Annotated in this window: 103 protein-coding genes and 4 pseudogenes (1 of these 107 cut by a window edge); 44 read left to right on the plus strand and 63 right to left on the minus strand. The window is 70.4% G+C overall.

Features of this window, described 5'->3' with window-relative positions; genetic code table 11:
* Positions 1-2,003, plus strand: a 2,003-nt coding sequence (locus tag AB0F29_RS05880) for an ATP-dependent RecD-like DNA helicase (protein WP_361867808.1), incomplete at its 5' end; no start/stop codon positions are given.
* A 214-nt stretch (positions 2,004-2,217) separates the two neighbouring features.
* On the plus strand, positions 2,218-3,516 hold the full coding sequence (locus tag AB0F29_RS05885) for a citrate synthase (protein ID WP_018959306.1): 1,299 nt from the start codon (positions 2,218-2,220) through the stop codon (positions 3,514-3,516).
* 519 nt (positions 3,517-4,035) lie between these two features.
* On the opposite strand, the pseudogene AB0F29_RS05890 reads toward AB0F29_RS05885, so the two are convergent.
* A pseudogene (locus AB0F29_RS05890) lies at positions 4,036-4,311 on the minus strand (heavy metal translocating P-type ATPase); the annotation flags it as partial.
* A gap of 3 nt (positions 4,312-4,314) precedes the next feature.
* Between AB0F29_RS05890 and AB0F29_RS05895 the strand changes: the two are divergent.
* Entirely contained in the window at positions 4,315-4,479 is a 165-nt protein-coding gene (locus AB0F29_RS05895) for a hypothetical protein (protein WP_361868739.1), read from the plus strand.
* A 53-nt stretch (positions 4,480-4,532) separates the two neighbouring features.
* Here the strand turns inward: AB0F29_RS05895 and AB0F29_RS05900 are convergent, their stop codons facing one another.
* A complete protein-coding gene (locus AB0F29_RS05900; RefSeq protein WP_018959304.1) occupies positions 4,533-4,850 on the minus strand; it encodes a heavy-metal-associated domain-containing protein in 318 nt (105 codons plus the stop codon).
* 179 nt (positions 4,851-5,029) lie between these two features.
* Positions 5,030-5,728, minus strand: a complete 699-nt coding sequence (locus AB0F29_RS05905) for a TetR family transcriptional regulator (protein ID WP_026290772.1) — start codon at positions 5,726-5,728, stop codon at positions 5,030-5,032.
* Between the two features lie 159 nt (positions 5,729-5,887).
* Between AB0F29_RS05905 and AB0F29_RS05910 the strand changes: the two genes are divergently transcribed.
* Together AB0F29_RS05910 and AB0F29_RS05915 are read left to right on the plus strand one after the other, a co-directional pair.
* Complete coding sequence (locus AB0F29_RS05910; RefSeq protein ID WP_361867811.1) at positions 5,888-8,221, plus strand: MMPL family transporter; 2,334 nt, start codon at positions 5,888-5,890, stop codon at positions 8,219-8,221.
* A 56-nt stretch (positions 8,222-8,277) separates the two neighbouring features.
* Positions 8,278-9,030, plus strand: a complete 753-nt coding sequence (locus tag AB0F29_RS05915) for a class I SAM-dependent methyltransferase (RefSeq protein ID WP_361867813.1) — start codon at positions 8,278-8,280, stop codon at positions 9,028-9,030.
* Positions 9,031-9,127: 97 nt separating this feature from the next.
* On the opposite strand, the gene AB0F29_RS05920 is transcribed toward AB0F29_RS05915, so the two are convergent.
* Entirely contained in the window at positions 9,128-9,319 is a 192-nt protein-coding gene (locus AB0F29_RS05920) for a MerR family transcriptional regulator (RefSeq protein ID WP_018487248.1), read from the minus strand.
* Positions 9,320-9,566: 247 nt separating this feature from the next.
* Between AB0F29_RS05920 and AB0F29_RS05925 the strand changes: the two genes are divergently transcribed.
* Positions 9,567-10,091: a DinB family protein gene (locus AB0F29_RS05925; protein ID WP_361867816.1), complete on the plus strand. Its 525-nt coding sequence runs from the start codon at positions 9,567-9,569 to the stop codon at positions 10,089-10,091.
* Positions 10,092-10,207: 116 nt separating this feature from the next.
* Here the strand turns inward: AB0F29_RS05925 and AB0F29_RS05930 are convergent, their stop codons facing one another.
* Positions 10,208-11,134 carry a sugar phosphate isomerase/epimerase gene (locus AB0F29_RS05930; protein ID WP_361867818.1) on the minus strand — a complete coding sequence of 309 codons (927 nt, stop codon included), beginning with the start codon at positions 11,132-11,134 and terminating at the stop codon, positions 10,208-10,210.
* A gap of 132 nt (positions 11,135-11,266) precedes the next feature.
* Between AB0F29_RS05930 and iolC the strand changes: the two genes are divergently transcribed.
* From iolC to AB0F29_RS05970, 8 genes are all read left to right on the plus strand, one after another.
* Positions 11,267-12,454, plus strand: a complete 1,188-nt coding sequence (gene iolC, locus AB0F29_RS05935) for a 5-dehydro-2-deoxygluconokinase (protein WP_361867820.1) — start codon at positions 11,267-11,269, stop codon at positions 12,452-12,454.
* Complete coding sequence (locus AB0F29_RS05940) at positions 12,451-13,362, plus strand: deoxyribose-phosphate aldolase (RefSeq protein ID WP_361867823.1); 912 nt, start codon at positions 12,451-12,453, stop codon at positions 13,360-13,362. The genes iolC and AB0F29_RS05940 overlap by 4 nt, the downstream gene beginning before the upstream one ends.
* Positions 13,359-14,270: a 5-deoxy-glucuronate isomerase gene (gene iolB, locus AB0F29_RS05945; protein ID WP_361867825.1), complete on the plus strand. Its 912-nt coding sequence runs from the start codon at positions 13,359-13,361 to the stop codon at positions 14,268-14,270. Before AB0F29_RS05940 ends, iolB begins: the two co-directional genes overlap by 4 nt.
* Positions 14,267-16,315, plus strand: a complete 2,049-nt coding sequence (gene iolD, locus AB0F29_RS05950; RefSeq protein ID WP_361867828.1) for a 3D-(3,5/4)-trihydroxycyclohexane-1,2-dione acylhydrolase (decyclizing) — start codon at positions 14,267-14,269, stop codon at positions 16,313-16,315. The genes iolB and iolD overlap by 4 nt, the downstream gene beginning before the upstream one ends.
* Positions 16,316-16,393: 78 nt before the next feature.
* Positions 16,394-17,896 (plus strand): CoA-acylating methylmalonate-semialdehyde dehydrogenase, encoded by a 1,503-nt coding sequence (locus AB0F29_RS05955; protein WP_018959293.1) that lies wholly within the window; start codon positions 16,394-16,396, stop codon positions 17,894-17,896.
* A gap of 169 nt (positions 17,897-18,065) precedes the next feature.
* Positions 18,066-18,686: a DUF4291 domain-containing protein gene (locus tag AB0F29_RS05960; protein ID WP_361867830.1), complete on the plus strand. Its 621-nt coding sequence runs from the start codon at positions 18,066-18,068 to the stop codon at positions 18,684-18,686.
* Positions 18,687-18,807: 121 nt separating this feature from the next.
* Positions 18,808-20,400: a histidine kinase gene (locus AB0F29_RS05965; RefSeq protein WP_361868681.1), complete on the plus strand. Its 1,593-nt coding sequence runs from the start codon at positions 18,808-18,810 to the stop codon at positions 20,398-20,400.
* 19 nt (positions 20,401-20,419) lie between these two features.
* A complete protein-coding gene (locus AB0F29_RS05970) occupies positions 20,420-21,262 on the plus strand; it encodes a response regulator transcription factor (RefSeq protein WP_361867833.1) in 843 nt (280 codons plus the stop codon).
* A gap of 51 nt (positions 21,263-21,313) precedes the next feature.
* On the opposite strand, the pseudogene AB0F29_RS05975 reads toward AB0F29_RS05970, so the two are convergent.
* Together AB0F29_RS05975 and AB0F29_RS05980 are read right to left on the minus strand one after the other, a co-directional pair.
* A pseudogene (locus tag AB0F29_RS05975) lies at positions 21,314-21,949 on the minus strand (phosphatase PAP2 family protein); the annotation flags it as partial.
* A gap of 124 nt (positions 21,950-22,073) precedes the next feature.
* On the minus strand, positions 22,074-22,502 hold the full coding sequence (locus AB0F29_RS05980; RefSeq protein ID WP_361867834.1) for a GNAT family N-acetyltransferase: 429 nt from the start codon (positions 22,500-22,502) through the stop codon (positions 22,074-22,076).
* 143 nt (positions 22,503-22,645) lie between these two features.
* Between AB0F29_RS05980 and AB0F29_RS05985 the strand changes: the two genes are divergently transcribed.
* The 4 genes from AB0F29_RS05985 (at position 22,646) to AB0F29_RS06000 (ending at position 28,819) form a co-directional block, all read left to right on the plus strand.
* Positions 22,646-25,300, plus strand: coding sequence for an alpha/beta fold hydrolase (locus AB0F29_RS05985; RefSeq protein WP_361867837.1), 2,655 nt, complete (start codon positions 22,646-22,648; stop codon positions 25,298-25,300).
* Positions 25,297-26,214 carry an ABC transporter permease gene (locus AB0F29_RS05990; RefSeq protein WP_361867839.1) on the plus strand — a complete coding sequence of 306 codons (918 nt, stop codon included), beginning with the start codon at positions 25,297-25,299 and terminating at the stop codon, positions 26,212-26,214. The genes AB0F29_RS05985 and AB0F29_RS05990 overlap by 4 nt, the downstream gene beginning before the upstream one ends.
* Positions 26,215-26,467: 253 nt before the next feature.
* Positions 26,468-28,084: a von Willebrand factor type A domain-containing protein gene (locus AB0F29_RS05995; protein WP_361867842.1), complete on the plus strand. Its 1,617-nt coding sequence runs from the start codon at positions 26,468-26,470 to the stop codon at positions 28,082-28,084.
* A gap of 267 nt (positions 28,085-28,351) precedes the next feature.
* Complete coding sequence (locus AB0F29_RS06000) at positions 28,352-28,819, plus strand: anthrone oxygenase family protein (protein WP_361867844.1); 468 nt, start codon at positions 28,352-28,354, stop codon at positions 28,817-28,819.
* A gap of 26 nt (positions 28,820-28,845) precedes the next feature.
* Here AB0F29_RS06000 and AB0F29_RS06005 read toward each other — a convergent pair whose 3' ends face one another.
* Together AB0F29_RS06005 and AB0F29_RS06010 are read right to left on the minus strand one after the other, a co-directional pair.
* The gene (locus tag AB0F29_RS06005; protein WP_361867847.1) at positions 28,846-29,421 is read right to left on the minus strand and encodes a GNAT family N-acetyltransferase; all 576 of its coding nucleotides are present in this window, start codon (positions 29,419-29,421) and stop codon (positions 28,846-28,848) included.
* 188 nt (positions 29,422-29,609) lie between these two features.
* Positions 29,610-30,485, minus strand: coding sequence for a peptidoglycan-binding protein (locus AB0F29_RS06010; RefSeq protein ID WP_361867849.1), 876 nt, complete (start codon positions 30,483-30,485; stop codon positions 29,610-29,612).
* 389 nt (positions 30,486-30,874) lie between these two features.
* Between AB0F29_RS06010 and AB0F29_RS06015 the strand changes: the two genes are divergently transcribed.
* Positions 30,875-32,050 carry a histidine kinase gene (locus tag AB0F29_RS06015; protein WP_361867851.1) on the plus strand — a complete coding sequence of 392 codons (1,176 nt, stop codon included), beginning with the start codon at positions 30,875-30,877 and terminating at the stop codon, positions 32,048-32,050.
* A 73-nt stretch (positions 32,051-32,123) separates the two neighbouring features.
* Positions 32,124-32,789: a response regulator transcription factor gene (locus AB0F29_RS06020; RefSeq protein ID WP_361868683.1), complete on the plus strand. Its 666-nt coding sequence runs from the start codon at positions 32,124-32,126 to the stop codon at positions 32,787-32,789.
* Positions 32,790-32,811: 22 nt separating this feature from the next.
* Here AB0F29_RS06020 and AB0F29_RS06025 read toward each other — a convergent pair whose 3' ends face one another.
* Positions 32,812-33,327 (minus strand): SRPBCC family protein, encoded by a 516-nt coding sequence (locus tag AB0F29_RS06025; RefSeq protein ID WP_361867853.1) that lies wholly within the window; start codon positions 33,325-33,327, stop codon positions 32,812-32,814.
* Positions 33,328-33,391: 64 nt separating this feature from the next.
* Here AB0F29_RS06025 and AB0F29_RS06030 point away from each other — a divergent pair, with 64 nt between their 5' ends.
* The 5 genes from AB0F29_RS06030 to AB0F29_RS06050 all read left to right on the plus strand — a co-directional run bounded on the left by AB0F29_RS06030 (position 33,392) and on the right by AB0F29_RS06050 (position 38,626).
* Entirely contained in the window at positions 33,392-34,018 is a 627-nt protein-coding gene (locus AB0F29_RS06030; protein ID WP_361867855.1) for a TetR/AcrR family transcriptional regulator, read from the plus strand.
* A gap of 112 nt (positions 34,019-34,130) precedes the next feature.
* Positions 34,131-35,075, plus strand: a complete 945-nt coding sequence (locus AB0F29_RS06035; RefSeq protein WP_361867858.1) for an ABC transporter ATP-binding protein — start codon at positions 34,131-34,133, stop codon at positions 35,073-35,075.
* Positions 35,072-35,902, plus strand: coding sequence for an ABC transporter permease subunit (locus AB0F29_RS06040; RefSeq protein WP_361867861.1), 831 nt, complete (start codon positions 35,072-35,074; stop codon positions 35,900-35,902). Before AB0F29_RS06035 ends, AB0F29_RS06040 begins: the two co-directional genes overlap by 4 nt.
* 192 nt (positions 35,903-36,094) lie before the next feature.
* Positions 36,095-36,628, plus strand: coding sequence for a MarR family transcriptional regulator (locus AB0F29_RS06045; RefSeq protein WP_361867864.1), 534 nt, complete (start codon positions 36,095-36,097; stop codon positions 36,626-36,628).
* Between the two features lie 429 nt (positions 36,629-37,057).
* A complete protein-coding gene (locus AB0F29_RS06050) occupies positions 37,058-38,626 on the plus strand; it encodes a DHA2 family efflux MFS transporter permease subunit (RefSeq protein WP_361867867.1) in 1,569 nt (522 codons plus the stop codon).
* 244 nt (positions 38,627-38,870) lie between these two features.
* Here the strand turns inward: AB0F29_RS06050 and AB0F29_RS06055 are convergent, their stop codons facing one another.
* Positions 38,871-40,013, minus strand: a complete 1,143-nt coding sequence (locus AB0F29_RS06055) for a Fic family protein (protein ID WP_361867870.1) — start codon at positions 40,011-40,013, stop codon at positions 38,871-38,873.
* Positions 40,014-40,796: 783 nt separating this feature from the next.
* Between AB0F29_RS06055 and AB0F29_RS06060 the strand changes: the two genes are divergently transcribed.
* From AB0F29_RS06060 to AB0F29_RS06070, 3 genes are all read left to right on the plus strand, one after another.
* Positions 40,797-41,693 carry a DUF5655 domain-containing protein gene (locus tag AB0F29_RS06060; RefSeq protein ID WP_361867873.1) on the plus strand — a complete coding sequence of 299 codons (897 nt, stop codon included), beginning with the start codon at positions 40,797-40,799 and terminating at the stop codon, positions 41,691-41,693.
* A 250-nt stretch (positions 41,694-41,943) separates the two neighbouring features.
* Positions 41,944-42,915, plus strand: coding sequence for an ATP-dependent DNA ligase (locus tag AB0F29_RS06065; RefSeq protein ID WP_361867876.1), 972 nt, complete (start codon positions 41,944-41,946; stop codon positions 42,913-42,915).
* A 156-nt stretch (positions 42,916-43,071) separates the two neighbouring features.
* Positions 43,072-43,911 carry a hypothetical protein gene (locus AB0F29_RS06070; RefSeq protein WP_361867879.1) on the plus strand — a complete coding sequence of 280 codons (840 nt, stop codon included), beginning with the start codon at positions 43,072-43,074 and terminating at the stop codon, positions 43,909-43,911.
* Here AB0F29_RS06070 and AB0F29_RS06075 read toward each other — a convergent pair.
* The 3 genes from AB0F29_RS06075 to AB0F29_RS06085 are packed head-to-tail and all read right to left on the minus strand — an operon-like array spanning position 43,899 to position 46,013.
* A complete protein-coding gene (locus AB0F29_RS06075; protein ID WP_361867882.1) occupies positions 43,899-44,708 on the minus strand; it encodes an aldo/keto reductase in 810 nt (269 codons plus the stop codon). The genes AB0F29_RS06070 and AB0F29_RS06075 overlap by 13 nt on opposite strands.
* The gene (locus AB0F29_RS06080) at positions 44,618-45,829 is read right to left on the minus strand and encodes a cupin domain-containing protein (RefSeq protein ID WP_361867885.1); all 1,212 of its coding nucleotides are present in this window, start codon (positions 45,827-45,829) and stop codon (positions 44,618-44,620) included. The genes AB0F29_RS06075 and AB0F29_RS06080 overlap by 91 nt, the downstream gene beginning before the upstream one ends.
* A 7-nt stretch (positions 45,830-45,836) precedes the next feature.
* On the minus strand, positions 45,837-46,013 hold the full coding sequence (locus AB0F29_RS06085) for a hypothetical protein (RefSeq protein ID WP_198540367.1): 177 nt from the start codon (positions 46,011-46,013) through the stop codon (positions 45,837-45,839).
* A gap of 578 nt (positions 46,014-46,591) precedes the next feature.
* Here AB0F29_RS06085 and AB0F29_RS06090 point away from each other — a divergent pair.
* Positions 46,592-47,653 (plus strand): hypothetical protein, encoded by a 1,062-nt coding sequence (locus tag AB0F29_RS06090; RefSeq protein ID WP_361867889.1) that lies wholly within the window; start codon positions 46,592-46,594, stop codon positions 47,651-47,653.
* A gap of 229 nt (positions 47,654-47,882) precedes the next feature.
* Here AB0F29_RS06090 and AB0F29_RS06095 read toward each other — a convergent pair whose 3' ends face one another.
* A complete protein-coding gene (locus tag AB0F29_RS06095; protein WP_361867892.1) occupies positions 47,883-48,080 on the minus strand; it encodes a hypothetical protein in 198 nt (65 codons plus the stop codon).
* A 684-nt stretch (positions 48,081-48,764) separates the two neighbouring features.
* Between AB0F29_RS06095 and AB0F29_RS06100 the strand changes: the two genes are divergently transcribed.
* From AB0F29_RS06100 to galE, 4 genes are all read left to right on the plus strand, one after another.
* Positions 48,765-49,382, plus strand: a complete 618-nt coding sequence (locus tag AB0F29_RS06100) for a hypothetical protein (RefSeq protein ID WP_361867895.1) — start codon at positions 48,765-48,767, stop codon at positions 49,380-49,382.
* A gap of 1,350 nt (positions 49,383-50,732) precedes the next feature.
* The gene (locus AB0F29_RS06105) at positions 50,733-51,149 is read left to right on the plus strand and encodes a hypothetical protein (RefSeq protein WP_361867898.1); all 417 of its coding nucleotides are present in this window, start codon (positions 50,733-50,735) and stop codon (positions 51,147-51,149) included.
* A 256-nt stretch (positions 51,150-51,405) separates the two neighbouring features.
* A complete protein-coding gene (locus AB0F29_RS06110; RefSeq protein ID WP_361867900.1) occupies positions 51,406-51,981 on the plus strand; it encodes a hypothetical protein in 576 nt (191 codons plus the stop codon).
* 241 nt (positions 51,982-52,222) lie between these two features.
* On the plus strand, positions 52,223-53,215 hold the full coding sequence (gene galE / locus AB0F29_RS06115) for a UDP-glucose 4-epimerase GalE (protein ID WP_361868686.1): 993 nt from the start codon (positions 52,223-52,225) through the stop codon (positions 53,213-53,215).
* A 16-nt stretch (positions 53,216-53,231) separates the two neighbouring features.
* Here galE and AB0F29_RS06120 read toward each other — a convergent pair whose 3' ends face one another.
* Genes AB0F29_RS06120 through AB0F29_RS06145 form a run of 6 tightly spaced genes read right to left on the minus strand, consistent with a single transcriptional unit; the run spans position 53,232 to position 58,701 of the window.
* A complete protein-coding gene (locus AB0F29_RS06120) occupies positions 53,232-54,050 on the minus strand; it encodes a hypothetical protein (protein WP_361867902.1) in 819 nt (272 codons plus the stop codon).
* Entirely contained in the window at positions 54,025-54,798 is a 774-nt protein-coding gene (locus AB0F29_RS06125) for a sugar phosphate nucleotidyltransferase (RefSeq protein WP_361867904.1), read from the minus strand. The genes AB0F29_RS06120 and AB0F29_RS06125 overlap by 26 nt, the downstream gene beginning before the upstream one ends.
* A 12-nt stretch (positions 54,799-54,810) precedes the next feature.
* Positions 54,811-55,875 (minus strand): DUF2332 domain-containing protein, encoded by a 1,065-nt coding sequence (locus tag AB0F29_RS06130; protein WP_361867906.1) that lies wholly within the window; start codon positions 55,873-55,875, stop codon positions 54,811-54,813.
* Positions 55,876-55,886: 11 nt separating this feature from the next.
* The gene (locus AB0F29_RS06135) at positions 55,887-56,552 is read right to left on the minus strand and encodes a 4-carboxy-4-hydroxy-2-oxoadipate aldolase/oxaloacetate decarboxylase (RefSeq protein ID WP_361867908.1); all 666 of its coding nucleotides are present in this window, start codon (positions 56,550-56,552) and stop codon (positions 55,887-55,889) included.
* Between the two features lie 17 nt (positions 56,553-56,569).
* Positions 56,570-57,787, minus strand: a complete 1,218-nt coding sequence (locus AB0F29_RS06140) for an SIS domain-containing protein (RefSeq protein ID WP_361867910.1) — start codon at positions 57,785-57,787, stop codon at positions 56,570-56,572.
* On the minus strand, positions 57,784-58,701 hold the full coding sequence (locus tag AB0F29_RS06145) for an SDR family oxidoreductase (RefSeq protein ID WP_361867913.1): 918 nt from the start codon (positions 58,699-58,701) through the stop codon (positions 57,784-57,786). The genes AB0F29_RS06140 and AB0F29_RS06145 overlap by 4 nt, the downstream gene beginning before the upstream one ends.
* A gap of 220 nt (positions 58,702-58,921) precedes the next feature.
* Here AB0F29_RS06145 and AB0F29_RS06150 point away from each other — a divergent pair, with 220 nt between their 5' ends.
* A complete protein-coding gene (locus AB0F29_RS06150) occupies positions 58,922-60,238 on the plus strand; it encodes an XRE family transcriptional regulator (protein ID WP_361867915.1) in 1,317 nt (438 codons plus the stop codon).
* A 120-nt stretch (positions 60,239-60,358) separates the two neighbouring features.
* On the opposite strand, the gene AB0F29_RS06155 is transcribed toward AB0F29_RS06150, so the two are convergent.
* The 16 genes from AB0F29_RS06155 to AB0F29_RS06230 form a co-directional block, all read right to left on the minus strand.
* On the minus strand, positions 60,359-61,717 hold the full coding sequence (locus AB0F29_RS06155) for a DUF317 domain-containing protein (RefSeq protein WP_361867918.1): 1,359 nt from the start codon (positions 61,715-61,717) through the stop codon (positions 60,359-60,361).
* A gap of 118 nt (positions 61,718-61,835) precedes the next feature.
* The gene (locus tag AB0F29_RS06160; RefSeq protein ID WP_361867920.1) at positions 61,836-62,543 is read right to left on the minus strand and encodes a DUF317 domain-containing protein; all 708 of its coding nucleotides are present in this window, start codon (positions 62,541-62,543) and stop codon (positions 61,836-61,838) included.
* A 159-nt stretch (positions 62,544-62,702) separates the two neighbouring features.
* The gene (locus tag AB0F29_RS06165; protein WP_361867922.1) at positions 62,703-63,827 is read right to left on the minus strand and encodes a DnaB-like helicase N-terminal domain-containing protein; all 1,125 of its coding nucleotides are present in this window, start codon (positions 63,825-63,827) and stop codon (positions 62,703-62,705) included.
* Entirely contained in the window at positions 63,827-65,092 is a 1,266-nt protein-coding gene (locus AB0F29_RS06170; RefSeq protein WP_361867924.1) for a DNA cytosine methyltransferase, read from the minus strand. Before AB0F29_RS06170 ends, AB0F29_RS06165 begins: the two co-directional genes overlap by 1 nt.
* Positions 65,089-65,970, minus strand: coding sequence for a hypothetical protein (locus AB0F29_RS06175; RefSeq protein WP_361868689.1), 882 nt, complete (start codon positions 65,968-65,970; stop codon positions 65,089-65,091). Before AB0F29_RS06175 ends, AB0F29_RS06170 begins: the two co-directional genes overlap by 4 nt.
* Positions 65,971-66,200: 230 nt before the next feature.
* On the minus strand, positions 66,201-66,761 hold the full coding sequence (locus AB0F29_RS06180; RefSeq protein ID WP_361867926.1) for a hypothetical protein: 561 nt from the start codon (positions 66,759-66,761) through the stop codon (positions 66,201-66,203).
* Between the two features lie 165 nt (positions 66,762-66,926).
* On the minus strand, positions 66,927-67,871 hold the full coding sequence (locus AB0F29_RS06185) for a hypothetical protein (protein WP_361867929.1): 945 nt from the start codon (positions 67,869-67,871) through the stop codon (positions 66,927-66,929).
* Positions 67,868-68,614: a hypothetical protein gene (locus tag AB0F29_RS06190; RefSeq protein WP_361867932.1), complete on the minus strand. Its 747-nt coding sequence runs from the start codon at positions 68,612-68,614 to the stop codon at positions 67,868-67,870. The genes AB0F29_RS06185 and AB0F29_RS06190 overlap by 4 nt, the downstream gene beginning before the upstream one ends.
* A 44-nt stretch (positions 68,615-68,658) precedes the next feature.
* On the minus strand, positions 68,659-69,417 hold the full coding sequence (locus tag AB0F29_RS06195) for a DUF317 domain-containing protein (protein ID WP_361867935.1): 759 nt from the start codon (positions 69,415-69,417) through the stop codon (positions 68,659-68,661).
* Positions 69,414-70,256, minus strand: a complete 843-nt coding sequence (locus AB0F29_RS06200; protein ID WP_361867938.1) for a hypothetical protein — start codon at positions 70,254-70,256, stop codon at positions 69,414-69,416. Before AB0F29_RS06200 ends, AB0F29_RS06195 begins: the two co-directional genes overlap by 4 nt.
* 126 nt (positions 70,257-70,382) lie before the next feature.
* Positions 70,383-72,167: a TraM recognition domain-containing protein gene (locus tag AB0F29_RS06205; RefSeq protein WP_361867940.1), complete on the minus strand. Its 1,785-nt coding sequence runs from the start codon at positions 72,165-72,167 to the stop codon at positions 70,383-70,385.
* 33 nt (positions 72,168-72,200) lie between these two features.
* Positions 72,201-72,986 (minus strand): DUF317 domain-containing protein, encoded by a 786-nt coding sequence (locus tag AB0F29_RS06210; RefSeq protein ID WP_361867943.1) that lies wholly within the window; start codon positions 72,984-72,986, stop codon positions 72,201-72,203.
* The gene (locus AB0F29_RS06215; protein WP_361867946.1) at positions 72,974-73,555 is read right to left on the minus strand and encodes a hypothetical protein; all 582 of its coding nucleotides are present in this window, start codon (positions 73,553-73,555) and stop codon (positions 72,974-72,976) included. The genes AB0F29_RS06210 and AB0F29_RS06215 overlap by 13 nt, the downstream gene beginning before the upstream one ends.
* Before the next feature lie 62 nt (positions 73,556-73,617).
* Positions 73,618-74,433, minus strand: coding sequence for a DUF317 domain-containing protein (locus AB0F29_RS06220; RefSeq protein WP_361867948.1), 816 nt, complete (start codon positions 74,431-74,433; stop codon positions 73,618-73,620).
* Entirely contained in the window at positions 74,433-74,630 is a 198-nt protein-coding gene (locus AB0F29_RS06225) for a hypothetical protein (protein WP_361867950.1), read from the minus strand. Before AB0F29_RS06225 ends, AB0F29_RS06220 begins: the two co-directional genes overlap by 1 nt.
* A gap of 297 nt (positions 74,631-74,927) precedes the next feature.
* On the minus strand, positions 74,928-75,701 hold the full coding sequence (locus AB0F29_RS06230; RefSeq protein ID WP_361867952.1) for a DUF317 domain-containing protein: 774 nt from the start codon (positions 75,699-75,701) through the stop codon (positions 74,928-74,930).
* A gap of 80 nt (positions 75,702-75,781) precedes the next feature.
* Between AB0F29_RS06230 and AB0F29_RS06235 the strand changes: the two genes are divergently transcribed.
* Complete coding sequence (locus AB0F29_RS06235; RefSeq protein ID WP_361868742.1) at positions 75,782-76,561, plus strand: hypothetical protein; 780 nt, start codon at positions 75,782-75,784, stop codon at positions 76,559-76,561.
* On the opposite strand, the pseudogene AB0F29_RS06240 reads toward AB0F29_RS06235, so the two are convergent.
* The 17 genes and pseudogenes from AB0F29_RS06240 to AB0F29_RS06320 form a co-directional block, all read right to left on the minus strand.
* Positions 76,562-76,885: pseudogene (locus AB0F29_RS06240) on the minus strand (hypothetical protein); the annotation flags it as partial. It abuts the gene before it with no gap.
* Positions 76,886-77,119: 234 nt separating this feature from the next.
* Positions 77,120-77,365: a hypothetical protein gene (locus AB0F29_RS06245; RefSeq protein ID WP_361867955.1), complete on the minus strand. Its 246-nt coding sequence runs from the start codon at positions 77,363-77,365 to the stop codon at positions 77,120-77,122.
* On the minus strand, positions 77,352-78,149 hold the full coding sequence (locus AB0F29_RS06250; RefSeq protein ID WP_361867958.1) for a DUF317 domain-containing protein: 798 nt from the start codon (positions 78,147-78,149) through the stop codon (positions 77,352-77,354). The genes AB0F29_RS06245 and AB0F29_RS06250 overlap by 14 nt, the downstream gene beginning before the upstream one ends.
* Positions 78,146-78,529 carry a hypothetical protein gene (locus AB0F29_RS06255; RefSeq protein WP_361867960.1) on the minus strand — a complete coding sequence of 128 codons (384 nt, stop codon included), beginning with the start codon at positions 78,527-78,529 and terminating at the stop codon, positions 78,146-78,148. Before AB0F29_RS06255 ends, AB0F29_RS06250 begins: the two co-directional genes overlap by 4 nt.
* A gap of 270 nt (positions 78,530-78,799) precedes the next feature.
* Complete coding sequence (locus tag AB0F29_RS06260) at positions 78,800-79,561, minus strand: hypothetical protein (protein ID WP_361867963.1); 762 nt, start codon at positions 79,559-79,561, stop codon at positions 78,800-78,802.
* Between the two features lie 23 nt (positions 79,562-79,584).
* Positions 79,585-79,938, minus strand: a complete 354-nt coding sequence (locus tag AB0F29_RS06265) for a hypothetical protein (protein WP_361867965.1) — start codon at positions 79,936-79,938, stop codon at positions 79,585-79,587.
* Positions 79,939-80,291: 353 nt separating this feature from the next.
* Entirely contained in the window at positions 80,292-81,134 is an 843-nt protein-coding gene (locus AB0F29_RS06270) for a relaxase/mobilization nuclease (protein ID WP_361867968.1), read from the minus strand.
* Complete coding sequence (locus AB0F29_RS06275) at positions 81,131-81,568, minus strand: hypothetical protein (protein ID WP_361867971.1); 438 nt, start codon at positions 81,566-81,568, stop codon at positions 81,131-81,133. Before AB0F29_RS06275 ends, AB0F29_RS06270 begins: the two co-directional genes overlap by 4 nt.
* Before the next feature lie 174 nt (positions 81,569-81,742).
* Positions 81,743-82,216 (minus strand): hypothetical protein, encoded by a 474-nt coding sequence (locus tag AB0F29_RS06280; RefSeq protein ID WP_361868691.1) that lies wholly within the window; start codon positions 82,214-82,216, stop codon positions 81,743-81,745.
* A gap of 231 nt (positions 82,217-82,447) precedes the next feature.
* A complete protein-coding gene (locus AB0F29_RS06285) occupies positions 82,448-84,244 on the minus strand; it encodes a hypothetical protein (protein WP_361867973.1) in 1,797 nt (598 codons plus the stop codon).
* Complete coding sequence (locus tag AB0F29_RS06290; protein ID WP_361868694.1) at positions 84,241-85,383, minus strand: AAA family ATPase; 1,143 nt, start codon at positions 85,381-85,383, stop codon at positions 84,241-84,243. The genes AB0F29_RS06285 and AB0F29_RS06290 overlap by 4 nt, the downstream gene beginning before the upstream one ends.
* A 193-nt stretch (positions 85,384-85,576) precedes the next feature.
* The gene (locus AB0F29_RS06295; protein WP_361868696.1) at positions 85,577-85,792 is read right to left on the minus strand and encodes a hypothetical protein; all 216 of its coding nucleotides are present in this window, start codon (positions 85,790-85,792) and stop codon (positions 85,577-85,579) included.
* Positions 85,793-85,943: 151 nt separating this feature from the next.
* Positions 85,944-87,131, minus strand: coding sequence for an MFS transporter (locus AB0F29_RS06300; RefSeq protein ID WP_361867975.1), 1,188 nt, complete (start codon positions 87,129-87,131; stop codon positions 85,944-85,946).
* 72 nt (positions 87,132-87,203) lie between these two features.
* A complete protein-coding gene (locus tag AB0F29_RS06305; protein WP_361867978.1) occupies positions 87,204-88,289 on the minus strand; it encodes a hypothetical protein in 1,086 nt (361 codons plus the stop codon).
* A gap of 91 nt (positions 88,290-88,380) precedes the next feature.
* Positions 88,381-88,704, minus strand: coding sequence for a hypothetical protein (locus AB0F29_RS06310; protein WP_361867981.1), 324 nt, complete (start codon positions 88,702-88,704; stop codon positions 88,381-88,383).
* The gene (locus tag AB0F29_RS06315) at positions 88,701-89,156 is read right to left on the minus strand and encodes a hypothetical protein (protein ID WP_361867983.1); all 456 of its coding nucleotides are present in this window, start codon (positions 89,154-89,156) and stop codon (positions 88,701-88,703) included. The genes AB0F29_RS06310 and AB0F29_RS06315 overlap by 4 nt, the downstream gene beginning before the upstream one ends.
* A 34-nt stretch (positions 89,157-89,190) precedes the next feature.
* Positions 89,191-90,312: a hypothetical protein gene (locus AB0F29_RS06320; protein WP_361867986.1), complete on the minus strand. Its 1,122-nt coding sequence runs from the start codon at positions 90,310-90,312 to the stop codon at positions 89,191-89,193.
* A gap of 1,008 nt (positions 90,313-91,320) precedes the next feature.
* On the opposite strand from AB0F29_RS06320, the gene AB0F29_RS06325 reads away from it, so the two are divergent.
* From AB0F29_RS06325 to AB0F29_RS06345, 5 genes are all read left to right on the plus strand, one after another.
* Positions 91,321-92,466 (plus strand): PP2C family protein-serine/threonine phosphatase, encoded by a 1,146-nt coding sequence (locus AB0F29_RS06325; RefSeq protein WP_360780840.1) that lies wholly within the window; start codon positions 91,321-91,323, stop codon positions 92,464-92,466.
* 361 nt (positions 92,467-92,827) lie between these two features.
* Positions 92,828-94,714, plus strand: a complete 1,887-nt coding sequence (locus tag AB0F29_RS06330) for an alkyl sulfatase dimerization domain-containing protein (protein ID WP_360780843.1) — start codon at positions 92,828-92,830, stop codon at positions 94,712-94,714.
* Positions 94,715-95,339: 625 nt separating this feature from the next.
* Positions 95,340-96,455: an RICIN domain-containing protein gene (locus AB0F29_RS06335; RefSeq protein WP_360780846.1), complete on the plus strand. Its 1,116-nt coding sequence runs from the start codon at positions 95,340-95,342 to the stop codon at positions 96,453-96,455.
* 467 nt (positions 96,456-96,922) lie between these two features.
* Entirely contained in the window at positions 96,923-97,402 is a 480-nt protein-coding gene (locus AB0F29_RS06340; RefSeq protein ID WP_360780849.1) for a hypothetical protein, read from the plus strand.
* A 63-nt stretch (positions 97,403-97,465) separates the two neighbouring features.
* The gene (locus AB0F29_RS06345) at positions 97,466-97,867 is read left to right on the plus strand and encodes a Tn3 family transposase (protein WP_361868698.1); all 402 of its coding nucleotides are present in this window, start codon (positions 97,466-97,468) and stop codon (positions 97,865-97,867) included.
* Positions 97,868-98,840: 973 nt separating this feature from the next.
* Here AB0F29_RS06345 and AB0F29_RS06350 read toward each other — a convergent pair.
* Both AB0F29_RS06350 and AB0F29_RS06355 read right to left on the minus strand, forming a co-directional pair.
* The gene (locus AB0F29_RS06350) at positions 98,841-99,746 is read right to left on the minus strand and encodes a hypothetical protein (protein WP_360780852.1); all 906 of its coding nucleotides are present in this window, start codon (positions 99,744-99,746) and stop codon (positions 98,841-98,843) included.
* 190 nt (positions 99,747-99,936) lie between these two features.
* Complete coding sequence (locus tag AB0F29_RS06355) at positions 99,937-101,355, minus strand: cytochrome D1 domain-containing protein (RefSeq protein ID WP_360780854.1); 1,419 nt, start codon at positions 101,353-101,355, stop codon at positions 99,937-99,939.
* A 553-nt stretch (positions 101,356-101,908) separates the two neighbouring features.
* On the opposite strand from AB0F29_RS06355, the gene trxA reads away from it, so the two are divergent.
* From trxA to AB0F29_RS06375, 4 genes are all read left to right on the plus strand, one after another.
* Positions 101,909-102,235: a thioredoxin TrxA gene (gene trxA, locus AB0F29_RS06360; RefSeq protein ID WP_360780856.1), complete on the plus strand. Its 327-nt coding sequence runs from the start codon at positions 101,909-101,911 to the stop codon at positions 102,233-102,235.
* A 31-nt stretch (positions 102,236-102,266) separates the two neighbouring features.
* Complete coding sequence (locus tag AB0F29_RS06365; RefSeq protein WP_360780859.1) at positions 102,267-102,800, plus strand: hypothetical protein; 534 nt, start codon at positions 102,267-102,269, stop codon at positions 102,798-102,800.
* A gap of 232 nt (positions 102,801-103,032) precedes the next feature.
* Positions 103,033-104,247, plus strand: a complete 1,215-nt coding sequence (locus AB0F29_RS06370; RefSeq protein ID WP_361867991.1) for an IS110 family transposase — start codon at positions 103,033-103,035, stop codon at positions 104,245-104,247.
* A 718-nt stretch (positions 104,248-104,965) separates the two neighbouring features.
* Positions 104,966-105,202, plus strand: a complete 237-nt coding sequence (locus AB0F29_RS06375; protein ID WP_359646867.1) for a hypothetical protein — start codon at positions 104,966-104,968, stop codon at positions 105,200-105,202.
* 897 nt (positions 105,203-106,099) lie between these two features.
* On the opposite strand, the gene AB0F29_RS06380 is transcribed toward AB0F29_RS06375, so the two are convergent.
* The 7 genes and pseudogenes from AB0F29_RS06380 to AB0F29_RS06410 form a co-directional block, all read right to left on the minus strand.
* Entirely contained in the window at positions 106,100-106,459 is a 360-nt protein-coding gene (locus AB0F29_RS06380) for a sulfotransferase (protein WP_361868701.1), read from the minus strand.
* Positions 106,420-107,112 (minus strand): annotated as a pseudogene (locus tag AB0F29_RS06385) (sulfotransferase); the annotation flags it as partial. The pseudogene AB0F29_RS06385 and the gene AB0F29_RS06380, both read right to left, overlap by 40 nt.
* Before the next feature lie 608 nt (positions 107,113-107,720).
* Positions 107,721-110,312: a TniQ family protein gene (locus AB0F29_RS06390; protein ID WP_360780866.1), complete on the minus strand. Its 2,592-nt coding sequence runs from the start codon at positions 110,310-110,312 to the stop codon at positions 107,721-107,723.
* Positions 110,309-111,445, minus strand: coding sequence for an AAA family ATPase (locus AB0F29_RS06395; protein ID WP_361867994.1), 1,137 nt, complete (start codon positions 111,443-111,445; stop codon positions 110,309-110,311). The genes AB0F29_RS06390 and AB0F29_RS06395 overlap by 4 nt, the downstream gene beginning before the upstream one ends.
* The gene (locus AB0F29_RS06400; protein ID WP_360780872.1) at positions 111,442-113,622 is read right to left on the minus strand and encodes an integrase; all 2,181 of its coding nucleotides are present in this window, start codon (positions 113,620-113,622) and stop codon (positions 111,442-111,444) included. Before AB0F29_RS06400 ends, AB0F29_RS06395 begins: the two co-directional genes overlap by 4 nt.
* On the minus strand, positions 113,619-114,323 hold the full coding sequence (locus AB0F29_RS06405; RefSeq protein ID WP_360780875.1) for a TnsA-like heteromeric transposase endonuclease subunit: 705 nt from the start codon (positions 114,321-114,323) through the stop codon (positions 113,619-113,621). The genes AB0F29_RS06400 and AB0F29_RS06405 overlap by 4 nt, the downstream gene beginning before the upstream one ends.
* A gap of 118 nt (positions 114,324-114,441) precedes the next feature.
* Positions 114,442-114,811 carry the end of a glycosyltransferase gene (locus tag AB0F29_RS06410; protein WP_361868704.1) on the minus strand. Its footprint extends 389 nt past the window's final position, so only the last 370 of its 759 coding nucleotides appear in the window; the start codon falls outside the window, past its right edge; the stop codon is at positions 114,442-114,444.

Below are 114,811 nucleotides of genomic sequence, written 5' to 3' on the forward strand. Positions count from 1 at the left end.
CCACCGTGCTGCCCGCCACCATCCAGGGCATCCGCCGCTATCTCGGCTCCGGGCTGATCAAGGGGATCGGGCCGGTGATGGCCGACCGGATCACCACCCACTTCGGCGTCGACACCCTCGACATCATCGAGCAGGAGCCGAAGCGTCTGGTCGAGGTCCCCGGCCTCGGCCCCAAGCGCACGAAGATGATCGCGACCGCCTGGGAGGAGCAGAAGGCGATCAAGGAGGTCATGGTCTTCCTCCAGAGCGTCGAGGTCTCCACCTCCATCGCCGTCCGCATCTACAAGAAGTACGAGGACGCCTCGATCTCCGTCGTGAAGAACCAGCCCTACCGGCTGGCCGCCGACGTCTGGGGCATCGGCTTCCTCACCGCCGACCGGATCGCCCAGGCTGTCGGCATTCCGCACGACAGCCCCGAGCGGGTCAAGGCCGGCCTCCAGTACGCCCTGTCCCAGTCCTCCGACCAGGGGCACTGCTACCTCCCCGAGGAGCGGCTCATCGCGGACGGCGTCAAGCTGCTCCAGGTCGACACCGGGCTGGTCATCGAGTGCCTGGCCGAGCTGGCCGCCGATCCGGAGGGCGTCGTACGGGAGAAGGTGCCGTCCCCCGAGGGCGGCGAACCGATCACCGCTGTCTACCTCGTCCCCTTCCACCGGGCCGAGCTGTCCCTCGCCGGGCAGGTGCGCCGCCTGCTGAAGACCGGCGAGGACCGCATGCCGGGCTTCCGGGACGTGGACTGGGACAAGGCCCTGGCCTGGCTCGCCACCCGTACGGGGGCCACCCTCGCGCCCGAGCAGGAACAGGCCGTACGGCTCGCGCTCAGCCGGAAGGTGGCCGTCCTGACCGGCGGCCCCGGCTGCGGGAAGTCGTTCACCGTACGCTCCATCGTCGAGCTGGCCCGGGCCAAGAAGGCCAAGGTCGTGCTCGCCGCCCCCACCGGGCGCGCCGCCAAACGCCTGTCGGAGCTGACCGGGGCCGAGGCGTCCACCGTGCACCGGCTCCTGGAGCTGAAGCCGGGCGGCGACGCGGCCTACGACCGGGACCGCCCGCTGGACGCGGATCTGGTCGTCGTGGACGAGGCGTCGATGCTCGACCTGCTGCTCGCCAACAAGCTCGTGAAGGCGGTGGCACCCGGTGCCCACCTCCTCCTCGTGGGCGACGTCGACCAACTGCCCTCGGTCGGCGCGGGGGAGGTGCTGGGCGATCTGCTCGCGGAGGGCGGCCCGGTCCCCGCCGTCCGGCTCACCCGGATCTTCCGCCAGGCCCAGCAGTCCGGCGTCGTGACCAACGCCCACCGGATCAACGCCGGGCAGCCGCCGCTCACGGAGGGGCTGAGCGACTTCTTCCTCTTCGTGGAGGACGAGACGGAGGAAGCGGGCAAGCTGGCCGTCGATGTGGCGGCCCGTCGCGTCCCGGCCAAATTCGGCCTCGATCCCCGCCGTGACGTGCAGGTACTCGCCCCGATGCACCGGGGCCCGGCGGGCGCGGGGAACCTGAACGGGCTGCTCCAGCAGGCCATCACCCCGGGCCGCCCCGACCTCCCCGAGAAGCGGTTCGGCGGCCGGGTCTTCCGGGTCGGCGACAAGGTCACCCAGATCCGCAACAACTACGACAAGGGCGAGAACGGCGTCTTCAACGGCACGGTCGGCGTCGTCACCGGCCTTGACCTGGACGAACAGAAGCTCACCGTCCACACCGACGAGGACGAGGAGATCGGGTACGACTTCGACGAGCTGGACGAGCTGGCCCACGCGTACGCCATGACCATCCACCGCTCCCAGGGCAGCGAGTATCCGGCCGTCGTCATCCCCGTCACCACCAGTGCCTGGATGATGCTCCAGCGCAACCTGCTCTACACGGCCGTGACGAGGGCCAAGAAGCTGGTGGTCCTGGTCGGCTCCCGTAAGGCGATCAGCCAGGCGGTCCGCACGGTTTCCGCAGGCAGACGCTGTACGGCACTGGATTTCCGGCTCCGGGGCGGCTCGGGAGAAGACTTCGCGTGAGCCGTGGCAAAAATGATCGATCAAATCGGTGGGAAACATCACGGAGGTCTTCCGGAACCGCAGTCAAGGGGGCAGGATGAGTAAGTTGGCGGCACTCAGTGCCGCCAATGAGTCCAATGGACGACCCCGAGTGCACTCTCCTGAGCCGAATGGGGGAGGGTGGAAGACAGTCAGGGCACCTCGAAGAAGAGGCACTACGTCGGTGAGGGATGACGTGAGCGAGCACACCAACAACGCTGTAGTACTGCGGTACGGCGACGACGAGTACACCTACCCGGTGATCAACAGCACCGTCGGCGACGAGGGCTTCGACATCGGGAAGCTCCGGGCCAATACCGGCCTGGTGACGCTGGACAGCGGATACGGCAACACCGCCGCCTATAAATCCGCCGTCACGTACCTCGACGGTGAGCAGGGCATTCTGCGCTACCGCGGATACCCGATCGAGCAGCTCGCCGAGCGCTCGTCGTTCCTCGAGGTCGCGTACACGCTGATCAACGGCGATCTGCCGAAGGTCGACGAGCTGGCGACCTTCAAGAACGAGATCACCCAGCACACGCTGCTGCACGAGGACGTCAAGCGGTTCTTCGACGGCTTCCCGCGCGACGCCCACCCGATGGCCATGCTGTCCTCGGTCGTCAGCGCGCTGTCCACGTTCTACCAGGACAGCCACAACCCGTTCGACGAGCAGCAGCGTCACCTCTCGACGATCCGCCTCCTGGCGAAGCTTCCGACGATCGCGGCGTACGCCTACAAGAAGTCGATCGGGCACCCCTTCGTCTACCCGCGCAACGACCTCGGGTACGTCGAGAACTTCCTGCGCATGACCTTCTCGGTCCCCGCCCAGGAGTACGAGCTGGACCCGGTCGTCGTCTCGGCGCTGGACAAGCTGCTCATCCTGCACGCGGACCACGAGCAGAACTGTTCGACCTCCACCGTGCGTCTGGTCGGCTCCTCGCAGGCGAACATGTTCGCCTCGATCTCCGCCGGCATCTCGGCGCTGTGGGGCCCTCTGCACGGTGGCGCCAACCAGTCGGTCCTGGAGATGCTGGAAGGCATCCAGGCCAACGGAGGCGACGTCGACTCCTTCATCCGCAAGGTGAAGAACAAGGAGGACGGCGTCCGCCTGATGGGCTTCGGCCACCGGGTGTACAAGTCCTTCGACCCGCGCGCCAAGATCATCAAGGCCGCTGCGCACGACGTGCTGTCCGCGCTCGGCAAGTCCGACGAGCTGCTCGACATCGCGCTCAAGCTGGAGGAGCACGCGCTCTCCGACGAGTACTTCGTCTCGCGCAACCTCTACCCCAACGTGGACTTCTACACCGGTCTGATCTACCGGGCCATGGGCTTCCCGACCGAGATGTTCACCGTGCTCTTCGCGCTCGGCCGGCTTCCCGGCTGGATCGCCCAGTGGCACGAGATGATCAAGGAGCCGGGTTCTCGCATCGGCCGCCCGCGTCAGATCTACACCGGCGAGGTCCTGCGCGACTTCGTCCCGGTCGAGGGCCGCTGACCCGGACCTCGTAACCCCCTGTACTGCCCGGCCTTTTCGGCCGACTGCCTTCGCCCCGCGTACCGCGCTTCGCACAGAGCGCGGTGTCCGGGGCGATTCGGCGTTGTACGGGGCTTGCGCGGGGCGCGTACGGCGGTGGAGCGGGCTCCTGCGGGGCGCGTACAGGGTTGAGCGGGCTGGAAAGCGAGAAACGCCCCGCCGCCGATCCCCCCACGGGTCGACGGTCGGGGCGTTTCCCATATCCCGGAGCGGATTCCCCCCACGGGATCCGGCCGGGCGTCTGCGGGGAGCCGAAGCTCCCGTTGTTCTGTTGTGCTGCGGTCCGCCGGGGTACGTACGCACGGGAGGGCCGCTCAAAGCTCCCCGGTGCACGTGCCCCGGCCAACGCTTGCCACAGGAGCGTCCCCCAAGACACTCCATCGGACGTCCCCCAAGACATCCTTGGCTCGCACTCTAAGACTCACGAACCCACCGGATGGTTACCCCGAAACCGGTGTGATCTAAATCTCTTTGTGGAAGTTACGTGAAGGCACGCGACCGTAGGCCGTTCGTGACGACGAACACGGACGAAAACGCCATGGCGGCTCCCGCGATCATAGGGTTGAGCAGGCCAGTTACAGCCAGGGGTAAGGTCGCGACGTGGTACCCGAAGGCCCGGAAGGGGTTGCCCCTGGTGGTGGCCAGCGTACGCCCGGAGAGGCGAAACGCGGCAGCCGTCACCTTGAGATCTCCACGAACCGGTGTGAGGTCGCTCGCCTCGATCGCCGCATCCGCCCCGGTGCCCATCGCCGACCCGGGGTGCGCGGCTCGCTCGCGGACGCCGCACTGCTGTCCTCGGCGGCGTCCGTCACCCCGAACCGGCCCCGGGTCCCCCGGCTCCGGGCCTCCCCGTTCCGGGCCGCCACGACCGCCGTACGGGCCGAGCTCCTGGGAGACGCGGATCGGGCCGCACCCCACCTGTAGCGACTGGTGAGGTGCGGCCCGACGGCGAACGGGGTGGCTGCTCTGATCGGCCTTCAGGCGGCCGGGCCGAGGAGCTCGTACCCGGCCTCGTCGACGGCGGCGCGGACGGCGTCCTCGGCCAGCGGGGCCTTGGACGTGACGGTGACCAGGCCGGTGGCGGCGACGGCCGCGACCGAGGTCACGCCCGCGATCCCGGAGATCTCCTCCGAAACGGAGCCCTCGCAGTGGCCGCAGGTCATGCCCTTGACCTGGTACACGGTGGTGACCCCGTCGGTCTGGTCGATCTGCACGTCGGTCGCGCCGTCGTGGCAGGAACCGGTGGGCGTGCAGCAGGAACCGGTGGACTGGGTGGTCTCTGTCTCGGCGGTCATGACGTTCTCCTCTTCGCGAACACGTTTCGGCGGCGTGGCGGGGCGTGGGGGGCCGTGGAGGACTCCCTGGCGTCCCGCCGTATCCACACTATACCCCTAGGGGGTATGAATGCGATCCGGCGGATCGCCGTGCGCCGGTCCCGTGGTCGTCCCGGGTGTGTGCGGGTCGCCTGCGACGCCTACGGCGCCTGCTGGGCCCGGCAGCGCACATCGTCGCCGACCAGGGGGTCCAGGTAGCGGAACATGATCGTCTTCAGCTCATGGGTGTAGGCCGCACGCTCCTCGCCCTCGTGGGCCATGATCAGGTCCAGCCCGGCCTTGAAGAGCATGAAGGTCATGTCGGCGATGCGGCGGACCTGGTCGCCCGGCACGTCCGGGAGGTAGCCGGCGAGGACCGATTCGACCCGCGTCAGCATCGTGGCGTGCAGCGTGTCGTGCTCCTCGGTGATCCGGCCGGGGATCTCCGAACCGTGCATCAGGACGGAGAAGGCCGGGTTCTCGCAGTTGAAGGCGATCAGCGGGTCGAGGATGGCGTCCAGCATGCGGTCGAGCGGCAGCTCGATATGGCTCTGGGTGAAGGCGGCGCCGTAGGTGTCCCGCCAGCGGTTGAGCAGCTGGTCGCCCAGCTCTACGGCGATGGCCTCCTTGTTCGGGAAGAACTGGTAGAGCGTGCCCGGCGACACTCCGGCCTCGCGGGCGATGGCGTTGGTGCTCGACGCGGTGTAGCCGCTGGTGCAGAAGACGCTGGCGGCGGCCTGGAGCAGTTGGGCGATACGGGCCTCGCCGCGGGCCTGGCGGCGACGCGGGCGTGCGGATCCCGGCGCTCCGTCATCCGCTCCGTCCGCTGCGGCGCCCTTGGTGGCTTTGGCCTCCGACACGGTCAATCCCCGGCTCTCATGATGCGGTTGACAAATACGAGTGCTCGCTCGCATTCTAGTGAAACGCGAGCGACTACTCGTGTTTGCCAGGGTAAGTGGCAACGACCGACCCATGCTGCCTTGTGCCTGCCCGGGTCTCGGTGAAGGGGACACCGCACCATGTCCGAAGTCAACCGTTCCGCGCCGCCCTCGATCGGCGGCTGGACCCGGTTCGTCACCGCCCGGCCGCGGCTCGCGCTGCTGGCCGCGCTGGTGATCACCGCGCTCGCCGTCTTCGCGGGGAGCGGGGTGGCGGACCGGATGGGCAGCGGCGGCTGGCAGGCCCCCGACGCCGAGTCGACCTACGCGACCGAGGTGCTGGCGAGGGAGTTCCCCGCCTCCCAGCCCAACCTGCTCCTGCTGGTGGACAGCGGCTCCGCGACCGTCGACGACCCGGCGGTGGCCGCCGAAGCCACCCGCCTGGTCGAGCGGCTGAAGGCCGAGCCGGGGATCTCGGGCATCGGGTCCTACTGGGAGACCGCGTCCCCCGCCCTGCGCTCCGAGGACGGTCACGAGGCGGTCATCGCCGCCCGGATCGGGGGCGACGAGAAGACCGCGGGCGAGACCCTCGACCGGATCGCCCCGGCCTTCGCGGGGGAGCGGGGGCCGGTGACGGTCTCCCTCGGCGGACCCGTGGCGGTGCAGCACGAGATGCAGACGATCATCCAGGAGGATCTGCTGCGGGCCGAGCTGATCGCCCTGCCGGTGACGCTCGTCCTGCTGGTCATGGTCTTCGGCAGCGCCGTAGCCGCGATGCTGCCGCTGGGCGTCGGCATCGTCGCCATCCTCGGCACCAACGCCGTACTGCGGGGCCTGACGGAGTTCACCGACGTCTCGGTCTTCGCCATGAACCTCACCACGGCGCTCGGCCTCGGACTCGCCATCGACTACGCCCTGTTCATCGTCCGCCGCTTCCGCGAGGAGCTGGCCGGCGGGGCGGGCCCCCGGAGCGCGGTGGGCACGACGCTGCGGACCGCCGGGCGTACGGTGCTGTTCTCGGCGCTGACCGTGGCGGTGTCCCTGTCGGCCATGCTCGTCTTCCCGCAGTACTTCCTGCGGTCCTTCGCCTACGCCGGGATCGCCGTGGTCCTCCTGGCCGCCGCTGCCGCGCTGATCCTGCTGCCCGCCGCACTCGTGCTGCTCGGCCACCGGGTCAACTCGCTGGACCTGCGACGCCTGTTCCGTCGCCGGAAGAAGGCGACCGCCGACGCCGGTGCGGCGCCCGGCAGGGGGTGGGCGCGGCTGGCCGTGCTGGTGATGCGCAGGGCGCCCCTCTTCGCCGTCGTCACCACCGTTGGACTCCTGCTGCTCGGACTGCCCTTCCTGGGTGTCAAGTTCGGCACGGCGGACGACCGTCAGCTGCCGGCCGGAGCGGAGTCCCGGGTCGTCCAGGAGCACATCCGCGAAGGGTTCCCCGGCAGCCCCGGCGGCGGCCTGGAGGTGCTGGCCGAGGGCCAGGGGTCCCCCGCCGAGTACGCGGAGCTGAAGGGCCGGATCGAGCGGCTCCCCGGCGTCCTGCGGGTCGACGGCCCGGTCACCGGGGAATCCGTCGCCTTCTACGGCGTGCTGCCCGAGGGGGAAGCCGTCGGCGAGAAGGCCCAGCAGCTCGTACGGGACCTGAGGGCCGTGCCCTCCGCCTCCTCCCTCGACACCTCGGTGACGGGCACGGCCGCCGTCCTCGTCGACTCCAAGGACGCCATAGGCGACCGGCTGCCCTGGGCGGTGGGGATCATCGTGGTGGCCACCCTGCTCCTGGTCTTCCTGCTCACCGGCAGTGTGCTCATCCCGCTCCAGGCGGTCGTGCTCAACGCCCTCAGCCTGACCGCGATGTTCGGAGCGGTGGTCTGGGTCTTCCAGGACGGGAATCTCTCCGGGCTGCTCGCCTTCACCAGCACGGGCGACATCGAGACGACGCTGCCCGTCCTGATGTTCTGCGTCGCCTTCGGACTCTCCATGGACTACGGGGTCTTCCTGATATCCCGGATCAAGGAGGAGCACGACCGCACAGGCGACCACGAGCACTCCGTCACCTTCGGACTCCGGCACACCGGCGGACTGATCACCGCGGCCGCCGTGATCCTCGCGGTGGTCATGGTGGCCATCGGCACCTCGCGGGTCACCAACACCAAGATGCTGGGACTCGGCATCGCCCTCGCCGTCCTGATGGACGCCATGGTGGTGCGGGGCCTGCTGGTCCCCGCGGTGATGAAGCTGATGGGCCGCTCCACCTGGTGGGCCCCCGCGCCTCTGCGCTCCCTCCACCGCAGGTTCGGCCTCAGCGAAGGGGGCGGGGAAGCTGTTCGGAAACAGCCCTCGGGGACGCCGGGAACACCCCCGGAGCAGGCCCCGGAGGGTCCGCGGGGCACCGAACAGGGGGAGGCCGGTGGGCCGGCCTCCCCGCCCGCCCCGGAAGACGCCAGGGGCCTGCCCGCGGCATCGGCAAAGGGCCGCTGACCTGGGCATTCATGCTCCGACTGTCTAGAATTACCTCATCGGAAAAGGGGGCCCGGATGGACCGGAACGTGACGACGGCGGACGATGTGCTGGCACTGATGGACGGGCTGTTCGCCCCGGCGGCGGACCGGTGGACGGCCGGCGGGGCGTCCTGGTGGGACGACTTCTACGCGGACCGCTCGAAGACGGTGCCGTTCTTCGTGGAGAAGCCCGACGAGAGCCTGGACGGGTATCTCCGCCAGGGGGTGATCACCCCGGGCCGTGCGCTCGACCTCGGCTGCGGGCCCGGCCGCAACGCGCTGCACCTGGCCTCGCTCGGCTTCGACGTCGACGCGGTCGACCTCTCCCGGGAAGCGATCGCCTGGGCACGGGAGCGGGCGGAAAGCACAGGAGTCCACGGCGTTCGGTTCCACCGAGGTGACGCGTTCGCCCTGACGGCGGCCGGGGCCGCCCTGGCCGGGCCCTACGACCTGATCCACGACTCCGGCTGCTTCCACCACCTGCCGCCCCACCGGCGCATCAGCTACCTCGCCCTCCTGGAGCGCTGCCTCGCGCCCGGCGGCCACTTCACGCTCACCTGCTTCGCCGCCGGGGAGGGCGGGATGGGCTCGGAGCTGCCGGACGCCGAGCTCTACCGGACGGGCGGCCTCCAGGGCGGGCTCGCCTACTCACCCGAGGCGCTGCGGCACGTCTTCTCCGGCCTGACGGAGATCGAGCTGCGCCGGATGAACGACGAGGCTCCCGAATCCCCGCTCTTCGGGAAGCCGTTCCTCTGGACGGCCCACTTCCGGGCGCCCACCCGGGGCTGACGGGACGGGGCTGACGGGCCCGGGCCCGGGGAGGGCGGGCCCCGGGCGGGGGATGGCGGGGCACTGTGCGCTCGGGGTCGCTGTGCGGGCAGGGGTGTCAGCGGCCCCGGTTGCGGGGGCGGGAGGCGACCCACGCGCGGACGGTGTCTCCGTACCAGTACGGCTTCCCGTTCTGCACCTGGTCGGGCGGGGGCAGGAGCCCGTGCTTGCGGTAGGAGCGGACGGTGTCCGGCTGGACCTGGATGTGCGCGGCGATGTCCTTGTAGGACCAGAGCGTTCTGTCGGTCATCGGTGACACCTCTCAGCGCTTCTCTGCTCTGCTGCGCTCCGCAGCACAGACTGACGATCATTCAGTCCGTGCTCGGTTGAACGACCCCGGGCGCCAGGCGGCGTGTGGCTGTCGACCGACTGTGACAGAAACCACGCGTAACCGAGATATGTGTTCCGAAACGGTGACTCCTGTGGCAGAACGGATGAACCGGGGCCATTGGTGCGAGGCGGAGCCGCTGTCGGACCCGGGTGTCACGATGGGGACCATGAGCACTTCCGAACGCCTGATGCCCCCTCTGGTCGCCGATGAACGCGTCTCCCTGGAGAGCTGGCTCGACTTCTACCGCGCCACCCTCGCCCAGAAGTGCGCGGACCTGCCCGAGAAGCGGCTGCGCGAGGCGTCTGCGGCGCCGTCGCCGATCACGCTGCTCGGACTGCTCCAGCACCTGGCGGAGGTCGAGCGCAACTGGTTCCGCCGCGTGCTCGCGCAGGAGGACGCCCCGCCGCTCCACGCTCCTCCGGCCGACGGCGGGGACGGAGCCGAGGGCCGTGACGGCGGCTGGGAGCTGACCGAGGACTCCACCCACGAGCGGGCGCTCGCCCAGTGGGAGACCGAGGTGGCACGGGCCCGGGAGAACTGCGCGGCCCGGGCGCTCGACGACACCAGCCCGTTCATGGGCGCGCAGGTCACCCTGCGGTGGATCTACACCCACATGATCGGCGAGTACGCGCGCCACTGCGGCCACGCCGACCTGATCCGCGAACGCGTCGACGGAAGCACGGGAGTCTGACCCGGGGCAGTCGGGGCAGTCGGGGCAGTCGGGGCACCCGGGGGCACGCGGGGCGGCCAGGGCGTTACGGGGCGGTACGGGCAGCCGAGGGGCGGAGCCCGACGCACCCGGCGGGCTCAGGCCGGGGCGCCGGGCCTTCCGCAGGAGCGCAGGAACTCCCGGGTGCGGCGGGCGATGGGGAACGGCTTGTCCGGCGGGCACGGATACATGTCCTGCTCCACGATCGCGAACAGATCGACGTCCAGGGCCCGGGCCGCTTCCAGGACCGGCTCCAGGGCGGGCACCCCGCCGGGCGGCTCGCACATCACACCCCTGGCCACCGCCGGGCCGAACGGCACCTCGTCCGCGACCACCGTCGCCAGGATCTCCGGATCGACCTGCTTGAGGTGGAGGTAGCCGATGCGTTCCCCGTACGTCTCGATGAGCTTGACGCTGTCCCCGCCGCAGTAGGCGTAGTGCCCGGTGTCCAGGCAGAGCGAGACGAGATCCGGATCGGTGGCGTCCAGGAAGCGGTTGACGTTCTCCTCGGTGTCGATGTGGGTGTCGGCGTGCGGGTGGACGACGATGCGCAGCCCGAACCGCTCCCGGACCTCCCGGCCCAGCCGCTCCGTCTGCGCGGTCAGCTCACGCCACTGCGCGGGTGTGAGCACCCGGTCCTCCAGCACCTCGCCCGTCTTGTCGTCGCGCCAGAAGGACGGAATGACGACCAGGTGCTCGGCGCCCATGGCCCGGGTCAGTCCGGCGATGTCCGCGACATGCGCCCACGTCCGGTCCCAGACGTCCGGGCCGTGGTGCAGTCCGGTGAAGACGGTCCCGGCGGAGACGGTGAGCCCCCGCTCACGGGTCTCGTCGGCCAGCCGCGCCGGGTCGGTGGGCAGATAGCCGTACGGGCCGAGTTCGATCCACGCGTACCCGGCCTCGGCCACCTCGTCGAGGAAGCGCCGCCACGGCACCTGACGCGGGTCGTCGGGGAACCAGACACCCCAGGAGTCGGGGGCCGAGCCGATGCGGATGCGGACCGGGGGACGGACGGAGGGGGTCATACCGCCCAGCCTTGGGGCCCATGCCGAAGAGTGTCAAGGCTTCGTCCGAATGTCCGGACAAAATATTGACAGGGCTCCGGGGAGGGGACTAGACCTGGGACCAGCCGGCCACCGGTGGTCGAAGGGATGGGCATGCCTGAGCCGTACGACGTGATCACCATGGGGCGGATCGGGGTGGACCTCTACCCGCTGGAGGTCGGGGTACCGCTCGCCCGGGTCGAGACGTTCGGCAAGTTCCTCGGCGGCTCCCCGACGAACGTCGCGGTGGCGGCGGCCCGGCTGGGGCGGCGGACGGCCGTGATCACCCGGACCGGGCAGGACGCCTTCGGCGCCTATCTCCACCAGGAACTGGAACGGTTCGGGGTGGACGCCCGCTGGGCGACGGCCGTGGCGGAGTATCCGACCCCGGTCACCTTCTGCGAGATCTTCCCGCCGGACGACTTCCCGCTCTACTTCTACCGGCACCCCAAGGCCCCCGATCTGGAGATCCACGCGCCGGAGCTCGACCTGGACGCGGTGCGCGAGGCCCGGATCTTCTGGATGACCGGCACCGGACTCAGCGCCGAGCCCAGCCGCTCCGCCACCCTGGCCGCCCTCGCGGCACGCGGTGCGAGGACGGCCGACGCCCGCCCGGCCGGTGCGCCGCGTACGGCGACCGTCTTCGACCTCGACTGGCGGCCCATGTTCTGGGACGGCGGCGACGACAGCGCCGAGGCTCCCGCGCGGTACCGCGAAGCACTGGCCCATGCCACGGTCGCCGTCGGCAACATCGACGAGTGCCGCATCGCGACCGGCGAACGCGAACCGTACGCCGCGGCCCGGGCCCTGCTCGCGGCCGGGGTGGAGCTCGCCGTCGTCAAACAGGGCCCCAAGGGCGTGCTCGCCGTCCACCGCGACGGCACCACCGCCGACTGCCCGCCCCTGCCGGTGGACGTGGTCAACGGACTCGGCGCGGGGGACGCGTTCGGGGGCGCGCTCTGCCACGGGCTGCTCGCCGGGTGGCCGCTGGACCGCCTCGTGCGGTACGCGAACGCGGCCGGCGCCATCGTCGCCTCCCGGCTCGCCTGCTCGTCCGCGATGCCCTTCCCGGACGAGGTCGAGGGGGCCCTCGCGGCCGGAGCCGTGACGGCCGACCGGGGCGCTCCGGCTGCCGACCCTGGCGCACCGGGTGCTCCGGCGGCCCCCGACGCCCCTGGCGCACCGGGTGCTCCGGCGGCCCCCGCCGCCCCGGCTGCCCCGGGTGCACCGGCGGCCCCCAACGCCCCCGCCGCCGCCCCCGACGCCCCGGCCCCCGGTTCCCCCGCCGGAGCGGGCTCATGACGCCTCTCGCGCCCTCCCTCGCCGAGCTCGTGCGGCTGCGAGCCGAGCGCCCCGAGGCCATCGCCGAGGCCGCGGCGCGACGGCAGCGGCGGAGTCTGATCCGGCACCCCGGCGACCGGCTGATGATCATCGCGGCGGACCATCCCGCGCGCGGCGCGCTCGCGGTGGGGGACCGGTCCCTGGCCATGGCCAACCGCTTCGAGCTGCTGGAGCGGCTCTGCCTCGCCCTCTCCCGCCCCGGCGTCGACGGGGTGCTGGCCTCCGCCGACGTCCTGGACGATCTCCTCCTGCTGGGAGCCCTGGAGGACAAGGTCGTGATGGGCTCGATGAACCGCGGCGGGCTGGCCGGCGCCGCGTTCGAGCTCGACGACCGGTTCACCGGCCACCGCCCCGACGACCTGGTCCGCCACGGGTTCGACGCGGGGAAGCTGCTGCTGCGCATCGACCACGAGGACCCCGGTTCGCTGGACACCCTGCACGCCGCCGCCCGGACCATCGACGCGATGGCGGCGCACCGGCTGCCCGTCTTCGTCGAGCCGTTCCTCTGCCGGCGCCTCGACGGCCGCCTCCGCAACGATCTCGGCGCCGCCGCCGTGGCGACCTCCATCGCCATCGCGTCGGGCCTTGCCGGGACGTCCGCGTACACCTGGCTGAAGGTCCCCGTCACCGACGACCCCGACGCCATGGCCCGGGCGATGGAAGCCTCCACCCTGCCCGCCGTCCTGCTCGGCGGCGAGGTCGGCGCCGACCAGGACGCCGCGTACGGGAAATGGCGCGACGCGCTGCGGCTGCCCACTGTGCGGGGGCTGGTCGTGGGCCGCTCGTTGCTCTACCCGGTCGACGGGGACGTGACGTGTGCCGTCGACACCGCCGTATCGCTGCTCGGCACGGGTAGGGAAGAGCCATGACGAAGCATCACCCCCCTGAGCGGGACCACCGGTACCACCTGCCGGCCGGCAGCGTCGCGCGCGGGGCGTACGCCGTCGACATCGACCCCGAGCGGGCCGGCTGGGACCGTTCGGCCCTGCGGGTGCTGGAGCTTGAACCGGGAGAAGTTCACACGCTCGACACCGGCGGAAGCGAATGGATCGTCCTGCCGTTGGCCGGTGCATGTACGGTGCGTACGGCAGGCGAGACCTTTCAACTGCTGGGCCGGGAGAGCGTGTTCAGCGGGGTCTCCGACTTCGCCTACGTACCGCGCGACTCCCACGCACAGATCGCCTCCGGCGCAGGTGGCCGCTTCGCCCTGGCAGGAGCGAAGTGCGAGCGAAGACTCCCCGCTCGCTACGGCCCCGCGCCGGAGGTACCCGTCGAGCTGCGCGGCTCCGGGACCTGCTCGCGCCAGGTGAACAACTTCGCCGCCGCCGACACCTTCGACTGCGACCGGCTGATCGCCGTCGAGGTGCTCACCCCCGGCGGCAACTGGTCCTCGTACCCGCCCCACAAACACGACGAACACGTGCCGGGCGAGGAGTGCGAACTGGAGGAGATCTACTACTTCGAGGTCGCGGACGGCGGGACCGGCTACCACCGGGTCTCCCCGTCGCGCGACGGCGGTACGGACGTCCTCGCCGAAGTGCGCGGCGGCGACGCCGTCCTCATCCCCGACGGCTGGCACGGCCCGTCCATCGCCCCGCCCGGCCGGACGCTGTACTACCTGAACGTGATGGCCGGGCCGGGGGAGGAGCGCGCCTGGCTGATCCGCGACCACCCCGACCACCGATGGATCCGCGACACCTGGCCAGGCGAGCCGATCGACGCCAGACTCCCGCTGTACACGGCGCATCCGTCGCCCGGCCCGGAGGTAACGCCTTGAGCCCGACGAGTCCCGCGAACCCGGCGCGTCCCGTGCGCCCCCACGGGCCGACCCGCAGGCTGACCACCGCTCAGGCCCTGGTCGCCTTCCTGGCCCGGCAGTACACCGAGCGCGACGGCAGCCGGCAGCGGCTCATCAGCGCCACCTGGGGCATCTTCGGGCACGGGAACGTCGCGGGCATCGGCCAGGCACTCGTCGAGGCGGGCGGCGGCGGCAGCGGTGACCGGAACGGCAGCGGCGGAAACGGCAGCGACAGGAACGGCAGCGGCGGAAACGGCAGCGACAGGAACGGCAGCGGCGGGAACGGGTCCGCGCACCGCATGCCCTACCTCCAGGGCCGCAACGAACAGGCCATGGTGCACGCGGCCGTCGGATACGCCCGTCAGTCGGGGCGGCTCTCCGCGCACGCGGTGACCACGTCCATCGGCCCGGGGGCCACCAACCTCGTCACCGGGGCCGCCCTCGCGACGATCAACCGCCTGCCCGTCCTCCTCCTGCCCGGCGACACCTTCGCGACCCGCCCCGCCGACCCCGTACTCCAGCAGCTGGAAGTGCCCTACGCGGGCGATGTCTCGGTCAACGACTGTCTGCGCCCCGTCTCGCGCTACTTCGACCGGATCACCCGGCCCGAGGCGTTGATCCCGGCCGCGTTGCAGGCGATGCGCGTCCTCGCCGACCCCGCCGAGACCGGCGCGGTCACGCTCGCGCTGCCGCAGGACGTGCAGGCGGAGGCGTACGACTGGCCGGAGGAGTTCTTCGCCGAGCGCGACTGGCACGTCCGCAGGCCCGCCCCCGACGCGTACGAACTGGAGACCGCGGTACGGGCGGTACGCTCCGCCCGCCGCCCCCTGATCGTCGTCGGCGGCGGGGTCCGGCACAGCGCGGCCGAGGAGACGCTCGCCGCGTTCACCGCCGCGACCCGCATCCCGGTCGCCTCCACCCAGGCGGGCAAGGGCGCGCTCCGCCACGACCACCCGGCCGATGTCGGCGGCATCGGCCACACCGGCACCGCCACCGCCGACGAACTGGCCCGCACCGCCGACCTGGTGATCGGCATCGGCACCCGCTTCTCCGACTTCACCACCGCCTCCGGCACGCTCTTCGCCGATCCGGCCGTCCGCTTCCTCCACCTCAACATCACCGGCTTCGACGCCCACAAGCTGGCCGCCCTCCCGCTGGTCGCCGACGCCCGCGCGGGCCTTGAGGCGCTCACGGCGGCGCTCGCCGGACGCGGCTACCGGGTCGCGCCGGCGTACGAGACGGAGTACACCGGCGCGAAGGAAGCGTGGGAGGCACGGGTCGAGGCGTCCTTCGCCACCCCCGACCCCACCGCACGCCCCACCCAGACCCAGGTCCTCGGCCTGCTGGACGCCCTGGTCACCGAGGACGACATCATCGTCAACGCCGCGGGCTCCCTCCCCGGCGACCTGCACAAGCTCTGGCGCACCCGCTCCCGCGACCAGTACCACGTCGAGTACGGCTACTCCTGCATGGGCTACGAGATCCCCGCCGCGATCGGCGTCCTGCTCGCCCACGGAGTCCGTACGCCGCGCCGCCCCGTCTGGGCGCTCGTCGGCGACGGCACGTACCTCATGAACCCCACCGAGATCGTCACCGCCGTCCAGGAGAACCTGCCGCTGAAGCTGCTCATCCTCCAGAACCACGGATACGCCTCCATCGGCGGCCTCTCCGAGTCGGTCGGCGCCGAGCGCTTCGGCACGGCCTACCGCCGCCGGGACGCCGACGGCGGCTTCACCGGCCCGCCGCTCCCCGTCGACCTGGCCGCCAACGCGGCCTCCCTCGGCCTGCGCGTCCTGCGCGCCACCACCGTCGACGACCTGCGCGCGGCACTCTCCGAGGCCCGTGACGCGGAGGGCCCCACTTGTGTCTACGTCGAGACCGAAACGCCCGACACAGTGTCGGGCCCCCCTCCGGCACAGGCGTGGTGGGATGTTCCGGTAGCCGAGACCGCGAGCCGCCCGGCGGCGGTCAAGGCCCGGGAGGAGTACGACCGGCAGGTCGCCGCCCGACGCCGCCATCTGTGAAGCCCGCCTGAACCCGCTCGAACCCGCTCGAAGCCACGTGCACCTGCCCGAGCGGCCAGAAGCCTGAAGGAGTACGTCATGACGAAGACCGTCAACCACTGGATCGGCGGCAGGACAGTGGAGGGCACGTCGGGCCAGTACGGTCCCGTCACGGACCCCGCCACCGGCGCCGTCACCACACAGGTCGCGCTCGCCTCCGTGGAGGAGGTCGACGCGGCCGTGGCGGCGGCGAAGGCCGCGTACGCGACGTGGGGCACCTCCTCGCTCGCCCAGCGCACCACCGTCCTCTTCCGCTACCGCGCGCTGCTCGACGCCCACCGCGACGACATCGCCGCGCTGATCACCGCCGAGCACGGCAAGGTGCACTCGGACGCGCTGGGCGAGGTCGCCCGCGGTCTGGAGATCGTCGAGCTGGCGTGCGGGATCACCACCCAGCTCAAGGGCGAGCTGTCCACCCAGGTGTCCAACCGGGTCGACGTCTCCTCGATCCGCCAGTCGCTCGGCGTCGTCGCGGGCATCACGCCGTTCAACTTCCCGGCCATGGTGCCGATGTGGATGTTCCCGCTGGCCATCGCCTGCGGCAACACGTTCGTGCTGAAGCCCAGCGAGAAGGACCCCTCGGCCGCCAACCTGCTGGCCGAGCTGGCGTCGGAGGCCGGCCTTCCGGACGGCGTCCTCAACGTCCTGCACGGCGACAAGGTCGCCGTCGACGGCCTGCTGAACCACCCGGACGTGGCCGCCGTCTCCTTCGTCGGCTCCACCCCCATCGCCCGCCACATCCACGCCACCGCCTCCGCCAACGGCAAGCGCGTCCAGGCGCTGGGCGGCGCGAAGAACCACATGCTCGTCCTCCCGGACGCCGACCTGGACGCGGCCGCCGACGCGGCGGTCTCGGCGGCGTACGGCTCCGCGGGCGAGCGCTGCATGGCGATCTCCGCCGTCGTCGCGGTCGGCGCGATCGGCGACGAACTGGTCGCGAAGATCCGCGAACGCGCCGAGAAGATCACGATCGGCCCCGGCAACGACCCCGCCTCCGAGATGGGCCCCCTGATCACGGCCGCCCACCGCGACAAGGTCGCCTCCTATGTCACGGGTGCCGCCGCCCAGGGCGCGGAGGTCGTCCTGGACGGCACCGGCCACACGGTCGAGGGCTTCGAGGACGGCCACTGGATCGGCCTCTCCCTCCTGGACAAGGTCTCCACCGACTCCGACGCGTACCGGGACGAGATCTTCGGCCCGGTGCTGTGCGTGCTCCGCGTGGACACGTACGAGGACGGCGTCGCCCTCATGAACGCCTCCCCGTTCGGCAACGGCACCGCGATCTTCACCCGCGACGGCGGCGCGGCCCGCCGCTTCCAGCTGGAGGTCGAGGCCGGCATGGTCGGCGTCAACGTCCCGATCCCGGTGCCCGTGGGCTACCACTCCTTCGGCGGCTGGAAGGACTCGCTCTTCGGCGACCACCACATCTACGGCAACGACGGCGTGCACTTCTACACGCGCGGCAAGGTCGTCACCACCCGCTGGCCCGACCCGGCCGACGCCCCCGCCGGCGTCGACCTCGGCTTCCCGCGCAACCACTGAGGGCCGCCCCCTCCGCCGTTCTCACCGGTCCCCGTCCGCACCTCGGTGTCGGCGGGGACCGGTGTGTCGGCGGGCCCGTACCGCCCGGCGAAAAGCGGATGCCGGGCCACCGCCCCGCCCGGCGAAAAGCGGATGCCGGGCCACCGCCCCGCCCGGCATCCTGTGCCCCATGAACATCCCGGCCCTCCCGCCCCGTTACGAGATCCGCGCCCGGCAGACAGCCACCACCGTCACCGTCTACCAGGCGTACCGCCCCGCCATCGGGCTGCCCGCCGCACGCGACGGGCGGTTCCCCGAGGCCTGGAAGCGGGACCGGATGACCTGGATCAAGCCCAGCTTCCTGTGGATGATGTACCGCTGCGGCTGGGGCACGAAGGAGGGGCAGGAGGTCGTCCTCGCCGTCGAGATCGACCGGAACGGCCTGGAATGGGCCCTTGCGCACGCCGAACTCTCCCACTACGTACGCGATGTGCACGCCGACGCCGCGTCCTGGAAGCGCAGCCTGCGCACCGCCCCCGCCCGGGTCCAGTGGGACCCCGAACGCGACCTCGACCTGAACCCGCTCCCGTACCGCTCCCTCCAGCTCGGGCTGAGCGGTGAGGCCGCCCGGCGGTACGCGGACGAGTGGACCGTGTCCGTCCGCGACGTCACCCCGCTCGCACGCGAGGTCCACGCGGCGGTCCGGGCGGGGGAGCGCGAGAGGGCCGCGGCCCTGCTGCCCGTGGAGACACCGCTCGACCTCGCCGCGCCCCGGCCGGTCCGGGGCGCTTCCCCGGTGCCGGAGATGTGACTTTCGGCAGTGCCGGAAGGTTCCCGGTCTCCGTAGCCTCTCCCTCGTGAACAGCTTCTTCCCCAGGAACAGGACCGCTCGCGGGCCCGGCCCCAGGTGGGCGGACCCGGGTGGCCTGCTGGTGCCCGCCGCGGCGGCCTTCGGCGCGCTGAGTCTGGTCGGCTGGTGGTGGGGCCTGCCGACCGCGATCGCCGCGTTCGTCGCGGGGCGGGGCCCCGGGCGCGGCCGAACCGTCGTCCTGGTCCTGGCCGGGACGCTCGTGGCCGGGGCGGTGGCGGTGGCGGTGGCGCCGTCCCTGCTCGCTCTCGGGACGCAGTTCGTGGCGGTGGTCGTCCTCGCCGTGCTGGTGCCCTGGTTCGTGGGACGGTTCTCACGTCAGTACCGGGAGTTGGTCCGGGTCGGCTGGGAGAGGGCCGAACAGCTGGAGCGGGAGAAGCAGCTGGTAGCCGAGCAGGCGAGGCTGCTGGAGCGGGCCAGGATCGCCCGGGACATGCACGACGTGCTGGGCCACGACCTCAGCCTGATCGCCCTGTCGGCCGGGGCCCTGAAACTGTCGCCCGGCCTGGACGAGCGGCACCGGCAGGCGGCCCAGGACATCCGGGGCAGGGCCGGCGCGGCGGTGGAGCGGCTCGGCGAGGTGATCGGCGTCCTCCGCGAGGAGAGCGAGGGCCCGCCGGAGGGGCCGCGGGACTCCGACATCGCCCGGCTCGTCGGCGACGCGGCCGCCTCCGGGCTCGACGTCGTACTGACGGTGGCCGGAGAGGCGTCGGCGGCTCTTCCGCCCGCCGTCGAACGCGCCGCGCACCGGGTCGTGCAGGAAGGCCTGACCAACGCGGCCAAGCACGCGCCGGGCCGGCCCGTGAGCGTCGAGCTCTCGCACACGGCGACCGAGACCCGGGTGGTGGTCCGCGACGGAGATCCGGCGACACCGCGCGGGACCCCGGGCGAACTGCCTGCCGGGCGCGGAGGCCGAGGACTTGCCGGGCAGGGGGAGTGTGGACTGGCCGGGCACGGGGGCCGGGGACTCGCCGGGTACGGGGAGTGTGGACTGGCCGGGGACGGGGAGCGTGGACTGGGCGGGGAGGGGGGCCGAGGACGTGCCGGGCCGGGGGGCCGAGGGCTCGCCGGGTTCGGGGAACGTGGACGTGCCGGGCACGAGAGCGGGGGGCTCGCCGGGCATGGGGGGCGAGGCCTCATCGGGCTGGACGAGCGCGTCCGGCTCGTCGGCGGCACCCTCGACCACGGCCCCCGGGACGGCGGCTTCACCGTCGACGCCCGGCTGCCCCACCACGCCCCCGCCGAGCCCGCGCCCCGGCCCGCCTTCGGCGGGGTGAGCCCCGGGCCGGCCGACTACCGGCGGGCGCGGCGGCGGGTCCGCCGCACCCTGCTCACCGCGCTGGCGGTGCCGCTGGCAGCGGGCGCGGTGCTGCTCGCCGGGGTCGGGACGTGGGAGACGGTGGCCGCGTCCCGGTCCGTCCTCGACCCGCGCGACTACGCGCGGATGCGGGTGGGGCAGGATCGGGCCGACATACGGAAGGTGCTGCCGGACCGGCAGTCGGCGGAGCGGCCGGCGGGCGCCGGGCCGGAGGAACGAGGGGTGACGTGCGAGTTCTACGCGATGACGGCCGACCGCTTCGACGACCGGTCCGGAGACGCGTACCGGCTCTGCTTCCGGGACGGCAGGCTGGTCTCCCGCGACGCGCTGACACCGTGAGCGCCCGATGAGCCGCCCGGTGGCGGCACGAGCGTCGGACACGGCTCCGGCGGACATGGCTCCCGCGCACCCGACCCGGGCGACGGACGCGGCCCCGGCGGACGCGACCGGGGCGGCGGACGCGACCCCCACGCACCCGACCCGGGCGGCGCACACAATCCCGGCGCACACGACCCCGGCCGGGACCATCCGGGTCCTCGTCGCCGACGACGAGCCCATGATCCGGGCCGGCGTGCGCGCCGTCCTCGCCACCGACCCGGGCATCGAGGTCGTCGCCGAGGCGGCCGACGGGCACGAGGCGGTGGAACTGGCCCGGGCATACCGCCCGCACGTGGCCGTCCTCGACGTACGGATGCCGGGGACCAACGGGATCGACGCCGCGGCCGAGATCCGCCGCACTCTGCCCACCACCGGCGTCGTCATGCTGACCACGTTCGGCGAGGACGACTACATCCTGCGGGCGCTGGGCTGCGGTGCCGCAGGATTCCTGATCAAGTCCGGCGAGCCCGAGGAACTCGTCGCCGGGGTGCGGGCCGTGGCCGAAGGCGCCGCCTATCTTTCACCGAAGGTCGCCGCCCGCGTGGTGGCGCACCTCGCGTCCACCGGGGTCGGGGTCCTGGCCGGCCGGCGGGACGCGGCCCGGGAGCGGGTCGCCGGGCTGACGCCCAGGGAGCGCGAAGTGCTGTCGCACCTCGGCGGCGGGCTGTCCAACGGGCAGATCGCCCGGCGGCTGCACCTGGTCGAAGGCACGGTCAAGGCGCACGTCAGCTCCGTCCTGGCCCGCCTCGGCGTCGACAACCGGGCCGCGGCCGCCGTCGTCGCCCACGAGGCCGGGATCCTGCCCCCACCCCCACCGTCGTAGCAGCGCTGAGACGAGCAGCGCGGCCGGGCGGCCCAGCACGAGGAGCACCGAGGCGACGACCGCCCCGCCGAGCAGGACGCCGGCGATCACGTCGTGCGGGTAGTGGACTCCCACCAGGACCCGCAGCAGTGCCGCCGCCACGGCCAACGGCAGCGTCACGGCGGCGAGCCGGGGCCGCCGCACCGCCAGCCCGACCGCGAGGGCGGCGGCCAGGGTGGCGTGGTTGCTCGGGAACGACCAGTCGCCCGGCTCGGGGCACGCGGCGACCGCCCGGGCGCCGTCCAGCGCCCGGCACGGCCGCTCCTCGTCGACGATCAGCTTCAGCGCCTCGCTGACGGCGTACGCCACGACCGTCCCGGCGCCGACGAGTACGGCCCCCGCCACCGCGCCCGTGTCCCTCCGGCGTACCGCCGTCCAGCAGACCGCGAGCAGCAGCAGACCGAGAACGATCAGCGTGGCCTCCGAGGACAGCTCCAGGAGGTGCCCCAGCCACCCCGGACCGTCCCCGACCGCTCCCGTCAGCGACCGGTAGAGGGATACGGAAGCCCCCTGCGTGACCTCGGTCGGCCCGGGCCGCCCCAGGCCCCCGGGCGACAGCGTCCCGATCACGGCCGCCGCCGACGCCAGCAGTGCGGCCGACCCGAACAGCCGCACGGGCCAGTGGTGTTGATGTGTGTGCTTTGCCATGCTGCGAACGTACGAAGGCACCACGGCCCGGCGCGGCGGCCGAACGGCAGGAGCGGCCCCTGACGAAGGTCAGGGTTGACGCCCGGGAGCGCCCCAGCCGTATCCCGACCCCGTACGAGGTGCCCTACTCCTGCGCGGCACCGTCCCCGAACTCCCACGTCAGCATCGTGAACCCGCCGTCGTCCCCCGCCCCCGCCGACCGGTATGTCGCGAGCGCCGCCTCGTTGCCTTCCTCCACGCCGACCCACAGGTCATAGCACCCCCGCTCCCGGGCGATGTCCACGAGCGCGAGTGTCAGGGCCCTGCCGATGCCTTGGCGTCGGAACGGTTCGTCGACGGCGAGTTCGTACAGGCACATCTCCGTGCCCTTGTCGGGGTGCAGCATCTCGATGCCCGTGACGAAGCCGGCCGGGAAGCCGTCCACGTACGCGATCAGCAGCACATGACCGTCCGCCGCGAGGAAGCGGGCGGCCCACTCCTCACGGGGCGGTGCGTCGTAGAGGTGGCCGGCGGCCAGGAGTTCCCTGACGGTCGTAGCGCGGCGAATGTCCACAATGGCCTCCCGGGGAAAGGGGTCTGAAGGCATTCTGTACCGCGTCCGGAGTACGGCGGGGGCGCACCGTACCTCTCAGGGAGGCCGCCCGCCTCCCCCCGGCGGCACGCAACCGGCTTGCATCCTCCGCTTAGGGTCGAGGGATGGAGACCCCTACTGCTCGATGGCGGCGCCTGCTGCCCCGTACACCTGGCCGGTGGGCCGCGGTCGGCGCCGCGCTCGTCGTGCTCGTGGGCGGCGGCACCTGGACCGCCGTCGCCGACGACGGCACGCCCGCCGTGCAGCGCGAGGACCGGACGCTGCGCATGGACGGGGTGCCGATCGACACCTCGTACTTCCACGCCGAAGGCTCCGGCAAGCGGCCCGCCGTGCTCATCGGACACGGCTTCGGCGGCAGCAAGAACGACGTACGGGCCCAGGCCGAGAAGCTGGCCGCCGACGGGTACGCCGTGCTGACCTGGTCGGCGCGCGGCTTCGGCAAATCCGGCGGGGAGATCTCCCTCAACGACCCGGACCACGAGGTCAGGGACGTCTCGCGGCTCATCGACTGGCTCGCGGAGCGGCCCGAGGTGGAGCTCGACGCGAAGGGCGACCCCCGGGTCGGGCTCACCGGCGCCTCCTACGGCGGGGCCGTCTCCCTGCTCGCCGCCGGCCACGACGAGCGGGTCGACGCCATCGCGCCTGTGATCACCTACTGGAACCTCGCCGACGCCCTCTTCCCCGACGGGGTCTTCAAGAAGCTCTGGGCCGGGATCTTCATCACCACCGGCGGCGGCTGCGAGAAGTTCGAGAAGCGGCTCTGCGAGATGTACGAGCGGGTCGCCGTCAGCGGCAAGCCCGACGCCGAGGCGATCGGCCTCCTCACCGAGCGTTCGCCGTCCGCCGTCGCCGACCGCATCAAGGTCCCCTCGCTCCTCCTCCAGGGGCAGTCCGACTCCCTCTTCCCGCTCGGCCAGGCCGACGCCATGCAGAAGGCCATCAGCGCCAACGGCGCCCCCGTCTCCGTCGACTGGATCGCGGGCGGGCACGACGGCGGCGACAACGAGACCGGGCGGGTCGAGGGCCGGGTCGGCTCCTGGTTCGACCGCTATCTCAAGGAGGACACCGGCGCCGGCACCGGGCCCGCATTCCGCGTCACCCGTACCGGAGGCGTCGACTCCACCGACGGCGCCGCCCTCCTGCGCGGCGCGAGCGGCGACACCTACCCGGGGCTGCGCGCCGGCGGCCGGGACATCGCGCTCGGCGGCGGGACGAAGACCTTCCGCAACCCCGCGGGGTCCTCGCCGCCCGCCATCTCCGCCGTCCCCGGCGTCGGCGGCGGACTCGCCCAGCTCTCCTCCCTCGGCGTCGGTCTCTCGCTCGACTTCCCCGGACAGTTCGCCCGCTTCGAGTCCGCCCCGCTGGACACCTCCGTACGCGTCACCGGCACGCCCACCGTGAAGGTGAACGTGAAGGCCGACGGCGACCGGGACGCGGTGCTCTTCGGCAAGGTGTACGACGTGTCGCCGGACGGCAGGCAGCAGGTGCTGCCCCACCAGCTCGTCGCCCCCTACCGCATCACCCCCGACCAGCAGGGCAAGCCGGTCGAGCTGGCGCTGCCCGCCGTGGACCACGAGTTCGACGCCGGACACCGGCTGCGGCTGGTGTTCTCCGCGACCGACCTCGGCTACGCCTCCCCGGCCGAGCCCGCCACGTACAGCGTCACCGCCGACGGACCGCTGACCGTCCCCACCGCGCCCGCCGTGAAGACCGCGGCGGCCACCCTCCCGTGGTGGACCTGGGGCCTCCCGGCCGCCGCCCTCGTCATCGCGGCCGGTCTGCTGCTCACCGCCCGCCGCCGGACCGCGACACCCGCGCCGGACCCCGCGCTCACCGACGTACCACTCCAGATCACCGGACTTTCCAAGAAGTACGCCAAGTCCGTCGACCGGTACGCAGTGCGCGAGCTGTCCTTCCGCGTCGAGAAGGGCCAGGTCCTCGGGCTGCTCGGGCCCAACGGCGCGGGCAAGACGACCACCCTGCGCATGCTCATGGGGCTCATCGGCCCCGACGAGGGCGAGATCCGCGTCTTCGGGCAGGCGATCCGGCCCGGCGCGCCGGTGCTGTCCCGGGTCGGGGCGTTCGTGGAGGGGGCCGGATTCCTGCCCCACCTCTCCGGGCGCGCCAACCTCGATCTGTACTGGCAGGCCACCGGCCGGCCCGCCGAGGACGCGCACATCGAGGAGGCCCTGGAGATCGCGGGCCTCGGCGACGCGCTCGCCCGTGCCGTACGGACGTACTCCCAGGGCATGCGGCAGCGGCTCGCCATCGCCCAGGCCATGCTCGGCATGCCGGACCTCCTCATCCTCGACGAGCCGACCAACGGGCTCGACCCGCCGCAGATCCGCGAGATGCGGGACGTGATGATCCGGTACGCGGCCGGCGGCCGGACCGTGATCGTCTCCAGCCACCTCCTCTCCGAGGTCGAACAGTCCTGCACGCACTTGGTCGTCATGGACCGGGGCCGGCTCGTCCAGGCCGGACCCGTCGCCGAGATCACCGGATCCGGCGACATGATCCTGGTGACCACGGCGGACGAGGTGTCCGAGCCGCTGGCGGAGAAGGTGGCCGCCCTGCCCGGCATCGGCTCCGCCGTCCGCACCGACGACGGGCGCGGCCTCCTCGTCCGCCTCGACGGGGCCACCACCTCCCGGCTGGTATCCGATCTCGTCCGGCTCGACGTCCCGGTCACCGGCGTCGGACCGCACCGCCGCCTGGAGGACGCCTTCCTCACCCTCATCTCCGGAGGAGCAGCATGAGCGCCCCCGTCCAGCCCCCCGAGGCCCGGGTGGAGACCGAACACCCGGAGGCCCCCGGCTACCGCGCCGGGCGCACCCTTCCCCTCCGCGTCGAGGCCATGCGGCAGCTGCGCAGACGGCGCACCCTGCTGATGGGCGGAATCCTCGCCGCCCTCCCCTTCATCCTGATCATCGCCTTCGCGATCGGCGGCACGCCGGACGGCGAGGACGGCGGAGGAGGCGGGGGCGGCCGGGGCGGCGGCCGGATCAACCTGATGGACGTGGCGACCGAGTCCGCCGCGAACTTCGCCGCCACCTCGCTGTTCGTCTCGGCCGGATTCCTGCTGGTGGTGCCGGTGGCCCTGTTCTGTGGGGACACCGTCGCCTCCGAGGCGAGCTGGTCCTCGCTGCGCTATCTGCTCGCCGCGCCCGTGCCGCGCGTCCGGCTGCTCTGGTCCAAGCTCGTCGTCGCCCTCGGCTTCAGCCTGGCCGCGATGGTGCTGCTGCCGGTCGTCGCCCTGGCGGCGGGGACGGCGGCCTACGGATGGGGGCCGCTGAAACTGCCCACCGGGGGAGCGCTGTCCGCCGGGGACACGGTGCCCCGCCTCGCGATCGTCGTGGCGTTCATCTTCGTCTCCCAACTGGTCACCGCAGGCCTGGCGTTCTGGCTGTCCACGAAGACGGACGCCCCGCTCGGCGCGGTCGGCGGCGCGGTGGGCCTCACCATCGTCGGCAATGTGCTCGACGCGGTCACCGCGCTCGGCTCCTGGCGCGACTTCCTGCCCGCGCACTGGCAGTTCGCCTGGGCCGATGCCCTCCAGCCGCAGTTGGAGTGGGGCGGCATGATCAAGGGCACAGCCGTATCGGTGACCTATGCCCTGATCCTGTTCGCGCTGGCCTTCCGCGGGTTCAGTCGTAAGGACATCGTGTCCTGAACCTGATGTTCCGCCGGTTTCCGGCCGCTTCCTGTCCGCTGTTGCCGCATCGAGATGGTTCCGCAACGCTTTCGTCGACTCCGGTCGGCGACCCCGTACGTCACATTCACAGATGTCGAGGACATCGTGACGACGTGGGGGGTTACACATGCAGCAGGCAGGCCGGCGACACGAGAAGCGGGCGGAAGGCGGCGGGACGGAAGGCAGGACGGAAGGCTGGGCAGGTGTCCGGGCGGGGGGCCGGGCGGGAGCCATGGCGCTCCTTCTGGCGGGCGCCATGGTCCTCACCGCGTGCGGCAGCGGCGACAACTCCTCGGGCGACAGGCGCGCCGTGAGTTCGGATACCCGCAAGGGTCAGGGATCGACCGGCGGCGGGCAGCCCGCGCCCGACGGGGCGGCGCCTGACGGGGCGGCGCCCGAGAAGGGGCGGTCGGCCGCACCGACGGGCGAGTCCGGGGACGTGGCCAGGCTGGACGTCCCGGCGCCCGACTACCTCTCCACCTTCGCCCTGGACGTGGACACCGCCAGCTACGGCTACGCGCGCCGCACCCTCGGCGACGGCAGGCTGCCTTCTCCCGAGGAGGTACGCCCCGAGGAGTTCGTCAACAGCTTCCGCCAGGGTTACGAACGGCCGAAGGGCCCCGGCTTCTCGGTGAACGTCGACGGGGCGCGCATCGGTTCCGGGAAGGGCGGGGGCGGTGGAACCGGAGCCTCCGACTGGTCGCTGCTCCGCGTCGGCCTGGCCACCGAGGCCGCCCCGTCGACCGCCGAACGGCCGCCCGCGGCCCTCACGTTCGTCGTCGACATCTCGGGGTCCATGGCCGAGACCGGCCGCCTGGACCTGGTCAGGAAGTCGCTGACCATCCTCGCCGACGAACTGCGCGACGACGACTCCATCTCCCTGGTCACCTTCAGCGACGAGGCCGAGACCCGGCTGCCGATGACCCGGATCAAGGGCAACCGGAACCGGATCAAGGACGTGGTGGGGGAGATGCGGCCGGACCAGTCCACCAACGTCGAGGCGGGTATCACCCGCGGCTACGAGGAGTCGGTCGAGGGCCACCGCAAGGGCGCCACCAACCGGGTCGTGCTCCTCTCCGACGCACTGGCCAACACCGGCGACACGGAGGCCGACGGGATCCTGGAGAAGATCGACTCCACCCGCCGGGAGTACGGCATCACCCTCTTCGGCGTCGGCGTCGGCAGCGACTACGGCGACGCGTTCATGGAGCAGCTCACCAACAAGGGCGACGGGAACACCACGTACGTCGGTGACGAGGCGCAGGCCCGCAAGGTCTTCGTCGACCAGCTGCCCGCCCACCTGGAGATCCGGGCCCGCGACGCCAAGGCCCAGGTGGCGTTCGACCGGAAGGCCGTGAAGAGTTTCCGGCTGATCGGCTACGAGAACCGCAAGGTCGCCGACGAGGACTTCCGCGACGACAGTGTCGACGGCGGCGAGGTGGGCCCCGGCCACACGGTGACCGCTCTGTACGCCGTACGGCTGCGCGAGGGCGCGTCCGGCACCGTGGCCAAGGCCACCGTGCGCTGGCTCGACCCCAAGACCCGCGAGGCCCAGGAGGAGACCGGGACCGCGACGACCGGGGCGATCGACGGATCACTGTGGGGCGGTGCGGGTGAACGGCTCCAAGTAGCGGCGGTGGCCGTCTACTTCGCCGATCACCTGCGGGGTGGCGACCTGCCCGGCGCACCCGGTCTCGACGAACTCGCGTCACGGGCAGACGGGTTGGCGGAGACGACCGAGGACAGCTCCGTCACGAAGCTGGCCAAGGCCATCGGGCAGGCGGACCGGATCGAGCGGGGATCCGGAACGGACGACGAGCCGGAACCGGGCGAGGGCGAGATCGGCTGAGGCGAAGCGGCCGGAGGCCCGAGGGGCCGAGCGGGGGGAGGGGGACGGGAGGGGGACGGGAGGGGGACGGGAGGGGCGGAGGAGGAGGGCGGCAGGGCCGAGCGGGACGTGTGTGCTGGGCGGCCTGCTCGGCCTGCTCGGCTAGCTCGGCTAGCTCGGCCTGGGCGGCCTGCTCGGTCAGCCCGGCCCGGGGCCGCGGGGCCACCAGGGCCGAAGCTCGTCGCACGCTCATGCGAAAGTGGGTTCGATGAAACGCCGTTCCGGGTCATGATGTCCGCCATGACCTCCCTCTTCCTCGTGCTCGCCACGATCGTCAACGGCCTCTACGCGGGCTTCATGCTGACCTTCCTGATCGCGATCATGCCCGGCCTCGCCGACCTGACGGACGAGCAGTTCACGGCGGCCATGCGCCGCTTCAACGAGAAGGTCCCGGGCCCGGTCTTCCTGGTCCTGTTCCTCGGCGTCGTCGCGCTGCCCGCCGCCGCGTTCTTCACCGGCCTGGGTGAGCACGGCGAGGCGGCGGGGCCCGCCATCCTGGGGGCGCTGATCTGGGTGGTCGCCGGTCACCTGGTGACCGTGGTCGGGAACATCCCGCTCAACAACGCCCTCGCCGCCTCCGAGGGCGGCGACGACCGTGCGGCCCGCGCGGCCTTCGAATCCCGCTGGAACACGCTCCACCAGGTGCGCACCGCGTTCGCGCTGGTGGCGTGCGTCCTGCTGGCCGTCGCGCTGTAGGGCCAGGGCCTCTCGTACTTGGGGGGTTACCCGTCTCCCGCCTCCGCCGCCGCCCGCTGCGGGTGGCGGGGGCCGAGCAGCACCACGAGAGCGGCCGCGCCGGGCACGGGCGCGTCGGCCCGCTGCCAGCCGGCCCGCTCGTACAGGCGCAGCGCCGCCTCGGCCCGCACGGAGGTCAGCAGCCAGCAACGGCCGTCCGGGGCGGGGCCGGTCACCGCGTGCAGCAGCGCCGCGCCGAGCCCCGCACCGTGCGCCTCCGGCGCCACCGCCAGCTCGTTCACCTCCAGCGCACCGCAGAGCCACGCTCGCGTCCGCCCGGGCCCGAGCGCCTCGGCGACCTGTCCGTAGCTGCGGTCGGCCGGAAAGACCTCCGGGGTGATCCAGGCCGTGGCGAAACCCGCTACCGTCCCCCCGGCCGTCGCCACCGCCGCCGTGAAACCGGGCCGGAGCGCATCCCGTGCGAGCCGCGCCGTATAGCTGTCGGCCTGCGCCGGATCCTCGTTCCAGGGCGGGGCCGCGAACGCCCGCGCGTACACGTCGCGGATCCCGTCGGCGTACCGGTTCAGCTCCTCGGCCGCCACCGTTCGCACCTCGGCCGTCATCGCACCGTCCCTCGGATCTCGTCGGCCATCCATCGGCGGATCACCAGGGCCCCATCGGCGCAGCGAGGAAACCCTGACCACCTGCCCTGATCATCCCCTTCCTCGCTCTCATTCCCCTCACCCCCTCATCCGCATCGTCCGGCTCCTTCGCCTCAGGCGGCGAGGGGGAGGAGCCGGACGCGCGGCGGTCACACGTTGGGCACCTTGAGCCGGTCCCAACTGCTCTTGCCGGGAATGCCGTCCGCGTCGCCGCCCGTGTAGCCCAGCTTGCGCTGCCAGGCGGCGTACGACTTCCGGTCGGCCTCGGACCAGGCCGGGCCGGGACCCACCGTGTACCGGCCGCAGCCCTCGGACACCAGACGCTTGCCCATCGCCGTGACGACCGCGCTGTTGCGGCCGACCTTGAAGAACGCGGCCCCGGGAAACGGTTCGTACGTCGGCTTCGGCGGCGGATCGGAGGGCCCGTCCGGGGAACCGCCCAGCCGCTTGGCGATCCGCGAGCGCATCGAGTTCATGGTGAACCCGCGCGGATCGACCTTGCCCGGCTGCCACTCCAGGTGCCCGATCACCGACCGCTGCGACCAGCCGTGCGCCCGGCAGACGGCGGCGGCTGCCCGCTCGATGGCCAGCAGCTGGGCCGCCGGCCAAGGATCCTTGCCGTCACCGAGGTTGACGCATTCGAAGCCGTAGAAATGCCGGTTGCCGTCGGTGTTGGCCTCGTTGTCCGGGGGCAGTGCCTTCTCCGCGACGACGGCGCGCAGGACGTCGTCGTCGCCGAGCCCGGCGTGGTTGGCCCGGCCGTTCCCCACGAGGTGGACGGACCCGTCCTTGGCGATGACCCCGTGGCAGAGCGGGCCGGGCAGGGCGGAGTGGCCGTTGTAGCAGAGTTCGACCGAGGAGGCGGTGCCTGAGGTGACGGTGTGATGGATCATCACGCCGTGCGTCGGGCCCCAGGGCCCCTTGTGGTTCCGGTTGTTGGTACGCCAGCTCCGGTGTTCGACGACGTGGAGACCTTCGTCGCGGAGAGCTTTGAGCAGCCTGGATGCAGACAGCGGCGTCGCCATCGCGGCGCTCCTTTCCCTGATGGTGCGTAGTTCACGCGGGTTCTTCGGTGTGGGGTCGGCGGGACCGGCGGGCGGGCGGCGGCGCGGAGCCGCGCACGCTCGCCGGGTGACGGGACGGTCGGGAGCGCCCTGCGGCGGGGATTCCGCCTTCGGGCCCACCTGATCGATTTGCCCGCTTCCACGCCCCGCCGAACGTCCCGCCGGACGGAAGGTTGCGCCGTGCCCGAACTCCCGCCCGGGTATGTCCGAACTCCTGCACGATGCGCACAGCGTCGAGACGCCCGCACCGGTGCCCGCACCGGTGCCGAGCCGCTCGCCACCGGCCCCGCCCCGCTGTACTCCCGCTGTCGTATGCGGCCCGGCCTCCCGCCTCCTACCGTGAGGGGGTGATGACCTTCGACCGCCTGGCCGCCCGTGCGCGGGCTCTGCCGCCGATCGTCGCGGATCTGCTGGTGGTGGCGGTGGTGGGAGCGCTGACCACCGCCGACGCGGCCGTCAACGAGCCCGGCTACCGGCAGGCCGACGCGCTGACCTGGGTCCTCCTCGTGGTCTCGCTGGCGGCGCTCGCCTGCCGCCGCCGTTGGCCCGTTCCGGTGGTCTGTGTGACCGGGGCGGCCTGTGCCGGGTGGGCGCTGCACGGGCACATCGGCGAACTGCTGAACCTCCCGGTGATCGTGGCGCTCTACACGGTGGCGGTGCTGGGCGACCGGCGGCGCACCCTGTGGACCGGGGTGATCGCCGCGACGGTCTCGGGCGCGGTGGCGCTGAAGGTCGGCCGGGACGTGGTCAACCCGCAGGGGCTGCCCGTCCTGGAGATGGTCTGGCCGCTCGTCCCGCTCCTCCTGGGCGAGGTGGTGCGCACCCGGCGGGAACTGCTGGCGGAGTACGCGGCGCGCGCCGCGAGGGCCGAGGAGGACCGCGAGCGGGAGGCCGGCCGCCGGGTCCGCCAGGAGCGGGCACGGGTCGCCCGGGAGATCCACGACATCCTCGCGCACACGGTGAGCGCGATGACCGTGCAGGCCGGGGTCGCCCTCGACGCGCTGGACGCCGCGCCGGAGGTGTCGCGGCAGGCGATGACCCAGGTGCGCGCCTCCGGCAAGGAAGCCGTCCGGGAACTGCGCGCCACGCTGTCCGTCCTGCGCGCGACGGAGTCCACGGCGCCGGCGCCCCGCCTCGACCAGCTGGACGAACTGGTCGCGGGGGTCGAGGCGGGCGGCGTGCGGGTCAGCCTGCGGCGGGAGACGGGGGGCGCCGCCCTGCCCGCGGTCGTCGAGGCCACGGCGTACCGGATCGTGCAGGAGGCGCTGACCAACGTGGTGAAGCACTCCGCGGCGCTCCACGCCGCGGTGTCGGTGACCCGCGACGCCACCCGGCTGACCGTCGAGGTCGTGGACGACGGCCCCCCGAAGCCGCCGCCCGCCGGCCCGCCCGCCGACCGGGGCTTCGGCCTGATCGGCATGCGGGAGCGAGCGGTCGCGGTGGGCGGCGACGTCGCGTACGGTCCGGTGCCGGGCGGCGGATTCCGCGTCCGCGCCGAACTGCCGACGGAGGGAACGGCCTCATGAACGTGGCGCCGTACGGAACCCGGGGAGCGGCCGCGTGAGCGAACGGGTGGAGAGCGCGGCGGGGCCGCCGGGGATCGTCCGCGTGGTCCTCGCCGACGACCAGACCGTCGTACGGGCCGGGTTCCGCGCCCTGCTCGACCTCACCGACGACCTGGTCGTGGTCGCGGAGGCCGCCGACGGGGCCCGGGCCGTCGAGGCGGTCCGGACGACCCGCCCGGACGTCGTGCTGATGGACATCCGGATGCCCGGCGTCGACGGCCTGGAGGCCACCCGCCGGATCGCCCAGGACCGCTCCCTCGACCGGGTCCGTGTCGTCATGCTCACCACGTACCAGGTCGACGCGTACGTCTTTGAAGCCCTCCGGCACGGCGCGGCGGGCTTTCTGCTGAAGGACATCGAGCCGGACGACCTGCGCGCCGCGATCCGCACGGTCGCGGCGGGCCGCAGTCTGCTCGCCCCCGCCGTGACCCGTCAGGTGATCGAGGAGTTCGCCCGGCTGAAGGCCCCCGAGGCCGTGGGCGCCGAACGGCTCGCCGTGCTCACCGGCCGGGAGCGTGAGGTGATGGCGCTCGTCGCCGCCGGGCTGTCCAACGAGGAGATCGGCAGGGCGCTGATCATGAGCCCGCTGACCGCGAAGACCCACGTCAGCCGGACCATGACGAAGCTCGGCGCCCGCGACCGGGCCCAGCTGGTGGTCCTCGCCTACGAGACGGGCCTGGTCAGGGCGGGAGAACTCTAGGGGTGTCCGACCAGACGATCCCCTAGGGTTTGCCGGTCACGCCCGGCGGCCGGCGCAGAAGTCGGCGCAGAAGGCGTGTGTACGCTCCTCGGCGCGCCGGGTGCGCCACCGCGCCCGTGCACGCCCGTTCGGCGCGGTCCAGGCTGTCCTCCAGCAAGGCGTCGTGGAGCGGGCGCCAGACGAGTGGCCAGGTGAGCCGGGCCGGGCCACCGGTGTTCATGGCGAGGGTGTGACGCAGGACCGTGCGCTCCTCGTCGACGGGCAGGACGACGTACTCGTGGAACCCGTGGAATCCGCGCGGCCCGCTGAAGGCGAAGCGCACCCAGGCGGAGGGGACGTACGTGGTGACGGTGTACCGGACGGGCCCGTGGCCGCCCGCCGCGCCGGGCGCCAGCGGGCGGTCGAGCCTCATCGGCGGCCAGCTCCGGTGGGGCCACAGAGCGTCCCCGTCCCCGCCGCTCGACAGAGTGTCCAGCAGGGCCCCCACCTCGCCGCTCCTCGCGACCAGCAGGCGCTCGTGCACGTTGTAGACGCCCATACGTCCCTCCCCGAAGCCCTAGTAGAGAAGCCTCTCTAATATTGTGGAGAGTACTCTCTGATTCATGGCCAGACCACCCCGGTTCGACACCGACCAGTTTCTCGACGCCGCCGTGCGACTGGCCGCCGCCTCGGGCCCGGCCGGGGTGACCATGTCCGCCGTAGCCCAAGGGGTCGGAGCCCCGAGCGGTTCCGTGTACCACCGCTTCCCGGGACGGACCGCCCTGCTCGCCCAGGTGTGGCTGCGCACGGTCGAGCGCTTCCAGGAGGGCTACTTCACGGCGATCGGCGCCGAGGGCGACGCGTGGAGCGCCGGACGCGCGGCGGCACGCCACGTCATCGCCTGGAGCCGCGCCCACCCGGAGGAAGCCGCCCTCCTCCTCTACGGCGCCGAGGATTTCGGGCGCGCCGACTGGTCCGAGGAGCACGTCCACCGCGCGGACCGCGGCAACCGACGGGTACGCGCGACCCTCGACTCCCTCGCCAGGGGCCTTGGCGCGGAAGGGGCCCGGGCCCGGGAACGTGTCACCCTCGCCGTGGTCGACCTGCCGCTCTCGGTGGTCCGCCGCCACCTCAGGGCCGGCCTGCCCCTTCCCGCCCATGCCGAGGGCCTCGCGGAGGAGTGCACCGCCGCACTCCTCGGCCCTCCCGTCGGCCCGGCCTCCCCGTCGGCCTGCCCGGGCGCCGGCTGACCCCCTCCGCGAACGCGCGGGGCGGCACCGGAGGTGCCCTACTCCGACGGGAGCAGGCAGCGACTTCCTGCGGAGGATTCGGCATCGGCCCCCCGCTCGTAGCGTCGGCCGCATGATCCAGGCAACGGAACTCACCAAACGCTACGGCGGGCGAACCGCCGTCGACCGGCTGTCGTTCACGGTCCGGCCGGGCCGGGTGACCGGCTTCCTCGGCCCGAACGGCGCCGGCAAATCGACCACCATGCGCCTGATCCTGGGCCTCGACTCCGCGAGCGCGGGGCGCGTCACCGTGGGCGGCAAGGCCTACGCGGACCTGCCCGTACCGCTACGGGCGGTCGGCTCCCTGCTCGACGCCAAGGGCGTCCACGGCGGCCGGTCCGCCTATCACCATCTGGCCGGACTCGCCGCGAGCAACGGCATCCCGCGCCGCCGCGTGGAGGAGGTGCTCGACCTGGTCGGCCTCCCCGCGGAGACGGCCCGCAGGCGCACCAAGGGCTTCTCGCTCGGCATGGGCCAGCGGCTGGGCATCGCTGCGGCACTGATCGGAGACCCGGAGGTCCTGATCCTCGACGAGCCGGTCAACGGCCTGGACACCGAGGGCATCCGCTGGATCCGCGAACTCATGAAGTCCCTGGCGGCGGAGGGCCGCACGGTCTTCCTCTCCAGCCACCTCATGAGCGAGATGGAACTGACGGCCGACCACCTCATCGTGATCGGACAGGGCCGGCTCATCGCGGACACGACCATGCGCGACTTCATCGGGACCAACTCCCGCGCGCACACCCTCGTCAGGTCCCCGGAACCGGAACGGCTGCGCACTGTGCTGGAAGCGGCCGGGGCGCGCGTGCGGCTGGACGCCCGGGGCGGCTGGCGGGTCGACGGCCCCGACGCCCCGGCCATCGGCGACCTGGCCCGGGACCACGGGGTCGCCGTCCACGAACTCACCCCCGCCACCTCCTCCTTGGAGGAGGCCTACACGACGCTCTCGCGGTCCTCGGTGGAATACCGGGCCGAGGACAGGCGCTCGTCGACACCCCGGAAGGAGACAGCCCGATGACCACGACCACGACCACGACCACGACCGCGCCCGCGCCCGCGCTGTCCGGCACCCGCCGGAGCCGGGACCGGGACCGGAGCCGTACCGGCTTCCGGGAAGCCCTCGCCTACGAATGGATCAAGTTCCGCAGCGTGCGCTCCACGGTGTGGACGACCGCGGCCACCGCCGTACTGCCCGTCATCGGTGCGGTGTTCATCGCCGCCACCGGCAGCCTGCAATCCGACGACACCGTCCTCGGCGGCAGCCTCACGCTCACCGTCGTCGCCCAGATGCTGGCCGCGGTCGTCGGGGCGCTCGTAGCCTCGGGGGAGTACAGCAGCGGCACCATCCGCACGACGTTCGCCGCCTGCCCCCGCCGGGGCACGGTCCTCGCCGCCAAGGCGACGCTGGTGGCGGGCGTGATGTACCTCCTCGCCCTGGCCTCCTGCACGGCCGCCTACCTCGTCGGGGACGCCATGCTGCCGGAGGGCCGGTACGCCCAGGGCGAGCCGTTGCCCGCCCTGTTCGGCATCGCCGCGTCCTTCGCGGTGGCCGCCGTCCTCGGCCTCGCCGTCGGCACCCTCGTACGCCACTCCGCCGGTGCGGTCACCACGGTGATCGGCCTGCTGCTCCTGCCGTCCCTGTTCGGCCCCCTCTTCGGCGACGCCGAACGCTGGGTCGCCGGACTCTCCCCGACGGCCGCCCTGGAGAAGCTCACCCAGACCTCGGACGCCGCCGCCGACACGGTGGGCAGCCTGGGCCCCTGGCCCTCCCTGCTCCTGGTCGCCGCCTGCACGGCGGCGCTCACTCTCGGGGCGCTGGTGCTGCTCCGGCGCCGGGACGTGTGAGGGGGAGCGCCTTCGCCTCTTTTCCATCCTCGGGCATCTTTCCCATCCTCGGGAAGCGCGTCCGGTACCTGGAGATCGGACCGCTGTCCCCCCTGGCGTACCTTCAGCATGAAGGTATTTTCCCTTTGGGTAGTTGTACGTCGTCCAACCGGTGACGGAGCGTGTCACCCAGGAAGATCGGGAAGTTGGAGCATGTCGATGGAGGAAGCGGACTCCGGTGCACTTGAGGCCCAGCGCGATCGCCTCATGGACGGACTCCGGGCGTTCGGCGCGAACTACACCGAGTTCACGCAGCGTTTCGCGACCTGGCTCGGGTTGCACTCCACGGACGCCGCGGCCCTGACCGAGATCCTCTATGCGGAGGACCAGGGCGCACCGTTGTCGCCGGCCCGGCTGAGCGAGCGGATCTCCCTCTCGTCCGGTGCCACCGCGACCCTGCTGAACCGCCTGGAGACAGCCGGGCACATCGTGCGGACCCGCGAGCACACCGACCGCCGCATCGTGACGCTGCGCAGCAGCCCCGACGTCAGGCCGCGGGCCGAGGAGTTCTTCGGCCCTTACGCTCAGCGCATGGCCATGACCATGGCCCAGTACAGCCCCGCACAGCTCCAGCAGTTCGAGGACTTCATCGCCCGGCTCCGCGCCACCATGGACTCCCTGCTCGCCGACGAGTACGACGAACGCCGCCCGAAGGGTTCCCACACAGGGAACGGGACTACGGAGTGAGCGCATCGAAAACGTCAGCACACGCGGGCGGTTCCCCGGGGGACTTCGACCGGGCGGTCCGGGCTCATGACCGCACCAGCCCCTCCAGGCCGGCGACCACGTCGTTGGGCGTCGGCGACGAGTTGAGCTCGGCGGCGCGTTGAGCTCGCCGACGAGCTGAGCGCGGCGGCGCGTTCCCGCGCCTGCCGGGCGTAACGCTCGTCGGGCAGGAGGGAGTCGCACGCCTCGAACGTGCCCTGCCCCGCCCCGGGGAGCCGCCCTCGTGGTGCGGGACCAGGCCCGGACCGCCGCCGGTCACCCCCGCCCCACCCACCCCCCACCCCACCACTCCGCTACTCGAGGTTGACAGTCGCAGCGCCGAGAATTGCCTTCACCGTAAAGATACACCAGGGTGGAGGAATTTTGAGCGCCGCAGAACAAACCCCGTCCATGCGTCAATGGCTCGGCCTCGTCGCCGTGTCCTTGGGCGTGGCTCTGATCGTTGTCGACATCACCATCGTCAATGTGATCCTCGCCCCGATCATCGAGGACCTGGAGGTCACCTCGGTCGAGGCCCAGTGGGTCCAGGAGTCCTACGCGATCATCTTCGCGGCCCTGCTCCTGATCTCCGGGCGCCTGTCCGACCTGCACGGAGCCCGCAAGATCTTCCTCGTCGGCCTCGTCGTCTTCGGGCTCACCAGCCTGGTGGCGGCGGTCGCTCCCAACGGCGGCCTGTTGATCCTCGCCCGCTTCCTGCAAGGCATCGGCGGGGCCATGATCCTGCCGACCTCGCTGGCCCTGGTGAACGCCACATTCACCGGCAAGGCCCGAGGGCAGGCGTTCGCCGTCTGGGGCTCGACCATCGGCGCCGCGGCGGCCGTCGGTCCGCTGCTGGGAGGCTGGCTCGCGGACTTCTCCTGGCGCTGGGCCTTCGGCATCAACATCCCGCTCGTGGCGGTGATCATCGCCGGCGCCCTCTACTACCTGCCCGCCTCCCCCCGTACGCGCGGCAGCATCGACGTCCTCGGCGGCGTCCTGTCGGCGATCGGGCTCGGCTTCCTCGCGTTCGGGCTGATCGAGGGCCGTACGTACGGCTGGCTCACGACCGTCGAACCGCTGGACGTCGGCGGCATCTCCTGGAGCGGTGGCCCTTCCCCGGTGTTCGTCGCGTTCGTCGTCTCCGCCCTCGTCATGGTGGTCTTCTGGCGGCGTCAGGCGGCCCTCAGCCGGCGCGACGAGGAGCCGCTGATGGACGTGCGGCTGTTCTCCATCGCCTCCTTCCGCAACGGCAACGTCGTCACGCTGGTCGTCGGACTCGGTGAGTTCGGCATCATCGCGGTGCTGCCGCTCTGGCTGCAGTTCGCCCTCGACTACGGCGCGTTCCAGGCAGGCCTGGCCCTCGTCGCCCTCGCGGCGGGCAGCTTCTGCGCCAGCGGCGCGAGCTTCTCGATGTCCAGCACACCGCTCACCCTGGTGCGCCTCGGCCTGATCCTCGAAGCGGCGGGCCTGGCCGTGCTGGGCCTGATCGCGGCCACCGACAGCGCGTGGTGGCTGATCGCGATCGCCCTCTTCGTCTACGGCATCGGGGTCGGCTTCGCCACCGCGCAGGTCACCAACATCGTGCTCGTGGACGTGCCCGCCGAGAGTGCCGGACAGGGGTCGGGCATCCAGAGCGCGTCCCGCGAACTCGGCGCTGCCCTCGGCATCGCCGTGCTGACGACCTTGTTCTTCACCACCATCACCTCGAATCTGCGCGACAGCCTGACCGGCTCCGGCGTTCCCGACGAACAGGCCCGGGAGCTGAGCGATGCCGTGACCGACAGCGCCGGCTCGGCCATCCCGGGCCTCGCGGCGGACCCGCGGACCTCGTCCGCCGCCGATGCCGCACGCCAGGCGATGGCCGACGCGATCGAGGTGTCCAGCTACGTGTGTGCCGGGCTGCTGCTCCTGGCGCTCGCGGCCACGCTGTTCGTCAAGCCCCGCAGCCCCGGCGGCGGGGGCGCCGCCGGCCCGGTATGACCGGAGGCCTTTCGTCTACGACCTGCGGCACACCTGCCTGACCGGCTGGTTGAACAGTGGCGTCCCTCCAGCGCAGGTAGCAGAGTGGACCGGTACCAGCGTGGCCATGCTGTGCGCCACTTACGCCCGCTGCATCGTCGGCCGGACCATGGCGCTGGAGGCTCGCATCGAGCCGGCGCAAGCCTCCGACGCTGGACAAACGCGGCGGCGTAGTACGACTCGGTCGCCCCAGGAGTGCGCGCGGTCACCGTTCCCGCCGGTACGGATCCGTGTACGGCTCCACGGACTGGCGGACCTCGTCCCGTACCGGGTCCATGAGAGGGCCTGGGGCGTAGTAGCGCGCGCGGGCCTTGCCGTGGGGGACGAGCCAGCCGCGGGCCACGAGCTCCCGGATGTCGCGGATGGCCTGCTGGTCGCTGAGGTCGGCGTCCTGCTGGTAGACGGTGCGGCGCACCTTCGCGTCCGAGAAGGCGGGCAGCAGCGCATAGACCACCCGCTCGTCCAAACCGGCGGTCTCGACGCCTTCGACCAGACGGGTCCAGGCCCGCGACATGACGTCGAAGCGACGCTGGGCCTGCTGGGCCTGCCGGTGGTGGGCGGTCAGGCAGAAACGGATCCAGGGCCGGGTGTCCCGCTCAGGGCTCCAGCGCGGGCCGCCCACCTCCTCCAGGATCTGGTAGTAGGCGTACGTGTTCTGTCCCCGGCCGAGCCATTCCTCGATGGAGGAGAATTCGGGCGGCATAAGGGCCTCGCGGGAGAACACCAGAGTGGACAGGGTGCGGGACATGCGTCCGTTGCCGTCTTTCCACGGGTGGATCTTCACGAGGTTGAGGTGGGCCATGGAAGCACGGACGTGGACGGGGATGTCGAGATCGCCCTCGTTGAGCCAGTCGATGAACTCCGTCATCAGAGGGGGAACGTCCGCCTGGTCCGGTGCGGTGTAGGCGGGGACGAGGGGGTCGTCGGGGCTGGTGACGTAGACAGGTCCGTCGCGCCAGCGGCCGGGGCGCTTGTCGAGGTGGTGGCCCTGGAGCATGAAGTGCAGGCCGTTGAGCAGGCCGGCGTCGTACCGGAAGGCGTCCCCGGCGTCGGCGAGGGCCTGGATGTAGGTCATGCCGCGCTGGTAGCCCTCCAGCTCGGCACGTGTCTTCTCCCCGGTCTCCAGCGGTTCCTCACCGGACATGAGGGCTTCCACGTCGTCGACTGTCGCCGCGTACCCCTCGATGGTGTTCGATCCGGCGATCGCGCGGGCGGTGAGATTGCGGCGCAGTTGCTGGGTCCAGCGCGGCGTGGCCCGGAGCATGTGGCGCAGGGCACGACGCATAGCTTCAATCTCATCGAGGGTGCGCAGGTCGTCTGTGCTCAGGGAGGGAGTGGCGTACAACATGAGTCGATGACACAATGATTGTGTCACAAGGTCAAGCGGATGGCGGGGGTGGGCCCGCGTTGCTCTGGCCACGCAGGTTCGCCGGGTTGCTCAGTCCGTAGCCGCGAGAGGGTGTCCGCCCCGGCGGATGCTTTTCTGCCGCGCATGCGAGCGCGTTCCTTGCGTTCGGCGGCCAGGAGTTCGCGGTGGCGGGCGTTGGTGTGGCGCCACCGCAGGCAGGCGTGCAGGGCCCGGGTCTGGGCAGTGTGATTCGGGTGGGTCGCCAGGTGCTCGTCCAGCATCTGCGCGAGCGCGTCGAGCTTCCTCCGAATCGCGCGGGGGCTCTGTCGGGGACCCGTGTGGTGAAGTGCCAGTCAACCCGACGGGGGAGCGCGGAGCATCGTCCTCGGTGGTCGCGGGGCCGGTCCGGCGCTTACCTTCCCGCTACGCAGTGCTCGATAATGTGCCTCTGACCAGCGAAAAGGCCCTCCGGGTCGGAGGGCCTCTCTGTGGTGCACGTGGTGCGCCCCCGGCAGGACTCGAACCTGCGGCCAAGCGCTTAGAAGACACCGGTTCTAAACATTCTCCTATGCTTCTGACCTGCACTTTTGCATACCCATGACGCCGCGTCAGGCGATTCGGGGGACACATGGGGGAAGCACGGAGACTCGGCGACCGGGGGAGTGAGCGCTCCAGGATCGGACTCTTTGAAGGCTCCCATACTCTCCTCACGCCCGCGAAGCCTCTCGCGGAAACAATCCCGCGCGCTTCGGTGTTGATGCCCTCTGAACCGAGGAGGGGAAGGTGTCGGGCCTGAAGCTGTTCCGCACAGATTCGACGGATGGCGGCATGACTGAGGTCATGCCGCGACTCGCTGAGGTCGAGGCCGATGTGCAGGGCCTTGTCGAGGCGCATATGGAGACGCTGCTGGGTGTCACGTTCCTGGCGAGCGAGTACGGCACTGGGCGGGTGCACGGGGGCCGGATCGACTCGCTCGGGCTGGACGAGAACGGCTCGCCGGTCATCGTCGAGTACAAGCGAGGCACTGATGCCGGCGTGATACATCAGGGCTTGTTCTACCTGTCGTGGCTTCTGGATCACCGTGCCGAGTTCGAGCGCTTGGTCCGCGACCGGCTCGGGGGGACGGCCGCGTCGCAGGTCCTGTGGAGCGTCCCGCGTCTGATCTGCGTTGCTGGCGACTACACCCGCTACGACGTGCATGCCGTCCATGAGCACCGGCGTTCGATCGATTTGGTCCGCTACCGACTCTTCGGCAGCGACCTGCTCGCGCTAGAGACCGTCGCCTCCGTCAGCAGCGGCACGCAGTTGGTTCACCGCGTACGGCCCCCGGCAGGTGCACACGCAGAGGCCGACGCCGGGGGCACGGCGATGTCGGAGTTGACGGCCGCGGTCGACGAGGCCCTGCTCGGGCTCGGGGACGGTGTGAACCGTGTGGAGCGCAAGACGTACCTTGCCTATCAGCGGCTGCGGAACTTCGCGTGCGTCTGTCGGCCGCAGAGGCGGAAGCTTCTGGTCTACCTCAAGGTAAATCCGAGGGACGTCGACCTCGTGCCGGGCTTCACCAGGGACGTGGCCGGTCTTGGTCACCACGGGACGGGCAACCTGGAGGTGCAGCTGCGTACGCCGAAAGACATAGAGCGGGCGCAGGAGCTGTTCCGGGCGAGTTACGCGGCGGCGTGATCGTCTGCTGGCTCCGTTGCCGGGCTTGCCTTAGTGGCTGCTCTGTGGTCGTGGGGTGGCGCCTTTCGACGTGCGGGCAGGACGTGGCGGTGGACTACCAATGGTGCTGAGGATCGCCGGTTTCGCTAACCGGCGATCCCGCGCTATGTTCCGCCCGCCGGGAAGGGCACCCCGCCGAATGGCGCGCGCTGGAGTGGGGCGGTAGACCCGAAGGATGAGCCCGGATCGCCTCCGCCCGCCGGTGGAGCCCATGCTTGCCCAGGCCCGCGACACCATCCCAAGCCTCGGGGCGCTGCGCGGTGGGCTAGTCATGGACCTCAAGTGGGACGGGTACCGGGCGATTGCCTTCAGCTCCGCCCGATCGGGCGGTCTCTTCCTGCTCCAGACCCGGCGGGGTTCGCTGATCCAGGAGCGGTTTCCCGACCTGGCTGCGGCTGCGGTTCAGCTCCCACCGGGCCTGGTACTGGATGGTGAGCTTCTGGTTCTGAACAGTGCGGGGACCATGGATTTCGGGGTTCTCCAGCAACGGGCCGTGTCCACCACTCCGCGGACGGTGCAGACACTCGCCAAAGCGCACCCCGCCTACTTCGTGGCGTTCGACATCCTCCAGCTCGGTGGGCAGCCGATCCTCGCAGAGCCCTACGAGCAGCGTCGCAGTCGGCTAGAGGCGCTGTTCGCAGGCCATGCGCTGTCCCCGCCGTGGACCTTGTGCCCGTCGACGAGGGACCCGGCGGTGGCCCAGGAGTGGCTGGAGACGTGGACGCGGACGCCCGGGGTCGAGGGCGTGGTCTGCAAGGGCCTCCTACAGCCGTACCGACCCGGCGCCAGAGGGTGGCTGAAGGTGAGAGCGAGACAGACGACCGAGGCCGTGGTCGGCGCGATTACCGGCACCCTGTCCCGGCCCCGCACGCTGATTTTGGGGCGCTTCGACGGTGAGGGCCGGTTGCGCTACGTCGGGAAGACCACTCAGGTCTCCGCTACGGCTGCCCAGCAGCTCGTGGGCCAGCTCTCTGCCGCCAGCATGGGAACGCACCCGTGGAAAGATGCTCGGTTCTCGACCGCGTGGGGCAACCGCGACGTCCTCGACACGACGCTGGTCGCTCCGGATCGGGTGGCGGAGGTCAGCGTCGACACGGCCCAGGATCGCGGTGTCTGGCGGCACAGTGTCCGCCTGGCCCGTCTCCGTCTCGATATGCCGGTGGATGACGTACCGGCCGCCTGAGATCAGCACCGCGTATAGCTCACGAGCACCCTTCCCCTCCCCGTAAACCGACACCGACCAGGCGGGCCCCCGAGCGAGGCCAGACTGCTTGTAGTGCCGCCGGAACCGTGTTGGGCTTGGTGTGCGCTCCGACTGGGGCTTGGTACGTTCAGGCGCATGACGCTGCGTTCGGTGGATCTGCGTAAAGAGAGTGTGGAAGCCGTACTGGACCGTGTGGAGCGGTCGCTGGGGGCGCGCCTAATGTACGAGACCGTGGTGCGGAAGCGTCGGTCGGTGGGGGCGCGTACGGACCGCGGCACCTGGGTGCGCGTCGAGCGGCGCGGTCTCGACCGGATCGGGGTGCAGGGCGGGGACGGCATCGCTTCCGCCGAGGCCCTGAGCGGGATCGCGAAGCCGGCCTGGCTCGCCGGCGTCGCGTGGCGGGACGAGACGGACCCGGTGATGTGGCGGGCCGACGAGACGGAGCTGCTGCCGGGGGCGCCGGTGGGCAACGCTGTGCTGGCCGAGGATCCGCAGTTGTCCGAGGAGTGGTGGTCCTTGATGAACGCCTCGCTGGACGCCCTCGCCGCGCAGCACACCAACCGGATCGCCACGCCGGATACCGAAACCCTCACGCAGGACCTCGTCGCGGGAACGATCCACAGCGTCTTCCCCGACGTCGATCCGACCGTGACCGATTGGTGCTCGGCGCATGCGGATCTCAACTGGGCGAACGTAACGGCGCCCGAGTTCTGCATGTTCGACTGGGAGGACTGGGGCATGGCCCCGCGCGGTCTGGACGCGGCGAATCTGTGGGGCGCATCCCTCGCCACCCAGGATCTCGCCGATCGCGTCCGCAGTGAGCGGCGGGGGGACTTGGAGAGCCGGGACGGCAAACTGATGACGCTGTTCGTCGCCGCGAAGATCCTCGGCCCCTTCGCCGACCCGGACGACCCTCGACTGGAGGCCACCCGGGACACGGCGGAGCGGGTGGTGCAGGCCCTTCAGACGGGCTGATGGCGAGCCCGGAGAAGCTGCCGGTACTCCAGGACCACCTGGTCGTCGACCTCGTAAGCGAGGGCGCCGACCAGCTCCCGCAGGTGTTCGATGCTGTCCGTACCGACCGCGACCGCGCCGACCCGGGGCAGCTCATAGGCGGAACGGAACGCCGCCTGGACCTTCGTGGCCGGCGCGGAACGCCGCAGGAAGATCCGCGGGTCGAACCTCTCCCACAACGCCTCGGTCGTACTGCCCCCGAAGGGGCTCATGCCCCAGACCTGCGACGGCTTCCAGCGGGTCACCAGGGTCTCGGCCGCCTCAAGAACTTCGACACCCACCAGCAGTCCTGCCCGGACCATGAGGACATCGGGGCTCGGCGCCTCCAGGTCCACGAGCGGACGCGGATCCCAGCTCGAAACACCCCAACTCCCGCACAGCCCAGCCTGCGCCGCGTCGGCCAGAACCGCGCACGCCTGCGCCAGCATCTCGGTGCCGGGGCGGGCGTGCTCGGGGTTATGGAGGAGCACCGTGTCCGGCTCCCGTCCCAGGTCCTTCGCCGCCTGCTCGACTCCGGCGCGCAGCCGGGCCGGGCCGAGGGAGTGTTCCCCGGGAAAGTACCCGACCTTGGTGGAGAGCGAGAACCTCGGCAGGAGATCGCCTGCAGCCGTCTTCAAGACCTCGTGTGAGCGGTGGTGGAGGTAGTTCGAGGCGGTGTCGAGGCGCACTACGCCGAGGCCGGCGGCTGCTTCGAGTACGTCACGGGGGTGACGAGACCGGTATAGGCCGAGGACGACATCTCCGTCAGTGGTTCGCACAGACCCTCCGCGATGAGCAGGTCGGCCAGGGCGGTGGTGTCCGCGTCGGCGCCGTCCAGGTAGACCGGATGACCTGACAGGAGCGTACGCAGACCCGGTTCTGCGCGCTCGTGGAAGGTCAGACGTTTGCCGCCGCCGCGGACCTCAACCGTGCCTCCGGAGCGGACGATTGAGGGCGCGAACTCGGTGACTGCCGCGACCGCCTCAGGTCTGCCGAACGCGGTCACGAAAGGCATGTGGCGCGCGGGCGGGGTGTTGGACCGCAGCTCGTCCAGGTACCGCTCGGGGCTGTAAGAGGTCGCGAGATCACCGAGCTTGTCCGCCAGCACGCTGTGCGCAACTGCTTCGGTACTGTCCAGGTCGCGGCGGAAATCCTCATCAGCGCGGGCGGCGTCGGACAGGAAGTTCGCCCACGTGACACCGGTCCGTTTGGTGAACCCGAACGTCACGTGCAACGAATGGCCGCCGCTGCCGGAACCGAGGCGGGTGGCAGTGTGCCAGAAGCCACGGGGGATATGCATGATGTCCCCTGCCCGCATCGTGCCTTTCCACAGCACTTCCTCGGAGGGTGTGCGGTTTCGTTCGGCATCGCGATACATCGGCGCCGGCCGGGAGGGGCTCCGTACTTCCCACGACTTCTCGCCGGACAGCTGCACGGCGATGACCTCGTGGTCGTCCCAGTGCAGGTGGAAACCGTCGGTCTCCCCGACCGCGAGGTAGGCGTTGGCGGAGGTCAGTTCGCCGGACCACCAGCCCAGGGCCCGGCACGCGACCTCCAGCGTCGGGTCGAAGAAGTCCGCGTGGTCCAGGACGACGGTGCCACCGTCGTTGAGGATCCGGCCGAGGGCCGCCATGTCGGCCTGGCTCACGGCCTGCCTGCGGCGGTTGACGCTCGTGGACAGAAACGCGGCCGGGTGAACTTCGTCGCCTGCGGCGTAGCAGCGAAGCTGGGGATTGGCCAGGTGGCGGCGTTTGATCAGGTCCAGCAGTTTGTACGGGGTCAACAGGCGTGCGGGCAGTGCCGGGTCCGTGAGAGTGCCGCGTACGAACGCGGACCCCACGGAACCCGGCCCGACCCAGCCGAGAGCCTTCTCGATGTGAGTGACGAGCCGGTGCTCCATGGGTTCCCTACTCTTTCGGGAGATTCAGGTCGCGGTTGTCACCGTCATCGCCCGCGCTGTTCTGCGAGCTGGTGACGTCGGACCGCTCGGACTCGCTGCGGTCGTGCGCGGTCGCCAGCTCCTCCACAGCGATCAGAAGCGCGGGGCTGGTCCCCGCTACCTGAGTGGATGCCCTGTCTGCCATTTACGCTCTCCTCTCAGCCGCTATCGCCCAGCTTTGGGCGAAGGTCTGAGTCAACCCGCGTTGAACAGAAGGCAGTAGAGCGGAATCCAGACAGACACGCGGAGCGTGTGTCCTCGTCGCTGACGGCCCCATGACTCCGGCCACACGGCTCAGCCAGTTGCTGGGTATGGGGCCAGGGCGCGCTGCACGGCTTGGCGTTGTCCCGCATGGTGCCTCAGTCCTCCTGGCTTCCGTCTGCACGTGCGCAGGGCCGGTCCGGCATCGGTGTTGAAGCTCTTCCATAGGAGACGTCGGAGCTGGCGGTGTTCGCTTGACATGCGGCAGCCGCAGTCGGCGGGGGCGGCATTCGAGTGACGTGACGGCGCGTTGCCTGGTCGACCAGCAGTTGGCTCTGAACCGATGTGGTCTACTGCGGAGCGGTGGGCCCGGCGGGGCTCCTGCCCTGTGCTCGACCCGACATCGAGCACGCTGTGGAGAAGTCAACTCGGCTGGCACCGCTGCAAGGTCCGGATGTTTCTCATGACTTCTTGCCGCGTGCTGTGTCGGGACGGCTCCGCGGTGTTGAGGGGCTCCGAGACATGAAGTCATCCGTTATCGAACGGCGCACCGAATTGCTGCGTCTCTACACTGGGCTGCCCTGGCAGTCCGCCCGACGTCGGGTCGAGGCCGCCGTGCCCGGCTCCCCGCTGATTCACCAGCCCGACGCTGATCAGCTGCTGCTGGAGGCCGGCGTCATGGCCGCAGTGGCCTGGCGCCGGATCAGCACCGTGTATCCGTGGGGAATTGAGTACGTCGACCCGCGCTCCGATCGCCTCCTGATCCGGTTCGAGGGCGACCCAGACATGAGGCGCTACCGGGACGAGACCCAGGCTCTGGACCTGGCCGAGGCCCTGCTGCCGCGTGCCGACGAATACGGCGAAATCCACGGGATTCCCGGGGCCCGCGCTCACGTCGAGGACGGACGGGTGGTGCTGCGCCTGCTGGGCACCTCCGCCTCCGTCACCCTGCTGGGCCTGGGCCCCGACGAATGGCTGCACGCGGTCGATTCCCAGGACAAGAAGTTGAGCACGTACGGCATGACGCTCTGCCACCGCGACCAGCCGAACCGGGCGCACTCTGCCGAACGCCCCTACCTACGGGCGGGCCGCCGGGCCGCTGCGGTGTCGGCCTGGCTGACCAGCGGGCTGCTGCGCCGAGTGGGCCTGATCCGCACCCTGGGGGTTCCTCTGGCCGTGACGGGCTGGGTCGGCCACCACGAAGGTGGCGGCGAACGCTGGATCATCGACCCCATGTTCGAGGGAGGTCAAGGTGTCAACAGCCACCGGCGGATGATGGCGCTGCTCGCAGCCCCCGGGTGGGGCCTGCCAGTCACTCCCCGGGACGCCCGCTGCAACTGCCATTTGCCTCCTGGGCACGACCAGTGCACCACGACCGTCGCCGGGCCGGCGGAGCGGCCCGGCGTGCTGGAGGTCCGGGCCATCCAGCGCTGCGGCGACCGCCTCGCGCGAGTCCAGGAGGACTCCCCGGCGTTCTACGCAGCCCAGCAGCAGCTTGTCCTCTCCGTACCCGCCTGGGTCGATCGATGGCTTGAGCGCAGCGGATCTCCTGCCCTTGACGTACCGGATGGGGGCCGACGGTAGCTTCCATTCACCACTCCACGGGGTCCGCATCTTGAGGAACGGACAGAGCGTCGGCGAACGTGATGCGCAGGTAAAGCCCGGAATGGCCGCACGGCGGGCAGGACTTGGGCAGCTGCGGAGATCAGTGAGCCACCGCGCTGGAGCCAAGAGGCTCGGCGGGCCGCCGAGTAACGTCCTGCCCAGCTCAAGTACGGACGCGGGAGTCCTCGCCTCCTGGGAAGCTGTAGAGTCACCGCTTCTTCCGCCAGAAGGGCATGTACTCGGCCAGGGCCCTGATGATCTCCGGGCGCTGCCCCGCCGGAGTGTCGCGAAGAGCGATAGCTAAAGCCACCAGAAACGCCAGCACCACGGTCACGAAGCACACGACGAATACCTTCATGAAGATGTCCGGTGCCGCGACCGCTGCCTGTTCCAGTACTGCCCACACTGCGCGCCCCCAAGGCGGTTGGCCGCTGACTTCGGGGGCTCCGCTGAGGCGAAGACCTCAACGAAGACAGGCGGATGCCTGACATGAAACACAGCACCCGCGGGCCGTGCGCCGTGTGCAGAAATGACACGCGGCATTCGTTGAGGTCGGAAGACCTTGTAGTGGTAACTCCAGCAGTGCGCGGGTACCGGGGCATCGCCCCGGGTCATCGCCCCGGTTGTAGAACAACCGGTGGCGAAGAAATCAAACGGTTCGCTGGGCGCACTCCTGCGCCCCTAACCTTCGCCGCCAGCCTTGGCGGGCCTGGCGGTGCGCACACAGTACGACCATCCGCTCACAGAGAGCAAACCCCCTGCTCACTGACGGGTCCGGAGAGGTCGCCGTCGTGGGGGCGTCGCACAGGAGGGCCCGCGTGATGACGGTGAGCCAGCCATGTTGAGGGCCGAGAGGGTCCACCTCGGCGGTGTTGACGGCCCCGGCGGCCCCCGCGCGTTCGCGGTCAGGGCGTGAGGGTGCAGATCCGGTTCTCATGCCGCCGCTCAGAGGCAGGCGCGGAGATTTGCGAAAGCGGCGCCCCGACGAGGCGTAGACGTCACGATGGACGCGGGACGCCGAAGTGGCGTCCGTTGTAGTGGGGAGGAACACGTGGAACCGTTCGTGCCGAAATTTCAAGGCCGCCCGTGGGTGAGCGGGATGCGAGTCCTCCACATCTACGTGCTGCCACGACCGGGAGTGGACGACGAGCTGCTCGGCCTTGCTGAGGCATGCCGGCCGGTCCTGGAGGGCTACCCGATCGATCCACAGTGCGGCATGGACCCGAGCGACACCGGCGTCCTGCACCTCACGTGCGAGATGCTCGCCGATGCGCCGTCCGCCGGGTACGACGAGACGGCCCTCACCGAAGTCGCGGACGCCTTGCGCGCGGAGCTGGCGGACATGCCCGCGTTCACGACGGAGGTCGGTCCCCCCATCGGAAATATTGCGGGTGTCGTGCTGGACGTCTGGCCGGAGGCGGACACTGTTGCCCTCATTGACCGAATCCGGTCAGCGATCCGGAAAACCCGAGGTGACGCGGCACTTCAGCACTCCGGCGGGCGCCCGCACATCTCACTCGGCAACAGCTACGGCACGGTCTCGTCCGACCCGCTCAACAGCGAGTTGCGCAACAAGGTGGTCCCGCGCCGCGCCTCGCTCCTCGTCGACCGCGTACATCTCCTCGACGTGGCATGGACGTTCGACGAGGGCCTCGACGGGTGGCGGATGACGTGGGAGCCGGTAGCGGAGATCCCTCTCTGCCCCTGAGTAGCTCTGCCTCGCAGGGCCGGAGGTCGCCGACGGCGTTTTCGGGATCCCTTACGGCCGGTCGACCCGTGAGTCTCTCTGCCGCGACCGGAGGAACCAGTTGTATTGGTATGGGTCAGCTCCGCGCGCCATTTGAGCGTGCGGGACGTAGAGCTCCCCGGGGATGCTGTACGACCCTTGCACGGACGGTGCCACCCCTAGAGTTCGGGCCAGGGCAAGGCGCGTTCGGACGGGATCGAGCTGCTTTCGCACCCGTCGTGTGTCGCATTCTTCGCAGGTGAGCGTGACCACGGGGCCGTCGACGGTGAGACGCCGTGGACGCGAGGCGGCGCAGCCTCCACCGCAACCCGGGGGGACGAGACTCTTCGGTGAGGCGATGAGGATCCCGTCGGACTCGACGTGCAGAGGCCCGTCGCCGATGTCGGGAACGCTCGAAGGACGACCCCGTTGGTCGGCCTGGTACGTGCGGAGGTAGCCGACGAGTCGCTTGGCGGCGAGGTCCAAGGGTGACGGTCCCGGAGGTACGGGATCCCATTCATCGGACCAGGGGATGGGCCCGCCGTACCGGTCAGAAATGGGGCCGAAGATCAGGCGCAGTGGTGGTTCCTCGTCCGGTTGGCGAACCTCGCTTCCCTGTTCCATGGCCTTTAGGGTTTGCCGAATCTCCTTGGTGATGCGGTTCTCGCCGTCGGACGGGCCGTCGAGGGCCTGGACCAGTTCGTTGACCGGTACATCCCGCGGCATTCGGCCGCCTGAGAAGGTGCGGGCGAAGAGGAGCAGGGCCAGGGTGTGCAGCTCCGCCCAGTCGCCGCTGTACCGACTGCTGAGCAGATGAGCGGCCTCCTCGACGGCACTGCGCCACCCAGGGGGAGCGGCGGAGCTGAGTAGGAGGCTCAGCTCCAGGTCGAGGGCGTACGGGTCCAAGTGAGTATGGGGTGCGCGATCGGAGGCTGGCATAGATCCATCGTGCCCGCCCTCAGCATGTCGTGTACGCGGAATTCGCGGGCCGAGGAGAGGGTGGGCTGCCGACGCGAGCGAGGTAGCGTGCCGTCGAGTGCTGGCAATCGGAGGGGTGGGTGTGGAGAGCTTCTTATCCCAGAAGCGCACGGCCGCGGCACCATGGTCTTTGGAGCAGGGCGAAGGAGGGGGGCGAATGCCTAACTGGTTCAGTATGAAGGCGCGGCAGGGGACCGGGAAGCGCACGCCGGCGTGGTCTGCACGAGCCGATGCCGGCTGTGTACGCCGTGCGAATGTGGTGACGCAGATTGCACTTGACCGCCTTGACCTTCAAGTCCACACCACGCTGGCGGACACGATCAGTGTGAGCCGCGCAGCCCTACGGGCCTCCCGATGACCGTCCTTTGGACCTTGGTTGGGCTCATAGTCGCCGCGTTCATCGCGGCTGTCGTGCGGGGCGCCGTACGCGCGGCTCGCGTCTCGATCAGGCAGGACCTGGTGTCGCTGGGCAACATGCAGCAACTCGCTGGCTCGCTGGCGGAGATGACCACCGTGGCCTACGCCTTCGCGTCGCCACTCCTCAAGGAGCGGACAACTTGGATCGGCTGGCTTTGGTGGCGCACCCGGATCGGACCGGATGGGAACGCACAGCGGGACATGGGCTGGGCCCTGACGTACCGGCGGGCGCGGAAAGCCGCAGGGGCACCTCTCAACTGGCGACTGTTCGACGGGTGCGAGGTCGTTGCTGTCCCCAGGGATGCGCGGCTGCCAGCCATGGAGGATCCGAAGGAGCGTAGAGACACTGGATGAGCGGGAGTCCAGCGCGCCGGATCCGGGCGCAACGGACCATGCGTGTTACTCGGTCGAGGGGATGCGCAGCGCTGAGCGGGTGGCTGCCGTCAGGTTCTGATTCACCGCTTCCGGTCGACACCGCTTCCCGACCTACTCTGAACCGGTGATCGAACCATCCTTGCCCCCAGGTGATCCTGCGGAGCTGCGCCTGCGTATCTCGTACACCGACGCCCTGTCCGGTACGCCTCACGCTGACACCCTGGAACGGTGGGACGTGGCTGTTCTCCACGCAGGTCCTGACGGCGACGAGGTAGCCGTCGGGTCCATGGACTTCTATCGGGTGCACCTCGACCGGGGCGTGAACGCCGTTCACGCGATGGAGGACGAGTCCGAGGACCTCGCGGAGATCGCGGCAGCGATCCTCAACGCGGAGACTGGGTACTTCACCGACGAGGTCAGCGAGATGCTGGACTACACCGGCTCGGCCCTGCTCGTGATGGACCGGGTGACCCTCGACGGGGCGTGGCGGGGCTACGGCTTGGGTGCAGCGCTTGCCATCGAGGTCATCTGTCGCTTGATGCTGGGCTGCCGGGCGGTCGTGTGCTCACCGGGTATCTCCGATGTCAGCGACATGCGGCTGAGGGACCGGGCCGAGTGGGAGCGCGTGACGATGAAGATCGCGCGGGGGTGGGAGAGCATCGGGTTCCGCCCCTACCGGGGAAACGTCCTTTTGCTCTCGCCCACCTCGCTGGTCCTGGAGGAGCAGCGCGACGTACTCCGAGGAAGGACTGCGGAACTTGCGGTGTCTTGGAAGGCCGCGGATCGGCAGGCCCGCGAGCGCACCGGGTGAGGACGTCGCCTGGCTGGCGCGTTGCCGGGTGAGTCGCTCGGTTCCCTGGTTCGCCGACATCGCGGTCAGAGAGTCACCGCAGGCTTCAGGTGTACCCGGTGGCAGTAGACGTCGTGGGGCAGGAACTCAAGGGGTCACGGACGCAGTGGGGCTGTTGAGAGGCCCATCGTCTGGCTTCTCCGCTAGCCTTGCTGCCAGCCGCCGACTGGGGCTGGAACGAGGCCGGGAGAGAATCACCGTGATGAAGGTCCTTATCGCTGGGGGAGCCGGTTACATCGGCAGTACGGTCGCCTCGGCCTGCTTGGACGCGGGCATCACTCCGGTGATTCTCGACAACCTAGTGCGGGGGCGCCGCGAGTTCACCGAGGGCCGCACCTTCTACGAAGGTGACATCGCGGACGGCGCACTGGTCGACCGGATCTTCTCGGAGCACCCGGACATCTCTGCGGTGGTGCACTGTGCGGCGTTGATCGTGGTGCCCGAGTCCGTCGCGGACCCGATCGGCTACTACAACGCAAACGTGGCCAAAAGCCTGGACTTCGTCAGCCACCTGCACCGCAACGGCTGTGACCGCATCATCTTCAGCAGCTCAGCCTCCATCTACCGGGCCGAGGACGGTTCGCCCGTCAACGAGAACTCGCCGCTGGCGCCGCAGAGTCCCTACGCGCGGACCAAGGCCGTGTGCGAGGAGATGTTCGCCGACATCGCCGTGGCGGGGCCGCGGGTGCTGTCGCTGCGCTACTTCAACCCGGTCGGGGCCGACCCGAAGCTGCGTACCGGGCTCCAGCTCAAGCGGCCCAGTCACGCTCTGGGTGTGCTGATCCAGGCACACCAGGATGGCCGGCCGTTCCCGATCACGGGGACGAACTATCCGACGCGCGATGGCAGCGGTATCCGGGACTACGTGCACGTCTGGGATCTCGCCGCGGCCCACATTGCGGCGATCGAGCGCTTCGACTCCGTTCTCACGGGGTCGAAGCGCTCGCTCGCGATCAACCTGGGCACCGGCTCCGGTACCACGGTCCGGGAGCTGTGCGAGGCGTTCAACAACGTCGTGACCCCGCCCTTGGCAACCATCGACGCCGATCCGCGGCCTGGGGACGTGGCCGGCGGTTACACGAAGAGCGACCGGGCGGCCGATTTGCTGGGGTGGACGCCGAAGCTGTCCCTTGAGGACGGAATCCGGTCCGCGCTGGACTGGATTCCGGTACGCGACGAGCTGTTGAAGGACTGATCCGTCCTTTCCGTCCTCACTCCTCCCGAGCGCCGGGGCCCGGGAGGAAGCTGGCTTCGAGGGTGAGCAGGTGCCGGATGGCAGGAGCGAGCCACGCGGCGTCCCATCGGTGGTCCGCCGGTGCATCCCGGTAGGCGTGATGAGGGATGTCAAGTGCTTCGAGGCGTTGGCGGCCGGCAGTCCAGTCGGCGCCCAGAGTGCCGATGCCCCCGAGGACGATGCGGCGTGCCTCGCGGAGGTCGTGGGCGTGGCGACGCAGGTTCTGCCGTACGTCGTACTCGTCGAGCCGTGCGGCGCTGCCGGCGACGTCTACGAGCTGCGGGTGGGGCGGCCGGTCACTGAGCAGCGAGGCATCCCAGACGCTGGCGATGGCGAAGAGGTCGGGGTGCCGGGTCAGCAGGTTGAGGGCGGCGAAGCCTCCCTTGCTGAATCCCAGCAGGTGTACGGGCGGCCGGGTCTGCGCGCCGAGCACGGCCAGGACGGTCGGCAGGACCACGCGGACGAGGTGGTCCTCCTGCCGGCAGTCGGTTCGGAACGCGTGGTTGACCACCCAGGGCGACTCGCTGAACGTCGGTGCGGCGAAGACGGTTCCGTCGCGCAGATGTGCCGGGAGCCGTCCGATTTCGACGAGGCTGTGGCCGTATTTGCGGCCGTCGCCCTTCTCGACGGGCAGGGCCAGCACGACCCGGCGCACCCGCTGCTCGGGCAGGATCAGGGCGACGTGCGTGCCGGGCCGCTGGAACGAACTCTCCAGGGGGATCTGGGTGCTCTCGGGCAGGGTGTCGGTGTCGTGGGGAAGGGTGCGGCGTTCATCGGCGGAGGGCGGCGACGGCATCGTGGTAGGTCTCCCAGTTGTCGCAGTTGAACCGGAGGTCGTCCGGTCGGAGCGGCAGCGCCGTCAGGTGGTTGCCGGTGCTGATCCAGCGCCGGATGGCGTCGATGAGGTAGAGCTCTCCATTGGGTCGGCGCGGGCACTCGCGCAGCGTCTCGAAGATGAACGGCCCGAGGATCCAGCGGGCGGCGCAGGCGTGCACCCACTGGGCCCCGGTGTGGTCCAGGAGGTGCGTGTCGAAGGCGACGGCGGCCGGTTCGGGGCCGGTCCTGGGTGCTTCGGCTGCGCCCAGGAGGGTCTCGTGCGCGGGGATGCCGTCCGAGGGGAAGACGCGGGTCAGGACGGAGCAGCCCGTCGTGCCACCGACGAGTCGCTGGAGCGGGGCCTCCTTGCCGGCGGCGGATCGGATCAGGTTGTCCCCGAACGCGTGGACGAACGGCTGGCCTGTGGCCCATGTTTCGGCGGCGAGGATGGGGGCGCCGGGTCCGGCGCCGTCGTCCTGGACGCGGTAGGAGAAGTCCATGCCGTATGCGGCGCCGCTGCCGAAGTAGGCCGGGATCTGCGGCTTGCGTGAGGAGATCACGAACAGGACGTCCGTGATCTGGGCCGCACGCAGTTCGTGGACGAGGTGCTCCAGGATCGGCTTCCCTCCGGCGGGCAGCATCTCCTTGGGCAGGATGCGGGTGATCGGGGACATCTTGGTTCCGGCTCCGCCGGCGGCCACGACCGCCCTGGTGATCGTGCGCGACATGAGGCACTCCCCTCAGACGCTCGGCCGGGCGGGCGGTTCGCCCAGCCACTCGAGCCAGGTGCCGTAAACGTCGCAGTGGGCCACGACGTCGGAGCGGCTCACGCCGTCGTCGTGACTGGCCATGATCATGCGGGGGGTGTCGTGGCCGAAGTGGCCGATGGAGATCTCGTGCAGCGGGCGGCGCCGGCTCAGCTCGGCGAAGGTGTCGACGAGACGCTCCCGGCCGCCAGGCGAGCCGAAGATCTGGTAGATCGACCAGGAGAAGACGAAGAGGAGGTGCTGGTCGGCCGGGGTCTCGTCGACGATGCCGACGAGGTGGTCCTGGGCTGTGCCGGCCAGGATCGTCGGCGGCGTACGGGCGGCCAGTGCCAGGGCGGAGTCCAGGGTGTGCATTCGCTTGGTCTGCTCGGGCCACGTGAGGCTGATCAGCCACTCGATGGCCTCGGGGTCCGTGACGTCCACCGGGTTCGGTTCGATCCCGACCGGGTGGACGAACCGCGTGACATCGAGGGCCATAGGCGGGATTCCGCCCCTGACCGCGCAGTGCACGACAGTGCCCGGGTTGCTGTCCGGCAGGGTCAGCCGGTGACCGTTGTACTCGTAGGTGTAGCGGTCCCAGAGCAGGGTAAGCCCGGCGCTGGCGCCTACGTCGACGATCCTTATCGGTCGTCCGTCGTCGAGCTGCTGCTGGAGCGCGGCGAAGGCGGGCAGAAGGACCGAACAGCGGTTGACCTCGTTGGTCTGGACGGACCGGGCCCCGATGATCCGCCGGATCTGTCCGGCGTGCTGGCGGCAGAAGTCCGCCAGCAGTTCGACAGCACGGTCGTCTGCCAGGTCCTCGTGGCCGGTGAAGTAGGAGGCGAGCGGGTGCTGGACACCGCGGCGGAGGATGTGGTGGACGGCCCCGAGCAGCATGTTCGGGGCGGGCTGTCCCGGCTTGGTGCGGGCCGCGAGGGCGAGCAGCTCGGGGGTGCGGGCGACCGCGCGGGACAGGGCGGCGTACAGAGGGGACAGTCCCGTCGCCTGCTGGTCGGCGAATCGCCGGAAAGTCGCAGCGAGTTGGGTGTGGTCGGTCATCGAAATTCCCCTCAGATGATCTTGTAGCCGGAGTTGGCGAGCTGCTGTACGGCGCCGAGGCTCTGGCCGCGACGGGCCCACCACTTCTTTTCCTCAGCGCTCATGGACGCGTGGGCCTTGGCGATGACGGCCGCGACCTGGTCGCGAGGGACGATCACCGTTCCGTCCTCGTCGCCGACCACCACGTCCCCAGGGGTGATGCGGACGTTGTCGATGTCCACGGGGACGTTGACCGCGCCGTCCTCCCGGCCGGCGGGGTAGTCGTAGTTGAGGGGGGTGGTGCCACGGGCGACAGTGGGGAAGGCGATGTGGCGCAACTCGGCGACGTCGCGGACCATGCCGTCGACGAGGGCTCCGGCGATGCCGCGGCTCTGCATGTGTGCTGCGGTCACGCCGCCGAAGCACGAGCGTTCCTTGTTCCCGCCGGCCGCGACCACGACGACGTCGCCGGGCAGCGCCAGGTCGATGGCCGCGCGGCGCACGGTCACGTCCGGGCCCAGCGCGGTGACGGCGCTGCCGCACAGAACCTGGCCGGGGGTCTGAAGGCGCAGGCAGTAGGTGAGTGCGCCGGTCTTGCCGAGGGCGTCCACGATCGAGGCGACCGGGATGCGCGCCAGGGCGGCGATCTCGCTGCGGGCGGGGCGGACGATGTCGGTGCGGATCTCACGTACGGACATGGTGGGAAACCTTTCGCTCAGTGGAACGGGGTGTCGGAAAGTTCGCGGAGCGGCGCCAGGTCCTGCGCCATGAGCTCGTCGGACGACAGCGCGGTGCCAGGGCCGATTCGGTCCGTGGTCAGGACGGCGCGGGTGGTTCGGCACAGCAGATGGGCGACCGACTGCACCAGGGCGCCGAGCGCGAAGTCGTCGACGCGAGGCAGCCGGAAGTGACGCGCCCCGAGGCCGGAATGGTCCGGGCCGTCCCGGTGCAGGAGGAGCGGTTGGGTTCCTGCCACGGTGGCGGCGTTGACGGCCTCGCGAGTCGTCCTGCTGCCCGAGTCATAGGCCAGGAGGAACACCACGTCGCCGGGTTCCGCGCTGCTCAGCTGGTAGCAGACGCCGTGCGCCGGGTCGGGATGGTCGTTGTGCATCGCGCTCAGGTCGGCCAGCGAGGGATCGTTGACGACGAGTGGGGGCTGTACCCCCTCGACGCCGAGCGGCGCGTCCCAGGCCAAGTTGTGTGCGAAATGCTCGCCGACGAGGGCGAGAGGTCCGCCGTCCGGGCACAGCACGTAGATCCGGGCCCGGTTACGGATCGCGTCCGCGACGGCTTCGGTCGCCTCCCGTAGAAATGCCCCCAGCAACTCGGTATCCACTGCGCCCAGGGCGCGCAGGTGCTGCTCCGCTCGGGCCGACAAGGTCTCCGCGACGGGGTCGACCGCGGCGGCGGCCAGGGTCAGCACGGTCAGCATGGCGTCTTCGCTGATCTGCTGATCCGTGGTGCCGGTCGCCCAGACCATCCCCCCGGCCGACTCCATCTGGGAACCGTCGCCGCCCACCAGCGCCAGCACCGGCACGCGGTGTTCGGCGCAGAGCCGGGCGGCCTCGACAATGTTCGCCGACCGGCCGCTGACACTGGCGACAACAACCAGGTCGACCCGGTCGATGCCGTCGGCGAGCGACCGAGCGAAGGCCGTGCGGTAGTCCTGCTGCTGCGCCCTGTAGGCCAGGGTCGCCGGGCTCATCATCGCGTCGTTCACCGGCACTCCGGCCTGGGCGTGGAGCTGGAGCAGAGCCGAGCGGACGATCGCAGAGGAGCCGCCGTTGCCGAAGGCGCGGACTTCGCCGCCACTGGCGGTGGCCTTGGCCAGCAGATCGGCAGCAGTACCGCCACGGGTGAGCATGCGGCGGACCGTGTCGCCCACCCCGGTCACATACGCACGGGCGAAGTCCTCGTACAGGAGCGCGGTCACGATGGGTCCTTCCTTTGTCCAGGAACGGGCCCGGCAGGGATGAGCCAGGGCTCGACCACGGGTGGGAACTCGATGTCGAACAGGCGGCGGACCGGGTTAAGGGCCCCGTGCAGATCAAGGGAGTCGAGGCGGCAGTCGACCGGCCGCTCTCCGGACGCCGCGTCCGCGACCCCGGCGCGCACGTGGCCGGCGGGCAGGCCGAACCTGCGCGCGATCAAGAGAGCCATCCGGTACTTGGTCAGCCCCTGCTCCGCACTCCAGTGGGCAACCGAGCCCAAACCCTTCCCTTCCAACAGGGAACGGGCGAGCTGGCTGCACGCCTCGGCGGCCTCGTCCACGTGCGTGGGATAGCGGACACACACGTCGTCCAGCTCAATCGGTGCGCCGGCCCCGACCTGGCGGGCAATCTCGGTCAGATTTGTCTCGGCCGCGAACTGCGCCGGTCCGTAGAGTACGGGCAGCCGCAGGATCGCGGCGTCCAGGCAGGCGGCACGCACGGCGTGCTCGGCGAGGAGCTTCCACCGGCCGTAAGCATTCAGCGGATTCGGGAGGCTGCCAGGACGGTAGGGCGGCGCAATTCCGTCGAAGACGTAGTCGCTGGAGATGTGCACCAGCCGGGCTCCGCTCTGGTGAGCGCCCTCGGCGATCAGCCGGGCCGCATCCACGTTGCCGGCGCGGGCCCGGTCCGGTGAACCAGTCCACACTGCGGGGCGGCGCTCGCCGACACAGTTCACGACCACGTCCGGCCGGGCCCGGTCGAGCAGGCGCGTGATGGCGTCGGCCGACGTCGCGTCGACCGTGACCAGAGCGCTGGCTGTTCTGCTGAATCCGGTGCCCGTTACGGTCATGTCGTCGAAGGCCCGCATCATGCTGCGGCCAAGGAGCCCGGACGCACCGAAGATTACTGCTCGCATCACTCACCTCCATGTTCTTGTGAGGTGAGACAGCCTTGCCGAGAGAGACACGGGATCGGGAGAGGTTGCTGCGGTGTACCTGGTGCACTCACCAACTCGGTTTACGTGCACCGTGGTTGCTTCCTGGTGTACGTAAACCAGGCTCCGCTTCTTCCGTCTTCTGGCGACCTCCTGAGCGGTGGTACCTTCCGGCCAGGACCCCGCCGGACTTGGAGTGCCCATGGAGCCAACAGCGGTTGAAGCCACGCCGGCCAACGTGCTCGGCGCCCTGTTACAGCAGCTGGGGATGAGGCCGGAGCAGCTCGTCACCCGCATCAACGAGCGTCGGGCGCGCCGCGGCTCTTTCCCACTCAGCCCGAAAGCGGCCTACTCCTGGCTTCGCGACATCCCCTCTCTCCCGCAGCCCGACAACCAGGCGGACGCCCTGGCCGTCCTGACCGCCAGGGCCGGACGGTGCATCACCGCGTCGGACGTCGGATGGGACCTACCTCGCCCCCGGACCCGTCACCGTCACCTCGACGCACCCGGCGACGCCCCCCTGGAGGCCCTGCTTCAGGAGATCAGCCAAGGAGACCTGATGGACCGCCGCAACCTGCTCATGCTCACCGGAGCCGCAGCTACCGCCCCCGCCCTCGCGCTGCTGCTCGGCCCGGCAGCGGAAGCCGCCTCCGCTGTGCCGTCCGGCCAGCTGAACGAGCGGCTCGTCGGGTCGATCGAACGGGCGGTTCGCGACCTCCGGGACATCGACGACTCAACCGGCAGCGCCAGCGACGAGCTCACCTGGGGCGTCGGCATCTGGCAGAGCGCATCCCGGGTTGTGGCACAAGCTCGCGGTCGGGGACCCCTCACTGAACGGCTCCACACCGCCTACATCGAACTGAGCGAGCAGGTCGGCTGGATGTGCTTCGACGCCCGCCGGCATCCGCAGGCACAGCGCATCTACCACACCGGCATGCGTCTGGCCCGCGAGACCGGAACCTCACTGACCACCCGTCACTCGACGGCCAACCTCGTTTCTTCCGCCGCCTACCAGGCCGCTTGGCTGGGCAACCACAACGACGCCGCCGCACTTCTCGACATCGCCGCACGGACGCCAGACCTTCCCTCCGCAGCAGCCGCGGTCATCGCCGAGCGGCGCGTCTACGCCGCAGGACGGAGGCACGACCCAGAGGCCGTTCACCGATTCCGTGACGAAGCGCTGCTCCACCTCGGCTCGCCCGACACACGCACACCATGGTGGGCGACCTGGCTCACGAAGGACTCCGTGGACGCCGCCACCGGCCGGGCCTGGCTTGGCTGCGACCAGCCGTCACGGGCCGTGCCCCTCCTTCGCAGCCGCGTCGAGGCGACCTCACCTGACTACCCGCGCGACCACCTCTATGCCGTGCTCGACCTGGCTGACACCGTCCACATGTGCGGCGACGGCGGCCAGGCGCGAGAACTTCTCGATCAGGCCGAAAGGCTCATCGGCACCGTCAGCTCGCAGCGAATGATCCACCGGTACGAGGCCCTGTCGTCGGCCGTCGCCAGCGTGTGAACTAAGTCGACACCGGAGCGCGGTGCTCGCCACGTGCTCCGGTGTTGGTGGTCTGGGGCAAGTCGGTTCCTCCAGGCAGCGTCGGGCGCGGAGCCGTGAGGGCGGAGGGCGTGGCCTCAATCACCGGCCTCGGGGCGTGAGGGCGTGTGAGCCGGCGGTGGGAGGGCCGACGGCGGGCGCCGGGCCGAGGGCCGGCGAGTGGGGGGCGCGAGGTGTGCCGGGCCGGCGTGGGCCCTGTCCTTCGGCGAGCTCGAAGACGATCTGCTGGATGACCTCGGGTGGAGTGCGCTGGGACAGCTGCATGGTCCAGGCGGGACGGTCCGGTTCGGTGCCGCCGGACGCCGTCCAGGTTGCGTGCCGGTCGCGCTGGAGGCGGCACCTCTCGTCGGGCGAGGTCCAGGCGGGACCTGACTCGGTGGTCCTCTCCTTCCAGCTGTAGTCGGCGAGCGGCAGGACCGCCTTGTGGTCCGGAGGCGCGGTGGACGCCGCCCACGTGGTGCTGCCCCAATCGTGCTCGTCGTCGAGGCTTTTCAGGAGGGTCATGATGACGCCCTCGGGGGTTCCGGCGGTCGCGGTGGCGTGCCAGAGGCGGTCTCCGACGGGCGACTCGTAGGCCGCCACGGTCCAGATCTGGTCTCGTGGTCCGGCGTCGTGGTGATGGTAGAGCTCCACGCGCAGGACGAGGGACTCGTGGAGGGCGTAGGTGGCTTCTCCGGGCCACTCGTGGTGCTTGTGCTTCTTCCACGAGGAGTTTCCGGCGAGGAACCGGTCCAGCACGGCGGCGGGGTCGGCCGGATCTGCTGCATAGACCGGTACGCTCACCAGCCGGACCGGGGCGGTCGCGGGCCGAGCAGGCAGAGGTTCACGCGTCTGGTCGGCCTCGCGCTCGGTGTCGGTGAGGTGCGCGGGGCCGAGGCGTACGGCGTCGCCGTAGAGCCGCAGGAACTCCGCGAGGGCCTCGTCCCGCGCGCCTTCCGCGCTGCCGTAGGTGTAGCTCTCCACGCGCAGGTGGTCTTCGCCGTGGAGGTGGACGCTCTCCCCGTCGGGGTAGGTGCCGACCGCGACGGTGGTGTACCCGTCGTGGGCATGGGCGTGGATACGGAGGCGGCCGTGCCGTATGGCGTCGTAGATCTGCTGGGCCTGGTCGGAGACCTCCCGGATCTCGGCGCGAGTGCACCAGGGCATGGGGTAGGCCGCCCAGGTCCACTCCTCGTCCATGGCTTCTACCAGTCGCGGGCTGATGTGGACGGTGATGCCGTCGGAGGTCAGGCGGTGTGCTGCCTTCTGGGCCCAGTAGGGCTCCTCGCGGTCGATGCGGACCAGGACCAGGGTGTCCTTGGCGATGACGTGCCATGCGTCGGCTTCCAGCGCGGCCACCAGCTCCTGAGCTTCGGGGCCGGTGACGGTGGCGACCACGGCGCTGTCGTGGGTGGGATGGGTGTCGAGCCGGACCTGGGCATCAGGGGCGGTGGGTGTCACGAAGTAGTGGTCTCCTTTGCCCGCTGGCCGGGGCACGCGGGCGGACGGGTATGGCGGGTGGATGCGGCGCGTCGGAAGCGGCGCTGCGGTCCGGCAGATGCGGCGGGAGCCGCGATACTCACCGTGCTCGCGGGCTGTGCGGCAGCGGTGCGGGGGGCTGGGGCGGGCAGTGGGCGGGAGACCGTGTGGTGGTGTGCTGGCGAAGTCGCGCTTCGCTGTCGGCGAGTGCCTCGGTCGCGGCGGTCAGTGCCAGGGGCGGGGTTGCTGCCGAGAAGGTGATCGTCCAGCGGGAGCGGGTCTGGTCGCGGCCCGAGAGCACCCAGGCGGCAGGGGAGTCCGTGCCGCGGTCGGCAAGGGTGTCGTGCCGCAGGAAGAAGCCGTCGTTCGCGGAGCGCCACCGGACCCATCCAGGGGCCTCCGCTGCCGGCGTCCAGCCCGCGTCGGCGAGGGGCAGCGTCGCTTCCCTGAGTGCATGGTCACTGCTGAGGTTGTCCATGCGGGGGTAATCCGCCGCGCGGGTGGCGAGGGAGAGCAGGAGCTCGCCGATGACCTCGGTGGGTGTGGAGGAGGAGGCTGTGGCGTGCCAGAGGCGGGCGCCCACGGGGGACTCGTAGACCGCGACCCGCCACCTCACATCTGCGGGGGCAGGTTCGTGGACGAGTTCGGCGCGCAGGGCCAGTGACTCGTGGACGGCATGGGTGGTCTCGTCCGACCAGGTACGCCAGCGCTGCCACTCGGCATGGTCGTCGAGGAAGACGTCGAGCAGCGCTTCGTGCTCGCCGGGTCCGGCCGCGGCGTCGTCTGCCGCCGTTTTCTGGTCGTTCATCATCTGGTAGTTCGGATCTCGTTTCGGAGAGGGGCTGGTGGGTGGCGGATGGGTCCGCTTCTGCCACGCGGAGGAATGGTGAGGTGCCTCGGTTCCGCCGGACAGCGCTGCTGCCGGGAAGAGACTCCGGAGCACCACCCGGGCAGGCAGTCGCCTTGCCTACCGCGTGATGCCGGTCCGTGGTTGTTTTACGGTCGCGGCGGGCGCGGGTCCGGCGCGGACAGCCGGCGGAGTACCTCGGTTACGTGCTGCGTGGGTCGTGGGCGCCGGTAGGGTCGCGCGGTTCCACCGGGTGTGGAGGGAGGCGAACTCGGCGAGCGCTCGGCGGCAGCCGGTGATCAGTTGGTAGGGAGTGGTGGCCGGGTCGTCGGCGAAGACGACGATGCGGTCGGCGACGGTGCGAGCGCGGTGGAGCAGGGCGCGGCGCACGATCTTCTCGCCCCAGTAGTCGGGCACACCATGGGGGGTGGAGAGCAGTTCCAGCAGGTTCCGCGTGGTGACGGTGCCGGTCAGGAGGCCAGCCTGCTGGGCCTCGCCCAGGACGGTGACGGGGTCGACGGACCCACCGCGGTGGACGAGGCCGGTGATGCACCGCCACAGGGCCCCGTATTGGGGGACGGTGAAGTCGCTGGGCATCAGCCACCGCATGGTCTGGACGGTCTGCGGCGACCCGGTCGCGGTGGCGAGCAGGAGCTGCTCGTCGTCGACTGCCTCTTCCCCGGCCTCTGCCACCGGTTCCGGTGGGACAGGGGTGCGGGGGAGCGAGCCGGGGTGGGGAGCGAACTGTCCGGAGAGCTGATCAAGCAGGCTGCCGAGCCGGTCGGCCTGGGTCACGGTGGCGTCGACCCGGTGGGGGAGGGTGGTGTCGTCGGCGGTCCGGGCCAGGCGTTCGGCGTGGACGCGCAGAGTCCGGCGGGCGTGGTCGGCCCGGATCATCCCCGCGTAGGCGGCGGCGTGTGCGGGCTGGGGGCACGCCTGGACGAGGGTGTGCGGGTACGTGTGGGGCAGCCCCGGGGCCTGTGGCCGGGCCTTGGCGTAGACGGCGGCCAGCCAGCCGGCGTTCTCCCGGTGCGTCTCAGGGTCGGGCAGCGGGACCGTGCGCATCGCAGCGAAAAGACGGGCGTGCGTGGCGTTGTCGAAGTGCTCGGCCTCCAGGTCGACTTCGGTGGTGCGCGACGGTTCGAGGAACAGGGCCCCCAGCAGGGCCTGTTCGGCGTAGTACACGGCCGGCGGCGAGTTCGGTTCGGTGCGGTTGTCGTCGTTCTCTTCGGGGTCGGGGGGCATCAGGCGGCCAGGGTGAAGTCGTCGGGGTCGAGGTGCTTGCCGAGGTGCGGGGCGAGGAGGTGGCCTGCAAGGCGGGGCGGCACGGCGTTGCCGACCTGACTGAAGACCTGCCCCTTGTTCCCGGCCCACGGGTAGGCGGCGGGGAAGGTCTGCAGAACACCGGCCTCCTGGGCGGTGATCCGGATCGACTCGGCCGCTGGCTGTTCCTCGTGCGGTTCGGCGGCGATGGGCTCGCCGACCCAGACACATTCGTTGGCCCGGTGGCCGAAGAACAGGGTGCCGGCTGGTTCGTCGAGGCGCCGAGTGGTGGCGTTGGCCTGGTTGTTGCTGCGGAGGGACCAGGACCAGCGGTGCGCTTCGGCGGTGAATGTGGGGGCCGGCTGGTCGGTGCCGCGGTTCTCGCGGGTGCCGTGGCGCTCGGCCCAGCCGGAACCTTCGCGCCGGGACTGCAGGATCACGGCGCCGGGGCGCGGCACCCATGACCCTCGGTCCCGGGCGTCGGTGAGGGTCTTCCGGCTGCCCGAAGGGAATGGTTCGGGCCCGCCGCCGGGCCCGCCCCCGGCACAGACGGTGGGGACCGGGCGGTCGTTGGCTCCCCAGCCCAGGGCCTGGGCCATGGACACCCACCGCTCGCGGCCCGGACCCCACAGCGTCTCCGGTTCGGCGACCTTGGCGTGCGTGGGTGGCGGAGGCTCGGCGGTACGTACGCGGGATGCGATGAGAATCGCGCGTCGTCTGGTCTGCGGAACCCCGTAATCCGCCGCGTTGAGGATGCCGGTCCAGACCGAGAACCCCCAGGTCCGCAGGATCGCGGCGTACTGGCGCCACAGCGGCAGCACGTCGGGTACTTCCTCTGCGAGAAACCAGTCGGGGGCACCGGCCTGGTGCAGGGCGTGGAGGTAGCGCATCGGCTCGGCGGCCAGCAGACTCCGCTCGTCCCGGCACGCGGTGAGGAGGTCCTCCCGGGTGTCGCGCCCGGCGGCGAGGTCAGCGACAGCCTGGTGAACGAGCGGCTGGTCGAGCAAGCCGAGGCGCTTGCCGGCCATGCTCCACGCCTGGCACGGCGGACTCGCGATCAACCCCCGGACCCGGCCGACCCACGGCCACGTCGGGTACATCGCGACGTCCGTACGCACGGTCACCTGGCCCGCAGCGGAACGGGTCTTGCACGCCCAGGGGTCCCATTCGAGTCCGATGTCGCGAGAGCCCAGCACGGACAGGGCGTGACTCCAGCCACCCGGACCGGCGAAGAGGTCCAGGATCAAGAGGCCAGCCCGAAGTCGTCCTGCACAGGCTCCGGTTCGCTTCCCCGGCAGGACCACGGCGAGCAGCCGTCGGCCACCCCCTGCTCAAGTTCCTCCGGATCGACCGGACCGGTGGCCTCGGTGACCTCCTGCTGACGGGCGGCCCATTCTGCGGCGGTGACGTGGTCGATCGGCGCCTCGCTCAGCGGTACGCGAGAGCGGTGCAAAAACGCCTGCCCGAGCAGCGGGTTACCCGAGGCGGTCGCCCGCGCATTTCCCTGCCGGATCCTGGCGTCGAATTCGACAACGTCGGCCCATTCCTCCGGGGATTCATCACGGATATTGCGCCATTGGGCATTTCCGTGAAAGGGGCACCCTAGGCAGCTGCTTTTCGGGGTATCGGCCAGCCCCAGTGATGTCAGGTAACGTATGCAGTCGCTGCGTGACCATCCCATATCGATGAGAGGGTGACGGTTCCGCATGTACTTGACGTCGGAGTCCTTGGCGCGGTGGAATTCATCGGTCGATATTCCGACCCACTGCTCGACCATGACGTCACGCGGGATCCGGGCCGGGTAGGGGTAGCCGAGAAGTTCCCGAACCTTCTTCTTGATCGGCTTTATTTTATACTCCCCGGTGCATTGCCGCCTGGTCATTCCAGGCCGGCCGTCCCGGTTGAGAATGTAGAGCGGCATCGATGCGAATCGGTGGTTCGGATCCAATGCGTCATCGCGTATGTTTCCGGCGGACACCCGGAAGATGGGAATGCCTGCGGGATCAGCTATTTCTCGCTGCAGGCGGTCCAGATGCCGGTAAACGCCTCTCGGCTCCCAGCCGGTGTCGGCGAATATGGCGTAGTCAACCTTAGGGAGAACGCCGCGGGCAGATAGGGCGAGCATGGTGCTGGACTGGACTCCGGCGCCTAGCGAAAGGATTTTGAGGGTGGGGGTGCTCATGGAATTCCAGGGGTGAGGGATTGGTGATCTGCGCGGTAAAGGGGGAGTCGGGGTGCCCGGGCGACGGGCGGGCGGTTACGGCATCCGGGGCCGGTCAGGACGGGGGCGCGTCGTCGCCGATCGGACGGGCCGCGGATTCAGGGGCTTGCGTCCCCGGGGTGGACCGATGGGGGTCAGCGGGTGCGTGGCGTGGCTGCGGCTGTGCTGGCGGGCATAGGTGCGGGCGGGCTCGTTGTGGTGCGGGTGTACGCGGTGGTGCTGCGGAGGACTTCGAGGTGGGCGCCAGATTCGGCAAGACGCCAGAATGCCCATCCGGTACGGATGGGTGAGATCCCCGGGCGTAGCGCCGTGATGACGGCGCGAGCAGCGCCGCTGGGGGTCTTGTACTGCCCCGCCCCGGGGCCTGCGGGGATGCTCAAGGCGCCGGTGGAACGGTCGAAGTGCCCCTCGATGCGCCTGCGCTGATAGATGGCGTAAACGGGGGTGAACATGTCCGGGCGGGCTGGTGTCTCGGGCGAGGGTTGGGCGTAGAGGCGGAGCAGGTGAGCGATGGTCTCGCTGGGGGTAATTCCCAGGGCGCGGGCGAGGAGGGTCACTTGCTGGTGAATGTCGACTTCGACGCGGAGGTGCTGGGGCCGGGATGTCAGGTCGTTCTCCTTGGCGGTGGTCTTGGAGCGGAGGCCCGGCAGGGGCGGGTTGTGGCTGTGTCGTAGGTCCGAAGCCGCTCTGAGCACTGACCGGGCGCATGGCTTCGGCGGCCAGGATGTGCTGTTGCGTGCGCTGGAGGCGTCGTGAGCCGCGTGCAACGCGCTGAACTCGGTACAGACCGGCACCGAGTGACATACACGTAAGGATGGGTGATAAGGGAATTGCGAGATTCTTGCGATGGGGGCGCAGGTTCAGCGCCGGGATGGGTGCGAAGTGCGGGCTGCCGTCGGCGGTGGCGGGGGCGTTGCCGAATTGGTCGACGCCCGCGAGATGCGGGTGGCTCGGTGGGATGTCGAGTGGGGCAAGGCGTCGGCAATGCGGCGCACGGTGAGGAGGGTCTGCTGGTCCGTGCCGGAGGGCTCCGTGCCGAGGACGTGGTCGCCGGGTCGGAGTTCCGCTGCGGTGATACGGATAAGGGTGTGCTCGACGCGGACTTCGGCGCAGGGGGCCCAGCCCAGGCTGGTCAGCGCTGCTTCCAGCGGCAGGTTGTGCTGGGTGATTTGGTGGCGCAGGGTGCTGGCGGGGATCTGGGTGTGGCGGGCCCAGTCCTCCAGCCCCATGCTCAGGCCGAAGGCCCGGTACGGAATTCCCGTCCCCAACGTGGAGCGTTGCTGGGGCTCCTCGGCGATCGCCTCTTCGGCGTCCCAGCCCTCGGCCAGACGGCGGCGCATGGTGTTGTAGGCGCAGCCCGCGCGGGGGTCGACCGACCAGTGGCTGAGCGGCTTTGTCTCCCCGAACGCGGTGACATGGAGGGTGAAATGGGGTCCGTCGCCGCCCTTCTCCAGGGCTTCAGCGAACGTCATGCCTGACGTGTTGAGGCGGTTGTAGAGCGTGTGGTGTTTGATTCCGCTCTGTTCGGCCCACCCGCGGAGGGACAGGGTGCGTCCCGCATGGGTGTAGGTGAGGTCGGGCTTGTCATGCCGGGCGGTGGTGATGGCGTCCGCCGGCTTCCACCCGAGTGCGAGCCGGGTACGGAGCGCCTCCCGGGTGATAGTGCAGCGCTCGTCGACCGCCCATTCCCGGAGAGTTTTCGACTCTCCGAAGGCGGTGATCTGCCCGCGGGCGAGTTCCCAGCGGTAGCGCTCGGTGCGCGGACTATCGGGGCGGCGTGCGGGCTGGTCGGGGTCGGGGGTCACCGGCCGGGTGTCGCAGAGCGCGAGGCGGCGGGTCTGGTGGCAACGCCGGGTGCCGGGTGGGCGGGTGTCACCGCAGGTGCGTCACGGCTGGCCGATGGTGTGGTGATCACGGTGGCGAGGGCCGTGGCGCCGTCGAGGGTGAGACGGACCCGGTCCTGGCGGGGACCGGGGTCGAAGGCCGCGGGCGCTGACCCGGGGCTGCGTTCGACGAATCCGTGGGACGTCAAGGCCCGGAGCGCGCTGAGCGGGACGCGGGCTCCGGTGCTGTGCAGGTACTCGCGGTCGAGGGAGCTGGTGCTCACGACGTGGCCGAGTGCGATCTCGTGCAGGGCAGCCTGCTGGACGGTATCGAGCCGGTCGTCCGGCTCCGGGGCGTGGCCGGAGCGTCTGCGGCGCATGTGGGTGGCGATCCGTGCGGCACTGTCGACGACAGCTTCGGGGGCGAAGGACGTTAGCTCACGGGCGAGGTGGGGCTCGTGGCGCGAGGCGGCATCGGCGAGGTAGGCGACTTGTTTGAGCCGTACCAGCGCGGCGGTCAAGTCGGCGTGGTCGAAGAGCTTCAATCCGGCAACCGCTGTGATCGCGGCGGTCGTTTCCGACGCCAGGCGCTCTGCGGACCGGGAGTGGCCGGTACTGCCGAGGTCGAGGGAGTCGTTGTGCCGGGTGTATTCACCGGCGAGGACCAGCAGTTGCCCGACAGGAGGGAGCGGGGCGGGCACATCGAAGAGGGCATCGGGCGGCAAGGTCATCATCTGAATCCGGGGCTGATGGGTTCGGAGCGGGCGGGTCAGCGGTGGCGCAGTGACCCGCTCGTGTGCGCAACGGTGCGGCCGACCTGATCGACCGCGTGCACGGTGTGCCCGCCGAGTCCGCCGATGCTCAGGGGGATGATGACGGCGGCTCTGCGGGCGAGGGTGGGAACGTCCTCGAAGTGCCTCAGTACAGGCCGGTCATCAATCAGGTGGGTCATAAACTGGGCGGTGACGCGCTCCGGGGTGTCCACGGTGAAGCTAGCGGTCCAGTGGGTGTCGAAGCCGTCGAGGACCGAGTGCTTGACGTACCAGACATGCTCGGTACCCCCGGTGTGCTCGGCGGTGCAGTGCCCGTCCGGGGACGTCCAGGTCGCACCGTGCAGGGCTCCGCGCACCGACCAGCCGCCTGCGCGGGCGACGCTGGCGGTGCTCTGGTCGGTGACGGGGATGCGGTCGGCGTACTGGTCGTCGCCCAGCATCTGGGGCAGGGCCTGCGTGACGGCGGAGATCGCCTCGACGGGTGTCTGCCGGGAGAACTGGGCCTGCCAGAAGGGTTCGTGGTGCGAGATCGTCCACCACAGGCCGTCCTGCCGGAGGGGATCGAATTGGACGAAGACCTCACCGCCGGGGCTGGCGAGGAGGGCGTGGCGGCCGTGCGGAAGTTTCTCGACCGTCGTCCAGCCGAAGTGGTGGATCAGAGGGCCGAGCGCGTCAACGGTCGTGCTCCCAAGGCCCGACCCCGCCAGATGGCGCGGGGAGACCAGGACGCGGTCCTGGGGCGCAAAGCGCGTCACCGGTGCGCTCCCGGCACCCCAGACGCTTTGGGCGCGGCCTTGGCGGGGGCCGCCGCCTTGGCAGCCGGGCGCGGGCCGGCGAGAGCCCGCTGCCCTTCCTCGGTGACGGCGATTCTTTGTCCGCGGAACAGCGAGGTACTGGTGTCCCGGTCGACGAGCTCACGCTTGGCCAGGGCCTCATACGTGGCCATCGACACGCGGTCGCCACTATCGGTGTAGACGCGGATCATGCCCGGCCTCGTCTCATACAGCCGGGACGCGCCGAGGGAGAAGGTCTTGAGCGCGTCGTACTGGGTGCCGGACAGGTCGGGGCTGGCCTTCCGCTGGGCGGCGGTGGTCGTTGCTTCCCGCGCGGTGGTGAGGTCGCGGGCGATGCCGGTGGCGACGTAGTGGCAGCCGGTCGCGCTCAGGTCGAGATGGCGGACTGCGTCAGCGAGGTGGCCGGTCATCTTCGGGATGGCCTCGGCATGGCGAGCAGTCCGTACGGAGGCGCTGTCCGCCGGGTAGCCGGGGAACGGCGCACCTTCGTAAGGGTTGGCGTGCAGCGCGTTCGCGAGGTCGGTGCCGGCCAGAGAGGAGGCGAAGACGACCGAGGCCAGGCACTCCAGGCTGGCTTGGCTGCCGGGGATACTGGTGTACGCGCTGGAGTCGAGCGCGCCCAGGCGGATGAGGGTGGCGGTTGTCAGGTACTGGGTCCTGAGCAGGAGCGGTCGAATCTTGCGCAGCGCGTCGGTGCCCGGCGTGTAGTACACGTCTCGGACGCGGACGCTCATGGCCTCGAAGTCCTGTGCCAGCGAGCGCAGTTGGTCTACTTGCTCTGGCAGGTTGAGTGGGTGCATGGGTTGGTTCTGCTCCGGAGGATCGGGTTATCGGCTTCGGGCGGCCACGGCGGGTGGTGACAGTGCCAGGCGGGCACGGACTCGCGTGCCTCCCAAGAGCGGACCGGCACGAGGTGCCGCCGTTGATCACGCGGCCTTCCCGAAGTCGGGCTGCTGCGGTGCGTGCTTGGCGACCGCGCGGTCGGTGATGCCCCGCGACGCGCGGGCGGATGCCTCGGACAGCTCCGCCGCTCCGGGCTCCCGGTACCACGGGCGGAGGTCGAGCATGGCGGCGCGCATGCCTGTGGCGAAGCACAGCGCGGTGCCCTTGGGGAGGGCGCGGATCGCGTCGGCGGGCAGGATCCGCTCCTGCCGCATCGACACCGACGTGCTCTTGCCGGACTCCGAGTGCGACGTGGACGTGGTCTCGACGTCGTGGTCGCCGATCAGGCGGGACAATTTGTCCGCGAAGTCGGGGTCGTCGATTCCGGCTCCGATCACCTTCACGGTTGAGGCGCTCCACATGGCGTCCATGCCCGCGTCCCCCCAAACTTTCTGGCCCTGGCGGTAGGACTGGAGGATGGTGATCGGGATGATCCCGCGGCTGCCGAGGTGGGAGTACAAGTCCGGGAGGTCCGAAATTTTGCACACGTTCGCGGCTTCGTCGAGGATCGCGAGCATCGGCGGATCGAGGCGCCCCCCGGCCCGCTCGGCCTGGGCGGTCGCGGCCCGCATCACCGAGTCCGCGCACGCGGCGATCAAGGCCGAGGCGCCGCCGCCGCCGTCCTTGCTCAGCAGGAACAGCGTGTCGCTGGAGGTGACGAAGTCGGCGGGCCGGAATTCCGGCACGTCCTTCTGCGGGGTCACCCAGGCCGCGATTTCATTATTGAGCAGCGCGGCGGCGTACTGGCGGGCTGTCTCGTAGATCCCGTCCCGGGTCTCGGGCGGGCCTTCCACCGTTCCCTTGAGCTGGGCTGCGACGGCGGCGAAGTCGTGGTCGCGCAGGATGTCCAGCGGCGTGCGGTCGGCGGGAAAGGCGAGCCACTGCATGATGTCGGTGATCGGCCGCTCGTCGAGCGCTGCGGCCAGCAGGAGCTGGGACAGGATGTTGCTGCCGGCCTTGGACCAGAAGTCGCCCTGGGCGCTCGCGTCCACGCTCGCGGCGAGGAAGTGCCCGGCCAGGCGGCCAGCACCGTCGAGGGTTTTCGCGGTGGCGAGGGGGTTCCACCACATCTCGCGACTGGCGTGGGCTATCTGCTGCGGGTCCATGGTCCACACCGTCCCCGCAAGCGTCCTGGCCTCATAGGCCGTGGTGAAGGCGTCGCCCGCCGCTTTGTTGGAGGTGAGCAGGACCGGGCCGGGCGCGCTGAGCATGGAGGGGATGGCGAGCGAGGTCGTCTTCCCGGAGCGGGGTGCCATGATCGCGACGGCGACGTCCTCGAACCCCATCCGCACCTCGTGCTGCGAGTTCTGAAGGTTGCCGAGGAGGACGCCGGTGTCCTTCGGGTCGATGTGCTTGGAATCCTTCAGGCTGGGGCGCAGGGCACGGGCCTTGTCGGTGATCGCCTTCGCCATCAGCGGCTCGATGTCCCGGGCTGTGGCCATGTCCGTGATCTTCTTCCGCCCGCCGTTGCGGTTCTTGTGCCGGGCCCACAGGACGGCCGCCGTCCCGCCGAGAGCGACGACCAGAAGGACGGGCACGATGCGTGTACTGAGCAGGAGGGACGTTTCTCCTGCCTCGGGCCACAGCTGCTCGGGGTGGAGCAGGGCGGTGGTCGGCTGGTACGGGGCCGTCGGAGCCCGGCTGATGTAGGCGGCCGTGTTACCGGCCAACCAGGCGAGGTGGGAGAGAGGGACGACCACGGCGAGCACGCCGAGGAGGAGACGAAGGACCAGGTCGTAGCCGTCGGTCGAGTTGGAGGAGGGGGGCAAAAGGCTTCGTGTTTCCGTACGGGGAAGTGTGGATCAGCGGCGGCGGTAGTTGTGCGGCGCCGGTGGCCTCGGCGGGCTGGGACCCGCTGACGGCGTGTCGTGCCGGGCGGACAGCGACTCGACGCGACCCGTCAGGGCTGCGGCGACGAGCACCGCGGGTACGTCCAGGGCCTGGCGGCTGATGACCTTCGGGTCCAGAGTCGCGAGGCCCAGCGGACCGTTGGTGCGCCACACGGGTCGCGGATCGGTGAGCGCGGTGGTGAACGCGCTGATCAGGCGTGGTGGGGTGTATTCGCCGAAGCGGGCCTGCCATACCGGCCGGTCCGGGCCGAGTGTGGCGGTGATGAACCACGCTCTCGGGTCCTGCTCGTCACCCAGACGCTGAACGAAGGCCGTTCCGTCGGGCGAGACGAGCCCCTCGGCGCCGGGGGCGGAGATCCAAGAGCGCTGGTGCAGAGGCTCGAACGGGTCGGAGGGGGCCTCCTCCGACGCAGCCGGGTCAGTGAGGGCGTCCATGAACTCGGCGACAATCTCAACCGGAGTACGGGCGCCGAAGCTCGCGTACCAGGCGGGTCGGCCCTCGTCGGCGCTGTGGTGAAGGACCCACCATTGGCCGTCCGCATCGGGCTCCAGCCGCAACACGGCTGTCTCCGTGGGGCTGGTGAGGACCACCCGCGGCATCAGCGGGTCGTAGTCGTAGCCCCAGCCGCAAGCCCGGTTGAGGGGCACGGTGATCCAGGCGGGGTCGCCACCGCTGGCGAGGTGGCGCGGTGCGATGTAGTCGACTTCGACGGTCTCCGGTTCGGTCACGGGCGGCACCGCCGAGCCGGGGCACCAGCAGTAGGTCCAGGCTGCGCACCCACCCTGTTGAGAACAGTGGTTGCCGGCTGCCGTTCTGCCAGGGCGTTGATGGCGAAGAGGGTCTGGCCGTGGCTGGTCCATTGGTTCAGGTAGGGCCAGGCGTCGGCGTAGCTCTCGGCGAGCGCTTCCTCGTACCCCGCCCCACCGGGCCCAGGGCGGCCCTGATTCAGCCCGACGAGTACGGCGTGCAGGCGCTCGGCGGCATCGGCGAGTTCACTCACCTGCCAGGAGTAGCGGCGGGTCCGGTCGGAGCGCGACAGCTGAGCGAGCTGTCGCTCGGCGGCGTGCACGAGTTCATCGGCGTGGTAGTACACCGAGCTGAAGGCGGACAGGGTGTCGCTGTCGCGCTTCTGCTGGCGTCGGCCGTAGGACTCTTCGTCGTGGGGCTGGCCCGTCACAGGGTCCGAGTGCCGGCCTGAGTAGGCGTCCCAAGCTGCCAGGACTTGTCGGCTGTGCCGTAGGTAGTGGGCGAGCTGGCGGAGGTAGAGGCGGTGCGCCGGGCTGCCGGCTTCGAGCGAGATCGTCAAATGGTGACCCTTCGTGATCGTTCGAGGGAGTGGCGCGGGCGGCCGTGGTGGCTGCGCGCCCTTCAGCGGCCTCGTGCTGCGGGCACGGCCACTTCGGCGGCGGGTGCCGGTGCCGGGTGCGTGGTGCTGGGGGCATTGCGGCGGGCCTTGCGGGCTGCGGACCTGCTGGCCTTCAGTCGTGCCTCGTGGGCGGCAGCCAGCTGATCGCCCTGGGCCGCCCCGCGCTCCACCTGCTTGACAAGGTGGTTGTGCGGCACGTCCCAGCGGCCACGGGAGACGGGGGCGGGGTCGACGAGGGCGGTGGCGAAGCCTGCGAGCAGGTGCCGAGGCGTGCGGTCGTCGAAGTATGCACTCCACAGGCGGTGTTGACCGCCGAGGCCGGTAGGCGGCGCGACCACGGCTGTCCAGCTGAACCAGTCGCTGTCCAGGCCCGCGGACCGTTCCATGGTGGTGATGCCGTCCGGGTGAAGCGCATGCTGGGTCTTCCCGTCGCGCTCGACGGTCCAGCCGGCGGCCTGCAGCGTCGGCCAGATGTCCGGCTCTTCCTTGGGGGCGGGCCGCAGGAGCGCGTCGGTGAATCCGGCGAGGATCTCGACAGGAGTGTTGCCGCCGAAGGCCGCGTGCCAGTCTCCCGACCTGATACGCCACCATGCGCTGTACGAATCGGGTGTCGGCTCCAGGACGAGCGAGTGCCGGTAGTCGGGGCTGGCCAGAACGACATGCGGGAGGTCGGGATCACCGACGCTCTTCCAGCCGCCGGCCCGCAGCGCCTGAGTGACGTGTCGCGGATCTCCCGGGCCGGCGAGGTGGCGGGGCGTGGTGTCGCACCAGATGCGTGACCAGGGTTCGTTCGCCTGGCTGGCGATGTATGGGGACATCACGGGGCCGTCGGCTGACCGGCAGCGACGGCGTACTGGCGAAGCTGCCGCACGTCCCAGTGCAGGACGTGCCCGTCGGTTGCCTCCTGCGCGGCTTCCCGGAATGCGTTGGTGATCGGACGGGTCTGATCCCACTCGGTCAGGCGCTGTTGGGCGACGAGCCGCGCAGAGCTGCGAAGGACATCACCGAGGAGCATGGGGGTGCCGGCGCCTTCGTCGAGGAAGCCGGTGAGGAATGGCAGGGCGTGGGGCAGGGGTGAACTGGCATGTAGGTAGTCCCTGGGCCGCGCCAACGCGGCTGATACCTGCGCGACGTGATCGCCGCTGGGCGCGGGGCTATGGGGCATCGAGGGGGCTTTCGTGTCGAGGGGAGGGGTGTGTCTGGGCGCCGTTGGGGCGGCTGCCTGATGCTTGTGTGTCCGGCCGCGGAGAGGGCCGTCAGCGCCTGTTCAGTGACCGTAGGCCGGGGGCCGCAACCGTACGGGGCAAGGGGATCAGCGACTGCGGCCGTGGTGGGGCGGTGGCAGATCCGGAGGTCGCCCATCCCCTAGGAGGCTGTCGCCACGCCGAGACGCGAGAGAGCGGACGCGGTGTTCGAGCGCGCCATCGATGTACACGGCAAGCACGCTGGTCGTCCTGCGGGAGACGAGGCTTGGGTCGAGAGGGGTCGGCAGGCTGCTTCCGCGGCCGATGCGGTGCACAGGCTCCCGGTCGGCGAGCGCGGTGGTGAACGCGGCAACCAGGTGAGGCGGTGTGTGCGCGCCGAAGCGGGCCTCCCAGGCTTTCGGTTGAAGGCCGAGGGAGACGGTGATGCCCCAGGTTGGAGCAGCCGGTGTTCCCAGCCGCTCGATGTACGCCTTGTTGTCGGGGGAAACGAGGCCGTTGTCGAAGTACCGCGACCAGCCGGCCTGCCGGAGTGCTCCGTACGGGTCCCAGGGCGCGTCAGGTTCTGGGGCCGTGAGGGCGTCCATGAACGCGGCGATGAGTTCGACCGGAGCGCAGGCCCCGAAACTCGCGGACCAGGCGGGCCGGTCCCGGTCGGCTGCGTGGTGAAGCGTCCACCACGGTCCTTCCACGCCGGGCTCCAGGCGCAGCACGGCCTTCTGGTCGGGGCTGGAGAGGATGACGCGCGGCAGTAGCGGGTCGCCGTCGTACCGCCAGCCGCAGGCGAGGTGGAGGGGCCGTGTGACCCAGGCGGGATCGCCGCCACCAGCAAGATGGCGCGGCGTGATGAAGGCGACCTCAACGGTCTCCGTTGGCGAGGGCACGGTCACCTCCGCACAGGCGTTGCCCGACCGGCGGACAGGGCGGCGGTGACGGTCGGTGGCGGCGCGAGCGGTGACGAAGCGTGTCGCGCGGCGGAGTTGATGTCACGCAGCGCGTGAGCGTGGGTTGTCCAGTCATCGAGCGAGCTCCAGCACTCGGCGTGGTGCTCGGCGAGCGCGTCATCGAAGGAGGCGGTACCGGGGCCGGGAAGAGTGTCCTTGGTGCGCAGCCACTCCTCGCTCAACCTGTTGAGCTGGTCGAGGGCATCGCGAAGAACTCCGAGCTGATACCCCCAGCGGTTCTGCACCACGGCCTTGGGCAGGGCGCTGAGCTGTACGTCGGCGGTTGCCAGCAGGTGGTGCGCGTGGGCGCGGATGTTCTCGAACGCCCGGGCCGTTTCGGCGTCGCGCCGGCTCTGGCGCAGCCCGTAGGCGTGGTCATCGTGCGGCCAGCCGTCGAGGTCGGTGTGTTCCTCGGAGTAGGCGTCCCATTCGGCGAGAATCCTGCTGCTGTCGCGGACGAAGCCGTCGACCTCCTTGAGGGACCTTCGGTGGGTGGTGTGGTCAAAGGCGATGGTGCGGAAATCCTCTCGGGTCTAGCGGCGAGCGGTCGCCCGGTGGGTGCCGGACGGCGCCGGAGCGGTCGGGGGTGTCGTCGTTGGACGGCGGCGGGCGGCGCGCACCTGCGCTCGGATGGTCTTCAGCCGGTCGGCGTGTGCTTGGACTACCTGCTCGGGGCTGAGGGCGCTCGGCTTCTGTACGGCACGGTAATGAGCGGTGCGGTCGTACATCGCGCGTTGCAAGGGCGCGGTTTCGGTGAGCGCTTGGAGGAAAGCGGTGATGAGGGCCTCGGGGACCGGTGAGGGGAGCCAGGCGCCCCAGATCTGCCGCCCCCTCGGGGTGCCGTGTCCTGGTTCGCAGGTATCGACGCGCCAGTACGACGTCTGTGCGCCGCCCTCGTGGGTCTCGTTGTGTCTTTCGACGTGGCACATACCGTCGGGGGATTGGGCGGTGGTCGTGGGGCCGACCTGCCATCCCGCCGATTCCAGGATCTGGAAGGGGCGGGGCCCGGGGCGGACGGTGGCACGCTCAGTGCGTCGGTGAGTCGGCCCAGGACCTCGGCGGGGACGAGCTCGCTGAACGCCGCGTACCCAGCCCGGTGCCATGTCGGTGTATTCGGCTCGCATCGTCCACCAAGTGGCCGTACGGGGCGGCGGGTTGAAGTCCACGGTGTAGCGGCGGTCGGGGCTCGTCAGGACGATCTGTGGGCTGAGCGGGTCGGAACTGGTGGTCCATCCTGCGGCAGCGAGTCCGTGGGTGACATGCCGTGCGTCGCCGGGGCCGGCGAGGTGGACGGGGGCTGGCGTCGTAGGGAATCTGATGCCCGTGCCGGTCTGTGAAGGCCGCGAGCTGCCGTTCGGTCACCGCAGCCGGTCGCCCCCCGGCTCGACGGAGAGGTGGTGGAAGTAGAGCCTCGACGGCTTTCCCGTGTGGCCTATCAACTCCGGTAGATAGACCCGGGGTTCGCGGGCGCTGCGGGTGTCGGTGCGTTCTCGCAGGGGGCGGGTCGGGCGGCGTGGTGCTGCGATCGCGGTGCGGATGGTGTCCGTGGTAAGTGCGGGCACGGGGCTCCTGGTGCGGTTGGCGTTGAGGTCAGCGACGAGCACGGGCACTACCGGAATGGGCTGGGGGGTTGGCCGCCCGGGGGCGGGGCCCGCGGACTGAGTTGCGGGCCCAGGTAGCCGCGCGGGCGGCAGTTGCCCGAGCCTGCTGCCAGGCCCTCAGCTGAGAGGGAAGAACGGAGACCGACGTGGTCCGAATTCGGGAGCTGTGCGGGACGCGTCCGAGCGGGCGCATCACGGGATCCGGGCTGGCGAGCGCCGTGGAGAAGGCTTCCACGAGGTGCATCGGTGTGCTGGAGGCCAGCTGGGCGGTCCAGCCGTTTCCGTGCTCGTCCGTGGCCCCGGCGAGCCACACTGCCTCACCCGGCTGGCTCTGCTGGTAGCGGACCCAGGCAGTGCTGTCGGCGCTGACAGCGGTGACGTGATCGGCGTCCTCGGGGGCGTGCCAGCCCTGTTCGAGGAGAGGCGCCCACACGTTGGGGGCGTGCGCGGAGCGCGGTTGGGTGAGCGCGTCGGTGAGTCCCGCGATGATCTCCACCGGGGTCTGCTGACCGAGAGTGGCCCACCACTCGTCCTGGTGGGCGGAGGCGGTGCCCTGGATCACCCACCCACCGGGCAGGACATGGGGGTCGTAAGCGATCCGGATGGAGCGGTCCGGGCTCTCCAGGAGAAGGCGTTCCGGCTGTGATTTGTCCCGCCAGCCGGAGGCATGGAGGAACGCGGCGACGTGCTGGAGGTTTCCTCCCCCGGCGAGGTGGCGAGGCTCGACGAGGTAGTGCTGCTCGGCCTGCTCACCGGGCCCCCAGCCCTGCCACTGTGTCTTCTTCACCGGCGCCGCCGGACGACGAGTGGCACGGGTGCCGGGGCCTTCGCCGCGGTGGCGACGGGCCGGGTGCCGACCCGCCGGAGGGTCTCGGTGTGTTCGTCCAGGTCGAGGGCGACGTCGTGCAGTTCGTTCGAAGCCCGGCCCAGGGCGAGCCATACCTCGGGGGGAAGGGCACCTCGCTCTGCCTGGTCCTTGGCGAACATGCTGCCGACGGTGACGAGATGGTTGATGCCGCCGAGGACTCCGTTGTCCGGGTCGAGGACGCGGGAGATGACTTGCGCGGCCTGGGGCGGTGGCAGCTGGGAGAGGTGGTCGGCGAGCTGGCCGAGCTGGCGGGTGATCTCGTCAGCCAGCCGCACCGGGTAGGGGACGGGGTGGGACATGCTCCTCCGGGTCGGTGAACGGTTCAGTGCTGGTGCCGCCCGATGCGCTGGGCCTCGGCGAGGACGGCCTCCGGGCGGGCACCGGCCAATGGGGAGGCGCGGTCGGGTCCGGTCGGGATGCAGGCGCGCAGGTAGCGGCGGAACAGGGCGGTCGCGAGTCGGGGCGTGAGCCGGCTGCTGATCGGTGGGGGTGTGCGGGCGGTTACGGGGTTCTCCGGGAAACGATTCAGTGCAGGGCGGCCCGGGCATGTGCCGGGGCCGCCCGGGCGGTTAGATGGCGCGGCGGACTGATGCGGTGTGCGCGGGGGAGCTGGCGGGAACCGGCGGCACGGGCGGTGCGGAGGCGGAAACGGTCCGGGCCGCAGGGTGCTGCAGTCCGGTCGCGAATCCGGCTGCTTCCAGCTGTGGGCCGAGTTCGCGCAGGGCGCGCGCCTGAGCCTGGGTGTCGTCACCGCTGAGGCGGTAGATCCCGCTTTGCGGGTCCTGGGTGAAGCCGTGGGCGAGCAGGATCTCACCGGCACGGTCGCCGACGGGCGCGGTGGCGACGCTGCCGTCCGGCTGCCAGTTCAGGACGACCCGGTCTGGCTGGGAGGGCTGGAGGCCGCCCAGGGCGTTGTGGCGGACCTGGGCGAGTGCGGTGTCGTAGCGGGCGAGGAGGTCGCCGGCGACCTCCTCGGCGCTCAGGAACGGGTCATCCGCCAGGGCGATGCCGTTGGGCTCGGGAACGGCGCGGTACGCCTCGTCGGGCAGTGCGCGCGGGGCGACGGCGGCGACGAGGAACCCGTCGCCGTCGTGCCGGTCCAGGACGACGAGCTGGGCGCCGTCCTGTCGGCTCAGGACGGCCGCTTGCTGGAGCGGGTGATCGGCGAGCGCGGCGGCGACCAGGTCCAGGTCCCAGATTCGGTCGGCGAGGTCGACGAGGTCGTCCTTGGCGTCCGCGGGGATGTGGGAGCTGGTCCAGGAGTCGGGGAGTTCGCCGGCGAGGACGTCGGCGTACGAGGCGAGGCGCTCGGAGGTTTCGTGGTCGTGCATGGTGTCCTTGGGCGAGATGGGAGTCAGCGGCGCAGTCCGGCGGCCACCGGGGGCGGTGGGGCCGGGAGCGTGCGTGGCGGGGGTGGGCAGGCGCACGCGGCGGAGCGCTCTCGTTCTGTTGCGGGGACCTCTTCGCGGCAGGTGCTGCGGCCGGGGTGCGGGGCGTGCCGGTCGGCGAGAGCGTTACGGGTGTCGGAGAGGTCGGTGCGGATGGTGCGGAGGTGCTCGTCGGCGAGGTAGCGGAGCCGTCGGGCGATGTGCGGGTCTGCCGGCTCGTCGAGTCCGTCGTGGAAGTCGGCGGTGGCGGTGAGGACGTCCGCGACCATGGCGAGGATGCCGTCGTGGGAGGCGGTCAGCCCGGTCAGGGCCTCCGCCACATCGTCCGTGCTGGTGGCCTCGCGAATGCGCTCGGCAAGGTGGGCGACGGACGAGCCCGTGGTCGGGTAGATCGCCGGGCGGGCATCGGTGTCGAAGTTCCCGTCACAGCCGACGGAGTATCCCCTGGCTCGGAGGCGGGCGACGGCGCCCGTGGCAAGCCGTTCTTCGTCCTGGTCGGACAGGCCGATGGGGGCGCGGTGGTAGGTCTCGTGGACGCGTACGACGGAGATGAACCCGACTCGCTGCAGGACGCTGTGCGCCTCGGGGTCACCGCCGCGGGCGAGGACTTCCTCGGAGTGCGGGTCGCGGCGGATCTCCAGGTGGCGGTCGGCGGTGGGCAGAGGCGTTTCTCCTACGGCGATCGGTGGCTGGTGCGCCGGGTGGTGGGTGGTACGGCGGCGATCGGGGTCCGGACCAGTTGGGCGGCGGTGGCGTCCAGGTCCTGCTGGATGGCGTGGAGGCGGCGGGCGAGCAGCTCCAGGCGGTGAGCGGTGCCGGTGCCGGCGGCACCGGGCTGCCGGGCGACCCGGTGCGCGGTGTGCTCGATCAGTCCGCGGACCGCGGCCAGGGGGCCGGCCTGTTCGTCGGCGAGTTGAGTGAGGACGGTCGCGAGCTGGGACGATGCCGTGGGCACCGGGCGGATGGCCGGCCGCATGGTTGGCCCACCGGGAACGAGGAGGCTCAGGTCCTGCTCGATGCGGCGCGCCTCGTCCGAGAGGCGCCGCGGGATGTCGGCGGGCGGAACCTGCCAGACGCCGTCGACGTCGATCAGGTTGGCGATCAGGTCGAGACGCCCACGCTGGGCCTGGACGGCGATCCACCGACAGCCGGTCTTGTTGCCGGGAATCTCGATGCCGGCGGCCCGCGCGAACCGGTGGGCGGTTTCTGCCCACTCCGGCCCGGTCAGCTCCCGGTCGGCCGGGTGAAGCCGGACATCTATGTGGAGAACCGCCCGACGGTCATCATCCGGGCTGACGGCGAACGGGTGCTCCAGGTAGGGGTCTTCGAGATGCGCGGCCCACTCGGCGGACGTCCAGACCTTCTCCTCGTCGTCCAGGGCGAAGTAATCCAGCCCCGGCCAGCGGGCGACGACCGTGTACTCCGTAAGACCCTCGGTCGGCGAGACCGGCCGTCCCAGCGCCTCTTCGAGCGGGTCGCACGGCCGGTGGGCCCGCTCGTGGAGACGTGGGATCACCGGCCGCTCCGGGCATCGGCGATGTGCACGAGCTGGCCCAGGGCGGTGGTGGTGTACCAGCCGAAGTTGATCAGCTCATCACGGTCGGCGAACCGCGCGAGGAGAGCTTTCTCCATGGCCCGCAGGTGGATCAGGCAGTCCGGGCAACGCCGCGAGAGATGCACGAGGTACCGGGGGTGCGCGGTGACGTAGGACTGTTCACCTCCGGTCGCGTCCCGCAACCGCCAGCCGTCTTCGTCGGTGGGGGTGTGCCACGAGGGAGCGACCACCTTCATCGAGTCTCCCCAGAGTTCGCCGGCGGTGGCGCCCTTGAGGATGACGACTTGGTCGCCGGCGTTGAAGTGCTGGTGGGTGACGTCGCGTACTGGTGTCAGCGGGTCGGGAGTCGGCGCGAAGGCCGAGGCGGACGGAGGCTTCCAGGGCAGCGGGATCATGGGCGTTCCTCCACGCGGAGCGGTGACGACGGGAGGATCAATGGTCCGGAGAGTTGCCGGTTTGGCTAACCGGCGACCTGCGGCTATGTTGCGGCCGACTCAAGCGCACGGACTTAGCGGCCTGCTCCGTCACGACGTCGTGCCCCCGGGGTGCGGTGCGGTGCTGGCCTGCGGTCAGCGGAACGGGTTTTCCGTTCCGCGGTCCTGTTCGGCGGCGGCGTCGAGTAGCTCGACCACATCGGAGCCTTCGGCGTCCCTCTGGTCGATCCACCATCCGGCCCGGGTGACGGATCGGGCTTTCTCCTCCAGTGCGGCCCAGTCCGTCTCATCCCAGCTGCCTTCGATGACCAGTGCAGTGTGCGCGGCGGTCATCAGCTGGTGACGGGACCTTCGGCCCCAGTCGAGCGCTCGCTCCGGACCCTCCAGGGGAGGCATGCCGAACTTTTCTGCCCACTCGGTGGCGGCCTGCTGTTCTTCGGCGCGGCGTGCGGCCAGCCATTCCTCCTTCGATTCTGTGTTGGCTTCGCGCGATGCCTTCCAGCAGTCGGTGCAGTCCCTGTCCGCGAGCCAGCGGGCGAAGCCGGCTCTGCGGTCGGCGGGACGGTCGGAAAGGTCGCGGACAGTCGAGTGGCCACAGGGGTGTTCGATGGCCCAGTGCGTCTGGACCCCCGGGGAATTCCGTTTGATGGGCGTTACGTTCGAGGTCGGGCTGCTGGTCTGGGGCTTCAAATCGCGTGCCTTTCGTTGGCAGTTGGGGCGGCGGTGGCCTGCGTCGTTGCGGAGGGTCGTGCATCAGATGCCCGATTCATAGCGCGGACGGAGGTGGTCAGGAGTGCTTGGCGATGGTCTCGGGGACGCGCTTCTGCCTTCTGCGTCGTCTCAGCGTGTCCTGCGGATGGCGTCCGTGGCTGCTGCGGCTATGGCGACGGGAGCGTTGGAGGGCCGGGGCAGGTGCAGCAAGGTGGTCCCCGGCAAGTGGCGGGACTTCGCGGTGAGGGTGAGTTGGAGTACGGCGCAGCCGGCTGTCGTGAGCTGCTTGACGCGGGTGACGGCCGCAGCGGTTTCGTCGCTGTTGTACCGGGCGTCGGTGACGATCACGAGGAGACGGCCGGCCCCGGGGCGGCTGAGGTCGAGGCCGTGGTCGAGCGCGTCGATGGCGTTGCTGAGGTTGTGGTGGCCGCCGGTGGCATCGAACGTCGTCACGCGCTCTGGTGCTCGGTGGGTGGGTCGGGTCAATGCGGTCAGGTGCTGGTCGTAGGCGATGGTGGCGGTACGGGAGTCGGGGTCGGTCAGGGCCGCGGCGCGGGCCACGATCCAGGCAGCGGACGCGACGGGCTTGCAGGCGGCACGCATGGAACCGGAGACGTCGACGGCGATACCCACACGCAGCGGTGGGGTGGGGGAGTTTCGTCGGCGGACGTGGGTGAACGGTTCCGCGGTGGGGACCGACCCGGCCGCGCGCTGGGCGTCGCGGGCGAGGGCCGCGCGCATGTTGAGGCGGCCGGGCGGGGTGGGGCTGGTGGTCCGTTCCTCGGTCCGCTCGCGGTAGGCGGCGGCACGCAGGGCGCGGCTCAGGCGCGCGGCGGCCTTCTGCTCGGCGGCGGTGGGCCTGCGGGTGCCGGTGACCGGGTTGTTGCGGGGCGCCGGTGTGCCGTCGGGGTTGACGGTGCCACGGGCGTTGAAGACGGCCTTGCCGGTGCCGGCGGCTTTACGTCGCTGGTCGGCCCGCTGGGCGCGGTCCTGAGCCTGCGCCTTGGACTTCGCGGCCACGGCGTCGGCCGCTGCGTCCTGTGCCGCGAGGTCGGCGGCGTCAGTGGCTGCCGTGCTGTCCATGACGACCCCGACGGCGCCGGACAGCAGATCGGCCAAATTCTCCGGCATGGGCAGGTAGGGGGCCGCGGTGTCCAGAGCGTCGCACCATTCTTGAGCGTGCGCGAGCATGGCCGTGGCGTCGTGGTCGGCGGTCTGGTGGGCTGCGGTCCAGATGCGGGTGAGCATGGCCAGCAGGTCTGCGCCCAGTACCTTTTCGCACAGATCAGCGACGGCCCGGGTCTCGCCCGCGTCCAGGATGCCGACGTCACGGCGGCCGAGGACCAGGGCCGCCACGCCGGCGGCGTGCTCGATGCCCTGGAGGGTGGGGTGGTCGATGTCGGGCATGACCAGGGTTCGGGCACTGGTGCGCAGGTACGTGCGGTCCGTGGGCCGCGTGATGAGGTGTGCGCCTTCGACGCGGCTCTCCTCCAGCAGCAGCGCGGCCTCGACGACACGAGGGTCCGCTCCGGCAGGCTGCGTCCAGACCGAGTGGGCCGCGTGGGCGGCCTCGTGGACGAACACTCCCCAGGCGGCGGGGTACCGGTCCTCGTCGCCCACGATCCGCGGATGGATCTCGTGGGGCTGGAGCGGGGCGAACAGGTCGGCGTCGAACTCGACCTCGCCCAGAGTGGGGAAGTATGCGGCCGGTGCGCCGCTGCGCGTGCCGGGGCGGCAGGTGACGAGGAGGTCGTTGCGGCCGGAGAGGGCGACCAGCCGGTCGCCGAGCTCGGCTCCCACCCGCAGCCACGCGTCCGGGGACGAGCGGGGTTGCGCGGGCGGGGCGCCGTCATCGTCCCATCGGGCGAGGTCGGCGTCGTCGTCCGGCGTGGTGGCGGGGGACTGGACGTGGTGGTGGGCGCTCATCGCGAGCGGCCCCGGCGTGCGGAGACGGTGCTGCTCGGGGGCCGCCGGGCGGCTGAGGCGGGGAGCTGCTTGCCGAGGGTGAGGGGCGCGATCTTCGTGACGCCGACAGTCTTGATAATGGCGGCGGCGACGGCGTCGCGATCCTCCACAGGGGCGATGCCGACCAAATTCGCGAGCGCGGCCTTGGTGCCGAGGACGGCCTCGGTCTTCTGATAGCTCAGCAGCTCCCGCAGTTGGGGGGCCCAGCCCAGCTCGCCCAGCTCGACCTGGTGGGCGAGGTGTCGGGCGACCCGGACGACTCGGTCATCGATCCTCAGCGCTGTAGCGAGGTCATAGTCGGTGCCGATCTGGATCTGCACGCTGAACCGGCTGGCGAGCGCCTCTGTCAGAACCGCTCCGTGGACGCCGGGATTGTGGCCCGCCACCACGTAGAAGCCCTTCTCGGCCTTGATCGTCTCGCCCTTGTGGGCCTTGACCTGGATCTGTCTGCGCCCGTCCATCGCGGGATACAGCGCCGCCAGGACCATCGGCGAGATCAGAGTGGCATCGTCGATCAGCAGGGCACGGCCCTCGGTCATCGCGGTGACCAGCGGACCGTACTGGAAGACGTAGCCTCCGCTGTCGGCCTGCGTGTACTCGCCGACCAGGTCGCCGACCGTGGTGTCGCCGTCACCGGCGACGGTGAGCAGGTCCGGGAACGCCGCCTCCACCAGCGACGTCTTGCCGGTGCCCGGAGGGCCGTAGAGCAGCACCGGCACGTCGGCGTCGCGCAAGCGATTCAACGCCTCGACGTCGGGCAGATCGGCCAGCTCCCTCGGGTGGTAGAGCTGGCCCCCCGCGCGGCGGATCGGGCCGGTCTGCCGGGGCGCGGCTGCTGCGGGATTGGTCGTGCGGGCCGTGGTCGCCTGGGCGCGGGGAGAGTGGGTGCCCGGTGGGCTGATCACCACGGTCTTCGCGGCTGCGGCGGTTTTCGCGTTCGCGCGGAACGACGGTTGCCCGGAGCCGCTCTGGTCGGCCTCGCCGCGTCGCACCAGGGTGAGGGCGGCGTTGCGGACGGCGCCGTGGGAGTGGCCCAGCTGCCTGGCCATCTCCCCGATGGTGGGCGTGTCCGCCGGCCGGTCGGCCAGCAGTCGGGCCACCTTGGCCCGCAGTTCGCCTCCCTTGGCGCGCTCTGGACCGCTAGGCGTTCTGGGTGTGGTCAAAACGAGGCCCCCTCAACAGGCGCGGTGCGGGCGGGGTTGGCGAGGCGCTGGAGAGGCTGGCCGCTCTCGGAGCGGATCACGGGCTGTGCCGACATCGGCGACCGGGCCAACCGGGGCGTACCGTCGGCGCTCACCTGCCGCCCGAGGGCTCGGTCCGGGTGCAGGGGATGGCCGGCGACGAGCAGCTCGCTGGCTGTCGAGCAGGCGTCCGGTCCGTCCCCGGTTCCGCCGCTCGGCAGGCGCAGCGTGGCGTCTCTTCGAAGCCGTCCTGGAGCAGGATCCGCCGGGCGGCGGCGTTGTAGCCGGTGGTGGTGATCTCGCCGGTGATGGTGTGCCGAATCGCCATGAACGGCTCTGCTGGTATTTCGGTCAACGGATCTCCTATCGGTGGTGGCGGGAAAGCGGTGGGGTGTTGGGCGAAGGTGAGGCGGGCCCGGAGCTTCCAGCACATCCACGGTGCGTGGCTGGAACACGCACGATGGGCAATGGCTTCCGACTCAGGTGCGGTGCCGGCGGTGGCGTCCGACGGGTCTGGGGGTGCGGCCGGGACGAGTGAGGGTCAGAACGGTCAGTGCGAAGAGGGCACCTGCGGCGGGGAGAACGGCGAGGGGGAGTGCGTGCTCGGACAGGCGGCCGGCGAGCGCGGTGCCGGCGGCCTGGCCGACGCCGATGGAGAGGATCAGCCACGCGTATGCCTCGCTCGTGCGATGTGCGGAGGCCAGCGCGTTGGTGGTCACGTAGGCCGTGGCGACGACGACGGTGAGAAACGCACCGGGCAGCATGACCGCCGCGGTGGCCATGTGCGGGCCCGGGAGTGCGAGCAGCGGCAGCCATCCGGCCAGGAAAGCGGCGCTGCCGAAGAGGAGTTGATGGCTGGTGGAGGACAGCCAGGTGCGGCGACCGTAGAGGAGTCCTCCGAGGAAGCTGCCGGTGGAGAATGCGGCGGGCAGCAGGCCGGAGAGTATGTCGGTGTGGTGTATCCGGGCCATGGAGATGGCCCATACGGTCAGGGCGCCGAGCGCGAAGCCCACGCCGAGGAGCGCGACGAACAGTGCGAGGAGCGGTCCGTTGCTCAGTCGGTGGGCTGCACCGTCACCGCTCTGCGCCGGACGGGGGTGCCAGCGGCGGGACGGAGGGGCGGTCGCGACGACGAGGGTGCCGGTCAGGCCGAGGGCGGCTGTGGCGACCAGTGCGACAGAGGGGCTGTATGCGGAGGCGAGGGCGGCCACGAGGACGGGGCCCACGATGTGCAGCAGTCCCTGAGTGCCGGTGTCCAAGGCGAGGGCGGCGTGCCGGATCCGGGGCTCCGGCAGGACGCTGGGCCACAGCGTTCGAAGCCCCGCCTCCAGAGGGGGCGCGGTCAGACCTGCGGCGACGGCGATGGTGGCAGTGAGCGTTGTGCCGCCGTGTGGTCCGGCGACGGGCAGCGCGGCCAGCAGCGCGGAGTTGAGGACCGCGGCCGGCAGATGCACGGATCGTTGGCCGCGGCGGTCCATCAGGCGTCCCTTGACCGGCTGGGACAGTGCGGAGGCGAGGCCGTACAGGGCGGCGAGGAGCCCGCCGAAGGCGACGGTGCCGCCCGATCCGGTGACCCACAGGAGGATGCCGGTGGGGGCCATGCTGTTGGGCAGGCGGCCGGTGAGGGTGCCGCCGAGGAGACGGGCAACGTAGGGGGCACCCAGCACCGCCCGATAGGTGACGTGCGGTGCCGGGGTAGTTGTGGCGGTCAGGGCGATAGGGCCTTCTGCGAGCGAGGGCTAGGTGCGGCGCGCGTTCGCTGTGGTGTGCGGGGGACGTGCCGCGGGGGACGTGGTGGCGATGGCGGGCCTTGGCCGCGTTCGTGGGGGTACCGGTACGCGGTGTGGAGGCAGGACGGCCACGGTCGCGCCGAGATCGGCGGCGGCGTCGCGGACTTCGTCGGCCAGGAAGCCGAGCTGCCGGCCCAGGGAGTCGAGCCGGGAACCGATGCGCTGCCCCTGCACCGACTCCAGCGCCCAGGAGAACGCGGCGGCGCGTTGGACGAGCTGCTGCAGATACGCCATGGCCCCCGGCTCGTAACCGCGCTCCGTCGCCATGAGCAGCGCGTTGGAGGTGTCGCCCGCCTGGTGAGCTTCGGCGACGTCCCGGAGAAGCTCCTGCAGGGGCACTTCCGGTGCCAGGTCGGGGCGGTTGAACCGGGAGGCTGCGTCGGGGCGCAGAACCCCCGGGGGCATGGGCCGTGGAAGCGCGGTGCCGGCGTCAAGCTCGGTGTCGTACCGGCCGATCACGGCCCATCCGGGAGCGTCGGGGTCCCCGGCCAGAGCGACCACTTCGGAGTCGTCGTCCTCCACCAGATACGCCAGGGTGATCCGGCGCCCGTCTGCCGCGTACCAGGACTCGAAGAGGTCCAGGGCTCCGCGGCTGCGGGCTCGTTGGGCTCTCTCGGTCCATTTCCGCGACTCGTCCGCGGTGAACTCCGGGGCGGGCTCGTGGTGAAGGTCGGCGAGATGCGCGGCGATCGGCCCGGTGTCCGCCCAGTGGGCCAGATGGACCCAGACGGCCGAGGCTTCGCGTTCGGAGGGTGTGGTGGAGGCACACAGGATCTCCCCGTGCGACGTGGCGAGGGAGGCGATCAGCTCGTGCCACGCCTGCACGGCGGCGCTGGGCTGCATCCTGTCGAGAGCCTGCGTCGCGGCGGACAGCAGGGGCAACGCAGACGCGCCGAGATCGTGCCGGTATCCGGCGAGAGCCTTATGGGTACGCCGAGTGCGGATATCCGCTGCGTCGGTGAAGCGGACGGTTCGCCCGTACCTGTCCCGGACGGTATCGAGCGCCTTCTCCGTCTCCAGGTCGAGTCGGGCCATCCTCCACCGGAAATTCCCGGCGGCGGCACCAAGCCGATGCGTTGCGGATGGGGCGGGTGTGTCGGTAATCAGGTGCTCCTCGAAGTTGCCCTCAACGCATCAGCGTTCGCGGCGGCAGGGATTGAGAGGGGATGGCGGGCTGGGTCGTGCCGGAAGCTCTGGGGCTGAGTCCCGGACCGAGCTGAACGGGGAAGCGGGCGGTGGCGAGCATCTGCGCGGCCCAGGCCGCCCGCTCGTTCTCCCAGTCCTCGCCCATGTCGAAGGGCAGCCGGATCCACCGGCCGTTGATGGTGGGTCCGGACAGAAACCCGGCCCGCGAGAGGAGCTGCCAGGCGAGGCTGTCGACGGTGCCTTCTGCCTCGACCTGTCCACCACGCCCTCGGGTGATGCGGATCGGTTCCGGAGCGGTGCTCATCGTCCGCGACCTGGGGCGGCGCCTGTGAGGTGGACGGTGGGGGCGTAGGAAGGTTCCGGCGGCACTACTCGGGCAGCGGGTGCCGAGACGGTCGGGGTCACGCCGCGCCGGGGAGGCCGGGTGGCCGCGGCATGGGCGATGCGAGTGCGGCGTTCGGCGAGCCCGTTCTGGCGGGCGGAGTGCGAGGGACCGGAATCAGCGTGGGCGACATCGGCGTCCACGTGTACGGCGTAGTGCAGCGCGCGCAGGTCCTGGGCGGCCTGGCGGGTGCGGCGTGCACCGTCCCTCTCGGGATCGGTGAGCCGGTAGAGGCCCGGCTCCTGCGGCACGGGCTCGAACTGAATGCGGCTCAGAAGCCAGTGCGCGAGATGAGAGGAGAAGTCCGGTGCGAAGGCGGCGGCGTATCCGTGCTGATGGTGGGTGCCGAAGACGAATTGAGTATCTGGATCCAAGAGGGGCAGCGGCTTCCTTCTGTGAATGTGCGGGTCAGCGGTGAGCACGGGGTGTGCCCGGGCGCGGTGGAGGCGGCAGCGCTGCGGCGGGGCCAAGTGATGGACTGCCGGGCTTGGCGATGGTCGGCTCGGCGTCGGGTACCGTGCGGCGGGCCAGGGCGACGAGGCTGTCGCCCGCTTCCTGCAGCCACCAGTCCACAGGATTGACACGCGAGATCGCCGGGGCGTCGGGGCTGACGGCCGGAGCGGCGAAGACATCGTTGATCCGTAGGAGTGTCGCCCGTTCGTCCGCGGTGAGCGCTGCCAGTTGGCGTACGGTTGCGCATATCTGGGGAGCGGCGTCCGAGAACCGGGCGAAGGCTTCGACGAGCGCGGTTGGTAGAGGGTCGGGAGCAGTGTCGGAATGTGTGCTGCGGGCCCAGTCCAGGTCTTCCTCGACGGCGTTGACCTGGCAATGGAGCACGGCCCGGGCGTAGGCGGCCAGAAGGCGGGATGAAACGTCCACAGCGGCAACAGCCGGTTCGGGGGCGACGGACACGCCGGCGGGCGGGGTGACGAGTCCGTCGGCGAACAGGTCCTTCGGGTGGAGCGCACCGACGTGGAACCGGTCGGCGGTGGGATCCTCGATGACCGCGAGTTCGGCACCGTCGGAGTGCTTCAGCAGTGCCGCCCGCGGCACCCGGTGCTGGTCCAGCGTCGCTGTGAGGGAAGGGCTCCACATCCAGGCGGCGAGGTCACCCTGCCAGGTCTGGAGCGCGTAGGACTCGACCCAGACGTCCCAGTGGCCGGGCAGGTACTCGGCCAGGTCGCGGGCGAAGTCGCCGATATAGACCTTCGTGTCCGCGGTGACCGGGACACCGGCTATCTGGGTCAGGACCCCAAGGACGTGCAGGGCATCTCTGGTGCGGCCCAGGTCCCCGCCCTTGAGCGGGAGACACCGGTGGCCGTCGGCGGTCTTCGAGAAGCCGGCCGTGTCCAGAGCGGTATGGGCCCAGCGCCAGTCCTTGCCTGCGACCAGGGCGACGATGCCGTCGCGGGCACTCGTGAACAGCGATATCTCGCACTCGGACGCCTCCCCTGGGCTCGGGCTCCGTTCAGGGAAGGCCGGGACGCCGTTCACGGGCGTGGTGAGTGCGTCGATCCAATGGAACGTCATCGTGCTGGCCCCCCGACCGGGCCGGCATGGTCCGGCCGTGGAGGTTCCGATGTAGGTTCCGCAAGTTTGTGAGCACTCGCGGTGCGCGCACCTGGGGCGATGCCTCCAGTGAGCATTTCGGCTGCGCGGTTCGTCGCATGATCATGCGCAGAACCGTCCACGAGCACTGCTTTCGAGGTGACGCTGGGTAGCGGGGGTTGTCCTGCAGGCGAAAGCGCACGGGTGCAAGTGTGGGGTGAGATAGCTCCTCCGTCGTGGCGGCCAGCAGGCCGCGCGCATGTCAGGCCACTGGGTTTCGCGGCTGAATGGATGCTTCAAGTGTCCCGACGATCGCCGGTTTGGGTAACCGGGGATCGTTGTCTATGTTGCGATGGCCGACGTTGTCCCGGTCATCGCCAAAGGCCGCTTCTCCACCCGCTGCGCGCCCCTCGCTGCGCAGCTGCACATGCCCCTCGCCGACCGACACACCCTCGTCGCCTGAGTGGGCGGCGGGCGCTTGCTATGGGAACTGTTACCGCGAATCCCCGCGCCCCGGAGCTGTCGGTGACCTGGTTAGACGTACCCGAACCTTTTGTTCTGGTCGAGGTGCGGACCGTTGGCCTGCCGGGGGCCGGCGGCGCCGTGCTGCTCGTCCGGCTTCTGGAAACGGCGCGCAGACGGGCGGTCGGCATGGGGTTCGTTCCCTTGCGGGTTGCGACGCTGCGCAGGTACGACTCGACGGCCCCCGGCGTTGACTATCCGTGCGTGCTGCGGTGCTCGATGGCAGAGCTGTTTACTCCTATGTTCCCAGACGGTAACTTAGCTCACTAAAGCGACCATACGCCCAAATGGCCCTTTTCGTTTACGGTCAAGGAGTGGCGTCGGTGCCCGGAGGGGTCTGGGCCTTTGTCCGGCGTGGGTGCATGCGTGCGGGCTGTCTGCGGCCTTGGTCAGGTTTGGTCACCAGCAGTTCCGCAGTGTCACAGAGCGCGGCCCAAGTGCCGGCTCCACGGCTTTCTGGAGGAGCACGTGAAGAAGAAGGTTGACCCTTCGGCCAGGGCTGTCGTCGAGCCCTCGTTCTCGCCGGTTTCGTATCTCTGGTGGCTGTCCCGTCTGCTGCCCGTGGTCCTGCTGCTCGTCGGGAGCGTCTTCCAGTTCTTCACGCCTCTCAATCTCAACGGTTCGCCGTTCTTCGTGGCCGCGCCGCTGATCGCCGCACCGGTCTTCAGCCTGGGGAGAACGGTCGCCTTCGGAGGTGCGGCCTTCGTCTCCGCCGCCACGCTCCGGTTCGTGGCAGAGATCAACGGAGAGGACTCCGTCGTGCGGAGCATGGGGCCGCAGCTCACCACGATCGCCTTCGCCACGGCCATCGCCGCGCTGGTGAACGTCATGGTGCGCCTGAGCAGCGAGCGGCTCACCTCTGCACACGAGGTGGCCGAGGCTGCCCAGCGCGCCGTACTGCCCACTCCGTCGAAGCACGTGGCAGGGCTGCGTGTGGCCGCCCGGTACCAGGCAGCTCAGCGTGAGGCGCTGATCGGCGGCGACCTCTATGGCGCCCGCTCCACCCCTCATGGCGTTCGCCTGGTGATGGGCGATGTCCGGGGGAAGGGTATGGCCGCCATCGAGACCGTCTCCGTCGTCCTCGGGGCCTTCCGGGAAGCCTCCGAGCAGGAGGAGACGCTGTCCGGGGTGGCGCGGCGGCTCGAGGGAGCTCTCGTGCGGGACCGCACGGACCGGGACAACACCGATGAGGAAACGTTCGTCACCTGCGTCCTCGTGGAAATCCCCACCGGCTACCAGGCCGTGCGCATCCTCAACTGCGGCCACCCCGCACCACTGCTCCTCGGCGGAGACGGAAGTGTCACCCCCCTCATGCCCAGCACGTTCCGGCTGCCTCTGGGTCTGCTCGAACTCGCCCCGTCACCCGGCGGGCACGACGCCTGGGAGTTTCCCCCGGACAGCACACTGCTCCTGTACACCGACGGTCTCTCCGAGACCCGGGACGCGACCGGAACCTTCTACGACCCGGCAGCCAGGCTGACCGGCCGGACATTCCCGACCCCCGCCCGACTGCTCAGCACCCTCGTCGACGACGTACAGCACTTCAGCCGCGGACTGACCGAAGACGACATGGCCCTGCTCGCCATACACCGTCCCTCGATCCCGGCCACGTGATAACGAGCGGACAGGGCTTCACCGACCACGCCGCAGACCTCACACCGGCCGGGGTCGCCGGCAGGACTCTTCTGCGCTGTATCACCCGGTGACCGGAGCAGGCCAGGAGCACGGTCAGGGCCCGGGCGGCCGTCCGGGCCCTCACCGCGCGCACTGAACTTGTCCTGCCCTTCAAGCGGGTCGGATCTGATCAGGTCGAGCCAGCAGGTGCGGCGGGGTCGGCCGGGGTGGATCCGGTCCCGGCTTCGGGCGGTGGCGGTGCCGTGGCGGGCCGGCTCGGTGGTCGTGGTGCGTTCCGGTATGGACCAGGCGGCTCGGCGTGCGGAGACAGGCCAACCTGGCCAGTATGGGCGCTATGCCCATGACGCCCAAGCCTGTCTCCCCGACCGTCGCCGGCCAGAACCAGGCTCTGCTGAACAGCCTGCCGTTCTCGGACACCCAGGACTTCGAGGACGCGAAACGCGGCTTCCTCGGTAAGCGGGCCCCGAACGCGATCACCAACGCCGAGGGCGCGGTGGTCTGGGACAACGACACCTACGACTTCCTCCGGGGCGACGCGCCGGACACCGCGAACCCGAGCCTGTGGCGCCAGTCGACCCTCAACGCCATCCAAGGGCTGTTCGAGGTCGTACCCGGTATCTACCAGGTGCGGGGGTTCGACCTGTCGAACGTCACGTTCATCGAGGGCGAGACCGGGGTCCTGGTGCTGGACCCCCTGGTCACGCAGGAGACGGCAGCGGCCGCGCTCGCGCTGTACCGCGAGCACCGCGGTGAGCGGCCCGTCACCGGCGTGCTGTACACGCACCCCCATGTGGACCACTTCGGCGGCGTCCGCGGGATCACGACCCAGGAGGATGTGGACGCCGGACGTGTGCCGGTCATCGCTCCGGCGGAGTTCACGGAGCACGCCGTGTCGGAGAACGTCTATGCCGGAACCGCGATGTCCCGGCGCTCGGCGTACATGTTCGGGGCAGCACTGGCCCGCTCGCCGCACGGTGCGCTCGGCACCGGTCTGGCCCAGACGGTGGCGACGGGCAACATCACGCTCATCGCCCCGACGCTGGACATCACCGAGACGGGGCAGACCGAGACGGTCGACGGTGTGCGGATGGTCTTCCAGATGGCCCCCGGCACCGAGGCCCCGGCCGAGGTCCTCGTGTACTTCCCCGACCACAAGGCGCTGTGCGCAGCGGAAGACGCCACCCACACGCTGCACAACCTCCTGACCCTGCGCGGTGCGCTCGTCCGCGACCCGCACGCATGGTCGAACTACCTCACCGAGACCATCGACCTCTTCGGTGGCGAGGCGGAGGTGGTCTTCGCGTCCCACCACTGGCCCACCTGGGGCAACGAGCGCGTCGTGACGTTCCTCTCCGAGCAGCGCGACCTGTACGCCTATCTGCACGACCAGTGCCTGCGCCTGATCAACAAGGGCTGGACCGGCACCGAGATCGCGGAGGACCTCAAGCTCCCGCCCGTGCTCGAACAGGCGTGGCACGCCCGCGGCTACTACGGCTCGGTGAACCACAACCTCAAAGCGATCTACCAGCGCTACATGGGCTGGTACGACGGCAACCCGGCGCACCTGTGGCAGCACCCGCCCGTCGAACAGGGCAAGCGCTACGTCGAACTCGGCGGAGGGGCGGACACGGTCGTCGAGAAGGCCCGTGCCGCGTTCGAGGCGGGCGACTTCCGCTGGAGCGCGGAGATCCTCAGCCACGTCGTGTTCGCCCAGCCCGACCACACGGCAGCACGTGAACTGCTGGCCGGCACCTTCGAGCAGCTCGGCTACGGCGCGGAGAACGGCGTGTGGCGCAACATCTACCTCTCGGGCGCCACCGAACTGCGCGAGGGGAAGTTCGGCACACCGACCGTCTCGGCATCCGCGGACGTCATCTCGGCCCTCACCCCGGAGATGCTCTTCGACGCCATCGCCATCCAGATCGACGGCCCCAAGGCATGGAACGAGAAACTGACCATCGACATCGCCCTGACCGACACCGGCCGGCGCTACCGCCTGCGGCTGGCCAACGGCGCGCTCACCTACAGCCCGGCGGCCCAGCGCGGTGACGCGGACGTCACACTCGCGACGACGGCGCGGGCCCTTCCGGTGCTCGCGACGGGAGGACTCAGGGCCGACGCTCTCGCGAAGGCGGGCATCGAGGTCACCGGCGACGCCTCCGTCCTGTCCCGCCTCGCGGGCCTCCTCGACCCCGGCGACCCGGACTTTTCCATCGTCACACCCTGAGCTTGAGCAACCTTGCACGGCTACGCAAACCCTGTCCCCCGCCGCAACCCTCGCGGTGACGGTCAAGCGCGTCGGGCCCGCACAGAGACCGCGTCGTTCGCGCGCGGGGCCACAACGCTGAACTCGACCCCTACATACGCAAATTGGCCGCCGCTCCGGATGAGGTGATGCGTGTCAGGGGTGGGCAAGCGGGACGGGGGTCTCTGATAGGGCCCGGCGACGTACCTGGTGTTGTTCCCGTCTGGCGTGGAGTGGCGGCTCCTGCCCAGGGGAGGGCTTCGACGCTCTTTTCGGTCATTCCCACCCTCTCGGCCGGATCCTTGCCTGGCGGGGCGGCTTCAGCAACGCCGTGCCTCGTAGAGAGGAGGCTTCCTGCTCATCGGGGAGGAGGAGCGTCTGATCTGCCCCGCACGCAGCGGCCACTTTCAGCCCTCGTGCGGGTTCTGGGGCAGACAGGTCGGGAACGGGCTTGGATAGTGGGGACGTCGATGCAGCGGGGTGCAACGCTGCCTCTCAGAGGCGCTGTTCAGTGCGCTCCGTGTTTCCCGTAGGAGCAATTTTGCCCTGGGCTCTCGTGAGCCTGTGCCACAGTCCACGAGCGGTTCGGGAGCGGTGAGGAGAACCGTTGACCACGACTTCGTTCACCCCGGGCTACACCTACACCGTGCAGAATCGCGGCAGCGAATGGTACGCGAACGTGGCGTCGTTCAGCTCCGACCAGAGCGCCCCCCTGGAGCAGCTCAGGCTGCAGGACCCAAACTCTTCCAACAGGGAGTTCCAGACCTGGCATGTGTTCCTCCTGGACCACGGCAACGTCCTCCTGGTCAACAGGGGCAGCGGCTTGTGCGCCAATGTCGCGTCGTACTCCGCATCGAAAAGCGCGCACCTGGAACAGTTCTCGCTGCAGGAGGACGAGGCCCGCCGCAAGTTCCAGCAGTGGAACCTCAAACAGGACACGGCCGCGCCGGCAGGCTGGTGCCTGATGACGAATGTCGGCAGCGCCCTGTACGTCAACGTCGCGGGGTTCAGCACCGGTCAGAGCGCCCACCTGGAGCAGTTCTCCCTGCAGGGCGACAGTGACAGCAAGCGGTACTTCGAGAACTGGTCCTTCAACCAGGAGGACGAGTACACCGCGGTCACGGGCCTGGTCCCGTTGTCAGGGGTGGACATCGGCGACATCCCGCGGATGGTTAGCTACGCGCCCACACCGAACAGCAAGAGTACGGAGGTGCTGGTCGGGCAGGTCGCCGTGCCGTTCCCGCTGGTGAGCGACAGCATGGGCGGTGGCGTCAAATGGCAGGTGGACAACACGCCGTACTACATCCTGAAGAGGTACGGGTACTGGGACCGGCAGTTCTACTACGAGCACACTTCCGCCTCTGCCGACACCTACACCACGAAAGCGACGTTCGGTCTGACCAGCAGTGACTCCGAGACAGTGTCAAAGACCACCGGCTGGTCGGTCAACTCCGACACCTCAGTGACGTTCAAGCATTTCTCCTCCTCGTTCGCAGCCACGTTCAGCGAGCAGCTGACAGTGACCCAGTCGTCGACGACCACGAGAACAGCTACCGTCGAGCAGGACGTCACCCGCACGTTCGCCGCCGGTACTCACGCCTCGGAAGCAGTGTGGTGGCGGGCCGACCGCTACGTCCTCGAACGTCTCAACGGCGACACCCTTCTGGAATGGCACACCCGTGACGCCTCAACCAGCCGCAGTGACACCTACTCGGACGACTGACCGGCACAGCCACCAGAACCCGCAACCGCGACGCGATCGCGATGGCAGCCGAGGAAACCCCGGGCCGGCCCGGGCGCGGACCGGACCTTCCAGGTGGAGCCATACCGTGTTCTTGCCGGAACCAGTGCCGAGGAGGCGGCCAGCACGTTCGCCCTCCCGCTGGAAGGAAGCCGACCGGCACGTACCGGACGCCCAGCGGCCCCCGCCTCCGGGAGACATATAGCAGGCCAGACACTCCAGACTCCCGCCCGTGTCAGCAGGGCGTCCGGGAGACACGCCTGGTTCGTCGGTTCGCTTCGAACCGCTCCTCGTTGGAGACCGTCCGTCGGCTGCCGCGGGTTCGGGACGAGATCAGCCTGTCGTCGCTCTCGACGGCAGCCTCCGTCCCCGCGAACATGGTGGGCCGAAGATCGGTATCACGGGACTCCTGTGTGAGGGAGGTGGCCGGCGGTGAAGCGGAAAGCGGCATGGGTCCCGCGAGGAACACCGTCACCGCCACCATTCCCGTCGGCGGCGGACCGGTCTCCGTGACCGTCGGAGCAGTGCCGGCCCCCAACGCCGACCTCGCTGTCGGGCTGACGGCCGTACCGGCCCCGCTGCTGTCCTCGGCGATCACCTACACCCAGACGGCCACCAACAACGGCCCCGCCACCATCACGACCGGCACCGTCACCACCACGCTGCCGTCCCAGACCACCGGGGTCACGGGCCTGCCCGCCAACTGCACCTACAACAACACCGGCAAGACCGTGGCCTGCACCATCACCGGCCTGGCCAGCGGCGCGACCGCCACCAACACCTTCACCGCACAACAGAACCTGCTGACCCTGGGCACGCTGCCGGCCACCGCCACCCGCACCACCAGCACCCCCACCGACCCCAACACGGCCAACGACACCGCCACCAAGACCTGCACCGCCGTCACCAGCCTGATCATCACCTGCTGACCGCACAGGCCGGCCGCACGCACCCGCGTGCGGCCGGAGGGACTGTGACCGACCAGCTCCTGTCTGGACCACGTCGACCGGTACCACCTCGGGGCCGACACCACCGCGGCACTGATCGAGACCGCAGCCCGGGTCCCGGTCGCGGAGTTCTGGGGCAAGGGCCTGATGGCCTCCGCCGACCGTTCACGCTTCGTCGTGCCCACGCGGACGCCCTCGTCGAAGTGCTTCACGAAGGAAAAGGGCACTACCTGGCTGAACGCATTCAATGACGGGCAGACGGTGATGACCCGCCCGCCCGTGAATCCCTGCTCATCCTTGACGAGACTGCTTGCCCTGGGCGCCAAAGAACTCGCACACCCGAAACAGCAAGCTCCTGAGCAGCATCACGCACCCGTACCGCGTTGCGTGATCGCCCTACCCGCCAGGGGTGACCGCAGTCGGAGTCGCGCGTTAGAACGTGCGTGACCACAATGACGCCGCCGTCCGCCCCCGTCGTTGACCGCGGTGAACCGGTGCCGCCTGCCCCCGGTGAGCCGATCTTCGCGGCCCTGGCTGCCAGCTGGAGCGCGAAGGGGCGTGTCGTGCCCGGTCAGGTTGACCGGGAGTGGGCCCTGCTGGCGGGCAGTTGCCCGTGGCCCCGGCGATAGACCAGCGCGGTGCGGTGGTCGCCACACGGGCCCGCACCCGCTGTACCCGGCCGGCAGCCTTGGAGCCTGCCCGGCCACCGAGGCTGCCGGACCGGCTGGTCTGGTTGGGCCCCCTCCCGGCCCGGCAGCCTCCCTCCGCTGCTTCGCCGGAACCGTTCAGGATCCGTGCCGTTGACCGGGCGTGGGCGGGGTACACCAATGCTTCCCGGCGATGAACGGGTGGGCTATTTGCCCAGCTCATGACGGAAGCTGGGCGCGACGCCCACAGCAGTTCGGGGCGGTACAGCCATCGGCCAGCGCAGTGGGCGGCCCTGGGACGGGGGAGGCCCAGCCGCTGCGCGCTGGCCTGGAAGCGGTCGACATCCGTAGCCAGAGCCGGTACTTCAGGCCGACGGCCTACAGCTGGGCAATGCGCAGCCGTTGACGAGCTCGCCGTTCCGGCCTCCGTCCGCGAGCCGCACGCCGTACTGGGCGGGGCGGTTATCGCAACTACCGGCTTCGAGGCCCGGCCCTGGCGAACGAGCACCGCAGCAGAGGCCAGAGCCTTGTCATGCAGCGGTGGCACCGGACCGGGGCGCTGGGCGGCGGTGGTGGCACCACGCCGTTCGAGGCCATGGCTGCGGTGAAGCGGTCGTGAGCGTGCCGGTGCGGCTGGCGGAGGAGTGTGATGGGTCGAGGGGGTTGTCGCCGCCCCGGTCAGGGGGTGTCCGGCGTTGCGGGTGGCGCCGGCGGGCGTCCGCTCTCCTGGTGGAGGGGGGCGGGCGCCCGCCGTGCCGTGTTCCTTTGGTGGGTCAGCAGTTGATGATCAGGCCGGTGAGGACGGTGCAGTTGGCGGTGGCGGTGTCGTTTGCGGGGTTGGGGTCGGTGGGGGTGCTGGTGGTGCGGGTGGCGTTGGCGGGCAGGGAGCCGAGGGAGAGGAGGTTGAGGCGTGCGGTGAAGGTGTTGGTATTGGTGGCGGCGTTGGCGAGGTCGGTGAAGGTGCAGGCGACGGTCTTGCCGGCCGGGTTGTAGGTGCAGTTGGCGGGCAGGCCGGTGACGCTGCTGGTCTGGGCGGGGAGGCTGGTGGTGACGGTGCCGCCGGCGGTGGTGGCGGGCCCGTTGTTCGTGACGGTCTGCCGGTAGGTGATCGTGCTGGCGAGCGGCGGTGCGGTCGCGGTCAGCCCCACGGCGACGTCGGCCTCGCTGGTGACCTGGAAGGGAACACTGGCGGGGGTGAAGACGCTATTGTCCCGGCCCACTGCCCCGTCCAGCCTGAGGCTGTGCGTTCCCGGGGCTGCGTCCTGGCGGACGGTGACCGTCAGGCGGGCCTCAGCGGTGCCGCCGGCCGGGATCTGGCGTTCGGGGATCCGGTACAGGGCGACGAGGATGTTCCCGTCGTCGCCGAACTCGCAGGTGGGTGTCGGTCCTGTGACCGGGGTGCAGGTGCCGGGCACGTCGAACAGGGACGCGTCGGCGACGATGTACAGCCCTGCGGGCTGGCTCGTGTCGGTGTTGTTGGTGATGCTCGTGGTGAAAGTGACGGTGTCACCCGGCTGTGCCGATGTTGTGGACATCGTCAGAGTGCTGTGCTGGCTCCGGGCGACCACGGTGTCGGCGGCCGCGGTGTCGGCGGCCGTGGCCTGCGGAGCCAGGAGCACGGCCGCGGTGAAGACCGCCGCCATCGGGGCGAGCCACCGGAGTAAGGGGTTCTTGATCATTGGTCTCTCCTTCATTGTGCGAGGCCGTGGCCGGGGTGTCCGGCTCACCGGCCGGGTCCTGGAGCACCGGCTGCTGTGCTTGCGGCCCGGTGCCGGGCTTCTCCTGACAGGGGCCTGCCGGCGGACAGCGCCAGTCCGTCGGCGCGTCGTGGTCCGGGTCGGGGAGCTTCGGCGGGGTTGCTGGGGCGGGTCAGGTGCAGTTGATGATGAGGGAGGTCAGCGCGGTGCACTTGCGGGTGGCGGTGTCGTTGGCGGGGTTGGGGTCGGTGGGGCTGCTCGTGGTGCGGGTGGCGGTCACCGTGTAGGTGGTGCCGAGGCTGAGGGCGGCGACCGGTGCGGTGAAGTGCCGGGTGATGCTCGCGCCCGGTGCGAGGGGCCCGGTGGTGCAGGTGACCTTGCCGGCGGCGACGGTGCAGTCGGGGCTGGTGGCGGTCATCGGTGCGGGCAGTGGTGCCTCGACGGTGCCCGCGCGGAGGGCGTTGGGTCCGTTGTTGGTCAGGGTCAGGGTGTAGTCGATGCGGCCGTTGACCAGGTTCGGCACCGGGGTGGCATCGAGCTGGACACCGAGGTCCGCCTCCTCGGGCACGGCGTCGACGGGCGTGATCGCGACGGCGCCCGGCCCGGCCCCGGTGGGATGGGTGGCGGTCACGGTGTTCGTCGCGGTGTCCACGACGCTGACGTTGTCGTCGCCGAAGCTCGTGACGTAGAGGTGGGCACCGTCAGGGGTGACGTCGACCGCTGTCCCCGAACCGCCGGGCAGGGTGGTGTTGCCGACGACGGTGTTCGTCGCGGTGTCGATCGCCCGGACGAATCCGACGTCGCCCTGGGAGACGTAGGCGCGGGTGCCGTCCGTGGAGAGCGTCACGGAGTCGGTGGTCCCCGGGGTGGGCACCTGGGTGAGCACGGTGTTGGTGGCCAGGTCGAGGACGAACACCTCCTGGACCGTGGTCACATAGGCGCGGGTCCCGTCCGGCGTGAGCGCGATGTCGCTCGTTTCGCTGCTGGTGGGAATGGTCGCGGTGACCGTCATGGTGGCGGTGTCGATGACGGAGACCGTGTCGTCGAAGTAGTCGGCGGTGTAGGCGCGGGTGCCGTCCGGGCTGATGGCCACCGCCAGCGGACTCGCACCGACGCCGATGGTGGAGACGGTCGCCCGGGTTGCCAGGTCCACGACCCGCACACTGCCGGCATCGGCGTCGGCGACGTACGCTTCCGCGCCCGAAGGACTGACCGCGACATCGTAGGGAGAGGTTCCGGCCGGAATCGTGTCGGTCACGGTGTTGGTGGTGGTGTCGATGACGGACATGCTGTCCGCCTCGGAGTTGACGACGTACACCTGTTCCCCGCCGGGTGCGACCGTCACGCTCGTCGGGGCGTTTCCGACGGGGATCGTGGCGACGGTGGTCCCGGTGACGGTGTCGATCGCGGTGACGGTGTCGGCGCTGTAGTTGGCGATGTAGGCCGTCGGGTTCGCGGGGGCGGCGGCAACGGCGGTCGCGGCCGTGCCGGCGCTCAGCCCGCCGGCAGCCAGGGCCACGGCCATCGCCGGGGCCGCCGCCCTTCGGAGCAGACCGCCCCGGTACCGGGCGGTCACGGTGGAACTGTTCATGACGAGGTCTCCTGTTCCTGGCCCGCACTGTTCACGCGGGCCTGCACTCATCGGGCTCCGCGGCACATCTAGTGCGGCGCAACCTCGGTCCTGCGGCCGAGAACACCACCAGCGTGACGGAGTAGCTGCCCGGCGGTCCTGCCCGGAAGACGTCCCACCGGCCCGGCTCCGCCCGCGGCCGCTGCCGGGCACGGCGCGGTCGTGTCGTCCGGCCGGATGTCAGGACATGACGAGTGGCAGGCGGCACACTCACCCCAGAACGTCACTTTCGGTTACCCTTTCCCACTGTCGGTGATGTCGGCGCGGTGATCCTCCCCGTGTTCCACGACAGGTTCAAGGGCGCGATTGAGCCATCCCAACTCCCTCCGCGGAGCCCGGCGAGCGAACTCAGGGCCCTCACAAGGACGGGTCTCCACGCCAGCTGGAGTCTCGGTGAGCGGGATCCGGTACGGGTACATAGCCCGCGCCTCCCTGGGGAATGAAGCCCGTCAGGCCCTCACGGCAGGGTGCCGGCCGTACGCGGGTGCCCTGCCCCTCACGGAGTGGAGAGTGCGTGTCCGACACGGTCATTGAGGTCACCGACGGTTCGTTCGCCGCTGATGTCCTGGAAGCCCCCGGCCCGGTTCTGGTGGATTTCTGGGCGGAGTGGAACGGGCCGAGCAAGATGATCGCGCCCGTTCTCGACGACGCCGCCGCGGCGTACGCCGGGAGGCTCACCATCGCGAAGCTCAACATCGATCAGAACCCCGCCACGGCCCCGAAGTACGACGTCAGGGGTCTTCCCACGCTTCTGTTGTTCAAGAACGGCCAGGTCGTGGCGACCAAGGTCGGGGCGCTGTCCAAGGGACAGCTGGAGGATTTCCTCGACGCGAACCTCTGACCCACAAGGCCCGAAATCCAAGGAGGTTCCCGTGATCCGTACCGTTCTCGCCGCCCTGACCGCCCTGGCCGCCGTCTGCACCGGACTGGCCGTTGCCGCACCGGCCCACGCCCAGGCCGGTGACCTGGTCTGCCTGCCGCCCACCAGCTCGTCCGTCACGTTCAGCCCCGCTCTGACCACCACGCCCCAGGACGTCACCGTCACCACGAACAACCTGTTCGGCCCGTGCACCTCCACCACCGTTCCCGGCATCACGTCCGGCACCTTCAGCGGCACCTTCCACGTCCCGGGCCGTAGCTGCCTGACCCTGGCCGGGTCGGGGTCCTCGGCCTCCACCATCACCTGGAACACCGGGCAGAGCAGCACCCTGTCCCTGAACTACACCACCACCATCGCCGGAGCCGTCTACACCTCCGTCCTCACCGGAACCGTCACCGGCGGACTGTTCGCCGGCGACACCGTGATCAGCAATCAGACCGGCCCCGCCACCGACGTCCTGACCTGCACCCTGGGCCTGGGCACCGTCTCCGGCATCCACACCGTGGGGACGCTCACCTTCGTCTGACCTGCCGGCACTGACATTGATATTGGTATGCGGGTTCCGGTGGTCGTGACTCTGGCACTGACTGACGCCCTGCTGGGCTGTCTTCCCGCTGTACTGTCCGGCCGCCGGGGCTCGTTCTCATGGCTTCGGCCGGGCGGAACATGACCTGATAGGAGCTTGGTCAGAAGCCCCTTCAATGTCCTGTCTGCGCCACCCGGCCGACGCCACCTCCGGGTAGGAAGGCGCCACCAGGATGGCAGCAACGAGCTCGACGGTCAGCACTGGCTCGGACGTGTTCGGCGGGGTCGATTCACACGCCGACACTCTGCATGTCGCGGTGATCAGCAGCAACGGCGGGCATCTCGCGGACGGCGAGTTCGCCACCACAACTCCCGGCTATGCCGCGGCCCTGGCCTTCATAACCGCACACGGACACGTCGTCGCGATCGGGGTGGAAGGCACCGCCTCCTACGGAGCCGGGTTCACGCGCGCCGCCCGCGCCGAGGGACTTACCGTCGTGGAGGTCAACCGGCCCGACCGAGCCGAGCGCCGACGCATCGGCAAGTCCGATCCCGTCGACGCCTACGCGGCCGCCCGGGCCGCTCTGTCCGGCCGGGCCTCCAGCGCGCCCAAGGACGACACCGTCGCCGGGATCCGCGCTCTGCACAACGCGGCTCGGTCCGCCACCAAGGCCCGCACCGCCGCCCTGAACCAGATCGGGCAGCTCCTCATCACCGCGCCCGACGCCATCCGCACCAAATACACACAGCTCAGCGGCACCGACCGCACCGACGCGCTGGCCCGGATGCGGCCAACCGGCGACGCCGTGCACATCGCGATCCTCACCGCGCTCAAAAGCCTCGCGCGCCGCGTCAAGGAACTCACCGCCGAGCACCAGGCCCTGACCCAGGTACTGGACAGCGAGGCCAGCACCCACAATCCCGGACTGCGTGCCGCCTACGGCGTCGGCCCGGACACCGCAGCACAGCTGCTGATCACTGCTGGCGGCAACCCGGAACGGATGCGGACCGAGGCGTCCTTCGCCGCCTTGTGCGGCGTCGCACCGGTCCCCGCCTCCAGCGGCAAAACCCACCGGCACCGCCTGTCCAGGGGCGGCGACCGAGCCGCCAATGCGGCCCTCTATCGCATCGCCCTCGTCCGCATGGCCAGCGACGCAAGGACCCGCGCTTACGTGGCACGGCAAACCGCCGCCGGCCGGACGAAGAAGGAGATCATCCGGCTGCTGAAACGAGCCATCGCCCGGGAGATCTTCCGCTACCTGACCACGACGGTCGCGGTCCCCGAGATCGCCGACCTACGGCCGCTGCGGCAGTCCAAGAACATCACCCTCACCGCAGTCGCCCAGCACTTCGGCGTCTGGCCCACCACCATATCCAGACTCGAACGAGGCCTCAGCCGAGACGACGACCTCGCACACGCCTACCGCACCTGGGTCCAGACCGCTTGACAGCAATAGGAGCTTCAGCGGAAAGCCGCCCGGGGCCTGCGCCGCTGAGGTCGTCCCAGGGGCTCCGCCGGACGCCTTTCGATGCTTTCACCCACCACTCCGGTGAGAGTCTCCGGGCGCACGTGTCCCGGTCCGGTTCCGGGCTCGAACCGGACCGGACCAGCCGCAGGCACCCAAGTGCTCCATCGCAGGAGACACCCTTGATGCCCCACCCCTTACCGCCACCACTTCCGTCGGCAGCATGCCGCAGTCGGTGGCCGTCTCCCGGACCTACCTCGCCTCTGCACCGTCAACGCCTTCAGCAACACGCCTGGGTGGACGCTTCTGCGGCCGCTGCGCGCTCCGGGAGCTCGCGAACCTCACGCGTGCGGTGCGAGCGCGTGAAGACCGGGTCGCCGAGCTTTTCGGTGGCCGAGGCGAGTCTGCGACCGGACACGGCCCCACGCCCCGCCCCCCGACACGATGTGTCGGGTCGGGCCGGGTTCGACACGTCCCCGGGCCGGGCTCGGTACGGTGGACCAGCCTGGCCTACGACCGACGCCCTGGAGCCGCCCGTGATCTATGACGCCGAGTACCGTGCGAAGGGAGCTCCCGTGCTCGGGGTTTCCCATGGCGCCCCGGGCCCGTTCGGCATTCACCACCCCGAGGCGAAGACAAGCAGTACGCCGCAGGACGCGTACGCGGATGCAGCTCCCGTCCCACGCGACGGGAACGGCCGATGAGCGGGATCTGGCGTCAGGTCCTGACCGCGTATACCACCCACCAACATGACGAGCACGACCGCGAGCAGCTGCTCTCCCTGGGAGCCGCCGAACTCGCGCACGCCCGCAGCGGCGAGAACAGTACCGCCACCGCCGAGAGCGTGCAGCACATCGCTCTCCAGGAGTTCGGGATCCTGATCACCATCACCCAGGCCCGCACCGCATTGCGTGAACGCTCTACCCGCCAGCGGTGACCGCAGCCGGGTTCGCGCGTTAGGACAGTGTGACCACGATGACGCCGCCGCCCGCCCCGGTCGTTGCCCGCGGTGAGACGGCTCCGCCTGCCCCTGGCGGAACCGGTCTTCGCGGTCCTGGCCGCCAGCTGGAACGCGATGGGGCGTGCCATGCCCGGTCAGGTGGACCGGGAGTGGGCCATGCCGGCGGGCAGTTGCCCGTGGCCCCGGCGATAGACCAGCGTGGTGCGGCGGCCCCCCCTGCCCGCACCCGCTGCACCCGGCCGGGCAGCCTCGGAGCCTGCCCGGCCACCGAGGCTGCCGGACCGGCAAGGTCTGGTTGGGCCCCCTCCCGGCCCGGCAGCCTCATATTCGGTGTCGTGTACGGGGTTTGGTCGGCGCTCAGCTCTACGGCCTTGAGCCTGCCGGAGTGCTTCGGTGCGACCTCTTCGAGAACGGCCCGGGGCATCGTGCACCGCCAGTCTCATTCGGCCAGAAGCCGATGGGCACGGGCCCTCGGCGTTGAGGTCGCTGGCCGGGGAAGAACGCTCGGTCAGCTCCCTGACGTTGCCGCTCAACGGGTCTCCGTCTGCCGGTATACGGCTGCGCGTCCGTCCTCCCCGCCCGGGAACGTGCCGCACACCCGGTTGACCCGGAACAGCTGTTCAGCGCAGTGGGGTGACCGCCGGCGAACAGGACGGCAGGGCAGTGGCCGGTCGGTGGCGTACCGCGTCGCCCGCCTGTCCCGGACACCCTGGGCAGGACTGGTCTGCTCTTTCGGATCCGTGCTGCTGGGCGCGACGGGACCGGACCGTGCCGGCGTGCCGGGGCGGCGGTATTCCGGTGGGAAGAACCTTCCCCGGGAGGGGCTGCTGAAGACCGCCTGACCAATGCCCCTCCAACTTCCGCCGAGCAGCACTAATCCGCGGCGTTTCCCGTGGCCGCCAGGTAGTCGGCGAAGGCCCGGTGGACGGAGGCGGAGTCCAGGCCGTAGCGTTCCAGGGTGTAGAGGTGGTCTGGGGTTCGCCGGTCACGGGCGGGGACGTGTGGGCGGTGGTCCATGCCCAGTCGGGCCAGGACCTGTGCCGCAGTGCCTGCGGGGTCGGCCACCAGGTCGCGGTAGGACACGTCGATGAACCGTTCGGGGTCCGCCTTTTGGCGGGCGGCCGTGGCGCGTGCGGTGGCCTGGGACCATACCGCAGCCAGTCCTGTCCCAGCAGGGCGAGGTCCACCCGGTCGGTGTGCAGGCCCATCGTTGTCTCGGTGAGGCTGCACCACGAGGGCAGGGTGGTCTGCGGGTTCCGGTGCACCCAGACCACGGTGGCGTCGGGGTAGGCGGAAAGGATGGCCTCCAGCGCCCACAGGTGGGAGGGGCACTTCACCACCCAGCGGGACGGCGTGCCGGTGTCCATGAAGCGCAGCTGGTGGCCGAAGTAGCGGTAGTCCTCCGTGAAGTCCCGGCCTTCCAGCCATCGGAGGTATCCGGGGACACGTACGCGGGTGTGATGGAACAGGCCGTGCGGGAGGAGGAAGCTGCACTCCTCGGGGCTCCGCGCGTCCAGCGGGTGCATCGCCCGCATGGCAGGCGCCAGCGCGTGAGTGGTCTGGGCGATCCGGTGCGCACGGCGGATACGACGTGCCTCGTCGGTGCCGCGAGGGCGGGGGTCGTTCAACTCGTACAGCCGTGGTGCCCGCAGCGCCGGGGCGTCCGCCAGCAACCGGTGCAGCAGAGTGGTGCCGCTGCGCGGCAGACCCACCACGAAGACCGGCCGGTGGATCGGCCGTGCGGCCACGGCATCGCACCAGCGGGCGCTCTCCTGCTGCATGCGCAGTCGGATCGCCAGCCGGCGCACGATGTCCTGGCGCAGCGCGAGACGGCCCAGCGGCGACACGTTCTCGGCCGTGGCGAAGGCGTCCCACACCATCGCCATCCCTCCCAGGAACTCCGGGTCCACCTGGCACGCGGTCTTCTCCAGGGCTCTGGCCCGCTCCTCCAGCCGGGAGACCGGCACACCGGCCCAGGCCCGGCTCTCACCGGCCCACGGACGCAGTGCCGTGTTCAACAGCGGGACCCATACCGCTTTCCGCCTCACCGCCAGCCACCGCCTCAAGTAGGAGCTCCGTGCAACCGCTCTTGGGTCCCACTATGTTCGCGGGGGTGCAGGCTGCCGTCGAGAGCGACGGCAAGCTGATCTCATCTCCCGAACCCACGGCAGCCGGCGGACAGTGCCGATCTCAGGAGCGGTTCGACGAAGCCCAAAGCCGGGCGCGCTTTCCACGACCGCCTGCAGGCGCGGGGCCACCACTCCGGGACCGCGGTGGCAAGAAGTCGCCCTGCCCGCAGCGTTGCCGGATCACAGTCGAGCTCACGGTGACGGCCGCCGTCGTCGCGAGGTCCGGTCGATCCTGCGCGAACGCCACGGACTGCGGCCCTTAGCCGCCCCACCGGCTACCCGCCCGGGTCATGGCAGGGACCGCCCCGTCCCTGCCCAGTCTCAGACCGTGAAGTTCACCCCGGCCCGCCGTCTGCTTCATGCAGTCAGGCCAGTGCTGGAGTGACGCCGGCACGGTGCCGCGATTGCTGGTCGAGCAGGTCGAAAAGGCGTCGTGCTTCGTCAAGGAGCGCCTGGCCGCTTCGCGTCGCGACGACGGGGCGTGTGCGGTGGTTGAAGATCTCGAACCCGGCGGTAGTCTCCAGCATCTTCAGTCGGCCGTTGAGTGACGTGCGGGGGATGCCCAGGGTGAGCGCGGCTGAGCGGCGTGTGCGGTGGCCGGGGATCAGGAGGGCGGTGCGCAGCCATTCGGTTCCGCCCTGGCGGGTGCTGATGTGTTCCATCGGTACTGACAGGGGGATGCCGAGGTTCGCGAAGGGGCTAGGTTGCCAGGCCGGAGGTGCTCTGTGGCCGGGCGGGTGGCGGGGGATGCCCCACGCGTCGAGGAGGGGGGAGACGTTCGTGGCGGGGGCGGATAGCTCGCGGGCGATGTCGGCCACCGTTCTGCCTTTGTTGTGGTACTCGGTGCGCAGCCATGCCGGATCGACGGACTGTTTCAGTTCGCCCGGCGCTCGGCGGGGTCGCAGCGGGATGTTCGCCTGCTTCAGCGCGGTCTTGACGACGGCGGTGGTGCATCCGGCGAGTTCGGCGATCTGCAGCTGTTGCAGGCCCTGCTGTTGGTAGAGGTCGCGCAGTTTGTCGGGGACCAGGTAGCCCTGGCGCGGTGGGCGAGGGTAGTTGCCCTTGTTGTGCGGGCGGGTCTGCGCGCTCAGGCGGCGGCTCTCCATCAGCAGGCGCAGCTGGTGCACCGTGAGGCCCAGGGCCCGGGCGACGTCACGGGCGGTGGAGTCGGGGGTCAGCAGGGTACGGACGCGTTTGGTGGGGAGGTCCAGAACTGGTTGGGGCAGGGCGATGGTGTCGAGCCAGTGTGCGGGCGGTTCCCAGGTCACCGGCTCGTCGGTGATGTGGTGGGCGGCGAGGTTGCGGTGCGCCTGCTCGTTGAGGAAGGCGTGGATCTCCGGGTGGGTCCGGTAGGCGAAGCGGTGCGTCCAGGCGGGTGCGTGGTTGCCGGGCTGCGGGTCGGCCCCGAGGAGTATTCGCCGCAGCTGCCAGCGCAGCCGTTGCAGGTGGACTTGTTGGAACTGCCGGGTGCCCAGGCTCTTGCAGAGGAGCCAGTGGGCGTTCTCGTCGAGCAGCAGCGGACTCGCCTCGTCGGCGAACAGGGTTCGGCGGCGTGCGTAGTCGATCGGTACCTCGTGCGCGTCGAGGACGCGTGCGTAGTGCGTCAGCGTGCTGCAGATGTGATCGGCGTCGACGAGCGCCAGCAGGGACTCCAGGTTGCTGCGGAACTGCGGGTTGCCCATGATCCGGGCGGCTTGACGATGTCCGGCCGGCCCACCGGGAACGAGCATGAGGCTCGCGCAGGCCCGCCGGATGCCCGAGATCCGCGGCTGGTGCGGGCTCTTGGGCGGCAGCAGCCGCAGTGTCCAGGACGGCCAGAGCATCCCGGGCGTCTTGGACGCCCGCACGGTGATGTCGGCCTCGCTCAAGCAGGGCACGGCGGGCTCGGCGGTCGCTGTTCCGTAGCGCAGCCGGGCCTTGAGCGTGAGCTGCCTGTCGGACGCGGCGAGGATACGCTTGATCACGCGAGGGCCTGCGGGGCTCCAGTTGCGCAGGTACCGCGTCGGGTGCTCGCGCAGCTCACCCAATTCGTGGTCGGGAGCGAGGCACATCCACGCGAACATGTCTTCGCGCAGCGGATGCTCGGGATCGGTGGCGATGGCGGCCAGGGTGGTCCCGATGGCAACGTTGCGCGCGTCGTGGATCTCCATCGCCGCGGCGCCGGCGAGAAGCTCGCCACCGCAGGCCGTGATGATGTCCCGCGCGATGGGCGGCACGATTGCCGGGCGGGTGCCGATGCTGCGTAGCGCTCGTCGTCCCAGGTGTGACAGCTCGCCGGCCCGTTCCCGCGCCGCAGCACTGCGATGCTCCGCGATGACCTGCGCGTTGACGCCGGCCTGGGCCAGCAGGACGGCATCGCCTTCGGCGAGGAAGACAGCGGGGGCTTCGGCCAGGGGATAGCCGCAGCGAGTGCCGCGGCCGTCGCGCTCGGTGAGGGAACGGCAGGCTTGTGGCCGGGGCAGCATGCGGTGGTTGCCGCCGCTGAGTACGGGCGGGTGCTTGCCACAGCGGGGGCACCGTTCGAGGAGCAGGAGCCGGTGGCGGGTGCAGGCGAAGGTCCAGCCCAGGCGCCAGTGCAGCTGCCACCGGCCCCCGTTGTCGGCCAGGCAGGCGGGGCAGTAGCGCGAGGTGGTGCCGTAGAACCGCCAGTTGGCGGGCGCAGTCAGCCGGCGGGTCTGCCCGGTGATCCGCACGAGGGAACCGTCGAACGCCTCCAGTGTCATCGCCCTCAGCTGCTCGGCTCCGATGCCGGTGCGCCGCTCCAGCCGCTCCAGCTCGCCTTCGGTGAGGCGCCGGACCATCCTGCGCAGGGACGTGTGCGGCAGTCCCAGGTAGTCGGCGAAGTCAACGGTGTGCGTTCGCAGGCGGTGCGCGTAGCGCTCGCACCAGCTGTCCAGGGCCTCCCCCGGGGAGGGCGCTACCCCGATGGGGATGCGCTCGTCGGTCCAGTCCGTCATGCCGACTTCCTGCGGCGTCGTGGATCCTGGGCCGGCCGTGTGATCTTGAGGCCGGCCTTGATCTCGGCCTCCAGTTCCTTGCGGGCCTCCTCGGCCGCGGCGTCGTTCTTCACCTGGTTCATCAGCCCTTCGTCCAGGCGCTCGTTCCCACCTCGGATCGCGCGCAGGCAGCCGCGGTTGATCAGGGACATGAGGGAGGCGAAGTGCCCGGTGGAGCGGGCGAAGAGGTAGTCCGAGAGGTCCTCGGCGAGCATGCCGGGGTACTTCTCGGCCAGGACGAGCTTCTGCTCGATCGTCTTGAGCAGCTGGCGCCACTGCAGGCGGCCCTCGTCGTCATCGACCTGGAAGGGCAGCAACGTCAGCGCCGTGGTACGGCGCCCGAACTGCGCGAGCGGACTCTCCCTCGGCGAGAAGCCCTCATGGAGGATGCCGCGCTCCTGGACCCCGACGCCCACGTAGATGAGGGTGACGGGGAAGACGTTGGAGAGGTACTTGAGCTGGTTGGCCATGCGGACCAAGTTCGACGTCGATCCGGCCAGGAAGTGGATGTCGTCGATGACCATGGCCACGGTCTTCATCGACAGAACCGCGTCCACGGCCCGCTCGGCCAGCGTGTCCGCGTCTCCCTTGACGGGCAGCCCGTAGAACCGGCAGATCGCCGCGTTCAGACCGCGGATCTGAGTGTTGCCGCTGAGCGCGATGTAGATGACCGGCACCCGCCGGGCACCATCCGGCGTGGTGTCTCCGCGCAGGTTGACCTGCCGTTTGAACAGGTCGCAGCCGTACGCGCGCACCGCCGTGCTCTTGCCGAGTCCTGGGTGGGCGTCCACCAGGGCGGCCGGTTTGGTCTTGTTGCCGTCCTGTCGGTTCGACTCGACGATCTCGCGCAAGTCCGCATGGAGCGCGAGCAGCTGCGGGGTGTCGATGGGGCCGATGTTGGCGTGCCAGACCTCCCGAGCGTCGTTGTGGACCGCGAGCGCGCGCGGAGCCAGCCCAGCAAGCTGGGCGCGGGTCAGCTGCTCGGGCCGGGTCCGGTCGGGTCCGTAGACCTCCTGCAGCCAGCCCGGAAGGCGGGTGGGCGAATACTGGCGGTCGTTGCCCTCGAACGGCGCGGGGCCGTCGGCCGTACTCAACGGCTCTCCCAGACGTCTGCGTAGTACTCATCCTCATCGACCAGCCCCGCGGTCTCCTCGTCCGCCGGGGCCGCCTCGCACTCCTCGTCCTCATCGTCGTCCCCGCCCAGGTCCTCATCCGCAGGCGTGATCACCTGCAACTCCGCTGCCGGCCCTGTGCCTGTTCCCGCCTCCGGTGAGCCGAGCACTGCCAGGCGGCGCACGGAAGGGAGCTCGGCGATCGCCTCGGCTTCGGGGTCGCCTTCGCCGATCAGGTGCCGACGGTCCTGCGACAAACGCACCGCCATGCGCCGCTCGGTCCGGTCCACGGTCAGCCCGGCGCCCCAGCGTTCCAGCAACTCGATCAGGGCGCGCTTGGTGTCCGGGAAGCGGTGCGTCTTGGCCGCGATCCGGCGTGCGTACTTCAACGCTTCCAGGCTGGCCGGCCCGTTCAGGGCCGGGGCATGCTCCCAGTCCAGCGTGTGCCACAGGTGAAGCTGTTTCGGATCCTGGAAGTAGATTTTCCTGACGTCGGCGCGATCCACAGCGACGGGCCACTTCCCGGCGTGCTCACCGCGGTGCGGGCTGATCCGGTTGCGGTAGTCGTTGAGCCCGTCACCGTTGTAGCGGAGCCCGTTGATCTCCACCCCGTAGTGGTGGATAGGGCGCCACTCCTCTTCCAGGAACTCGAACGCGAGGCCCGGCCGCGACGGGATGCGCAAGGGCCCTGCCCGGTTCACGCCGTGCTCGAACATCTCCAGCGGGCTCAGCTTCAGACCCGGGACCTCCGGGACCGTCAGTCCTCGGTGGTGCCGCCGGTGATAGACCAAAGTGATCCACTCGCGGATGATCATCTCAAGCTCGTCCAGGAAGAAGTACGCCTCGTCCTCTACCTTCTCTCCCCGGCTGTGCACGTCTGGCCCCTTGTAGCCGGGAAGTGCCGCCAGAAGCCCCTGGTTCAACGACTTGAACCACCGTTCCACCGGCTTGTCGGTCGGCGTGTAGGGACGAGCCGGCTGCAGGGAGATGTCGAGCTTCGCACTGACGCTCGCGATGTGGTTCGAGACGTAGATCTTGCCGTGGTCGTAGATGATCGTCTCCGCCGCGACCGCGGGCAGCAGCGGCTGGCCGTGCGCGTCCACCAGCTTCTCCGCATCGAACACCACCGTGGAAGGAACCCCGCAGTACGGAAGCGGCTCGCCCGTTCCGGCAGGCGACACCTCCCGCGGTCGGATCGTCTCGAACAGCACGCCGGCCACATCGGTCGACTTCGTCGATACCGGCGTCAGACGCAACCCGGCAATCACCTTGCTGTAGAGGTCCATGGCCACGGTGAGTTCGCACTGCACCCACCGGCAGGTCACCGGCTCCATCGCGAAGACATCCAGGCTGTTGGTGTCCAGCACGATGTACTCGCCCGGGCGCGTCGCCCGCAGCTTGCCGAAGACCCCCTGCGGGCGGTTCGCGATGGACCGCTTCCCCTTCGTGCTGCCGTCGAACGCGTTGGTCCCCCGGCCGAGTTCCTTCAGCAGTGCATAGCCTGTGGTCTGCTTCGGAATGCTCACCACACCACGGCCGTACTTCTTGGCCACCCGTTCTTCGATCTCCGCGAGCACCAGGCCACGAACCGGGCGGCTGGACTTCTCCAGCCTCCCGATCACCGTGCGTGCCATCTCCAACCAGCGCGGATCTGCCCGATCCAGCACACTCGTCGCCTGGCGCTTGCTCACCAGCCCGGCCGGCCCGTCCCGCTCAACCTTGGATACCCATCGGCGGACCGTCGCTGGATCGACTCCGAGCTCGGCGGCCTTTGCTCGATACCGTCGCATCAAAGGCACCTCTGGCGCATAGTCCGGTCGCGGCTCACCCTCCAGAGCCAACGCGGAAGAACCCAGTTGAAAGCCGAAGCGAACCTCCTGCACATGCCGGAACCGAACGGTGAGCGCGTCGTTCTCCGCACTACTGATATCGCCCAACAACGCCGCGGCCGCCGGCTCCGCGGCCAAGGTTTCCACCAGGAACTTGGTAGAGGGGTGGGCCATCAGCACCGACAGGTCGACCTGCCGCCACGTGGGGCGGCCCTGCGCCGACATCTGCTGAAGGAGGATGCGGCGGCCCTCGATCTCCGCGATCGTGAACTGCTCACCGTCATAGGTGAGCGGCAGTCCTGTCCGTAGTGTCGTAGTCCACGCGTTCACACTGACCTCCGCAGAACCCAGTTGCCACTCAGCGGGCGGGACAGATCAGTGGTCAGCCGGCCAGACCACACCAGCGCCAAAAGCGGTGGCCGCGCCTCATGGTCGTGGCGCCCAGCTGCCAGCCGTCGCTCGGCGACACCGAGTCGGTCACCGTCCTGCACGCTTTCCCAAGCGCGTTCGATCTCGGCCTCTGGGACCACGCCCGGGCGGCGGTAAGCCGCGAGGAACCGGACGTTCTCCAGGACTACCCGGTCCACCCCGGACCAGATCTCGTACTCCCAACCGTGCCGTTCAATCAGTTCACCCGGCCAGGCCAACGCCTCCGCGATCTTCGGATCCGTGAGCCGATCCGCAGGCTTGACGTTCACCACCCGCACCGTTCCCGACTCCATGATCAGCAGGAAGTCCGGCACGTGCCGACGTACCCGACCGCCTACCCGGGCGGTCAGGTGGCACGGCTGGGCATAGATCCCACGCACAGCAGGATCCATGTCAGCCAAAAGAAGCCGAGCCAGCTCCAAGCGGCTCTCATAGACCACCGGCCCGGCCGTCGTTGCCGACGAGTACCGCCCTGAGTAGTGAGCCTGACCATTGACGGAGCGAAACTTCCGCCATGGAACCGACCACGTGAAATCCGCCAACCGCAGCTCCTTGAACAGAACCTTGCGCACCGACGCGTCGTCGTAGCGCACTGACGCCATCGGCTGCTCGTACCTCGCGCGTACCCGTGCGGGACTCCGGATGACCATAGACCGGAAGCTAGTTACCGTCCGGAGTCAGTGCGCACAGATCCTCGGAATTGCGCATTCGGTGCGCATCTCACGGGTACAGTGCGCACCGGTTCGCGGAACCTACATCCGATCCGGACCGGAGGGCCGATTGCAGGGCGTGTCCGTACTGCCAGGCGTGCGTGCGGGCGGCAGTCTCCAGCTGGTCATAGCCGCGCTGGGCGGTCATCTGGCCGGGGTGTTTGCGGTAGCGGTAGACCGGCACCGGTAGCAGGATTCCGGGGGCGAGGCACGTGACGGCGAGGGAGCAGTAGTCCTCGCCCTGGACGAGGCCGCCCATCGGGGCTGCGCGCGCCAGCTCGGTGCGGGCGAGGATCGTCGTCGGCCCGAGGGGGATGGTGTCGTTGGGTGTCGGCCAGTGCGTCCACACGTCACCGGACTCGTGGCGCCCGGCTGGCGTT

This window comes from Streptomyces sp. NPDC026589, assembly GCF_040638385.1.
Classification (GTDB): Bacteria; Actinomycetota; Actinomycetes; order Streptomycetales; family Streptomycetaceae; genus Streptomyces.

Excerpts from the sequence above, each read along its gene's own strand:
- AB0F29_RS06080 (WP_361867885.1), bottom strand. The coding sequence starts at position 45,829 with ATGGAGCACCGGCTCGTCACTCACATCGAGAAGGCTCTCGGCTGGGTC.
- AB0F29_RS06405 (WP_360780875.1), bottom strand. The coding sequence starts at position 114,323 with ATGGCGTCAGTGCGCTACGACGACGCGTCGGTGCGCAAGGTTCTGTTC.
- AB0F29_RS06025 (WP_361867853.1), bottom strand. The coding sequence starts at position 33,327 with ATGGGCGTCTACAACGTGCACGAGCGCCTGCTGGTCGCGAGGAGCGGC.
- AB0F29_RS06285 (WP_361867973.1), bottom strand. The coding sequence starts at position 84,244 with ATGAGCGCCCACCACCACGTCCAGTCCCCCGCCACCACGCCGGACGAC.
- AB0F29_RS06305 (WP_361867978.1), bottom strand. The coding sequence starts at position 88,289 with ATGGCCCGACTCGACCTGGAGACGGAGAAGGCGCTCGATACCGTCCGG.
- AB0F29_RS06090 (WP_361867889.1), top strand. The coding sequence starts at position 46,592 with ATGAAGTCATCCGTTATCGAACGGCGCACCGAATTGCTGCGTCTCTAC.
- AB0F29_RS06055 (WP_361867870.1), bottom strand. The coding sequence starts at position 40,013 with ATGTTGTACGCCACTCCCTCCCTGAGCACAGACGACCTGCGCACCCTC.
- AB0F29_RS06375 (WP_359646867.1), top strand. The coding sequence starts at position 104,966 with ATGAGCGGGATCTGGCGTCAGGTCCTGACCGCGTATACCACCCACCAA.
- AB0F29_RS06225 (WP_361867950.1), bottom strand. The coding sequence starts at position 74,630 with ATGCTCCTCGGTGATGTCCTTCGCAGCTCTGCGCGGCTCGTCGCCCAA.
- AB0F29_RS06355 (WP_360780854.1), bottom strand. The coding sequence starts at position 101,355 with ATGAACAGTTCCACCGTGACCGCCCGGTACCGGGGCGGTCTGCTCCGA.
- AB0F29_RS06220 (WP_361867948.1), bottom strand. The coding sequence starts at position 74,433 with ATGTCCCCATACATCGCCAGCCAGGCGAACGAACCCTGGTCACGCATC.
- AB0F29_RS06070 (WP_361867879.1), top strand. The coding sequence starts at position 43,072 with ATGACGCTGCGTTCGGTGGATCTGCGTAAAGAGAGTGTGGAAGCCGTA.
- AB0F29_RS06160 (WP_361867920.1), bottom strand. The coding sequence starts at position 62,543 with ATGAACGACCAGAAAACGGCGGCAGACGACGCCGCGGCCGGACCCGGC.
- AB0F29_RS06150 (WP_361867915.1), top strand. The coding sequence starts at position 58,922 with ATGGAGCCAACAGCGGTTGAAGCCACGCCGGCCAACGTGCTCGGCGCC.
- AB0F29_RS06145 (WP_361867913.1), bottom strand. The coding sequence starts at position 58,701 with ATGCGAGCAGTAATCTTCGGTGCGTCCGGGCTCCTTGGCCGCAGCATG.
- AB0F29_RS05990 (WP_361867839.1), top strand. The coding sequence starts at position 25,297 with ATGAGCGCCCCCGTCCAGCCCCCCGAGGCCCGGGTGGAGACCGAACAC.
- iolB (WP_361867825.1), top strand. The coding sequence starts at position 13,359 with ATGACGAAGCATCACCCCCCTGAGCGGGACCACCGGTACCACCTGCCG.
- AB0F29_RS06330 (WP_360780843.1), top strand. The coding sequence starts at position 92,828 with ATGACGCCCAAGCCTGTCTCCCCGACCGTCGCCGGCCAGAACCAGGCT.
- AB0F29_RS06320 (WP_361867986.1), bottom strand. The coding sequence starts at position 90,312 with ATGACGTTCCATTGGATCGACGCACTCACCACGCCCGTGAACGGCGTC.
- AB0F29_RS06000 (WP_361867844.1), top strand. The coding sequence starts at position 28,352 with ATGATGTCCGCCATGACCTCCCTCTTCCTCGTGCTCGCCACGATCGTC.
- AB0F29_RS05915 (WP_361867813.1), top strand. The coding sequence starts at position 8,278 with ATGGACCGGAACGTGACGACGGCGGACGATGTGCTGGCACTGATGGAC.
- AB0F29_RS06045 (WP_361867864.1), top strand. The coding sequence starts at position 36,095 with ATGTCGATGGAGGAAGCGGACTCCGGTGCACTTGAGGCCCAGCGCGAT.
- AB0F29_RS06005 (WP_361867847.1), bottom strand. The coding sequence starts at position 29,421 with ATGACGGCCGAGGTGCGAACGGTGGCGGCCGAGGAGCTGAACCGGTAC.
- AB0F29_RS05995 (WP_361867842.1), top strand. The coding sequence starts at position 26,468 with ATGGCGCTCCTTCTGGCGGGCGCCATGGTCCTCACCGCGTGCGGCAGC.
- AB0F29_RS06255 (WP_361867960.1), bottom strand. The coding sequence starts at position 78,529 with ATGTCCCACCCCGTCCCCTACCCGGTGCGGCTGGCTGACGAGATCACC.
- AB0F29_RS06010 (WP_361867849.1), bottom strand. The coding sequence starts at position 30,485 with ATGGCGACGCCGCTGTCTGCATCCAGGCTGCTCAAAGCTCTCCGCGAC.
- AB0F29_RS06030 (WP_361867855.1), top strand. The coding sequence starts at position 33,392 with ATGGCCAGACCACCCCGGTTCGACACCGACCAGTTTCTCGACGCCGCC.
- AB0F29_RS06085 (WP_198540367.1), bottom strand. The coding sequence starts at position 46,013 with ATGGCAGACAGGGCATCCACTCAGGTAGCGGGGACCAGCCCCGCGCTT.
- iolC (WP_361867820.1), top strand. The coding sequence starts at position 11,267 with ATGCCTGAGCCGTACGACGTGATCACCATGGGGCGGATCGGGGTGGAC.
- AB0F29_RS06260 (WP_361867963.1), bottom strand. The coding sequence starts at position 79,561 with ATGCACGACCACGAAACCTCCGAGCGCCTCGCCTCGTACGCCGACGTC.
- AB0F29_RS05955 (WP_018959293.1), top strand. The coding sequence starts at position 16,394 with ATGACGAAGACCGTCAACCACTGGATCGGCGGCAGGACAGTGGAGGGC.
- AB0F29_RS06120 (WP_361867902.1), bottom strand. The coding sequence starts at position 54,050 with ATGCCGTCGCCGCCCTCCGCCGATGAACGCCGCACCCTTCCCCACGAC.
- AB0F29_RS06165 (WP_361867922.1), bottom strand. The coding sequence starts at position 63,827 with ATGCCCCCCGACCCCGAAGAGAACGACGACAACCGCACCGAACCGAAC.
- AB0F29_RS06275 (WP_361867971.1), bottom strand. The coding sequence starts at position 81,568 with ATGATCCCGCTGCCCTGGAAGCCTCCGTCCGCCTCGGCCTTCGCGCCG.
- AB0F29_RS05925 (WP_361867816.1), top strand. The coding sequence starts at position 9,567 with ATGAGCACTTCCGAACGCCTGATGCCCCCTCTGGTCGCCGATGAACGC.
- AB0F29_RS06015 (WP_361867851.1), top strand. The coding sequence starts at position 30,875 with ATGACCTTCGACCGCCTGGCCGCCCGTGCGCGGGCTCTGCCGCCGATC.
- AB0F29_RS06040 (WP_361867861.1), top strand. The coding sequence starts at position 35,072 with ATGACCACGACCACGACCACGACCACGACCGCGCCCGCGCCCGCGCTG.
- AB0F29_RS05910 (WP_361867811.1), top strand. The coding sequence starts at position 5,888 with ATGTCCGAAGTCAACCGTTCCGCGCCGCCCTCGATCGGCGGCTGGACC.
- AB0F29_RS06035 (WP_361867858.1), top strand. The coding sequence starts at position 34,131 with ATGATCCAGGCAACGGAACTCACCAAACGCTACGGCGGGCGAACCGCC.
- AB0F29_RS05960 (WP_361867830.1), top strand. The coding sequence starts at position 18,066 with ATGAACATCCCGGCCCTCCCGCCCCGTTACGAGATCCGCGCCCGGCAG.
- AB0F29_RS06105 (WP_361867898.1), top strand. The coding sequence starts at position 50,733 with ATGACCGTCCTTTGGACCTTGGTTGGGCTCATAGTCGCCGCGTTCATC.
- AB0F29_RS05940 (WP_361867823.1), top strand. The coding sequence starts at position 12,451 with ATGACGCCTCTCGCGCCCTCCCTCGCCGAGCTCGTGCGGCTGCGAGCC.
- AB0F29_RS06310 (WP_361867981.1), bottom strand. The coding sequence starts at position 88,704 with ATGAGCACCGCTCCGGAACCGATCCGCATCACCCGAGGGCGTGGTGGA.
- AB0F29_RS06125 (WP_361867904.1), bottom strand. The coding sequence starts at position 54,798 with ATGTCGCGCACGATCACCAGGGCGGTCGTGGCCGCCGGCGGAGCCGGA.
- AB0F29_RS06130 (WP_361867906.1), bottom strand. The coding sequence starts at position 55,875 with ATGACCGACCACACCCAACTCGCTGCGACTTTCCGGCGATTCGCCGAC.
- AB0F29_RS06350 (WP_360780852.1), bottom strand. The coding sequence starts at position 99,746 with ATGATCAAGAACCCCTTACTCCGGTGGCTCGCCCCGATGGCGGCGGTC.
- AB0F29_RS06340 (WP_360780849.1), top strand. The coding sequence starts at position 96,923 with ATGGGTCCCGCGAGGAACACCGTCACCGCCACCATTCCCGTCGGCGGC.
- AB0F29_RS06295 (WP_361868696.1), bottom strand. The coding sequence starts at position 85,792 with ATGGCGATTCGGCACACCATCACCGGCGAGATCACCACCACCGGCTAC.
- AB0F29_RS06065 (WP_361867876.1), top strand. The coding sequence starts at position 41,944 with ATGCTTGCCCAGGCCCGCGACACCATCCCAAGCCTCGGGGCGCTGCGC.
- AB0F29_RS06135 (WP_361867908.1), bottom strand. The coding sequence starts at position 56,552 with ATGTCCGTACGTGAGATCCGCACCGACATCGTCCGCCCCGCCCGCAGC.
- AB0F29_RS05920 (WP_018487248.1), bottom strand. The coding sequence starts at position 9,319 with ATGACCGACAGAACGCTCTGGTCCTACAAGGACATCGCCGCGCACATC.
- galE (WP_361868686.1), top strand. The coding sequence starts at position 52,223 with ATGAAGGTCCTTATCGCTGGGGGAGCCGGTTACATCGGCAGTACGGTC.
- AB0F29_RS05900 (WP_018959304.1), bottom strand. The coding sequence starts at position 4,850 with ATGACCGCCGAGACAGAGACCACCCAGTCCACCGGTTCCTGCTGCACG.
- AB0F29_RS06050 (WP_361867867.1), top strand. The coding sequence starts at position 37,058 with ATGCGTCAATGGCTCGGCCTCGTCGCCGTGTCCTTGGGCGTGGCTCTG.
- AB0F29_RS05985 (WP_361867837.1), top strand. The coding sequence starts at position 22,646 with ATGGAGACCCCTACTGCTCGATGGCGGCGCCTGCTGCCCCGTACACCT.
- AB0F29_RS05930 (WP_361867818.1), bottom strand. The coding sequence starts at position 11,134 with ATGACCCCCTCCGTCCGTCCCCCGGTCCGCATCCGCATCGGCTCGGCC.
- AB0F29_RS06175 (WP_361868689.1), bottom strand. The coding sequence starts at position 65,970 with ATGCTCGCCCTATCTGCCCGCGGCGTTCTCCCTAAGGTTGACTACGCC.
- AB0F29_RS06390 (WP_360780866.1), bottom strand. The coding sequence starts at position 110,312 with ATGACGGACTGGACCGACGAGCGCATCCCCATCGGGGTAGCGCCCTCC.
- AB0F29_RS06200 (WP_361867938.1), bottom strand. The coding sequence starts at position 70,256 with ATGCACCCACTCAACCTGCCAGAGCAAGTAGACCAACTGCGCTCGCTG.
- AB0F29_RS06370 (WP_361867991.1), top strand. The coding sequence starts at position 103,033 with ATGGCAGCAACGAGCTCGACGGTCAGCACTGGCTCGGACGTGTTCGGC.